Origin of the sequence: Arthrobacter caoxuetaonis, from assembly GCF_023921125.1 — a bacterium.
Taxonomy (GTDB): Bacteria; Actinomycetota; Actinomycetes; order Actinomycetales; family Micrococcaceae; genus Arthrobacter_B; species Arthrobacter_B caoxuetaonis.
Map to the genome: position 1 here is coordinate 3,026,778 of NZ_CP099466.1, position 113,370 is coordinate 3,140,147.

107 protein-coding genes, 2 tRNA genes, 1 pseudogene and 1 riboswitch (2 of these 111 running past the window's edge) are annotated in these 113,370 nt (G+C 65.5%); of the genes and pseudogenes, 45 read left to right on the plus strand and 65 right to left on the minus strand.

The genetic code is table 11. The features are described from left to right. The 5 genes from NF551_RS13990 to NF551_RS14010 form a co-directional block, all read left to right on the plus strand. Positions 1-815, plus strand: the 3' portion of a protein-coding gene (locus NF551_RS13990) for a metallophosphoesterase (RefSeq protein WP_423723832.1). The gene continues 142 nt to the left of window position 1, outside the view; 815 of the gene's 957 nt are visible here — the last part of the coding sequence; its start codon lies off the left edge, out of view; its stop codon occupies positions 813-815. A gap of 138 nt (positions 816-953) precedes the next feature. Continuing rightward, on the plus strand, positions 954-2,774 hold the full coding sequence (locus NF551_RS13995; protein ID WP_227894059.1) for an ABC transporter ATP-binding protein: 1,821 nt from the start codon (positions 954-956) through the stop codon (positions 2,772-2,774). A gap of 11 nt (positions 2,775-2,785) precedes the next feature. Beyond that, positions 2,786-4,627 (plus strand): ABC transporter ATP-binding protein, encoded by a 1,842-nt coding sequence (locus NF551_RS14000; RefSeq protein WP_227894567.1) that lies wholly within the window; start codon positions 2,786-2,788, stop codon positions 4,625-4,627. Positions 4,628-4,730: 103 nt separating this feature from the next. Next, positions 4,731-4,807 (plus strand) — tRNA-Pro (locus NF551_RS14005). Between the two features lie 147 nt (positions 4,808-4,954). Continuing rightward, the gene (locus NF551_RS14010; RefSeq protein ID WP_227894058.1) at positions 4,955-5,596 is read left to right on the plus strand and encodes a dihydrofolate reductase family protein; all 642 of its coding nucleotides are present in this window, start codon (positions 4,955-4,957) and stop codon (positions 5,594-5,596) included. 22 nt (positions 5,597-5,618) lie between these two features. On the opposite strand, the gene NF551_RS14015 is transcribed toward NF551_RS14010, so the two are convergent. Together NF551_RS14015 and purD are read right to left on the minus strand one after the other, a co-directional pair. Beyond that, positions 5,619-6,512 carry a phosphoribosylaminoimidazolesuccinocarboxamide synthase gene (locus NF551_RS14015; RefSeq protein WP_227894057.1) on the minus strand — a complete coding sequence of 298 codons (894 nt, stop codon included), beginning with the start codon at positions 6,510-6,512 and terminating at the stop codon, positions 5,619-5,621. After that, a complete protein-coding gene (purD, locus tag NF551_RS14020) occupies positions 6,509-7,819 on the minus strand; it encodes a phosphoribosylamine--glycine ligase (RefSeq protein WP_227894056.1) in 1,311 nt (436 codons plus the stop codon). The genes NF551_RS14015 and purD overlap by 4 nt, the downstream gene beginning before the upstream one ends. Positions 7,820-7,944: 125 nt before the next feature. Here purD and NF551_RS14025 point away from each other — a divergent pair, with 125 nt between their 5' ends. The 5 genes from NF551_RS14025 to purM are packed head-to-tail and all read left to right on the plus strand — an operon-like array spanning position 7,945 to position 12,395. After that, positions 7,945-8,949 (plus strand): asparaginase, encoded by a 1,005-nt coding sequence (locus NF551_RS14025; protein WP_227894055.1) that lies wholly within the window; start codon positions 7,945-7,947, stop codon positions 8,947-8,949. 2 nt (positions 8,950-8,951) lie between these two features. Beyond that, entirely contained in the window at positions 8,952-9,332 is a 381-nt protein-coding gene (locus NF551_RS14030) for a sterol carrier family protein (RefSeq protein ID WP_227894054.1), read from the plus strand. A gap of 25 nt (positions 9,333-9,357) precedes the next feature. Next, complete coding sequence (locus NF551_RS14035) at positions 9,358-9,678, plus strand: hypothetical protein (RefSeq protein WP_227894053.1); 321 nt, start codon at positions 9,358-9,360, stop codon at positions 9,676-9,678. 51 nt (positions 9,679-9,729) lie between these two features. Beyond that, positions 9,730-11,283: an amidophosphoribosyltransferase gene (purF, locus tag NF551_RS14040; protein ID WP_227894566.1), complete on the plus strand. Its 1,554-nt coding sequence runs from the start codon at positions 9,730-9,732 to the stop codon at positions 11,281-11,283. Continuing rightward, positions 11,280-12,395 carry a phosphoribosylformylglycinamidine cyclo-ligase gene (purM, locus tag NF551_RS14045; RefSeq protein ID WP_227894052.1) on the plus strand — a complete coding sequence of 372 codons (1,116 nt, stop codon included), beginning with the start codon at positions 11,280-11,282 and terminating at the stop codon, positions 12,393-12,395. The genes purF and purM overlap by 4 nt, the downstream gene beginning before the upstream one ends. Positions 12,396-12,616: 221 nt before the next feature. Here purM and NF551_RS14050 read toward each other — a convergent pair whose 3' ends face one another. Further along, entirely contained in the window at positions 12,617-12,850 is a 234-nt protein-coding gene (locus NF551_RS14050) for a DUF3073 domain-containing protein (RefSeq protein ID WP_227894051.1), read from the minus strand. A gap of 274 nt (positions 12,851-13,124) precedes the next feature. Here NF551_RS14050 and NF551_RS14055 point away from each other — a divergent pair, with 274 nt between their 5' ends. Further along, on the plus strand, positions 13,125-15,149 hold the full coding sequence (locus tag NF551_RS14055) for a septum formation family protein (protein WP_227894050.1): 2,025 nt from the start codon (positions 13,125-13,127) through the stop codon (positions 15,147-15,149). 100 nt (positions 15,150-15,249) lie between these two features. Here NF551_RS14055 and clpB read toward each other — a convergent pair whose 3' ends face one another. After that, positions 15,250-17,877, minus strand: coding sequence for an ATP-dependent chaperone ClpB (gene clpB / locus NF551_RS14060; RefSeq protein ID WP_227894049.1), 2,628 nt, complete (start codon positions 17,875-17,877; stop codon positions 15,250-15,252). Positions 17,878-18,023: 146 nt separating this feature from the next. Continuing rightward, positions 18,024-18,626: an SRPBCC domain-containing protein gene (locus NF551_RS14065; protein ID WP_227894048.1), complete on the minus strand. Its 603-nt coding sequence runs from the start codon at positions 18,624-18,626 to the stop codon at positions 18,024-18,026. Between the two features lie 480 nt (positions 18,627-19,106). Between NF551_RS14065 and NF551_RS14070 the strand changes: the two genes are divergently transcribed. Next, positions 19,107-21,026, plus strand: a complete 1,920-nt coding sequence (locus NF551_RS14070; protein ID WP_349293282.1) for a penicillin-binding transpeptidase domain-containing protein — start codon at positions 19,107-19,109, stop codon at positions 21,024-21,026. Positions 21,027-21,135: 109 nt separating this feature from the next. Further along, the gene (locus NF551_RS14075) at positions 21,136-22,836 is read left to right on the plus strand and encodes a penicillin-binding protein (RefSeq protein ID WP_227894046.1); all 1,701 of its coding nucleotides are present in this window, start codon (positions 21,136-21,138) and stop codon (positions 22,834-22,836) included. Between the two features lie 3 nt (positions 22,837-22,839). On the opposite strand, the gene NF551_RS14080 is transcribed toward NF551_RS14075, so the two are convergent. Next, positions 22,840-23,298: a YccF domain-containing protein gene (locus NF551_RS14080; RefSeq protein ID WP_227894045.1), complete on the minus strand. Its 459-nt coding sequence runs from the start codon at positions 23,296-23,298 to the stop codon at positions 22,840-22,842. A gap of 83 nt (positions 23,299-23,381) precedes the next feature. Between NF551_RS14080 and NF551_RS14085 the strand changes: the two genes are divergently transcribed. From NF551_RS14085 to NF551_RS14095, 3 genes are read left to right on the plus strand one after another with little or no spacing between them, the layout of a single operon-like run. Then, entirely contained in the window at positions 23,382-23,855 is a 474-nt protein-coding gene (locus NF551_RS14085) for a pyridoxamine 5'-phosphate oxidase family protein (RefSeq protein WP_227894044.1), read from the plus strand. 1 nt (position 23,856) lies between these two features. Further along, the gene (locus NF551_RS14090) at positions 23,857-24,426 is read left to right on the plus strand and encodes a HutD/Ves family protein (RefSeq protein WP_227894043.1); all 570 of its coding nucleotides are present in this window, start codon (positions 23,857-23,859) and stop codon (positions 24,424-24,426) included. Positions 24,427-24,485: 59 nt separating this feature from the next. Further along, entirely contained in the window at positions 24,486-24,707 is a 222-nt protein-coding gene (locus NF551_RS14095) for a helix-hairpin-helix domain-containing protein (protein WP_227894042.1), read from the plus strand. A gap of 55 nt (positions 24,708-24,762) precedes the next feature. Here the strand turns inward: NF551_RS14095 and NF551_RS14100 are convergent, their stop codons facing one another. Further along, entirely contained in the window at positions 24,763-26,364 is a 1,602-nt protein-coding gene (locus NF551_RS14100; protein ID WP_227894041.1) for a DEAD/DEAH box helicase, read from the minus strand. Between the two features lie 278 nt (positions 26,365-26,642). Here NF551_RS14100 and trmB point away from each other — a divergent pair, with 278 nt between their 5' ends. The 6 genes from trmB (at position 26,643) to NF551_RS14130 (ending at position 31,345) form a co-directional block, all read left to right on the plus strand. Beyond that, entirely contained in the window at positions 26,643-27,497 is an 855-nt protein-coding gene (trmB, locus tag NF551_RS14105; RefSeq protein ID WP_227894040.1) for a tRNA (guanosine(46)-N7)-methyltransferase TrmB, read from the plus strand. Positions 27,498-27,502: 5 nt separating this feature from the next. Continuing rightward, a complete protein-coding gene (locus tag NF551_RS14110) occupies positions 27,503-28,510 on the plus strand; it encodes an NYN domain-containing protein (protein ID WP_227894039.1) in 1,008 nt (335 codons plus the stop codon). A gap of 92 nt (positions 28,511-28,602) precedes the next feature. After that, a complete protein-coding gene (locus NF551_RS14115; protein WP_227894038.1) occupies positions 28,603-29,271 on the plus strand; it encodes a hypothetical protein in 669 nt (222 codons plus the stop codon). Then, entirely contained in the window at positions 29,264-29,560 is a 297-nt protein-coding gene (locus tag NF551_RS14120; RefSeq protein ID WP_227894037.1) for a transcriptional regulator, read from the plus strand. The genes NF551_RS14115 and NF551_RS14120 overlap by 8 nt, the downstream gene beginning before the upstream one ends. 37 nt (positions 29,561-29,597) lie before the next feature. Then, positions 29,598-30,527 (plus strand): ABC transporter ATP-binding protein, encoded by a 930-nt coding sequence (locus tag NF551_RS14125; RefSeq protein ID WP_227894036.1) that lies wholly within the window; start codon positions 29,598-29,600, stop codon positions 30,525-30,527. Further along, positions 30,524-31,345, plus strand: coding sequence for an ABC transporter permease (locus NF551_RS14130; RefSeq protein WP_227894035.1), 822 nt, complete (start codon positions 30,524-30,526; stop codon positions 31,343-31,345). Before NF551_RS14125 ends, NF551_RS14130 begins: the two co-directional genes overlap by 4 nt. A 155-nt stretch (positions 31,346-31,500) precedes the next feature. On the opposite strand, the pseudogene NF551_RS14135 reads toward NF551_RS14130, so the two are convergent. From NF551_RS14135 to dnaK, 4 genes and pseudogenes are all read right to left on the minus strand, one after another. Next, positions 31,501-31,878 (minus strand): annotated as a pseudogene (locus NF551_RS14135) (heat shock protein transcriptional repressor HspR); the annotation flags it as partial. 66 nt (positions 31,879-31,944) lie between these two features. Next, positions 31,945-32,940, minus strand: coding sequence for a DnaJ C-terminal domain-containing protein (locus NF551_RS14140; RefSeq protein WP_227894034.1), 996 nt, complete (start codon positions 32,938-32,940; stop codon positions 31,945-31,947). Positions 32,941-33,039: 99 nt separating this feature from the next. Next, on the minus strand, positions 33,040-33,660 hold the full coding sequence (locus NF551_RS14145) for a nucleotide exchange factor GrpE (protein ID WP_227894033.1): 621 nt from the start codon (positions 33,658-33,660) through the stop codon (positions 33,040-33,042). Positions 33,661-33,662: 2 nt separating this feature from the next. Beyond that, entirely contained in the window at positions 33,663-35,534 is a 1,872-nt protein-coding gene (dnaK, locus tag NF551_RS14150; protein WP_227894032.1) for a molecular chaperone DnaK, read from the minus strand. A 185-nt stretch (positions 35,535-35,719) separates the two neighbouring features. Here dnaK and NF551_RS14155 point away from each other — a divergent pair, with 185 nt between their 5' ends. Genes NF551_RS14155 through NF551_RS14165 form a run of 3 tightly spaced genes read left to right on the plus strand, consistent with a single transcriptional unit; the run spans position 35,720 to position 39,324 of the window. After that, positions 35,720-36,568 (plus strand): class I SAM-dependent methyltransferase, encoded by an 849-nt coding sequence (locus NF551_RS14155; protein WP_331460385.1) that lies wholly within the window; start codon positions 35,720-35,722, stop codon positions 36,566-36,568. A 24-nt stretch (positions 36,569-36,592) separates the two neighbouring features. Further along, positions 36,593-37,099, plus strand: a complete 507-nt coding sequence (locus tag NF551_RS14160) for a low molecular weight protein-tyrosine-phosphatase (protein WP_227894030.1) — start codon at positions 36,593-36,595, stop codon at positions 37,097-37,099. Next, a complete protein-coding gene (locus NF551_RS14165) occupies positions 37,099-39,324 on the plus strand; it encodes a chorismate-binding protein (protein WP_227894029.1) in 2,226 nt (741 codons plus the stop codon). The genes NF551_RS14160 and NF551_RS14165 overlap by 1 nt, the downstream gene beginning before the upstream one ends. Before the next feature lie 4 nt (positions 39,325-39,328). Here the strand turns inward: NF551_RS14165 and cls are convergent, their stop codons facing one another. Next, positions 39,329-40,795, minus strand: coding sequence for a cardiolipin synthase (gene cls / locus NF551_RS14170; protein ID WP_227894028.1), 1,467 nt, complete (start codon positions 40,793-40,795; stop codon positions 39,329-39,331). A gap of 88 nt (positions 40,796-40,883) precedes the next feature. On the opposite strand from cls, the gene NF551_RS14175 reads away from it, so the two are divergent. Beyond that, positions 40,884-41,759, plus strand: coding sequence for an aminodeoxychorismate lyase (locus tag NF551_RS14175; RefSeq protein ID WP_227894027.1), 876 nt, complete (start codon positions 40,884-40,886; stop codon positions 41,757-41,759). A 5-nt stretch (positions 41,760-41,764) separates the two neighbouring features. Here the strand turns inward: NF551_RS14175 and NF551_RS14180 are convergent, their stop codons facing one another. The 3 genes from NF551_RS14180 to NF551_RS14190 are packed head-to-tail and all read right to left on the minus strand — an operon-like array spanning position 41,765 to position 44,738. Next, entirely contained in the window at positions 41,765-42,580 is an 816-nt protein-coding gene (locus NF551_RS14180) for an energy-coupling factor transporter transmembrane component T family protein (RefSeq protein ID WP_227894026.1), read from the minus strand. Then, a complete protein-coding gene (locus NF551_RS14185; RefSeq protein WP_227894025.1) occupies positions 42,577-44,136 on the minus strand; it encodes an ABC transporter ATP-binding protein in 1,560 nt (519 codons plus the stop codon). Before NF551_RS14185 ends, NF551_RS14180 begins: the two co-directional genes overlap by 4 nt. Positions 44,137-44,138: 2 nt before the next feature. Then, on the minus strand, positions 44,139-44,738 hold the full coding sequence (locus tag NF551_RS14190) for an ECF transporter S component (RefSeq protein WP_227894024.1): 600 nt from the start codon (positions 44,736-44,738) through the stop codon (positions 44,139-44,141). Between the two features lie 57 nt (positions 44,739-44,795). Continuing rightward, positions 44,796-44,936: riboswitch (TPP riboswitch) on the minus strand. 93 nt (positions 44,937-45,029) lie between these two features. Between NF551_RS14190 and NF551_RS14195 the strand changes: the two genes are divergently transcribed. Continuing rightward, positions 45,030-45,293 (plus strand): DUF4235 domain-containing protein, encoded by a 264-nt coding sequence (locus NF551_RS14195; protein ID WP_227894023.1) that lies wholly within the window; start codon positions 45,030-45,032, stop codon positions 45,291-45,293. A gap of 90 nt (positions 45,294-45,383) precedes the next feature. On the opposite strand, the gene mnhG is transcribed toward NF551_RS14195, so the two are convergent. From mnhG to NF551_RS14225, 6 genes are read right to left on the minus strand one after another with little or no spacing between them, the layout of a single operon-like run. Beyond that, the gene (gene mnhG, locus NF551_RS19060; protein WP_423720942.1) at positions 45,384-45,917 is read right to left on the minus strand and encodes a monovalent cation/H(+) antiporter subunit G; all 534 of its coding nucleotides are present in this window, start codon (positions 45,915-45,917) and stop codon (positions 45,384-45,386) included. 2 nt (positions 45,918-45,919) lie between these two features. Beyond that, a complete protein-coding gene (locus NF551_RS14205) occupies positions 45,920-46,177 on the minus strand; it encodes an MrpF/PhaF family protein (protein ID WP_227894022.1) in 258 nt (85 codons plus the stop codon). Further along, the gene (locus tag NF551_RS14210) at positions 46,174-46,755 is read right to left on the minus strand and encodes a Na+/H+ antiporter subunit E (RefSeq protein WP_227894565.1); all 582 of its coding nucleotides are present in this window, start codon (positions 46,753-46,755) and stop codon (positions 46,174-46,176) included. The genes NF551_RS14205 and NF551_RS14210 overlap by 4 nt, the downstream gene beginning before the upstream one ends. A gap of 14 nt (positions 46,756-46,769) precedes the next feature. Next, positions 46,770-48,380: a Na+/H+ antiporter subunit D gene (locus tag NF551_RS14215; protein WP_227894021.1), complete on the minus strand. Its 1,611-nt coding sequence runs from the start codon at positions 48,378-48,380 to the stop codon at positions 46,770-46,772. After that, the gene (locus NF551_RS14220) at positions 48,377-48,865 is read right to left on the minus strand and encodes a Na(+)/H(+) antiporter subunit C (RefSeq protein ID WP_227894020.1); all 489 of its coding nucleotides are present in this window, start codon (positions 48,863-48,865) and stop codon (positions 48,377-48,379) included. The genes NF551_RS14215 and NF551_RS14220 overlap by 4 nt, the downstream gene beginning before the upstream one ends. Further along, positions 48,862-51,867, minus strand: a complete 3,006-nt coding sequence (locus NF551_RS14225) for a Na+/H+ antiporter subunit A (RefSeq protein ID WP_227894019.1) — start codon at positions 51,865-51,867, stop codon at positions 48,862-48,864. The genes NF551_RS14220 and NF551_RS14225 overlap by 4 nt, the downstream gene beginning before the upstream one ends. A 189-nt stretch (positions 51,868-52,056) precedes the next feature. Here NF551_RS14225 and NF551_RS14230 point away from each other — a divergent pair, with 189 nt between their 5' ends. After that, positions 52,057-53,424 (plus strand): MFS transporter, encoded by a 1,368-nt coding sequence (locus tag NF551_RS14230; protein WP_227894018.1) that lies wholly within the window; start codon positions 52,057-52,059, stop codon positions 53,422-53,424. A gap of 3 nt (positions 53,425-53,427) precedes the next feature. Here the strand turns inward: NF551_RS14230 and NF551_RS14235 are convergent, their stop codons facing one another. The 14 genes from NF551_RS14235 to NF551_RS14300 all read right to left on the minus strand — a co-directional run bounded on the left by NF551_RS14235 (position 53,428) and on the right by NF551_RS14300 (position 68,293). Further along, complete coding sequence (locus tag NF551_RS14235) at positions 53,428-53,817, minus strand: DUF1801 domain-containing protein (protein WP_227894017.1); 390 nt, start codon at positions 53,815-53,817, stop codon at positions 53,428-53,430. Between the two features lie 147 nt (positions 53,818-53,964). Further along, complete coding sequence (locus NF551_RS14240; RefSeq protein WP_227894016.1) at positions 53,965-54,735, minus strand: SDR family NAD(P)-dependent oxidoreductase; 771 nt, start codon at positions 54,733-54,735, stop codon at positions 53,965-53,967. Continuing rightward, positions 54,732-56,354 carry an FAD-dependent oxidoreductase gene (locus tag NF551_RS14245; RefSeq protein WP_227894015.1) on the minus strand — a complete coding sequence of 541 codons (1,623 nt, stop codon included), beginning with the start codon at positions 56,352-56,354 and terminating at the stop codon, positions 54,732-54,734. The genes NF551_RS14240 and NF551_RS14245 overlap by 4 nt, the downstream gene beginning before the upstream one ends. A 12-nt stretch (positions 56,355-56,366) precedes the next feature. Further along, complete coding sequence (locus NF551_RS14250; protein WP_227894014.1) at positions 56,367-57,452, minus strand: alcohol dehydrogenase catalytic domain-containing protein; 1,086 nt, start codon at positions 57,450-57,452, stop codon at positions 56,367-56,369. Positions 57,453-57,460: 8 nt separating this feature from the next. Continuing rightward, positions 57,461-57,769: a YciI family protein gene (locus tag NF551_RS14255; protein WP_227894013.1), complete on the minus strand. Its 309-nt coding sequence runs from the start codon at positions 57,767-57,769 to the stop codon at positions 57,461-57,463. Continuing rightward, on the minus strand, positions 57,766-59,556 hold the full coding sequence (locus NF551_RS14260; protein ID WP_227894012.1) for an FAD-dependent oxidoreductase: 1,791 nt from the start codon (positions 59,554-59,556) through the stop codon (positions 57,766-57,768). The genes NF551_RS14255 and NF551_RS14260 overlap by 4 nt, the downstream gene beginning before the upstream one ends. Further along, positions 59,540-60,463, minus strand: a complete 924-nt coding sequence (locus tag NF551_RS14265) for a sugar phosphate isomerase/epimerase family protein (protein ID WP_227894011.1) — start codon at positions 60,461-60,463, stop codon at positions 59,540-59,542. Before NF551_RS14265 ends, NF551_RS14260 begins: the two co-directional genes overlap by 17 nt. Then, complete coding sequence (locus NF551_RS14270; RefSeq protein ID WP_227894010.1) at positions 60,460-61,647, minus strand: Gfo/Idh/MocA family protein; 1,188 nt, start codon at positions 61,645-61,647, stop codon at positions 60,460-60,462. The genes NF551_RS14265 and NF551_RS14270 overlap by 4 nt, the downstream gene beginning before the upstream one ends. Positions 61,648-61,678: 31 nt before the next feature. Then, entirely contained in the window at positions 61,679-62,563 is an 885-nt protein-coding gene (locus NF551_RS14275; RefSeq protein ID WP_227894009.1) for a shikimate dehydrogenase, read from the minus strand. Continuing rightward, positions 62,560-63,906, minus strand: coding sequence for an MFS transporter (locus NF551_RS14280; RefSeq protein ID WP_227894008.1), 1,347 nt, complete (start codon positions 63,904-63,906; stop codon positions 62,560-62,562). Before NF551_RS14280 ends, NF551_RS14275 begins: the two co-directional genes overlap by 4 nt. Positions 63,907-64,003: 97 nt before the next feature. Continuing rightward, complete coding sequence (locus NF551_RS14285; RefSeq protein WP_227894007.1) at positions 64,004-64,906, minus strand: LysR family transcriptional regulator; 903 nt, start codon at positions 64,904-64,906, stop codon at positions 64,004-64,006. Positions 64,907-64,924: 18 nt separating this feature from the next. Continuing rightward, positions 64,925-66,691, minus strand: a complete 1,767-nt coding sequence (locus NF551_RS14290) for an FAD-dependent oxidoreductase (RefSeq protein WP_227894006.1) — start codon at positions 66,689-66,691, stop codon at positions 64,925-64,927. A 154-nt stretch (positions 66,692-66,845) separates the two neighbouring features. After that, the gene (gene dcd / locus NF551_RS14295; protein ID WP_227894005.1) at positions 66,846-67,421 is read right to left on the minus strand and encodes a dCTP deaminase; all 576 of its coding nucleotides are present in this window, start codon (positions 67,419-67,421) and stop codon (positions 66,846-66,848) included. A gap of 20 nt (positions 67,422-67,441) precedes the next feature. Then, positions 67,442-68,293 (minus strand): tryptophan 2,3-dioxygenase, encoded by an 852-nt coding sequence (locus tag NF551_RS14300; RefSeq protein ID WP_227894004.1) that lies wholly within the window; start codon positions 68,291-68,293, stop codon positions 67,442-67,444. Positions 68,294-68,392: 99 nt separating this feature from the next. Here NF551_RS14300 and NF551_RS14305 point away from each other — a divergent pair, with 99 nt between their 5' ends. The 10 genes from NF551_RS14305 to NF551_RS14350 all read left to right on the plus strand — a co-directional run bounded on the left by NF551_RS14305 (position 68,393) and on the right by NF551_RS14350 (position 76,812). Continuing rightward, complete coding sequence (locus tag NF551_RS14305) at positions 68,393-68,902, plus strand: SseB family protein (RefSeq protein ID WP_227894003.1); 510 nt, start codon at positions 68,393-68,395, stop codon at positions 68,900-68,902. 286 nt (positions 68,903-69,188) lie between these two features. Then, positions 69,189-70,169, plus strand: coding sequence for a M4 family metallopeptidase (locus tag NF551_RS14310; RefSeq protein WP_227894564.1), 981 nt, complete (start codon positions 69,189-69,191; stop codon positions 70,167-70,169). Then, positions 70,166-70,432, plus strand: a complete 267-nt coding sequence (locus NF551_RS14315; protein ID WP_227894002.1) for a protealysin inhibitor emfourin — start codon at positions 70,166-70,168, stop codon at positions 70,430-70,432. The genes NF551_RS14310 and NF551_RS14315 overlap by 4 nt, the downstream gene beginning before the upstream one ends. Before the next feature lie 125 nt (positions 70,433-70,557). Further along, positions 70,558-70,631 (plus strand) — tRNA-Gly (locus NF551_RS14320). A gap of 48 nt (positions 70,632-70,679) precedes the next feature. Next, on the plus strand, positions 70,680-71,099 hold the full coding sequence (panD, locus tag NF551_RS14325) for an aspartate 1-decarboxylase (RefSeq protein ID WP_227894001.1): 420 nt from the start codon (positions 70,680-70,682) through the stop codon (positions 71,097-71,099). A 220-nt stretch (positions 71,100-71,319) separates the two neighbouring features. Continuing rightward, positions 71,320-72,642 carry an extracellular solute-binding protein gene (locus NF551_RS14330; RefSeq protein WP_227894000.1) on the plus strand — a complete coding sequence of 441 codons (1,323 nt, stop codon included), beginning with the start codon at positions 71,320-71,322 and terminating at the stop codon, positions 72,640-72,642. Beyond that, positions 72,639-73,601, plus strand: coding sequence for a carbohydrate ABC transporter permease (locus tag NF551_RS14335; protein WP_227893999.1), 963 nt, complete (start codon positions 72,639-72,641; stop codon positions 73,599-73,601). Before NF551_RS14330 ends, NF551_RS14335 begins: the two co-directional genes overlap by 4 nt. Continuing rightward, complete coding sequence (locus tag NF551_RS14340; protein ID WP_227893998.1) at positions 73,602-74,444, plus strand: carbohydrate ABC transporter permease; 843 nt, start codon at positions 73,602-73,604, stop codon at positions 74,442-74,444. Positions 74,445-74,480: 36 nt separating this feature from the next. Then, positions 74,481-75,752 (plus strand): ABC transporter ATP-binding protein, encoded by a 1,272-nt coding sequence (locus tag NF551_RS14345; RefSeq protein WP_227894563.1) that lies wholly within the window; start codon positions 74,481-74,483, stop codon positions 75,750-75,752. 76 nt (positions 75,753-75,828) lie between these two features. Further along, positions 75,829-76,812 carry a nuclear transport factor 2 family protein gene (locus NF551_RS14350; protein ID WP_227893997.1) on the plus strand — a complete coding sequence of 328 codons (984 nt, stop codon included), beginning with the start codon at positions 75,829-75,831 and terminating at the stop codon, positions 76,810-76,812. A gap of 29 nt (positions 76,813-76,841) precedes the next feature. On the opposite strand, the gene NF551_RS14355 is transcribed toward NF551_RS14350, so the two are convergent. The 10 genes from NF551_RS14355 to NF551_RS14400 form a co-directional block, all read right to left on the minus strand. Then, positions 76,842-78,752 (minus strand): NHL domain-containing thioredoxin family protein, encoded by a 1,911-nt coding sequence (locus NF551_RS14355; RefSeq protein WP_227893996.1) that lies wholly within the window; start codon positions 78,750-78,752, stop codon positions 76,842-76,844. Beyond that, complete coding sequence (locus tag NF551_RS14360) at positions 78,753-80,876, minus strand: bifunctional copper resistance protein CopD/cytochrome c oxidase assembly protein (protein ID WP_423720930.1); 2,124 nt, start codon at positions 80,874-80,876, stop codon at positions 78,753-78,755. It lies immediately after the preceding gene. 144 nt (positions 80,877-81,020) lie between these two features. Then, the gene (locus NF551_RS14365) at positions 81,021-81,305 is read right to left on the minus strand and encodes an HU family DNA-binding protein (RefSeq protein WP_227893995.1); all 285 of its coding nucleotides are present in this window, start codon (positions 81,303-81,305) and stop codon (positions 81,021-81,023) included. A gap of 237 nt (positions 81,306-81,542) precedes the next feature. Further along, the gene (gene rpsN, locus NF551_RS14370; RefSeq protein ID WP_227893994.1) at positions 81,543-81,848 is read right to left on the minus strand and encodes a 30S ribosomal protein S14; all 306 of its coding nucleotides are present in this window, start codon (positions 81,846-81,848) and stop codon (positions 81,543-81,545) included. Positions 81,849-81,850: 2 nt separating this feature from the next. Next, positions 81,851-82,018 carry a 50S ribosomal protein L33 gene (gene rpmG / locus NF551_RS14375; protein WP_013602737.1) on the minus strand — a complete coding sequence of 56 codons (168 nt, stop codon included), beginning with the start codon at positions 82,016-82,018 and terminating at the stop codon, positions 81,851-81,853. After that, a complete protein-coding gene (gene rpmB, locus NF551_RS14380; protein ID WP_055239037.1) occupies positions 82,018-82,254 on the minus strand; it encodes a 50S ribosomal protein L28 in 237 nt (78 codons plus the stop codon). Before rpmB ends, rpmG begins: the two co-directional genes overlap by 1 nt. Positions 82,255-82,622: 368 nt before the next feature. Continuing rightward, complete coding sequence (locus NF551_RS14385; protein ID WP_227893993.1) at positions 82,623-83,765, minus strand: glucose-1-phosphate adenylyltransferase family protein; 1,143 nt, start codon at positions 83,763-83,765, stop codon at positions 82,623-82,625. Next, entirely contained in the window at positions 83,766-84,272 is a 507-nt protein-coding gene (locus NF551_RS14390; protein WP_227893992.1) for a MarR family winged helix-turn-helix transcriptional regulator, read from the minus strand. Then, positions 84,269-85,966, minus strand: coding sequence for an MFS transporter (locus NF551_RS14395; protein WP_227893991.1), 1,698 nt, complete (start codon positions 85,964-85,966; stop codon positions 84,269-84,271). The genes NF551_RS14390 and NF551_RS14395 overlap by 4 nt, the downstream gene beginning before the upstream one ends. Positions 85,967-86,199: 233 nt before the next feature. Further along, positions 86,200-86,973 (minus strand): SGNH/GDSL hydrolase family protein, encoded by a 774-nt coding sequence (locus NF551_RS14400; RefSeq protein ID WP_227893990.1) that lies wholly within the window; start codon positions 86,971-86,973, stop codon positions 86,200-86,202. Between the two features lie 100 nt (positions 86,974-87,073). Here NF551_RS14400 and NF551_RS14405 point away from each other — a divergent pair, with 100 nt between their 5' ends. After that, the gene (locus NF551_RS14405) at positions 87,074-88,060 is read left to right on the plus strand and encodes a diacylglycerol/lipid kinase family protein (RefSeq protein ID WP_227893989.1); all 987 of its coding nucleotides are present in this window, start codon (positions 87,074-87,076) and stop codon (positions 88,058-88,060) included. A 102-nt stretch (positions 88,061-88,162) separates the two neighbouring features. Here NF551_RS14405 and NF551_RS14410 read toward each other — a convergent pair whose 3' ends face one another. The 6 genes from NF551_RS14410 to NF551_RS14435 all read right to left on the minus strand — a co-directional run bounded on the left by NF551_RS14410 (position 88,163) and on the right by NF551_RS14435 (position 94,520). Then, positions 88,163-88,963 carry a M23 family metallopeptidase gene (locus NF551_RS14410; protein ID WP_227893988.1) on the minus strand — a complete coding sequence of 267 codons (801 nt, stop codon included), beginning with the start codon at positions 88,961-88,963 and terminating at the stop codon, positions 88,163-88,165. A 303-nt stretch (positions 88,964-89,266) separates the two neighbouring features. After that, on the minus strand, positions 89,267-90,346 hold the full coding sequence (locus NF551_RS14415; protein WP_423720925.1) for a siderophore-interacting protein: 1,080 nt from the start codon (positions 90,344-90,346) through the stop codon (positions 89,267-89,269). Then, positions 90,343-91,236 (minus strand): ABC transporter ATP-binding protein, encoded by an 894-nt coding sequence (locus NF551_RS14420; protein ID WP_227893987.1) that lies wholly within the window; start codon positions 91,234-91,236, stop codon positions 90,343-90,345. The genes NF551_RS14415 and NF551_RS14420 overlap by 4 nt, the downstream gene beginning before the upstream one ends. Positions 91,237-91,238: 2 nt before the next feature. Continuing rightward, positions 91,239-92,180 (minus strand): FecCD family ABC transporter permease, encoded by a 942-nt coding sequence (locus tag NF551_RS14425; RefSeq protein ID WP_227894560.1) that lies wholly within the window; start codon positions 92,178-92,180, stop codon positions 91,239-91,241. Between the two features lie 113 nt (positions 92,181-92,293). Beyond that, entirely contained in the window at positions 92,294-93,352 is a 1,059-nt protein-coding gene (locus tag NF551_RS14430; RefSeq protein ID WP_227893986.1) for a FecCD family ABC transporter permease, read from the minus strand. 112 nt (positions 93,353-93,464) lie between these two features. Continuing rightward, positions 93,465-94,520: a glutathione S-transferase family protein gene (locus NF551_RS14435; RefSeq protein WP_227893985.1), complete on the minus strand. Its 1,056-nt coding sequence runs from the start codon at positions 94,518-94,520 to the stop codon at positions 93,465-93,467. A gap of 134 nt (positions 94,521-94,654) precedes the next feature. On the opposite strand from NF551_RS14435, the gene NF551_RS14440 reads away from it, so the two are divergent. Beyond that, positions 94,655-95,692: an NAD-dependent epimerase/dehydratase family protein gene (locus NF551_RS14440; protein ID WP_227893984.1), complete on the plus strand. Its 1,038-nt coding sequence runs from the start codon at positions 94,655-94,657 to the stop codon at positions 95,690-95,692. A 47-nt stretch (positions 95,693-95,739) separates the two neighbouring features. On the opposite strand, the gene NF551_RS14445 is transcribed toward NF551_RS14440, so the two are convergent. From NF551_RS14445 to NF551_RS14480, 8 genes are all read right to left on the minus strand, one after another. Continuing rightward, entirely contained in the window at positions 95,740-96,810 is a 1,071-nt protein-coding gene (locus tag NF551_RS14445; RefSeq protein WP_227893983.1) for a YihY/virulence factor BrkB family protein, read from the minus strand. 76 nt (positions 96,811-96,886) lie between these two features. Beyond that, a complete protein-coding gene (locus tag NF551_RS14450) occupies positions 96,887-97,273 on the minus strand; it encodes a PRC-barrel domain-containing protein (protein WP_227893982.1) in 387 nt (128 codons plus the stop codon). A 32-nt stretch (positions 97,274-97,305) separates the two neighbouring features. Further along, entirely contained in the window at positions 97,306-98,556 is a 1,251-nt protein-coding gene (locus NF551_RS14455) for a mechanosensitive ion channel family protein (protein ID WP_341481681.1), read from the minus strand. Between the two features lie 77 nt (positions 98,557-98,633). Then, positions 98,634-99,680 (minus strand): iron-siderophore ABC transporter substrate-binding protein, encoded by a 1,047-nt coding sequence (locus NF551_RS14460; protein ID WP_227893981.1) that lies wholly within the window; start codon positions 99,678-99,680, stop codon positions 98,634-98,636. 137 nt (positions 99,681-99,817) lie between these two features. Continuing rightward, positions 99,818-101,053, minus strand: a complete 1,236-nt coding sequence (locus NF551_RS14465; protein ID WP_227893980.1) for an NAD(P)/FAD-dependent oxidoreductase — start codon at positions 101,051-101,053, stop codon at positions 99,818-99,820. Between the two features lie 2 nt (positions 101,054-101,055). Next, positions 101,056-101,400, minus strand: a complete 345-nt coding sequence (locus tag NF551_RS14470; RefSeq protein WP_227893979.1) for a bifunctional 3-phenylpropionate/cinnamic acid dioxygenase ferredoxin subunit — start codon at positions 101,398-101,400, stop codon at positions 101,056-101,058. 48 nt (positions 101,401-101,448) lie between these two features. Further along, on the minus strand, positions 101,449-101,898 hold the full coding sequence (locus NF551_RS14475) for a MarR family transcriptional regulator (protein WP_227893978.1): 450 nt from the start codon (positions 101,896-101,898) through the stop codon (positions 101,449-101,451). A gap of 101 nt (positions 101,899-101,999) precedes the next feature. Further along, complete coding sequence (locus NF551_RS14480; RefSeq protein WP_227893977.1) at positions 102,000-102,635, minus strand: TIGR03085 family metal-binding protein; 636 nt, start codon at positions 102,633-102,635, stop codon at positions 102,000-102,002. Positions 102,636-102,865: 230 nt separating this feature from the next. On the opposite strand from NF551_RS14480, the gene NF551_RS14485 reads away from it, so the two are divergent. Next, positions 102,866-104,845: an acyl-CoA dehydrogenase family protein gene (locus NF551_RS14485; RefSeq protein WP_227893976.1), complete on the plus strand. Its 1,980-nt coding sequence runs from the start codon at positions 102,866-102,868 to the stop codon at positions 104,843-104,845. 62 nt (positions 104,846-104,907) lie between these two features. On the opposite strand, the gene NF551_RS14490 is transcribed toward NF551_RS14485, so the two are convergent. Next, positions 104,908-105,603: an ArsR/SmtB family transcription factor gene (locus tag NF551_RS14490; protein ID WP_227893975.1), complete on the minus strand. Its 696-nt coding sequence runs from the start codon at positions 105,601-105,603 to the stop codon at positions 104,908-104,910. Positions 105,604-105,667: 64 nt separating this feature from the next. Here NF551_RS14490 and NF551_RS19065 point away from each other — a divergent pair, with 64 nt between their 5' ends. Beyond that, positions 105,668-106,126, plus strand: a complete 459-nt coding sequence (locus NF551_RS19065; RefSeq protein WP_227893974.1) for an OsmC family protein — start codon at positions 105,668-105,670, stop codon at positions 106,124-106,126. Then, positions 106,123-106,584, plus strand: a complete 462-nt coding sequence (locus tag NF551_RS14495; protein WP_227893973.1) for an ACT domain-containing protein — start codon at positions 106,123-106,125, stop codon at positions 106,582-106,584. The genes NF551_RS19065 and NF551_RS14495 overlap by 4 nt, the downstream gene beginning before the upstream one ends. 4 nt (positions 106,585-106,588) lie before the next feature. Here the strand turns inward: NF551_RS14495 and fmdA are convergent, their stop codons facing one another. Together fmdA and NF551_RS14505 are read right to left on the minus strand one after the other, a co-directional pair. Beyond that, positions 106,589-107,845 carry a formamidase gene (gene fmdA, locus NF551_RS14500; RefSeq protein WP_227893972.1) on the minus strand — a complete coding sequence of 419 codons (1,257 nt, stop codon included), beginning with the start codon at positions 107,843-107,845 and terminating at the stop codon, positions 106,589-106,591. Positions 107,846-107,909: 64 nt separating this feature from the next. Continuing rightward, on the minus strand, positions 107,910-108,197 hold the full coding sequence (locus NF551_RS14505) for an FmdB family zinc ribbon protein (protein ID WP_227893971.1): 288 nt from the start codon (positions 108,195-108,197) through the stop codon (positions 107,910-107,912). Positions 108,198-108,405: 208 nt separating this feature from the next. On the opposite strand from NF551_RS14505, the gene NF551_RS14510 reads away from it, so the two are divergent. Beyond that, a complete protein-coding gene (locus NF551_RS14510) occupies positions 108,406-109,200 on the plus strand; it encodes an SDR family oxidoreductase (protein ID WP_227893970.1) in 795 nt (264 codons plus the stop codon). 15 nt (positions 109,201-109,215) lie between these two features. On the opposite strand, the gene NF551_RS14515 is transcribed toward NF551_RS14510, so the two are convergent. The 3 genes from NF551_RS14515 to NF551_RS14520 all read right to left on the minus strand — a co-directional run bounded on the left by NF551_RS14515 (position 109,216) and on the right by NF551_RS14520 (position 111,916). After that, complete coding sequence (locus NF551_RS14515; protein WP_227893969.1) at positions 109,216-110,253, minus strand: NAD(P)-dependent alcohol dehydrogenase; 1,038 nt, start codon at positions 110,251-110,253, stop codon at positions 109,216-109,218. A 131-nt stretch (positions 110,254-110,384) separates the two neighbouring features. Next, the gene (locus NF551_RS19070) at positions 110,385-110,486 is read right to left on the minus strand and encodes an MFS transporter small subunit (protein WP_423720916.1); all 102 of its coding nucleotides are present in this window, start codon (positions 110,484-110,486) and stop codon (positions 110,385-110,387) included. Beyond that, positions 110,483-111,916: an OFA family MFS transporter gene (locus NF551_RS14520; protein WP_227893968.1), complete on the minus strand. Its 1,434-nt coding sequence runs from the start codon at positions 111,914-111,916 to the stop codon at positions 110,483-110,485. Before NF551_RS14520 ends, NF551_RS19070 begins: the two co-directional genes overlap by 4 nt. A gap of 373 nt (positions 111,917-112,289) precedes the next feature. Between NF551_RS14520 and NF551_RS14525 the strand changes: the two genes are divergently transcribed. Then, positions 112,290-113,370 carry the 5' portion of a hypothetical protein gene (locus tag NF551_RS14525; RefSeq protein WP_227893967.1) on the plus strand. It continues 518 nt past the right edge of the window, so the window shows 1,081 of its 1,599 coding nt (coding positions 1-1,081); its start codon is at positions 112,290-112,292; the stop codon falls past the right edge of the window.

Below are 113,370 nucleotides of genomic sequence, written 5' to 3' on the forward strand. Positions count from 1 at the left end.
CTGTGCTGCCTCCGGGCAGCCAGCCGATGCGTGTCCTGCATCTCTCCGACATCCACTACGTACCGGGGCAGGCGCGCAAGACCCGCTGGCTGCAGTCGCTGGCGGACCTTGAGCCGGACCTCGTGGTCAACACCGGGGACAACCTCAGTCATCTCGAAGCGGTCCCGCCGCTGCTGGAGGCGCTGAAACCGCTGCTGCGGTTCCCGGGTGTGTTTGTGCCGGGCTCGAATGACTACTACGCGCCGGTGCTGAAGAACCCGTTTACCTACTTCACGTCGCCGTCCAAGCTGCGGAAGAACCCGGCCAAGCTGCCGTTCGGAGAAATGTTCTCCGCGTTTGGCAACGCCGGCTGGGTGGGCCTGGCCAACCGGAACCAGTCCCTGGTCCTGAACGGCATGCGGCTGGACTTCTCCGGCGTCGATGATCCGCACCTGAAGAGGGACCGCTACGCGGGTTTCCCGGCCGGCAGTTCGACGTCGGACTCCGCCCGCCACCTGCGCATAGGCGTCGCCCACGCCCCGTACCAGCGGGTCCTGGACTACTTCACCGACGGCGGAGCGCAGCTCATCCTGGCCGGGCACACCCACGGCGGCCAGGTCTGCATTCCGGGCTACGGCGCATTGGTCAGCAACTGCGACCTGCCGACCTGGCGGGCCAAGGGGCTGACCGACTGGGAGCACCGCGGCCGCACGGTCCCGCTGAACGTCTCTGCCGGAATCGGCACGTCCCGGTTCGCCCCGGTGCGGTTCGCCTGCCGCCCGGAAGCAGTCCTGCTCACCCTCACCCCCGCCGAGAGGCCAGTTACGGCTCCTTAGAGCCTTGAAACCAGCCGTAACTGGCCTCTCGGCGGAAAGTAGCCGGCGCCGTCGTACCGAAGGGCTGCCGTGGCCTACGATTGAGCGGTATCCGGTCCGCTGCCCCGGCGCGGACCACTGCGAGCTCGAAGAGGATTAATGCCCCGGCAGACAACGTTGCTCCAATCGCTGGGCCGTCTGTACCCGCATGTCAGGCCAATCCTTCCGCGTTTGTTCCTGGGGTTCCTCTGCGCACTGGGCGCCAGCGTCGTCGCCCTGGCAATCCCGCAGGTGCTGCGGGTGCTGGTGAACTCCTACCTGGAACCCGGGGGCTCGGTGCCTGCCCTGTGGTGGGCAACGGGAATCGTGCTGCTGCTCGGGTCGCTTGAGGCTGTTTTCCTGGCCCTCCGCCGCCAGTTCGCGATCGCACCGTCAACGACTGTGGAGACCAGCCTTCGGACATCCTTCTACCGGCACCTGCAGGATCTCTCCATTGCCTTCCACGACCGCTGGGGCTCCGGCCAGCTGCTTTCGCGGGCCATGAGCGACCTGAACCTGATCCGCCGCTGGATGGCGTTCGGTGCCATGATGCTCATCGTCACGGCCCTGACCGTCGTCATCGGCGTCACCATCATGTTCTTCACCGCCTGGCAGCTGGCCATCGTGTTCCTGGCCGCGGCCGTTCCGATCATCATTTACGGCTTCCGCTTCCGCCGGTTCTACGGACGCGTCTCGCGGCAGAGCCAGGACCAGGCGGGAGACCTGGCCACCACCGTGGAAGAGTCAGTCCACGGCATCCGGGTGCTGAAAGCGTTCGGCCGCAGCTCCGAAGCGCTCGATGCCTTCGAGGAACAGGCCGAAGGGCTCCGCCAGACCGAGGTCTACAAGGCCAACTCCCTGGCCAAGTTCTCCCTGGTGGTGACGCTGCTTCCGGAGGCGGCGCTGGCCGTCTCCCTGGTGCTGGGGATCCTGCTGGTCGACGCCGGGCTGGTCAGCATCGGCGCCCTGGTCGCGTTCTTTGCCACTGCCGCCGTGATCGCCGGACCGGTGGAGTCCATGGGCCCGCTGCTCTCCATGACCCTGACCGCCAAAACAGCGATCGACCGGCACTTCGAGGTCATGGACGCCAAACGCACCATTACGGATCCTGAGCAGCCCTGCCGCCCGGCCGAAGTCCACGGGCAGCTTTCGTTCGATGACGTGCACTTCGCTTATCCGGATGCGTCCCCGGAGCGGCCGGATGTGCTCGACGGCGTCAGCCTGGACCTTCGCGCCGGTGAAACCATGGCTTTGGTCGGCATCACCGGCAGCGGAAAGTCCACCCTGCTGCAGCTGGTCCCGCGGCTCTACGACGTCACGGCGGGCAGCATCCGGATCGACGGCACCGATGTGCGGGATTACCGGCTGGAAGACCTCCGGTCCATCGTGGCCGTTGCCTTCGAGGACACCACGCTGTTCTCCAGCTCGGTGCGGGACAACGTGCTCCTGGGAGCGGATCCTGCCAGCGATGCCGAGGCGGACCTCCTGCTCCGCGAGGCACTGGAAGTGGCACAGGCCCAGTTCGTGTACTCGCTCCCCCAGGGTGCTGACACCCTGATCGGCGAGGAAGGACTGAGCCTTTCCGGCGGACAGCGCCAGCGCGTGGCACTGGCGCGGGCGATCGCTGCCCGGCCGGGCCTCCTGATCATGGATGACCCGCTCTCCGCTTTGGACGTCCGCACCGAAGAACTCGTCGAGCACCGCCTCCGTGAGGTCCTGGCCGACACCACGACCCTGGTGGTGGCGCACCGCCCGTCGACGGTCTCGCTGGCCGACCGCGTGGCGCTGATGGAAAACGGCCGCATCTCCGCTGTGGGCACCCACGCCGAGCTGCTGGCCGGCAACGAACATTACCGGCATGTCATCGCGAGCCTTCCTGCGGAACCGCAGGACCTGGACAGCCAACTGGAAACCGAAGACGAAGACGGGGTGGTCCTGTGAGCCGGTTCAGCATCCGCCGGGGCGCTGCCTCCGTTCCGGCTGAGAGCCGTGTTCCTTCCGGCACCGCCGGGGAGGACAACGTCAATCTTGACCGTTCCGAAAACCAGGCCGTCCGACGCCGTTCCCTGACACTGCTGGGGTCCCTGCTGAAGCCCAACCGGGGCCGGTTCATCCTCACTATCGCCCTGGTGGTCATCTCCCAGGCCGCCCGGGTAGCCGGCCCGGCGATTATTGCCTTCGGAATCGACCATGCCCTGCCGGCGCTGCAGGCGGGCAACTCCCTCCCGCTCCTGGCATCCGGCGGAACATACCTGCTCGCCGCAGTGCTGGCCGCCGCCCTGACTGCGGGTTATGTGCGCTCAACGGCTCAGCTGAGCCAGGCCATGCTGCTGGACCTGCGCCTGCGCGTTTTCCGGCACACCCAGCGCCTCAGCCTGGAATTCCACGAACGCTACACCTCCGGGCGGATCATTTCGCGCCAGACGTCCGATCTGGAGGCGCTGCGCGAACTGCTCGACTCGGGCATCAGCTCGCTCGCCTCCGGAGCCATGTACATGGTGTTCGTCGCGGTGAGTATCTTCGCCCTGGACTGGCGCACCGGCGTGCTGCTGTGTGTTGCCTTCGTGCCCATGTACCTGCTCACGCGCTGGTACCAGAAGCGTTCCCAGATCGCCTACCGCGCCTCCCGGGTCACGTCAGCCAGGCTCATCGTGCATTTCATCGAGACGATGACGGGCATCCGCGCCGTGAAGGCTTTCCGGCGGGAGAAGGTCAACGCGCAGAAGAACGACGAGCTGGCCGAGGATTACCGGAAGGCCACGCTGCGCTCGATCAACCTCAACGGGGTGTTCCAGCCGGGCCTGATGTTCATTGGGAACGCCACCGTGTCACTGGTGCTGCTGGTGGGCGGCTTCCGGGTGCTCGACGGCGGACTGGAGGTGGGCGCACTGCTGGCACTGCTGCTGTACGCCAAGCGCTTCTTCCAGCCCGTGGACCAGATGGCAATGTTCTACAACTCGTTCCAGTCCGCCTCGGCCGCGCTGGAGAAGGTCTCAGGACTGCTGGAGGAAGTTCCCACGGTGCGTCCGCCCACAAACCCGGTGGAACTCAAGGACGCGAAGGGAGACATCAGGTTCGACGGCGTGGAGTTCCGGTACGGTGACGGCCCGCTGATCCTGCCGCGGATGGACCTGCACATTCCCGCCGGACAGACGGTGGCCCTGGTCGGCCAGACCGGTGCCGGCAAATCGACCCTTGCCAAGCTGATAGCCCGCTTCTACGACCCGTCGTCCGGGACCGTGCTGCTCGACGGGGTGGATCTGCGGGACCTCACTCAGCGGGACCTGCGCCGCGCCGTCGTCATGGTGACGCAGGAAGCGTTCCTGTTCAGCGGCACGGTGGCTGAGAACATTGCCCTGGGCAAACCGGGCGCCTCGCAGCAGGACATCGAGGCCGCTGCCCGGGCCGTGGGGGCGCATGAGTTCATCGCATCCCTTCCGGAGGGGTACAACACAGACGTGAACAAGCGCGGCGGCCGGGTCTCGGCAGGCCAGCGGCAGCTGATCAGCTTCGCCCGCGCTTTCCTGGCCGATCCGGCGGTGCTCATCCTGGACGAAGCGACGTCCTCGCTGGACATTCCGAGCGAACGGCTGGTGCAGCAGGGCTTGAAGTCCCTGCTGGGCAACCGGACCGCGCTGATCATCGCGCACCGGCTCTCCACCGTCGAGATTGCTGACCGGGTGCTGGTGATGGACTCCGGGGAAGTCGTCGAAGACGGCACGCCTGCGGAGCTGACCAGCGGCACCGGGCGTTTCGCTGCGCTCAATGAGGCGTGGCAGGACTCCCTCGTCTGAGTCTTCGGCCCGGACCGACGCCAATTTCGCGCTCCCGGCCCCTGTCGAGTACACTTGTAAAGTTGCTTCGCCGGGAGGGAAACCTTCGGCCAGGCAGTGGTTACGGGGTGTGGCGCAGCTTGGTAGCGCGCGTCGTTCGGGACGACGAGGTCGCAGGTTCAAATCCTGTCACCCCGACCAAATCGAAGAAGGGTCCATCATTTTTGATGGGCCCTTTTTGCTGCCCTGCTGGGGCTCAGTCCCCATCGGGCTAACGGACCCTTTGACGGAGGAAACGCCGCGGGTAAGCTCGGGTTCACTTTCTGCCTAGCCGCCCAGGAGGTTCCAATGGCTGTTCGTGTTGACCTGAACATTTCCCTCGACGGATACGCCACCACTACGGACCAGACCCCCGAATATCCCTTCGGCCAGGACTGGGGGCGGCTGGTCGGCCCGTACGTGGCCACCCGGACCTTCCGGGAGCGCGTGCTGCACGAGACCGGCGGTGAAGGGACCACCGGCGTGGACGATAAGTACGCCGAGGCCTACTTTGACCGGATCGGTGCGGAAATCATGGGGGCCGGGATGTTCGGCCTGCACAACTTTCCCGACGATCCGGACTGGCAGGGCTGGTGGGGAGACGAGCCTCCGTTCCGGGTCCCGGTCTACGTCCTGACGCATACGCCGCGCCCACCGCTGGAAATGGCCAACGGGACCCGCTTCGAGTTCATCACCGCTTCCCCCGAGGAGGCTCTGGAAAAGGCACTGGACGTTGCCGGCGACAGGGACATTCGGGTGGGCGGGGGTCCCACGGTGGTCAGGTCGTTCCTGGAAGCGGGACTGGTCGATCAGCTGCACGTTGGCATCACCCCCATCCTGCTGGGCCGCGGCATCAACCTGTGGGAAGGCCTCCGCGGCCTGGAAGACGCCTACGACGTGATTGCGGAAACAGCGGAAAGCGGAGTCGTGCACCTGACCTTCCGGGGCTGAGCCCCCGGAAGGTCAGGACGGCTTAGGCGAACGCTTTTCCGGTCAGCCGCTCGTAGGCCTCCACGTAGCGGGCGCGGGTGCGCTCGATGACGTCGGCCGGCAGGGCGGGCGGAGGCATATCGGAGGCCTTGTCCCAGCCGGATTCGGCGGAGGTCAGCCAGTCCCGGACGTACTGCTTGTCGAAGGACGGCTGGGGCTTCCCCGGCTCGTAAAGGGATGCGTCCCAGAAGCGCGAGGAGTCCGGGGTCAGCACCTCATCGCCCAGTGTCACCAGTCCCGTGGACGGATCCAGGCCGAACTCAACCTTGGTGTCGGCCAGGATAATTCCGCGTTCCCGGGCAATGGCCTCTGCAGCTGTGTAGATCGACAGGGTCAGGTCCCGGATTGTCGCTGCGGTTTCCGCGCCAACAGCGGTGACGACGGCGTCGTAGTTAATGTTTTCGTCATGCTCGCCCACTTCGGCCTTTGCAGACGGCGTAAAGATCGCGGGCTCCAGCCGCGACCCGTCCACCAGGCCCTCCGGCAGCGGCACATCGCACACGGTCTGCGACTGGCGGTACTCAGCCAGGCCGGAACCGGTTAGGTAGCCGCGGGCAATGGCCTCAACCGGGTACATCGCCAGCTTCTTGCAGATCATCGCCCGGCCGGCTACCTCGGCCGGCACGCCTTCATCGGCGGAAATCACATGGTTGGGGATGTCGCCCAGCTGGTCGAACCACCACAGACTCAGCTGCGTCAGGATGCGCCCCTTGTCCGGAATCGTGCTGGCCAGGACATGGTCGTAGGCGCTGATCCGGTCGCTGGCTACCACCAGCACACGGTCTTCGGCGGCATCTGGGCCCGCGGGAACGTAGAGGTCGCGGACCTTGCCCGAATAGATGTGCTTCCAGCCCTGCAGCTGCGGAGCGGCGCTCACAGGAGGCCCTTTTCGTTGTCGACGCCGGCGCTTCCGGCAGGAACCACGATTTCGCTGCGGGAAGCCTTCAGCGCAATGTCAGTGCGGTGCTGCGAGCCTTCCAGGCCGATCTCGGCCACACCGGCGTAGGCGAGGTCGCGGGCCTGGGCCAGGTCCTCCCCCAGCGCGACGACGGCCAGGACGCGTCCGCCGGCGCTGACAATCTCGTTCGCCTCGAGCGACGTTCCGGCGTGCAGTACGTGGACGCCGTCGATCGCCTCCGCTTCAACCAGACCGAGGATCGGGTCGCCGGTGCGCGGGGCATCGGGATAGTTTTCCGAGGCGACGACGACGGCGACTGCCGTGCGGGGATCCCACTTCAGCTGTTCCATGGCGTCCAGTTCGCCCTTCGCCGCTGCCAGCAGCAGGCCGCCGAGCGGGGTCTTCAGCCGGGCCAGCACGGCCTGTGTTTCCGGATCGCCGAAGCGTGCGTTGAACTCGATGACCCGCATGCCGCGGGAGGTGAGCGCCAGTCCGCAGTACAGGACGCCGACAAAGGGCGTGCCCCGGGCTGCCATTTCGTCCACGGTGGGCTGGGCAACGCGGGCAATGACATCGTCCACGAGGTTGGCCGGGGCCCATTCCAGGGGAGAGTAGGCTCCCATGCCGCCGGTGTTGGGGCCTTCGTCGTTGTCGAAGATCCGCTTGAAGTCCTGGGCCGGCGCCAGCGGAACCACGTGCCGACCGTCGGAAAGGACAAAAAGGGAAACTTCCGGGCCGTCGAGATATTCCTCGATCACCACCGTGCCGCCGGCTTCGAAGCAGGCAGCGGCGTGGGCCAGGGCTTCGCCGCGGTCGGAGGTCACAACCACTCCCTTGCCCGCAGCCAGCCCGTCGTCCTTCACGACGTACGGAGCGCCGAAGGTGTCCAGGGCGTCGGCTGCTTCGTCGGCGTTCGCCGCGACGCGCGCCATCGCCGTGGGAACGTTCGCAGCCGCCATCACCTGCTTTGCGAAAGCTTTTGAGGCCTCCAGCTGTGCCGCCTCTTTGGAAGGACCAAACACGGGGATCCCTGCCTCACGCACCGCGTCCGAGACTCCCGCGGCAAGCGGCGCCTCAGGACCCACGACGACGAGGTCGGCTCCGAGCCGCACGGCCAGTTCCGTGACGGCTGCGGGGTCACTGGCGTTGAGGGAATGGACCGGAACGATCTGGGCGATTCCGGCGTTCCCGGGGGCCGCGTGGACCTCGGAAACATAGGGATCGGCCAGCAGGGAACGGACAATGGCATGTTCGCGGCCACCGGGGCCAACAACGAGAACCTTCACAAGACTTCAGCCTACTTGCCCGGGCGCGCGCCCTGAAAGCCGCTACGCGTGCATGACGGCATAAACCCGCCCGCCGCGGTTCCCGGCGTCCCCGCTGTATCAGGCAGTATCCGTAGACTGGCCTTATGCCTGCCACTTTCACTGCTGCCGACGCCGTTGAACTCGCTGTCCTGGAGCGCAACGGCTTCATCGAATCCCGTCATGCGGGGTCCGCCGTCGTCCTCTCCTCGGACGGATCCGTGGTGACTGCACTCGGCGATATCACCACCCCCGTGTTTCCACGCTCTTCGCTCAAGCCCTTCCAGGCCGTCGCTGCCATGCAGGCGGGTGTTCCGCTGCGCGGCGCGCAGGTGGCCCTCGCCGCTGCCAGCCACATAGGCGCGAAGGAACACACCGACGTCGTGCAAGGCATGCTCGAGGCAGCCGGGGTCACCGAGGACGATCTGCAGTGCCCCGCTGACTGGCCGCAGGACGAACAGGCCCGCATCGAACTGATCCGCTCCGGCAAGGGAAAACAGCGGATCTCGTTCAACTGTTCCGGCAAGCATGCAGCGTTCCTGTGGGCCTGCACTGAAAACGGCTGGGACACCTCCACCTACCTGGACCCGGCGCATCCGCTGCAGCAGGGCATTGCCCGGGTTATCGAAGACTTCTGTGAAGAGAAACCGGCCCACTGGGCGGTCGACGGCTGCGGCGCTCCGCTCGCGGCCCTCTCCCTGACCGGGCTCGCCCGCGGAATCGGCAAGCTCGCCAAGGCCCCCTCGGACAAGCACGGAGACGCGCGGGCGGCGACTGTTGCCACCGCCATGCTGGATTACCCGTGGGCCGTCCATGGCGTGGGCCGGGAGAACTCCGTCGTCATGGAGGACCTCGGAATCGTTGCGAAGTCCGGCGCTGAGGGAGTCCTCGTGCTGGGAACAGACACCGGTGTCTCGGTCGCGCTGAAAATGCTTGACGGCAACGGGCGTGCTGCCACCCTCGTGGGCCTGACCCTGCTCGCCGCCAGCGGTGCCATCGACCCGGAGGGTGTCTTCAAGGTGCTGGCCAAAGTCGTGCCTCCGGTACTCGGCGGCGGCGAGCCCGTAGGCAGCCTGCGCCTGGCCGCTCCCGTCACCGCGCTGCTGGACTAGTCATGGCGCGGCGCAGGATTTCATCTGCCGACGGCGGAGCTGCCCTTGCCGCTGCCGCGGCAGGCGCGGCGGACCGCCAGACGACGGCGGCTGCCGTACGGTATGCCCTCGAGGAACTGGCCGAGCGGGTACCGGGCAACAGCGTGGAGGTACGGGTACCTCCGTTTGGCGTCACCCAGTGCATTCCCGGCCCGCGGCATACCCGCGGAACCCCGCCCAACGTGGTGGAAACCGACGCTGCTACCTGGCTCGCACTGGTGACGGGCACGCTTTCCTGGGCAGACGCCGTCGCCGCGGGAAAAGTCTCGGCCTCCGGCCTGCGGGCAGACCTTGCGGACTGCCTCCCGCTGTTTCCGGGGATCCCCGGCGACGGGAACTCCTAACCTCTACTGCCGGTAGAATTCCCGTATGACTTCCGAGCAGCACAGCCCCGAGCGGCGCGAGATCACCATCCGGCGCGCTCCCCGTTTTGTCCCCTTCATGGCCCTGGGTGTGGTGGTGGCGTTCGTGGTTGCCCTGGTCATGGCCTACACCGGCCCGGAGAACCCGCAGTACACCCGTGAAGCCGTCCTGGGTTTCTTCACCGTGATGCTGGCGCTTCCCGGCGTCGCCCTGGGCTGCGTTGCCGCCCTCATCCTGGACCGGATCAGCGTGCGGCGTTCCGAGCACGCCATCGTTGAAGCCGCCGACGACGATCCCGGCAGCACGGGTCCGTCACCACTGGCGTAACGCACCGCCGCGGAGGCTGATGCGGACCCCGATCGTGAGAGAATGAGTCCCATGGCACGCGGTGACGGAAAGCTTTCCCACGATCTCATGCCCGGCGAGAAAGGACCGCAGGATGCCTGCGGGGTTTTCGGCGTCTGGGCCCCCGGCGAAGAGGTAGCGAAGCTTACCTATTACGGGCTGTACGCTCTGCAGCACCGGGGGCAGGAGTCCGCCGGTATCGCAACGAGCGACGGCAACCGGATTAGCGTCTACAAGGACATGGGACTGGTTTCCCAGGTCTTTGACGAGACCACGCTGAACACCCTGCTCGGGCACATCGCCATCGGCCACTGCCGCTACTCCACCACCGGTGCTTCCCATTGGGCGAACGCGCAGCCCACCCTGGGGGCCACCGCTGCCGGCACCGTGGCACTGGCCCACAACGGCAACCTGACCAACTCCGCAGAGCTGTACGAGATGATTCTTGAACGCCAGGGACGTCCCCGCTCCGGCGAGATCGCCCAGGGCAACACCTCGGATACCGCCCTGGTCACGGCGCTGCTGAACGGCACGGACGGCCGCAGCCTCGAAGAAACGGCACTGGAGCTGCTGCCCAAACTGCGCGGCGCCTTCTCCTTTGTGTTCATGGACGAAGGAACCCTGTACGCCGCCCGCGATACGTACGGAGTCCGTCCCCTGGTCCTCGGCCGGCTGAACCGGGGCTGGGTTGTGGCTTCCGAAGGTTCCGCACTGGCCACCGTCGGTGCAAGCTTCATCCGCGAGATCAAGCCCGGCGAGTTCATTGCCATCGATGAGAACGGCATCCGTTCCCAGATGTTCGGCGAGCCGACGCCGGCAGGCTGCGTCTTCGAATACGTCTACCTCGCCCGCCCGGACGCTTCCATCAACGGGCGTTCGGTCTACGAATCCCGGGTCGAGATGGGCCGCCAGCTGGCCCGTGAAAACTCTGTCGAAGCAGACATCGTGATTCCCGTTCCGGAATCCGGAACACCCGCTGCAGTTGGCTATGCCGAGCAGTCCGGCATCCCCTTTGCCCACGGCTTCGTCAAGAACTCCTACGTGGGACGCACCTTCATCCAGCCGAGCCAGACCCTGCGCCAGCTCGGCATCAAGCTGAAGCTGAACGCCTTGGAATCCGTGATCCGCGGCAAGCGTGTGGTCGTCGTCGACGATTCGATTGTGCGCGGCAACACCCAGCGCGCGATCGTGCGGATGCTGCGCGAAGTCGGCGCCAAGGAAGTCCACGTCAAGATTTCTTCCCCTCCGGTCCAGTGGCCCTGCTTTTACGGCATCGACTTTGCTTCGCGAGCCGAGCTGATTGCCAACGGCGCCAAGGTCGAAGAAATCTGCACCTCGATCGGTGCTGATTCCCTGGCGTACATTTCCGAAGACGGCATGATCGGTGCTACCCAGCAGCCGCGCGAGAAACTGTGCACGGCCTGTTTCACCGGCCAGTACCCGATTGAGCTGCCCTCCGCTGACCGGCTGGGCAAGAACCTGCTGGAACCGCCCTCCGATGCGGACGGCTCCAACGGCTGCGATCCGGGCCCGGACAGTGAATTCGAGACCCTCCTGACCCCCACAGACAAGAAAGAATCAGTATGAGCGCGAGCGAAAACTCCATCACCTATGCCTCCGCAGGTGTGGACGTCGAAGCCGGTGACAAGGCCGTCGAACTGATGAAGGCGGCCGTGAAGGCCACCCATAACGAGAGCGTTCTCGGCGGGGTGGGCGGATTCGCCGGTCTCTATGACGTTTCCCGGCTCCTCACGTACAAGAAGCCGCTGCTCGCCACCTCCACCGACGGCGTCGGCACCAAGGTCGCCATCGCCCAGGCCCTGGACATCCATCACACCATCGGCTTCGACCTGGTCGGCATGGTGGTCGACGACATCGTAGTTGTTGGCGCCGAGCCCCTGTTCATGACCGATTACATTGCCTGCGGCAAAGTATTCCCGGAGCGCATCGCGGACATCGTCCGGGGCATTGCGGCAGCGTGCGAAGTTGCCGGCACCGCACTGGTGGGCGGCGAAACGGCCGAACACCCGGGCCTGCTGGGCGTCGATGAGTACGACGTCGCCGGCGCCGCCACCGGCGTCGTCGAAGCTGCCGACCTTCTGGGCCCCGAACGCGTTCGCAGCGGTGACGTGGTGATTGGCATGGCGTCCTCCGGTATCCACTCCAACGGCTACTCCCTGGTGCGCCGCGTCATCAACCACGCCGGCTGGCAGCTCGAACGCCAGATCCCTGAACTGGGCCGCACCCTCGGCGAGGAACTGCTGGAACCGACCCGCGTCTACGCGGCGGATTGCCTGGACCTGGCCCGCTACGCGCCTGCCGGCGTGCACGGCTTCAGCCATGTGACCGGCGGCGGTCTGGCCGCAAACCTGGCACGCGTGCTCCCGAAGGGACTCGAAGCCACCGTGGACCGCTCCACCTGGGAACTTCCGCCGGTGTTCAAGCTGGTCAGCGAGCTGGGCAACGTGCCCCTTCCGGACTTGGAACGCACACTCAACCTCGGCGTAGGCATGGTGGCCATCGTTGACGCTGCCGGTGCCGATGCTGCGCTGGCGCGGCTGGCTGAGCGCGGCGTCCCTGCGTGGACCATGGGAACCGTGGGCGAGGGCGGAGAGCCCGAGTCCGGCAACCCGGACTACGTCCAGGGCGCCAAGGGTGTCGACGGCGGCGCTGTCCGTCTGGTCGGCAACTACGCCTAGACCCCACAGGGCTTCCACTTCCCCACTTTCATCGAGATTGCAGAAACTGCCCGTATCAGCTTTGATACGGGCAGTTTCTGCAACCTCGATGGGGAGCGCACATCGGGGCCGACCGGATGCCTGCGGAATTTCCGCCTTTAACGCCCTTCAGCGGATCCACCGTCTGGTGATCCGCTGAAGGAAAGCAATTGGGCTTGTCGAAAACGAGTGGTTCGCTGCACCTAGCCGATGCGGCGGGAGCCCTCGTCGTCGTCTTCCTCGCCAAATTGATCTGCGTACTTATCCTCGTACGCCGAGTAATCCGGCTCGGCCGGCTCCTCGGGATATCGACTCGATGGACGGCTCGTTGGGCCCGACAGCTCTCGCTGCAGGGCCGAGTAATCCGTGGCAGGAGTGAAGTACTTCATCTCGCGTGCCTGCTTGGTTGCTTTTGCCTTTTGACGGCCGCGCCCCATGGCGTGACCCCCTTTTTGCGTCGATCCGGAGGTGGTCGCTCGGGCAGGAGAGCGAGGCCCCGGAATATTCGGTCAATTTGTCGTAACTACAGGTTACATGTTTTCCCGCTGCTGCGTGCCCCGGAGGAGCCGCAGACACAATCAACTTCCAAGTTTAGTCCGCGCATCGCTTCGGCGTGTACTGCGCTGCCACCTGCAAATTCGCTAAAGTCAGGGAGGAGACGACGTTGCGGGACCACGGAGCGGCCATGAACAGGGAGGGCACACGTTCACCATGAGCGATCAGAAGAGGACGCCAAGGCCGGGCCCGGCCCTGCCTGGAAAGTCCCCGCGGCCATCGCCGAACAGCAGCGCGGGCCCCAAAGGTTCCGGCGCCAAGCCCCCTGCCGCCAAGGCAGCACCGTCCATCCGGAGCAATCCCGCTACAAGGAGCATTCCAGTTATCAAGCCGCAGCAGCCGGTCGCCAACGGGCGTCCCGCACAGAACGATTCCGCCGCGTCAGGCACCGCGGCCACACCCGGAAAAAACGGGAAGACCGGGAAACCAGGGAAGACAGGCAGGCGGATTCCCCGTTCCAAGCGGCCGGCATCGTCCAAGGGCGCGGTAGCCAAGGGACTGCTCGGTTCAAAGGGCGGGCCCAAGCGCCCCCTGCGCACGGGGCCCGGAGCCAAGGACGCCTCAGGGCCGGCGGATGAGCCAACCCAGCCAGGGAACAATCCGGCCTCCAGCGACGCCGGCACAGGCGGCGATGCAGCTGAGGCAGAAGCTGGCACCGGTCCGGCGCAGGTTCTTCCGGACCTCGTTTCCCACACGGATGCCCCTGCGTGGCTGTCTTCGAACGGGTCCCGCGATGACGAGCTGTGGACGGGCATGTTCGAGGCACAGGTTCAGGACGCAGCACCGGTTGAACCGCAGATCGTTCCGGCCGACGAAGTGCAGCTCAGCGAGCCGTCCCTCGAAACCCCCTCCATCAGCTCGGACGCCGCAGAAGCCGCGTCCCTCCTCGAGACCGCTGCCGAGGTCCGTGCCGTCACCGAGGAAGCGATCGAGGCCGGCAGGCATGCCGGCATCTCGGAGGCGCCGCCGGAGGGGACCGAGATCGCCGTTGACGCCGGCGAGGGAATCACGGAACTTGAAACCTCCGCTGAACCGCCGACGGAAAATGTCGACGACGAACCCGTCAACGGGGACCCGGCAGACGGGGCTCCCGGCTCTCCGGCAGACGACGCCGACGCAGATGGCGACGTCGCCGCGGACGAAACAGCGGCCGCGGACCAGACAGAAGCTCCTGAAGCCGAAGCGGACGAAGCCGGCCTTGAGGGCGACGTCGCCGCGGATGAAACAGAAGCCGCGGACGAAACAGCGGCCGCAGACCAGACACAGGCCTCCGAAGCTGCTGATGCCGAAGAAGACACGGAGACCGACGCATCAGAAGCTTCCGAAGAGGACGCGGAGACCGAGGCAGCCAGCACCGATGCCGCAGATGATGAGGCAGGCGGAGACGGGACGGGAAAAAGCGACTCCGGCGACAAAAAACCCGGCAAGGACTCCGACCCGGCGAAAGCAGCTAAGACAGCCGGGAGCAAGGAATCGGCAGCGGAGCCGGAAATCGCTGCTGCCACCGTTAGCGCCGGAGGATCCGACGTATCCGCCCCGGTCACCGATTCGTTCGCCTCACTGTCCCTGACGAAGAAGGTTCCGGCCGAGAACCCTGCGGATACGGGTATCACCCACACCGTCACCCCGTCCGGCTCCAGCGCGGTACCCGGCGACTCGCGCCGTGCCCGCCGCACGCGTGAAGCCGAAGAGGCAGCAGCCAAGAACTCCGGAGCCAGTAAAACGACCCGGACACTGGTGCTGATCGGCTCCATCCTGATCGTTGTCCTGCTGGGTATCTGGCTGGCAACCGTCGTTGCGGACGGCAACCGGGAAGCGGGAGTCCTGCAGGATTCGGTTAAGCCGTTGGATCTCGAGGCAGGTGCCTGCCTCCAGGACTTCCAAAGCGTGAACGCCGAGGTCACCGTGGTTACGTGCGACACTCCCCATAATGCGCAGCTGGTGGCCAGCCAGACCTACCCGGACTCTGACGCTTTCCCCGGCACGGACGCACTGGCCGCAAAGGCGGAAGAAGTGTGTTCTTCCGTGGTCTACACCGATGCCGCGTCGAAGTACACGGATCTTGAGCTTAACCGGGCCGTGCCCACCCAGGGCTCCTGGGACTCCGGGGACCGCCGGGTGGACTGCTTCGTTGTCGCACCGGGCGAGGAGCTGACGGACTCGCTGATCGTCCAGCCGTAGCCGGGTTCGGCGGACGACGCCGGATCCCCTGAAACTAAGCCAAAGGAGGGCCGCCCGTCGGGCGGCCCTCCTTTGTGGGATTGATGCGGGTGCGCCCTGGCTACGCCACGGGAGCCGCTGATTCGACGCTGAGCCCTTGGTTTCCGAACTCTTCCTCGCCGAGCCCTTCTGGGCGATCCACCAGAACCGTGTCTCCATCCGAGATGCGGCCTGCGAGGATGCCCTTGGCCAGCTTGTCCCCGATCTCGCGCTGGACCAGGCGCCGCAGTGGCCGGGCACCGTAGGCCGGGTCGTAGCCGGTCAGTGCCAGCCATTCGCGGGCAGCGTCCGTGACGTCCAGGGTCAGGCGGCGGTCCCGCAGCCGGGTTGCGAGGGCACGCACCTGGATGTCCACGATCTTGGACAGTTCTTCAAGGGTCAGCGGGTCGAAGAGGATGACGTCGTCAAGGCGGTTCAGGAACTCCGGCTTGAAGTTGGCGTTGACCATGGACATGACCGATTCCCGCTTCTGTTCCTCGTTCAGTCCCGGGTCCACCAGGAACTGCGAGCCGAGGTTGGAGGTCAGGATCAGGATGACATTCCGGAAGTCCACCGTCCTGCCCTGCCCGTCCGTCAGCCGGCCGTCGTCGAGCACCTGCAACAGGATGTCGAAGACATCCGGGTGCGCCTTCTCCACTTCATCGAGCAGGATCACGGAGTACGGGCGCCGCCGCACGGCTTCGGTGAGCTGTCCGCCTTCTTCATAGCCGACGTACCCGGGAGGGGCTCCGACCAGGCGCGACACCGTGTGCTTCTCCGCGTACTCGCTCATGTCCATGCGGACCATTGCGCGTTCGTCGTCGAAAATGAACTCTGCCAGCGCCTTGGCCAGTTCGGTCTTGCCGACGCCGGTTGGGCCCAGGAAGAGGAAGGATCCGGTGGGACGGTCGGGGTCGCTGACACCGGCGCGGGAACGGCGGACAGCATCTGCCACCGCTGAGACCGCACGGCTCTGGCCAATCAGGCGGGAACCAATGACAGACTCCATGTCGAGCAGTTTTTGCGACTCACCCTGCAGCATGCGTCCGGCCGGGATTCCGGTCCACGCCGAGACAACTTCGGCAATGTCGTCGGCGGTGACTTCTTCGGAAACCATCAGTTCCCGGGCACCCTCGCCGAACTGGTCCTCCTCGGCTGCCTGCGCCGCGTCCAGCTCCTTCTGCATGGCCGGGATCTCGCCGTAGAGGATCCTCGATGCCTCGGTGAGGTCGCCGTCGCGCTGGGCCTTTTCGGCCAGCGAGCGCAGTTCGTCGATCCGCGCCTTGATGTCGCCGACGCGGTTCAGTCCGGCCTTTTCGGCTTCCCAGCGGGCATTAAGCGCCGCCAGCTGCTCCTTCTTGTTCGCCATGTCTTCGCGGAGGACTTCGAGGCGTTCGAGCGAAGCCTCGTCGGTTTCTCCGGAGATGGCAAGCTCCTCCATCGTGAGCCGGTCGACGGCGCGGCGCAGCTCATCGATTTCCTCCGGGGCGGAGTCGATCTCCATGCGCAGCCGGGACGCGGCCTCGTCGACCAGGTCAATGGCCTTGTCGGGAAGCTGCCTGCCGGTGATGTACCGGTTGGAAAGGGTCGCGGCGGCAACCAGGGCGGAGTCCGCTATGGCAACCTTATGGTGCGCTTCGTAGCGCTCCTTGAGGCCGCGCAGGATGCCGATGGTGTCCGGAACGCTGGGTTCGCCCACAAAGACCTGCTGGAACCGGCGTTCCAGCGCCGCATCCTTCTCGATGTTTTCCCGGTACTCGTTGAGGGTGGTGGCGCCGATCAGCCGCAGCTCCCCGCGGGCGAGCATGGGCTTGAGCATATTGCCGGCGTCCATCGATCCTTCGGCAGCGCCGGCACCGACCACGGTGTGCAGCTCGTCAATGAAGGTGACCACCTGCCCCTCGGAGTTGGCAATCTCCTCGAGGACGGCTTTGAAACGTTCCTCGAACTCGCCGCGGTACTTGGCACCGGCCACCATGGAGCCCAGGTCCAGGGACAGCAGGGTCTTGCCGCTGAGGCTTTCCGGGACGTCACCGGCGACGATGCGCTGGGCGAGGCCTTCGACGACGGCGGTCTTGCCGACACCCGGTTCGCCGATGAGGACGGGGTTGTTCTTGGTGCGCCTGCTCAGCACCTGGATCACCCGCCGGATTTCGGAATCGCGTCCGATGACGGGGTCCAGTTTGCCGGACCGTGCCAAAGCTGTGAGGTCGGTGCTGAACTTCTCCAGCGCCTGGAGGGTGTTCTCCGGATCGGCTGTTGTCACTTTTCGGTCTCCTCGCACAGATGGAAGGGCGCTGACGAGCGCGTCATGGCCGGCATTGTTGTCCCGCAGGGCTTTACCCGCCGGGCCGTTGTCCACGGCCAGGGCCAGCAGCAGATGTTCGGTGGAAACGTAGGCGTCCCCCAGCTGGGCAGCCTCCTGCTGGGCGGTGTTGATGGCCTGCAGCAGGGGACGCGAGAACTGCGGCTGCTGAACCGAGGACCCGGAGCTTGAGGGCAGTTCGTGGATGGCGGTGCTGGCCGCCGCGCTGACCGCGTCAGGGTTCGCACCGGCTGCCTTAAGCAGGGCCACTGCTACGCCCTGGCGTTGGTCCATCAGGGCTTTCAGCAAATGTGCGGGTTCAATTTGCGGATTACCGGCAGTAGTGGCATTCATGGCCGCGGCCTGAAGTGCCTCTTGGCTTTTGTTCGTGAACTTGGTATCCACGGCGGGCTCCTTCTCGGGACTGGAGAAAACCATTCGAGCTCCCGGCGGAGGGCGTTCTATCCGCTGAACTCAACGAACTTGAGTCTAGTACACTCAACTTTGAAAGTAAAGTTATCCACAGCTAAGAACCGCGGTCTGACGTGGGATTATTCAGGCCCCGGGAGGGGTGCGTGCTCGCGCTCAAACTGCTCCCACGCACGCTCCCATTCAGCATTCCGGGCCTCGAAGAGCTCCCTTTCGGCCCCTTCGAGCGCACGCCAGTCGGGAGCCCACCGATGCGGCTCACGGCCTTCCAGATTGGCCGCCAGGTTATCGACGAAGAACTCCCATCCGGCCCCTGCCGCCCATTCACTGCCCTCCGGGTCTATCAGCGAAAAGCGTTTGCGCACTGAGGCATAACGCAGTTCCAGCCGCGTGGATCCGTCTTCATCGGAGAGGTGGATCTCCAGCTCTCCGGCCTTGCCGTGCGGCGGCATCCAGGACACCGTCAGCAGCCGCGGCGGATCGCACCGGAGAATGGTGCCCGATGCAATCCCGGGAACCTCGAACTCTCCGCCGCGCCGGAAGTCTCCATGCGGCTCTTCAAAGTAGGCGCCGAGCCGGGCAGGGTCGGAAATGGCGTTCCACACCTCGCCTATGGGCTGTGGAACGCTCCGTCCAATGACCACCATCTGCGCATGGCCCGCAGCGATCTGGCGAAGACCGAAAGTCCGCTCCGTTTCGGAGAGCAACGCTTCCAATTCGGACATTTACCCGCTCCTTCAGCTTGCCGTCGTTGGCAGTTCCACAGGCTCCGTCCGGATCGGTTCAGCGGTCCGGCCGGGGCGCCTGGCGGAACCGGTGCGTGTGAGGCCCGGCACAGCCCCACTCCCTTTGGAGGTTAGCAAAGAACGGCGTACTGGCACAGGGTTGGCCAGCAGGATTGCGGCTGGCCCGTACAGCGCCGACCCGGGCAGGAAACTGGGACCCAAATCCCATAAATCCGCGTCCCACAAGGTCCTTTGCGCCGAGCCGGGATGAACAAGACAGTTTTCATCGGTTCCGCCGTCGGCATCACCGCCATCACGCTATGGACCATGATCTCCGCCGAGAGCACACGACGACGCGATGCCGCCTTTGGATCCGCAGCTGCGGGTCAAGGGCGTCACGGACACGGCCGCTGCCCCCGGCAGCGGCCGTGTCCGGTTTTGCGCTTCTCCCGGTAGCCTGTCCGGATGGGGAAACACCGTTTGACTGCCGCCGTTCTGACCTTCTCGGTTCTGGGATTCTCGCTCACCGCGTGCTCCGGAGAGGACCGGCCGGCTCCCGAAGACGCGGCCGGAACCCTCGCTGAAGGACTCTCACAGCTCGATGTCTCCGGGAGCTCCTTCCTTGGGGCCACCCCCGATGAAGTGAACACCCAGCTGGCGGAATCGACCGCCGGACTTGCCCCGTTGACGCCGCAGGTCGCAGTCGGTTCGGTGGAGGAGACGGCCGAGGACGAGGCCATGGCCACCCTGAAATACGTGTGGGACGTCAACGCCTCGGAGACGGACTACAGCTATGACACAACGGTCGCCCTCCAGCGGAACGAGGAGGACGTCTGGGAGGTAAAGTTCACGCCCGCAGCCGTCCACCCCGATCTGGCGCCAGGTGACCGTCTGGTGCGCGAGGTGACCCCCGCCCCGCGGGCAGACATTATCGGATCGGGCGGGCAGGTCATCGTGACGGAGCGCCCCGTCTGGAGTGTCGGGATCGACAAGACCTGGGTCGGGGAAGAAGAACTCGCAGCCTCGGCCGCCCGCCTCGCGGAATTCCTGGAGCTGGACCCTGCTGCCTACACGGCGCAGGTAGAGGCCGCCGGAGCAGAAGCATTCGTGGAGGCCGTTACCCTGCGGCAGGATACTGTCAGCCCGCCGGAAGAGTTCAAGGCACAGGTCGCGGAGATTCCCGGCGCCGCGGCGATCGCCGGCACCCTGCCGCTGGCACCCACACGCACGTTCGCCCGCGCCCTGCTGGGTTCAGTGGGCCAAGCCACGGCAGAGCTGATTGACGCTTCCGACGGCGCCCTCAGCGCAGGTGATGTCACCGGATTGTCGGGGCTGCAGCAGCAGTACGACGAGCAGCTGCGCGGCACCGACGGCGTCGTCATCCGGACAGTGAACGCCGAAGATGTCCCCTCGGCGCCGCTGTTCCAGTCCGAGCGTGCCAGCGGCCAGCCGCTGCAGACGACGCTGGACGCGCGGATGCAGAACCTCGCCGAATCAGTCCTGGAAGACGAACCCTCCGCCTCCGCACTGGTGGCCATCCAGCCCTCCAGCGGGAACATCCTCGCTGTGGCCAACGGCCCGGGAAGTGAAGGAGCCCAGACCGCGCTGCTGGGACAGTACGCCCCCGGTTCCACGTTCAAGATGGCGACGTCGCTGGCCATGCTGCGCTCCGGCGCGGCGCCCGAGACAGCAGTCTCCTGCCCGGAAGAACTGAACGTGGACGGACGGCTCTTCAACAACGCGAGCACGTATCCTGCCCAGTTCCTCGGAGAGATTCCGCTGCGCCAGGCATTCGCCCAGTCCTGCAACACGGCCTTCCTCAACGCACGCGGAACGGTAGCCCAGCCGGACCTCGCCTCGGCTGCCCAGTCGCTGGGACTTGGAGTGACTGCCTCGATCGGCACGCCTGCCTACTTTGGTTCCGTCCCCGAGGCAGCGGAGGGAACCCTCCACGCCGCATCGATGATTGGGCAGGGTGAGGTCCTGGTCAGTCCGCTGGCCCTCGCGGTTGCCGGAGCGTCGGTTGCCAAGGGGGAACGTGTTTCTCCTGCCCTGGTCCAGCCCGCAAATGCGGCTTCCGGGTCCTCCGCTCCTGCATCCGGTTCCGCCGCCCCGGAAGCCGCTCCCCTGACCGCCGGGGAAGCAGAAACGCTCCGCTCCCTGATGCGTTCGGTGGTGACCGACGGCGGAGTGCAGCTGCTCCAGAGCGTTCCCGGAGAACCCGTCCTGGCGAAAACCGGCACCGCCGAGTTTGGCAGCGACACCCCGCCGCGCACCCACGCCTGGGTTGTGGCGATTCAGGGGGACCTCGCCGTCGCACTTTTCATTGAAGAGGGCGAACTCGGTTCCACCTCCGGCGGACCGGTGATGAAGGCGTTCCTGGACGGACTGGCCGGATAAACCCCGCGGTTCCCGGGCCGCTTCCCGCGCGGTAACGATTCCGGGCTCCGGCGGGGCAATTCGCATCCCCTCTGTCCAGATTCAGACCGGGCGCGGATAGCCTTTGCGGATGGGGAAACACCGGCTGCTTGCTTCATTGTTGTCCTTTTCGGTACTCGGCTGCTCCCTTGCGGCGTGTGCCTCCACCGAACGCCCCGCGCCCGAGGATTCCGCCGGCGTGCTTGCTGACGGGCTGTCCCGCCTGGACGTCTCGGGTGGCCTGTTCGCCAGTTCCACCGTTGACGCCGTGAACGGCATGCTGGCGCATCTGGTCTCGGGCATGGCCCCGCTCAAACCGACCGTCACCGTTGCAGGCGTCGAGGAGATCTCCGGCAACGAAGCGGAAGCCACGCTGGACTGGGTCTGGGACATCAACGCATCCGATACCGACTACAGCTACTCCACAAATGTCACCCTTCAGCTTGGTGCGCAGAATAAGTGGGAAACCCGCTTCCGTTCAACCACCGTCCACCCGGACCTGGAGCCCGGTGAACGACTGGTCCGGGAGACAACGACCGCCCCGCGGGCAGACATCCTCGGCGCACGTAATGCTGTGCTGGTGCGGGATACACCCGTCTGGCATGTCGGGATCGATAAATCCGTCCTGACCGAAAGGGAATACGGGACCTGGGCCGACTATCTTGCCCGTTACCTGGAGCTGGACCCTGGCGCCTACACCGCCGAGGTCCTGGCTGCGGGACGGCGGGACTTCGTGGAGGCCGCCACGCTGCGCAAGGACCGCGTCGCAGCCACGTTCGAAGCGGACATTGCCACCATTCCAGGTGCTGCCACCCATTCGGGACGCCAGTCGCTTGCCTCCTACCCGTCGTTTGCCCAACCGCTGCTCGGCACCGTCGGCACCGCACCGGAGGAGCTGATAGCTGCAACCAACGGAGAACTCGCTCCGGGTGACGAGGCCGGGCTCAGCGGCCTGCAGCAGGAATACGATGCCCAGCTGCGCGGAGCCGCCGCCGTGAAGGTGAGGATCGCCAACGCCGATCAGAAGCTTTCGGAACCCCTCTTCGAATTGCCGGCTGAACCTGGGGCGCCATTGCAGACCACTCTGGATCCCGGCCTTCAGTCCCTGGCGGAATCCGCGCTTGACGGCGAATCCTCGGCTGCTGCCCTCGTTGCCGTGCGGCCCTCCACCGGCGGCATCCTTGCTGCCGCCAACGGGCCCGGGAGCAAAGGCGCACAAACCGCACTCCTTGGCGAATATCCTCCGGGTTCCATGTTCGAGCTCGTCACGGGTCTGGCCGAGCAGCGTGGCGGCGACGATTCGCCGGACAGCGTGGCCGCCGCCGCGCGTGCCCTCGGCATCGGAACCGAATGGCGGTTGGGAACCGCCGCCGCGGCGGGATCCGTACCGCAGACGGGTGCCCAAGCCGAGCAGGCTGCCGTCCTGGCCGGGCAGGGCGGCGTGAGGCTCTCACCCCTGGCCGTCGCCGTCGCGGGCGCCTCCATGGCCAGGGGAGAACGCGTCACACCCCTGCTGATTACGCCTGGCCCGGAACCCGGGGAGAGCCCGGAGACTGAATCCGTTACAGGCGGCGAAGCTGCGAAGCTCCGCCGCGCACTGCTTACACCCGGAGGCGGCGCCCAGATGATGGCAGGGACAGCTGCTTCGGAGTCTGGGAAAGCAAGCCATTCCTGGGCCCTCGCGGTGGACGACGACCTCGCCGTTGCAGTGTTTATCGACAACGGCGCTGCGGACCCGGACTCGGCAGCGAGCCTGCTGCTTGAGATCTTCCTTGCCGCGGTGGCCGGCTAGCCCTTAACGGCCGAAGGGAGCTGGCCCGGGGCCTCCCGGATAGGCAGCGTACGGCGTCCGGGAGTTGTACGGCACCAGTCCGGGGCCGGAGGTGGGAACAATCCGCTTGCCGAGGGGAACCAGCGAAATAGGGATCATCTTGAGGTTCGCAATGCCCAGCGGAATGCCGATGATGCTCACGAACATCGGAATTGCGGTCAGGACATGCCCGATGGCAATCCAGATACCCGCGAAAACCAGCCAAATGACGTTTCCGAGGGTGGCCAGCACCCCGGTTCCCCGCCCGCTGTCGATCACGGTACGTCCGAAAGGCCAGAGTGCATAGGAAGCGATGCGGAAGGACGCGATCCCGAACGGGATGGTCACAATCAGCAGGCAGCAGATGATGCCGGCGGCCACATAGCCAAGGGCCAGCCAGATGCCGCCGAACAGGAGCCAGATGACGTTCAGGATTGCCTTCATGACCCTATTGTTCTCCAGATGTCCCGCTGAGTCACGACCGGGCCTCTTTCCCGGGCCGCCGCGGGTATGCCTAGACTGGGGGCATGCCGCGAACCAACGATGATGCCACGGTCCCTGTCGAACTCGGAGCCAGCGAATGCTGGGACTACATCCGCCAGTCCTCCGTGGGACGCCTCGCTGTGATCTCCGGCGGACGTCCCGAAATCTTCCCCATCAACTTCGCCGTGGACCACGGTTCGGTCGTCTTCCGCACCGCTGAAGGCACCAAGCTCTCCGCGGCCCTGGACGACTCCCCCGTTGCCTTCGAGATCGACGGCTACGACGACCGTCTGAGTTTCGCCTGGAGCGTGGTGCTGAAGGGAACCGCATCGCGGCTCGAATCCATCGAGGACGTCCTGGACTCGGCTGAGCTGGAGCTTTTCCCCTGGCAGGAGGGCGAGAAGAACCATTTCATCCGCATCGAGCCGGAAGAGATTTCCGGCCGCCGCTTCCTGATCAATAACGCCGCACGCCGCCACGTCCTCGCGGCCCGCCGCCGCCAGGCGTTCACGGAATAGCATGCCCGCTCCAGTACTGAGTTTCGCCGCTCTTCCGTCCCGGTCCTGGGGCAGCAATTCCGGCCGCGCCAAGGACCTGGCCACCGGACCGGCCGGCCCCTCAGGCTCCCCCGGCTGGCGCCTGTCCGCCGCAACCATCGAGAAGTCCGGCCCGTTCACGTCCTTCGAGGGCACGGACCGGATCACCGTCCCGGTGGAAGGCGAACTGCTGCTCCTCGACGTGGACGGCACCGAGCACGCCATGGAAAGGCTGCGCCCGCTGCGCTACCCCGGCGACGTACCGGTTCAGGCGTCCCTGCCCACCGGTGAGGTGACGGTACTGAACACGTTCGTGGACCGGAACAGCTACGGAGCCGCCGTCATGGTGGTGGAACTGTCCAAGAAGAATCCGCCGTCCCTCGGCCCGGACCAGTTTCTGGTGCTGCTCCAGGGGTCTGCCAAGGCCGTGCTCGACGGCGGAAGCCGCACCGAAGAGCTCGATTTGCTGGACACCGTTGCCGGCGGCGCCGACCAGCCCCAGGTGCTTGGCCGCGGATTTGCCGCCGTCGTCAGCTTTTACCCGCTGGACTAAGCCGGAATCAGACGCCCAAAGGGGCTGCGCCGGGGTACGGACGTGTCTAGCATCAAGGCATGAGCACATCACCGACCTCATCGACATCACCGACGTCATTGAACGAGCTGCCCCGGATCGGGGCGCCGGCGTCCCGGGGGCTTGGCGCCGCGGGTTTCACCACGCTTCGCCAGCTTGCCGGCGTGCCGCGGCAGGACCTCGCCCAGCTGCACGGTGTGGGGCCAAAGGCCCTGGACATCATTGAAGCGGCCCTAAGTGAACACGGCCTGAGCCTCAAATAACTGCAAAAGGCCCTGCACCCGAAAACGGGTGCAGGGCCTTTGTTATGCGCTGTGGCTAGCGGCCGCGGCGTTCGTTCGACGCCGGTGCGGTTGCGCGGCGGGGACCGGCGGCACGGGCCGGACGGCCTGCGCCTGCCGGAGCTGCCGAACGGGTGCCGGCTGAGCGGTGGGTGCCCGCTGCGGCGACGTCGCCGGCACGCTGGCCGGTGGCGGGGCGGCGGTTGCGGCCCTGAGTGGTGGCTGCGGCGGCCGAGCCGCGGCGGCCTTCAGGGCTGCGCTGGGCGCGGGGAGCCTCGGAGGAGGCAGTGCGCTCGGCAGAGACGCGTCCGCGTCCGCCTGCACCGCCGCGTCCGCCGGCACGGGTACCGGTACCGGTACCGGTGCGGGCTGCGCGCTTGCGCTGGGCGTTGGCTCCGGTGGAGCGTCCTGCACCCTGCTGCGGGGACTTCGCTGCCAGCTGGGCTGCACGGACGTGCGGCTCGATGACGGCGGCGCGTTCGCCGATCAGCTTCGCGATCGACGGGGAATTGTGGGAGACCTTCTCGATCGAGACGTCGACGCCGGCAGCCTTCATCAGCTTGGACACCTCGCCCTTCTGCTCGGGAAGGGTCACGGTGACGACGGTGCCGTCGGAACCGGCACGGGCAGTACGGCCCGAGCGGTGCAGGTAGGCCTTGTGCTCCGTGGGCGGATCGATGTGGACGACCAGCTCGACGTCGTTCACGTGGACGCCGCGGGCGGCCACGTCGGTGGCGACCAGCACGCGGACGTCGCCGGAGGCGAACTCGGCCAGGTTGCGGTCACGGGCGTTCTGCGAGAGGTTGCCGTGCAGGTCAACGGTGGGGATTCCGCTGTCCGTGAGGAACTTGGCCATCTTGCGGGCATGGTGCTTGGTGCGCATGAACATGATGCGGCGGCCATGGCCGGAGGCCAGTTCCTTGACCAGAAGCTTCTTGGCGGTCTGGTCCTGGACCAGCAGCACGTGGTGCTCCATGGTGCTGACTGCAGCCTGCGGCTCGTCCACGGAGTGGGTCAGCGGGTTGGAGAGGTAGCGGCGGACCAGCTTGTCCACTCCGTTGTCCAGCGTGGCGGAGAAGAGCATGCGCTGGCCCTTTTCCGGGGTGCGGTCCAGCAGGCGCTGGACGACCGGAAGGAACCCGAGGTCGGCCATGTGGTCAGCCTCGTCCAGCACGGTGATTTCCACCGCGTCCAGGCTGATGACCTTCTGCTTCATCAGGTCCTCGAGCCGGCCGGGGCAGGCAATAACAATGTCGACGCCGGCGCCCAGTGCCTTTTCCTGGCGCTGCTGGGACACGCCGCCGTAGATGACGGTGGTGTTCAGGCCCAGCTCGGCGGCGAGGGGCTCGATGACGTTGTTGATCTGGGTCGCAAGTTCACGCGTCGGCGCCAGGACCAGGCCCAGGGGGCGGTTCGGGCGGCGGCGGTAGGCAGCCTCGGCCTCGGCCAGGCGGGTTACCAGCGGGAGCGAGAACGCAAGGGTCTTGCCGGAACCGGTCCGGCCGCGGCCCAGGACATCCCGGCCCTTGAGGGTATCGGGAAGGGTTTCCACCTGGATGGGGAACGGCTCTGCGATTCCCTGGGCGGAGAGGATGGAAACAAGTGCCTTGGGTACGCCAAGTGCAGCAAAAGTGGTCATGAAAAGACGGCAACTTTCGGTAAGTGGCCCCCTAAGCCGTGTGGCGCAGAGGGTTCGCCGAAGAAAAGTCAGACAGTGTCCACCGCCTCGGCCAACGGATTCAGCCGGCGGGACAAAAGAAAGCGTTCATCGACGCAGGTTGCGCTGCTTACACACGCGGCTTTTAGGCGCGGCAGTCGCAACAACTTGCCCCAGTTTACCGGATGAACGCCAGTAACCTAATCGGCGGCCCTCGGGCGGCACGGCCGCATCCCTGCACCCGGTTAGCATTAACGGTGATGACTACTGAACCAGCCCTTCCCGTTTCCGACGACGCCGACGGCGCGGAAGGCCCGGAAACACAGCATTTCCGTGCGCCGGTGTCCTTCGTCCGCCGGGGTTCCCGGCTTCAGGGACGGCGCCAGCAGGCCTGGGACGAACTCTCCGACGTCTTCGTGATCGATGTCCCCCGTGTCTCTTCCGACACCTCCGTGGATCCGGAGTATGTGTTCGACGCCGAAGCCGCCTTTGGCCGCAAGGCGCCCCTCGTCGTCGAGATTGGTTCCGGCCTGGGCGAAGCCATTACCCACGCCGCGGAGCAGAACCCGGAGAAGAACTATCTGGCGGTGGAGGTCTATCTACCCGGCCTCGCGCAGACACTGCAGCGCATCGGGCAGAAGAACCTGACCAACGTCCGGGTTGTCCAGGCGAATGCCCCCGAGGTCCTCTCCACCATGCTGCCGGCCGGCTCGGTCGATGAACTCTGGGTGTTCTTCCCTGACCCCTGGCACAAGACCCGCCACCACAAGCGCCGGATGGTGAAGGATTCCTTCGCTGAGCTGGCGGCCCGGGCTCTGGTCCCGGGCGGCCTGTGGCGCCTGGCCACGGACTGGTCCGACTACGCCGTACAGATGCGCGACGTCCTGGATGCCTCCCCGTGCTTCGAAAACCTGCATCCCGGTGAACGCGGCGGGCCGGACGGCCCGCTGACCCAGGTTCACGCCCAGGGCCTGGAAGGCAAGGAGGCCTCCGACGACGTCGACACCCGCGGCGGCTGGGCCCCGAGGTTCGAGGGCCGTACCCTGACCAGCTTCGAGAACAAGGCCCACCAGGCCAACCGCCTCATCTTCGACCTGACCTACCGCAAGGCCTGATTCCCATGACTGAACCAAACGACGCACGTGTTGGCCTCTACATCGATTTCGACAACATTGTCATCTCCCGTTATCAGCAGCTGCACGGCCGGAACGCCTTCCAGCGCGACGGCATCCGCGACTTCGACCGGTCAAGCCGGGACGCGGACCCGGAGATCAGCGCCAAGCTCACAGCTGCGACTGTCGACTTCAACGCCATCATCGACTTCGCCGCTTCCTTTGGCACCCTGGTAGTCAACCGCGCCTATGCGGACTGGTCCGTTCCGGTCAACGCCAGCTACCAGCGCCAGCTGATGTCCCGGGCCGTGGACCTCACCCAGCTGTTCACCACCACCACGCGGGGAACCAAGAACGGTGCGGATATCCGGCTGGCGGTCGACGTCGTCGAAGACCTGTTCCGCCTCCCTGACCTCACCCACGTCATTATTGTCGCCGGGGATTCGGATTACATTGCGTTGGCGCAGAAGTCCAAGCGCCTGGGCCGTTTCGTGGTGGGCATCGGTGTTGCCGGCTCCACCAGCACGTCCCTCGCAGCGGCGTGCGACGAGTTCGAGGACTACGATTCATTGCCCGGCATCGACCGGACGGCCGCCGCTGCGGCGGCGGCGGAGCGGCCAGCCCCGGACCGGAAATCACCGGCACCGGCGCAGGCTCCCCTCGAGTCCTCGGACAAGCCCCGCAAGCTCACCACGATCCCCATGTTCTCCCACACCGAAGACATGCAGTTCGAGGAAGCCGACCCGGCCGAGGATATTGATCCGCAGATCCTGGCCACGGAACTGCTGGTGCGCGCCCTGCAGATCAGCCATGCGAAGGGCGACGCCGACGAATGGCTGAACACGGGAACGATCAAGAACCAGATGCGCCGAATGGACCCTTCCTTCAATGAGAAGCCGCTGGGTTTCCGGTCCTTCACCGACTTCCTTTCCTCGCACGCTGATCTTGCCGAACTCCGGGAAGACGGTTCGCAGCGCCTGATCCGCCTCCGCCCGGAGAGCGCCGCCGACCACTGATTCGGCGGCGCGGCGCCCCGCCTCGGGCTCGTCCGAAAAAAGACTTGCCCAAACCCTTCCCACAAAGCAGTTTGTGATGCAAACTACTTTCTATGAATCCACTTCCTGGGAACACCTCATCCACACAGGCGGAGAAGCCGCTGGATCTGCAGGCGGCGCTGGCCGCAGTGCAGGACGCCGAACAGTCCGCCCGCCGAAACCTCGCCGGAAACACCGCTCTGGTCTACCTTCTGTGGGGGCTCACCTGGACGATTGGCTATGGTTCGCTTTGGGGCACCCAGCAGGGGTGGCTGCCCTGGGAACCGACCTCCGCGCTGACCGTCCTGGCCGTTGCCCTTGCTGCGGCCACCGTGACCACCGTTGTCATCTTCACCCGCAGCAGCCGGGGCATCCGGGGACAATCCGCCTTCCAGGGACGGATGTACGGAGCAGCCTGGGCCCTGGGGTTCACTGTCGTGGGTGCCCTCAGCGCCCTAATCGGCAGGGCCGTTGATGACTTCTGGCTCCGTGGACTGCTGATCAACTCGATCGCTGTCCTGGTTGTGGGGCTTTTGTACATCGCCGGCGGTGCTGCCTTCAATGACCGCGCACAGTCCTACCTGGGGATCTGGCTCCTTGTTGTGACCACGGCCGCACTGATCTCCGGGCCGGAGTATTTCCTGGCGGTCTTCCTTTTCCTGGGCGCCACCGGGATGCTGGCCGGCGCCGTCGTCGAGCATCTGCGCACCCGCCGGCGCCGGAGCGGACCGTCCCATGCCTGAACTGGACCCCGTCATCCACGCCGAATCCCGGCTGCGCGCCATGACGATGCTCAACGAAGTCGGAGAGAACAACCAGATTGCCTTCACCAAGCTGCAGAAGATGCTGGACATGACGGCAGGTAACCTCTCCACCCACCTGCGAAAGCTCGAAACCGCCGGCTATGCGGAGGTCACCAAGACCATCGAGGGCCGCACTCCCGCTACGTACGTCGGCATCACTCCCGAGGGCCGGGCTGCCTACGCGCGTTACCGCAAGAACCTGAACGACCTGCTCTCCGGGCTCTCCTAGCCAAGCCCAACCGGTCCCGTCCTGAGGAGACACTCCAATGACCGTTCTTCCCACAGGTGCACGAAACGTCCTGGCCGGCGCCTACGGGGTCAGCAAGAGCTACGGCTCAACGACCGCGTTGGACGGCGTCGACTTTTCCGTCACGGCCGGCGAGACGGTTGGCCTGCTGGGGCCCAACGGTGCCGGCAAATCAACGCTGCTGAACCTGCTCAGCGGCCTGCGGCAACCCGATTCCGGCCGGGTGGAACTCTTCGGCCAGGATCCCCGGAACCCGCCGGCACGCCAGGGCCTGGGCACAACACCCCAGGCCACCTCAGTGCCCGCAACGCTGCGGGTGCGTGAAACGGTGGATTTCGTCGGCTCGCACTACGCCGATCCGGTGCCTACCGCGGAACTGCTGGAGGGATTCGGACTGGGCGCCGTCGCCGGCAAGCAGTGCGGCGGGCTTTCCGGCGGCCAGCAGCGCCGCCTCCTGGTGGCACTGGCCCTGGTGGGCCGCCCGCGCCTCGTGATCCTCGATGAACCCACCACCGGACTGGATGTCGAGGCACGGGAGAATCTGTGGGAACGGCTGGCGGATTACCGGGCCGGCGGCGGAACGCTGCTGATCACCAGCCATTACCTCGACGAGATCCAGACACTGGCAAGCCGTGTGGTGGTCATCAACGACGGCTCCGTGGTGGCCGACGGCGATGTGGACGCCATCCGCAGCCGGGTCAGCGTCAGCCGCGTCTCGTTCCATACTTCCCTGCCGTCGTCGTACTTCGTTTCCCAGCCACACACGGTGTCGGCGAGCCTGTCAGCATCAGGGGCCACCACGGTACTGACGAACGACGCCGATGACACGGTCCGCAGGCTGGTGCAGGACAACGTGGATTTCCGTGGGCTTGAGGTCCACGCCGCAAGCCTGGAAGAGGCCTTTATTTCGCTGACCCATTCCACCGCCGAACGGAAGGCAAGCCGATGACCGGCACCCAGGCGGTTCGCCCGCCCACCATCCCACCAGCCAACAAACCGCTGTTCGAGCTGGTCCGCATCCACACCAGGGCCCAGGTGCTTGAACAGCTGCGCATCCCGGTAGCCGTTCTGTCCTCCACGGTCTTTCCCACTCTGGCCCTGGTGTTCTTCGTGCTGCCGCAGACCGCGGTGACGTCCAATCCGCAGGCCTCGCTCATGGCGATCGCCCAGCTGGCAGTCTTCGGGGTGATGAGCGCGTTCCTGTTCAACTACGGGATAGGTGTGGCCGAAGAACGGGCCAATCCATGGAGCAGCTACGTCCGGACGCTGCCCGTCGGCGCATTTCCTGCCACCGTGGCACGGGCAGTCACTGCCATGATGTTCGCGTTCTTCGCGCTGATCCCGGTGCTGGCAGTCGGTGCCACCACCACGGCCGGACTGCAGCTTTACACAGACGGAACCCTGTCCTGGTGGCGCATTCCGGCGTCGGTGCTGGTGTGGCTGCTGTGCGGGCTGCCGTTCCTCTTCCTTGGATTGCTGGTTGGCTACCTGTGCACGTCCAAAGTGGCCATCGCGGTGACGCAGGTGGTCTTCTTTCCGCTGGCCTTCGCAGGCGGCATGATGCTTCCGCCGGAGATCTTCTCCCCCGGCCTGAACACCTTCTCGCAGTTCCTGCCGTCCCGGGCCGCGCGGGACATTTCCGTCTCGGCGCTGTCCGGAGAAGCCCTGCCCGCAACCTCGGTCATCTGCTTCCTTGCCTGGACCGTGCTGCTGTGCGCCGGCGCGGTGTGGGCAAACCGCAGGGACCAGGGACGGCGTTTCCGCTAGCCCTGGCTGGAGTGGAAGAAGTCGCTGCGGTCGGCGGTGTAGCCCAGTTCGGTTTCCACGGCGTGGGCCTTGCCTGCCGGGAGTGCCATCACCCGCCGGCTGCGCGCCACCAGCGCCGCGAGTCCGAGCTGTTTGCCGGCCGGCTTGGCTGCCGGCGGCCGCTGCCCGCGGCTGAGCGTTACGACGTCCCCCGCCAAACCGGCAGCGAAGATCCGGCCCATGTCGCTGCTGCGCTGCTGGATCTGGTCAAGCTCGGCGGAGAGCTGGTCCACCCGTTCCCGCAGCCCTGAGACCTGCTGCTGCAGGTGCATGATGCGTTTGATGCCTTCGAGGGAAACACCCTCCTGCGAAAGCCGCTGGACCTCACGGAGCATCTCGATGTCCCGCTGGGAGTAGCGGCGGGACCGGCCCGGGGCCCTGCTGGGACTCACAATCCCCAGCCGGTCATACTGGCGCAGCGTTTGCGGATGCATGTCCGCCAGCTCAGCGGCAACAGAGATCACGAAGATGGGTGCGTTGACGTCGATGCCCATTGCCCTCTCCTTCTCTGCCTGGTTGTTGTCATAGTAGCCGTCCCGCCGTTTGGGCAGCCGCTGCCCCTAGAGGCGTGCCTTCGCGGCGAGCCCGGCCCTCGGGTCTTCACCCTTTGTCGCTTCGGCGAAAGCCTCGACCGCAGCCTTGGCGTCCTTGTTCAGATGCGACGGAACGGCGACGTCGACTGTCACCAGCAGGTCGCCGTCGCCCTTGGACGTGTGGACGCCGCGGCCCTTGACCCGGAGGGTCCGCCCGGAGGGGGTTCCTGCCGGGACCTTCAGCTTGACCTTGTCCGCGGTGAGGGTCGGGACCTCGATCGTGGCGCCCAGGGCAGCTTCGGGGAAGGAAACCGGCACATGGATGCGGATGTTGTTGCCGTCCCGCACAAAGAAATCGTGCGGCGTGACATGCACGGTGACCATCAGGTCCCCGTTGCCCGCTGCGCCGGGCTGGCCCTTGCCGCGCACCCGGATCCGCTGGCCGTCCTTGACTCCGGCGGGAACCCGGACCTCCACGACTTCCCCGCTGGGTTCACGGAGGCCGATGACCGTTCCATTGATGGATCCGGCAAAGGAAATAGTGGTGCTGGCGGTCCGGTCGGCGCCCTTCTGGGGCGGAGCCGAGCCAAACCCGCCTCCCCCGCCGAAGCCGCCGCCGCCAAACAGGTCGGCAAACTCGGGAGGAATGTTGCTGCCGGTGCTGTACGTATTGCGCGTGCGGCTGCGCCCGGCAGACTGCCCGAACAGTCCGCCAAAAATGTCTTCGAATCCGGCACCGGCTCCGCCTGCGGGGCCCGCGCCGCCGCCTGCCGAGAACCTGGCGCCGCTGCCCATGGCGCGGATGGCGTCATACTGCTGCCGTTCTTCGGCATCGGACAGGACGGAATAAGCCTCGGAAACGTCCTTGAACATCTTCTCCGCCGCCGGATCATTCTGGTTCTGGTCCGGGTGGTACTTTCTGGCCAGCTTCCGGTACGACTTCTTGATGTCGGCGTCGGAAGCGTCCTTGGGAACACCCAGAATCTTGTAGAAATCCTTGTCGACCCAATCCTGACTAGCCAATTGGTGTCCCCTTCTATGTGTGGTGCCTGTGGTGCGCTGGAAACCGGATATCCACCGGAGATGCCCGGGACCGCCAAACGGCGGTCCCGGGCATACGGACTACTGCTCCGGTACGGAGACGATGACCTGTGCTGCGCGCAGCACGCGGTCGTTCGACTTGTAGCCGGTCCGCAGGATCTGCGTCACCGTGTCGAGCTGCACGTCCGCGCTCTGCTGCTGGATCAGCGCCTCGTGGATGTTCGGATCGAACTCCACTCCGGTTTCATCGATCCGGCCCAGGCCGTAACCCTTGAGCGTGTTTTCCAGCTTGACGGCGATGGACGCGAACGGACCTTCGGCGAGGTCCCCGTGCTGGCGGGCCGCATCGATGTCATCCAGGACCGGCAGGATGGAATTGAGCATTCCGATCACAGCCATTTCCCGGGCAACATCACGGTCCCGCTCCACACGCCTGCGGTAGTTCACGTACTCCGCCTGAAGGCGGAGCAGGTCGTTGCGCAGTTCCGCGGCTTCGGGAGATCCGGCGTCAGCAGGTGCCTCGGCTCCGGCGCTGTTCAGGATTTCCTCTGCCTGGGACAGTGCATCGCCCTGGGCGTTGCTTCCCTCCGCAGCCGGCCCGGCGCCGGCCTCGGAGGAAGAAGCCTGCTGCGACTGCGGTTCCTGGTTCTCCTCCGGCTCGCCGCCGGGGGTCTGGTTTCCGTTGTCGTTGTCAGCAGCCATGATTACTTCTTTTCTTCGTCATCAACGACTTCGGCATCCACGATGTCCTCATCGTTGGAGTCCGAGCCGGTACCTTCACCCGCGGCGGACCCGCCGGCAGCACCGGAGTCGCCGGCAGCCTGTGCCTGCGAGTAGATGGCTTCGCCGAGCTTGGTCTGGGAAGCCTGCAGCTTCTCAAACGCGCTCTTCACCTCGTCGTCGTTGTCGGTGCCTTCCAGCGCCTTCTTCAACGCGTCGACGTCGCCCTTGACCTCGGACTTGACGTCCTCGGGCAGCTTGTCGTCGTTGTCAGTGAGGAGCTTCTCCACGGAGTAGGCCAGCTGCTCGGCGGAGTTGCGGACGTCGGCTGCCTCGCGGCGCTTCTTGTCTTCCGCAGCGTGCTCTTCAGCTTCCCGGACCATGCGGTCGATGTCTTCCTTGGAGAGGGAGGAACCGCCGGTGATGGTCATGGACTGCTCGGCGCCCGTGCCCTTGTCCTTTGCGGAGACATGCACGATGCCGTTGGCATCGATGTCGAAGGTGACCTCGACCTGCGGCACGCCGCGCGGAGCCGGCGCAATGCCGGTCAGCTCGAAGGTGCCCAGCGGCTTGTTGTCCCGGGTGAACTCACGCTCGCCCTGGAAGACCTGGATCGCCACGGACGGCTGGTTGTCATCAGCAGTCGTGAAGGTTTCGCTGCGCTTGGTCGGGATAGCCGTGTTGCGCTCGATCAGCTTGGTCATCACGCCGCCCTTGGTCTCAATGCCGAGGGAAAGCGGGGTGACGTCGATCAGCAGCACGTCCTTGCGCTCGCCCTTCAGCACACCGGCCTGCAGTGCGGCGCCGACAGCAACAACCTCATCCGGGTTGACGCCCTTGTTCGGCTCCTGGCCGCCGGCCAGTTCCTTGACCAGCTCAGAGACGGCAGGCATGCGGGTGGAGCCGCCGACGAGGATGATGTGGTCGATGTCCGAGACCTTGATGCCTGCCTCGGAGATGACGTCGTGGAACGGCTTCTTGGTCCGGTCCAGCAGGTCCTTGGTGAGGTCCTGGAACTTGGCCCGGGAGAGGTGCTCGTCCAGGTGGACGGGACCTTCGGGGGTGACCGAGAGGTACTGCAGGGAGATGTTTGTGGAGGTAGCCGAGGACAGTTCCTTCTTGGCCTGCTCCGCGGCTTCCTTCAGGCGCTGCAGGGCAATCTTGTCCTTGGACAGGTCTGCACCCTTGGCCTTGGCCTGGGCCAGCAGGTAGTCAACGATCCGCTGATCCCAGTCGTCGCCGCCGAGGCGGTTGTCACCGGCGGTGGCACGGACCTGGATGGTGGAGAAGTCGTCTTCGTCCTTGCCGACTTCGAGCAGGGAGACGTCGAACGTGCCGCCGCCGAGGTCGAAGACCAGGATGAGTTCATCTTCCTTGCCCTTGTCCAGGCCGTAGGCCAGTGCGGCTGCGGTCGGCTCGTTCACGATGCGCAGGACGTTCAGGCCGGCAATTTCACCGGCTTCCTTCGTGGCCTGGCGCTCGGCGTCATTGAAGTACGCAGGGACGGTCACGACGGCGTCGGTGACCTTTTCACCCAGGTACGACTCGGCGTCGGCCTTCAGCTTCTGCAGGATACGGGCAGAGATTTCCTGGGCGGTGTACTTCTTGCCGTCGATGTCGACGCTCCAGTCGGTGCCCATGTGGCGCTTGACGGAGGAAATGGTGCGGTCAATGTTGTTGACGGCCTGGCGCTTGGCGATCTCGCCGACCAGGACCTCACCGGACTTGGCGAAAGCAACAACCGACGGGGTGGTGCGGCCACCCTCGGCGTTGGCGATAACGGTGGGCTCACCGCCTTCGAGGACGGAGACGACGGAGTTCGTGGTTCCGAGGTCGATACCTACTGCACGTGACATATTTGCTTCCTCTTTCCTTGGAAATCGATGGCCCGCTGCCTGCGTAAGAACCGGCAGTTGCCACCCCTCGCGCCGCAGCGCATATTGAGCCTTCTGCACTCAACTTTACCGCGGCGTGTGTTTTTGTCAACAAACTTGAGTCGCCTCGACTCAAGTTCGTGCCCATTCCCGCAGTATGACACCGCGTGACCGAAGGCAGGACACGCACCGCCCGCGCGGCGTATCGTCCTGCTATGCCCCAGGACACTTACTCCCACGGCCATCACCGCAGCGTCGTCAACGCACACGCCACGCGCACCGCAGAAGACTCGGCGGCGTATCTCCTCCCGCATCTGTCAGCAGGGATGCGGATGCTCGACGTCGGCTGCGGCCCGGGGAGCATCACCGTGGACCTCGCCGCACTGGTGGCACCCGGACAGATCACCGGCCTGGACCGGTCCGAAGAGGTCCTGGCACAGGCACGGCAGCTCGCGGCCGAACGCGGGGCGGACAACACCGAGTTCACCCCGGGAAATGTCTACGACCTTGAATTCGCTGACGACACCTTCGACGTCGTGCACGCGCACCAGGTGCTGCAGCATCTAACCGACCCGGTGGCGGCGCTGCATGAAATGCGCCGGGTCACGCGCCCCGGGGGCATCGTTGCAGTGCGCGACGCCGACTACCGGGCCATGAGCTGGTTCCCGCTGGTCCCTGAACTGGACGAATGGATGGAAACCTACCAGCGCATTGCCCGCGGCAACCGGGCAGAGCCCGACGCAGGCCGGCGGCTCGTGAGCTGGGCCTTGGAAGCGGGGTTCACCGAGGTGGAAGCGTCGTCGTCGAACTGGCTGTACGCCACCGAGGAACGGCGCCGCTGGCACGCGGGCGCCTGGTCCCAGCGGGTCCTGCATTCAGCTTTCGCCGACCAGGCCCTGGACCTTGGGCTGTCACGGGAAGACCTGCAGCGGATCGCTGACGGGTGGCTGCGCTGGGGGGAGGCGCAGGACGGCTGGTTCCTGATGCCCAGCGGGGAGCTGCTGGCCCGGGCCTGAGCACTCCGTCGGTACGCTTAAGCGATGTACCGCATCATTACGGTCTGCACCGGCAACATCTGCCGCTCCCCCATGGCCCAGTTCTGCCTCACCCGCGCGGTCCGCGACGCCGGACTTGAAGAGGGCGTGGCCGTAGATTCGGCCGGCGTCACCGGGTGGGAGGCCGGGCACCCCATGGACCCCCGCGCTGCGGCCGAACTGCAGAAGAACGGCTTCGGCGAACCTGCCCTGGACAGCTTCCGGGCGAGGGCCTTTGAACCCGAGTGGTACCGGGACCGCAACCTCATCCTCGCCCTGGACTATGGCCACTTCACCCATCTGGAGGCCGGGGCACCTGCCCGGGAGCGCGGCAAAATCCGGATGCTGCGCAGTTTCGATCCTGCAGCCGCCGGCCTGCCGCCCCAACAGCAGGGCATCGAGGATCCCTGGTACGGCGATATGTCCGACTTTGACTCCTCCTACGCGCTGATTATGGCCGCCGTTCCCGGCGTCGTGGAATTCGTTCGCAGCGCGCTGGCGGACGGTCCCTGATGCCTCCAGCGTCCGCGCGCCCGCTGCTGATCGGCATCGACGGATTCTCCGGCGCGGGCAAAACCAGCCTGGCACTGGAACTGGCCGCGCAGCTGCGCGCCCACCGCAGTGTTGCCCTGTTCCATTTGGAGGATGTCTATCCCGGATGGGATGGGCTTGCCGCGGGCATGGACTACTACCGCGGCACCGTCCTGGAGCCGCTGGCCGCAGGAGAGGAAGCGCACTGGCAGGCCTGGGACTGGCAGGCAGGACGCTACGGACCCCGGCGCACCACGGTGCCGGCAGAGATCGTGATCTTCGAGGGGGTCGGCGCCGCCCACCGCGCCGCGCGGCAGCTGCTGGACGCGGTGGTGTGGGTCGACGCTCCCGAAGCCGAACGAAGGGAACGGGCCCTGGCCCGCGACGGCGACACCTACGCTCCGCACTGGAACCGCTGGGCTGCCCAGGAAGCCAGGTGGGCGGCTGCCGATCCGGCCCAGGCCGGCGCCGACCTTCAGGTGGCGACCGGGGATTCCACCGGGCGCGCTCCCCTGCACGCCTATGTGCTGCGAGCCCTGGGCTCCCTGCCGCTGCCCGCACCTGGACTTGGCCTGCCGCAGTCCGCGCTGCAGGTGGACGCTGAAATCCTGGACGCTGATCCAGACCCGCTGCAGCTCTACTCGGAGCTCTTTGACTCCTCCGGGAACGCTGTCTGGCTCGACAGTTCAGACGCCGGAACCGCGGGCGCGGGCGGCAGCCCCGCGGAACGCAGCCGCTTCAGCATCATGGCCGACGACGGCGGCCTCCTGGGACGCTATGCCGAGCATGCGGCCGGTACCACGAGGGTCAGCCACGGCCCGGTGCAGGTTGCCGTACGGGAGCCGTTCTTCCGGTGGCTGCACAGTGAGTGGGGAACCGCTTCGGTACCGCAGGAACTGGACTGCCCGTTCGCGCTGGGCTGGGTGGGGTGCCTCGGGTACGGACTCAAGCGGGAAACCGGGGGCGCCGATGTCCCTTTCGATGTCCCTTTCGACGGCCCCGACGCTGCCCTGGTCTTTGCCGGCCGCGCCGTGGTCCTGGACCACGTACTCAAACGTGTCTTCCTGCTCACCCTGAAGGATCCGTGGTTTGACGGACAGGCGGGCAGCGCAGCCCCTTCCAGCAGTGCAGCCCCTTCCAGCAGCGCAGCCCTTTCCAGCAGCGCGGTCGATTCCAGCAGCGCAGCCCGCTCCGGCGAAGCCTGGCTGGAATCGGCCCGGCGTGCGGTGGCCGCGTCCTCTGTCCGGGCTGCGGCATCCGCTGTGGCCGGGGCACCCGCTGTGGCCGGGGCACCCGGCGGCCCGGCTTCCCCGCAGGGCTGGCGTCCGGCCGGCAGCGGGCCGGCCTTCTCGTTCCGCGACAGCCGGGCGGATTACCAGGCCAAGGTACGTCTGGCCCAGGAACACATCGCGGAGGGGAACACCTACGAAGCGTGCCTCACCACGCAGCTGCGGGCAGAGCTTCCGGAAGAGCTGGAGCCGCAGGAACTCCTGGACCTGTACGCGGCGCTGCGGCGGCGGAGTCCGGCACCGTTCGCGTCCTTCCTCCGGCTGGGGAATCTTGTCTTGGCCGGTACGTCTCCCGAACGGTTCCTGCGCATCAGCGCAGCGGGGAACCTGCGCGCCGAGCCAATCAAGGGCACCCGGCCCCGCGGCGGGACACCCGCCGCCGACGCCGAGCTGCGCCAGGACCTGCTGCGGAGCGACAAGGACCGCGCGGAAAACATCATGATCGTGGACCTCATGCGCAATGACCTCTCCCGGCTGGCAGAACCGGGGTCGGTGACAGTCCCGCGGCTGTGCGTGGTGGAAAGCTACGCCACCGTCCACCAGCTGGTCAGCACCATCGACGCCCGGCTGGCGTCCGGAGCGAGCCGGGCCGAAGCCATTGCCGCGGCTTTCCCGGCCGGCTCCATGACCGGCGCTCCCAAATCCAGCACCATGACCATCCTGGACCGGCTCGAAGGAGCAGCGCGCGGGATGTATTCGGGCGCCGCCGGCTATTTCTCTCTGACGGGCGCGGCTGACCTCTCCGTCGTAATCCGGACACTGGTCCTTTCCCCCAAACCCGGCGGCGTTACGGTGCTTAGCCTCGGCGTCGGCGGGGCCGTCACTTCCGGTTCCGATCCGGAGGCAGAGTGGCAGGAAGTACGCACCAAGGCACGCGGCGTGCTGGGCAGCCTCGGCTCCGCAGTCCCGGAGGACTAGCGCGTTACTGCAGCGTCGCCGTCAGCCTGGCCACGTTGTCGACGTAGCGCTGCCAGACCGGACGGTTCTTCCACTCCTCAAGGATCAGTTCCTTGGACAGGGACCGGTACGTGTCTTCGATCCTCCGCATCTTTTCCACGATGTCCCCGCCAAACATCATCATGGAAACTTCCAGGTTCAGCGAGAAGGAGCGCATGTCCATGTTGGAGGACCCCAGGACCGCGACGTCGCTGTCCACGGTGAAGTGCTTGGCGTGCAGGACCAGCGGAGCAGGGTACTGCCAGATCCGGATACCGGCTTCCAGCAGTCCTTCGTAGTAGGAGCGCTGGGCATGGTCCACCAGGAACTGGTCGCCGCGCTCGGAGACGAACAGCTCCACCTGGACACCGCGCTGCGCCGCCGTCGTAATGGCATAGAGAAGGGAATCATCCGGCACGAAGTACGGGCTGGTAATCGAGATCCGCTCCGACGCCGAATACAGCAGCGACGTGAAAAGGCGGAGGTTGTTCTCCGTGGTGAATCCGGGTCCGGACGGGACCACCTGGCAGGTGATGTCGCCGGGCTTTGAGGTCCACTCGTACAGGCTCAGTTCCTGTTCGAGGTTCTCATCCGTTTCCATGTTCCAGTCAGTGGCAAACACAACGTTGATTTCATCCACCACCGGGCCTTCGAGCCGACTCATGAGTTCCACCCATTTGCGCCCGATCCTGTGGTTTCCCGGCTTGCGGTAGCCCGGCTCCACCAGGTTCTGCGAGCCGGTGAAGCCGATCACGCCGTCCACCACCAGGATCTTGCGGTGGTTGCGGAGGTCAGGGCGCCGCCAATGGCCGCGCAGCGGCTGGATGGGCAGCATTCGGCGCCACCGGATCTGGCTGTCTTCGAGCTCTTTGAGCAGCTTGCGGTAACCCTTCACCCGCAGCGTTCCAATATGGTCGAACAACAGGCGGACTTTGACCCCGCGCGCGGCTGCGTCCTTGAGCGCGGCGAAGAACTCGTGGGTAACGGCGTCGTAGCTCATGATGTAGAACTCGACGTGGACGTAGCGGGAGGCACCCCGGACCGCCTCGGTCATTTGGCGGATCGACTCTTCATAGTCGCGCTGGAGTTCCACGTTGTTGCCGTCCAGGCTGGGGAACGATCCCAGCCTGCGGTTGAGTTCGACGGCGGAGAGCACCCACTCCGGCCCGGAATAGGAGCTGGTCTCCGCGTTGAGTTCGCCGGTGTTCTCACGCACCGCCTTGCTGATTTCCGTCTGCCGCTGCACCCGCTGCTCGGAGAGCCTGTGGTTGCCGAAGAGGGAGAACAGGATGATGCCTGGCACCGGGAGGAAGAAGATGCAGAGCAGCCAGGCCATGGCCGTCGTGGGCCTCCGGTTGCCCGGAACAACGCCGAGCGCAACAATCCGGATGCCGAAGTCCAGCAAGGTGAGCGCAGTGGCCAGCCAGGCTGGAGCACTAACTGTCCACCACACGTTGTCTTCCCTCCAGCCAACCCGAATGTCTTCAGCCTAGTCGGAAGGGTGCCGTGGAACGTGTTCCCGCGCGCACTAGGCTTGGCACATGACTGTTTTGGTGTTCCTGGACCCTGCGTTCCCCTCCGGCCGTGTTGCCGATGCTTCCGTTCCCCAGCTCCTGGCAACCGATCTCGGGGCGACCCGCGGAGACGGCGTCTTCGAGTCGATGCTGGCGGTGGACGGCAAGCCGCGGAAAGTGTCCATGCACCTGGACCGGATGGCCGCCTCTGCTGCGGCACTGGAACTGGCGTTCCCCGCCCCGGGGCAGTGGGAACCCGCAATCTCCACGGCCCTTGCCGAGTTCGGCCGAGTTCACGGGGAACCGCAGGCCGTGGTGAAGCTGATCCTGACCCGCGGCCCCGAAGGCGCGGACCAGCCAACCGCCTGGGTCCAGGCCTCCCCCGTCCCTGCCTCCGCCGCCCGGCAGCGGGAAGCCGGGCTCGACGTGCTCCTGCTGGACCGCGGCTATGACAGCACTGTTGCCGAGCACGCACCGTGGCTGCTGCTGGGTTCCAAGACGCTGTCCTATGCCGTCAACATGGCCGCCATCCGCTACGCCCGCGAACACGGTGCCGATGATGTGATCTTCACGTCCTCGGACGGAAAAGTCCTCGAAGGTCCCACCTCCACAGTTGTCCTGGCCACGGTCCAGAACGGCACGAAGACGCTGCTGACGCCGGAGCTGGAGAGCGGGATCCTGCCCGGCACCACGCAGGGCGCCCTCTTTCAAGCGGCTGAAAACGCCGGCTGGCAGCTGGGCTACGGTCCGCTGGAGCCCACGCACCTCCACCAGGCCGACGGCGTGTGGCTGGTCTCCAGCATCCGCCTCCTGGCGCCGGTGAAATCAATCAACGCCGAACCCATCGCGGTCAGCCCCGCGCTCACAGCCGAACTCGCTGCCCTGGTTGAAACCGTTCTTTAGCCGTCCTAGCTGAGGATGAAGTTGAACGTCCCGGCTCCCGCCGCGGCGGCCACGGCCGCTGCTGCGAGTCCGACGCCGTAGGCCAGCACCCAGGCATCGATGCGGCTGAATGTGGACGTCCGTGCCCAGGTCCGTGTTCCGCTGCCGAACCCGCGGGCTTCCATCGCCACGGCCAAGCGGGTTGCCCGGCGGATGGCCTGGACCAGCAGCGCCAGGCCCTGGCCCAGGAAGTTCCGGAACCGTCCCAGCGGGGAGCTGGCGGCGTCGGCTCCCCTGGCGTGCCTGGCCAGTCCCAGCGTGCGCCATTCCTGGACGAGCAGGCCCACCAGCCGCATCGCGGCCAGCGCACCCAGGACGAACCGGGACGGCAGGCGCAGCCGCTGGGCCAGCGCATCAGCCAGGTCCGTCGGATCGGTAGAGACCAGCAGGAAGATACCGGGCAGGGCGATGGCCAGTCCACGCAGGCCGATGGCGATTCCGGCTGTCACCGAGTCTGTTGTGAAAAGCAGCGGGCCGGCGTCGAGCAGTACCTCACCGGTCTTCTCCGCGAGCAGCGCCGTCCCCCATGCGCCGATGGCGGCAGCGATCAGCAGCGGCCAAATCCGCTTCACCAGGGTCCAGGGGCTAATCCGCAGCAGCGGCAACAGGGCCAGTTCTCCTGCGAGGACCACAGTGGCGCTGACCCAGTCCACGGTCAGCAGTACCGCAGCCGTCACGGCAACCGCGGCGCCCAGCGTCGAGAGCGGATTCGCTGCCGCCAGCCGTGAGGCGCGTCCGCCCGGACGTGCCTGCTCGTGGGGGCGCAGCACCGTGGCGCTCATGCGGCTTCTCCCCCGGTGCCGCGGCCGGTGCCGCTGCCGGTTTCACTGCCGGACCGGAGCCCTTCAGGCGGCGGAACTTCGCTCACCCGGCCATTTGCCACCTGCAGGAGCGCCCCGCCCAGCGCGGCAGTGAACTCGGCGTCGTGGGTCACCGAAACCACAGTGCATCCGCTCTCGTCCCGCTGCTCAGCGAGCATCGTGACGAGTTCCCGCCAGGTGTTGGCGTCCTGTCCGAAGGTGGGTTCGTCCAGGATCAGGATGTCCGGAGCCGTCGCCAGCATGGTCGCAACGGACAACCGCCGTTTCTCGCCGCCCGAGAGCGTGAACGGATTGACGGTAAGAAGCCTGTGCAGTCCCAGCCGTTCGGCAAGGCGGTCTGCCCGCCGGAGCCCTTCGGCCTCGGAGAGCCCGGCCCGGCGGGGACCGAACGCCAGTTCGTCCCGCACGGAGCCGGTAAGGAACTGGTGTTCCGGTTCCTGGAACACGGTGCCGATCCGGGTCACCAGCTGCGCAGACTTCCAGCTGGAAGGGATAGACCCTGCTTCTCGCGCCAGGGCAGGGGACGCCGCCAGCTCCCCGCCGCGGGGACGGAGCAGCCCGCCCAGTGTGAGTGCCAAGGTGGATTTTCCGGCACCGTTCGGTCCCGTGATGCCCAGGGCGGTTCCGGCCCTGAGCGTTACGTCCACGCCTGAAAGCACGGCCGGTCCCTTGGGCTGGCGGGCAACGTCCAGTCCCCGGGCCGTGAGCAGTTCCGCTGCCCCGGGGTTCCGCGGCGGGGGCGGCGGGAAGGCAGGAGCCGCGCCGGGAAGCCACACCCCGGCAGCTGCCAGCCGCGAGCGGGTTTCCGCCCCGGTGAGTACCGCGGCAGGCGGTCCATCGGCCAGCAGTCCGCCGCCGGCGTCGAGCACAATCACCCGGTCCACCACATCCGCCCAGGCCGCGACCCGGTGCTCCACCACGATCAGTGTGGCACCGGTCCGGTCCAGGACGCGGGCGACGGCGTCCCGGATTTCCAGCACGCCGTCAGGGTCCAGGTTTGCGGTGGGCTCATCGAGAAGCAGCAGGCCCGGCTGCATGGCAAGGATCGAGGCCAGGGCCAGGCGCTGCTTTTGTCCGCCGGAAAGCGCTGCCGTCGAATGGTCCAGCGGAACGTTGAGGCCGACGTCGTCGAGCGCGGAGTGGACGCGTTCCCAGATCTCGTTGCGCGCAACGCCGAGGTTCTCCGCCCCGAAGGCCACTTCATCCCCCACGCGGGAAAGCACAATCTGCGCGTCCGGGTCCTGCAGCAGCAACCCGGCACGGCCGCGTGCGGCCTGCGGATGGACACCGTCGAGCGTCAGTGTTCCTGTCTCGGTACCCCCGGTGTCCTCGCCCAGGACACCGGCCAGGGCGTGGAGCAGCGTTGATTTGCCCGCGCCGGAAGCACCGAGCAGCAGGACCCGCTCACCGGGCTGGATCTGGAAGTCCGCGCCGGCGACTGCGGGCGACCTGCGCCCGGCATGACGCCAGCCCCATTGTGCCGCTGTTACCGCGGCTGGAGCCGTTCTGGAAACCATCGCTAGGCGTCCGCGGTGCGGCCGGCAGCGAAGGCGGAAAGCGCCCCGGTGCGTGCCAGCGACCGAACCGCAAGCCAGGACAGGAGTCCGGCCAGGACCAGTCCGGAGACTGCCGCGAAGAGCACGTACAGCGCCTGCCACTGGAAAGCCCATTCGGGTTTGTACAGGATGGATTCGCTGACGCCCAGGAAAACCCCGGAGACGAGGCCCGCCAGAAGGGCGACGGGAAGGTTGAACTTCTTGTACATAAAGAGCAGGAAGACCAGCTCGGCGCCCAGTCCCTGGATCGCGCCGGAGAGCAGCACGGAGAGGCCAAACTGGGTTCCCAGGACGCCGGACACGGCTGAGGCCAGGACCTCGCAGTACAGGGCAGCTCCGGGCTTGCGGATAATCAGCGCGCCCAGGACGCCGGCAATCAGCCAGCCGCCGGTGTAGAGTCCGCCAATCGGGGGGAAGGCCAGGACAATGGCTTCAACGCCGCCGTAGGCCAGCGACCAGGCCCAGAAGACGACGCCGACGGCGACGGCGACAACCGACGCGACAACGATGTCCACCACGCGCCAGGACCAGCGGCTGCGGGTGGGTGGAAGTGTGTGCTGCATGGAAGGTTCCTCCTGTTTTCAGGAGGGGAGGGAAAGCCGCCGCAGCTGCGGCGGCGCACCCCTGAGATCTCGACTCCCTTCGCCGGTACTAACCGGAGCAGGTTCGAGGGTCTGCGGCTTGATCCGCACTCTCAGCGCCCGGATTCCGCTTTCCGGTTTCCCGGATCCGCGGAAAGCTGCGCTCCCCTGTCGTATGTATGCGTGGTCCACTGTACACGGTGGCCGTCCGCGTTTTGGGGTAGCGGCAGGTAGCGTAGGACCAACACCAACGCACAACGCCAAGGAGTACTCATGAACATGATCCTGAAACTGCTGGGAACCGGCGCCAGCATCGGCGCCGGCCTGGCCTCGGCAAAACTCCTGGACTTCGTCTGGACCAAGGCCACAGGCAATGAACCCCCCAAGGACAAGGACGGCGCACTGGACGCCAGCCTGCGCTCGGCCGTCATCTTTGCCCTGGTCTCCGGGGCCGTCAGCCAGGTCATCCGCGTCCTGACCAACCGCGGCACGCAGCGGGCTATCGCCCGGTACCAGCGCACGCCCGAGGTCGTCTAACCCGTTTCCGCCTCACCGAGATGACAGAAACTGCCCGTATGAGCGCTCATACGGGCAGTTTCTGTCATCTCGGGGACGTACTTCCCCGCGTCAGCCCTCGCGGCTTCGCCCGGGCGGTGTCGGTTTCTCAGCCTCTGAACGTGCCCGGGCCAATTCTTCGTCGTTGAGGTCCCCGGTGTAGTAGCTTCCGTCGCTTTCGCGCTCCGGTGCGCCGCCGGTTGTCGGGTCATCATCACCTGAGTTATCGACAGGCTCATTCGCGGCCTCGAACATCAGCTGCTGGGCGCGCTCGACGACGTCGTCCAGCTCATCAATGGTGAGCAGCTCGGGACGAAGATGCTTGGTTCGGTAGCCGGCACGGCCCACCATGTGGGCGGAGACCGGCGCAGTGAGCAGCATAAAGATCCAGCACAGGGCCAGCACCGGCAGCAGTGCCCAGCTGCGGAACTCCACAGCCATGGCCAGCAGGAAGAGCAGCAGGCCGAGCACCTGAGGCTTGGTCGCGGCGTGCATCCGGCTCATCAGGTCGGGGAAGCGGGTGAGGCCGATCGCCGCCGCGAAGGACATGGTGGCGCCGCCCAGCAGCAGGGCTCCAACGATGACGTCAATCACGGTTTCACTCATGGCTACCTCCGGTCCGTTACGAAGCGGGCCACCGTCACGGAGCCGATGAAGCCGATCAGCGAAATCGCTATCAGCAGGGCGAGGTAATCAAGGTTCCGGTTCACGACCATGTCCACTATGAGGGCGCCGCCTACGATGGCCAGCAGTACGTCGGCGGCGAGGACGCGGTCAAGGATTGAAGGGCCGCGGACAATCCGGAAGATGGCACCGGCGGCGGAGAGGGCCAGCATAATCGACACGATAGTGATGACGGCAGTCATCGGCTGACCTCCCCTTCGCGCAGTTCCTTGAGGTCTTTCTGTTCGGCCCGGACCAGGGCCAGGTCTTCCCGTGTGCCCATCATGCGGATCAGCCACGATTCAGTGGCACGCACGTCGTCACGGACCTTTTCCGCTGCTGCCTGGCTGTTCACGCCCAGGCAGTGGAGGTAGAGCGTGGACGTGGACCGGTCCACTTCCACCACCAGCGAGCCGGGGATCAGGGAAAGCGCATGGCCGGTGGCCGTGACCAGAAGGTCCGAGTGGCTGCGCAGCTTCACGGCGACCACGGCGTTCTTGATCCGCGGTCCGTGGACAGCGGCCAGCCAGAGCACATGGAAGCTCGCGATCACCAGCTTGTAGAGGAACCGGATCCCGAAGCCCGCGGCATACAGGACGTTGAACCGTCCTGACAGGTCCACCGGGGGCAGGTAGAAGATGTTGGTGACAACAAACGCGATGATGGCGCCGAACACCAGGTTGCCCAGGCTGAAGTCCTGCCAGAGTGCGCCCCAGAGCAGCACCAGCCAGATGATCAGCGGCAGTTCCTTCAGCAGGGGTATCCGCGGGTGGTTGCGCATGCGTGCTTTTTGAGTCACGGTGCGCTCCCTTCACCAAGAACGGCTTCGATGTACGGTGTGCGGTCCAGCAGGTCCTGGGCTGCCCGGTCGCTAAGCGAGAAGAGCGGGCCGGCAAGGATGGTCAGGGATACGCCCAGGGCTACCAGTCCCACCGTGGGGTAGACCATGGACTTCGGCAGGAGGTTCACGGTGGAGCGGCCGCCGAAGCGTCCGCTGCTGTGCCCGCTCACGTTGCCGGAGTCGCGGACGGTGCTGCCGTCGGTCGTGGTGGCCAGCAGGATCGGATCAGGGTGGACTGCGTCCTCCGGGGTTCGCCAGAACGCACGGTTCCAGACCCGGGCCATGACCAGCAGGGTCAGCAGCGAGGTGAGGACGGAGGCGGCAACCAGCACGTAGGCCAGCGGCGTGCCCAGTTCCACGCCTGCCTGCATCAGGCCGAGCTTGCCCAGGAAGCCGGAGAACGGCGGGATGCCGGCCAGGTTGATCGCCGGGATGAAGTACAGGACTGCCAGCAGCGGTGAAAGCCGGGCGAGCCCGCCCAGACGGTCCATGTTGGCGGTTCCGCCGCGCCGCTCGATCAGGCCGGTCACCAGGAACAGGCTGGTCTGGACGGTGATGTGGTGGACCACGTAGAACACGGCTGCGCCGATACCCACAATCGAGGCAACCGCGAGGCCGAACACCATGTAGCCGATGTGGCTGACCAGCGTGAAGGAGAGCATACGTTTGATGTCGGTCTGCGCCAAGGCACCCAGGATGCCCACCAGCATGGTCAGGCCCGCCACCACCATCAGCAGCGTGTTGATCCGGTCCCCGGGGAACAGCAGCGTCTCGGTGCGGACCATGGCGTACACACCCACCTTGGTGAGCAGGCCGGCGAACACCGCAGTGACCGGCGCAGGTGCGGTGGGATAGGAGTCAGGCAGCCAGAAGGAAAGGGGGAAGACTGCGGCCTTGATGCCGAAGGCGACCAGCAGCATCAGGTGCAGCATCAGCTGTGTTCCCGGGTCCAGCTCGCCCAGCTTGATGGCCAGGTCCGCCATGTTCACCGTGCCGGTCGCGGCGTAGATCATGCCGATTGCGGTGAGGAACAGGACGGAGGAAATAACGCTGACGACGACGTAGGTCACGCCCGCGCGGATTCGCGGCGTAGTGCCGCCCAGGGTCATCAGCACGTAGCTGGCCGTCAGCAGGATTTCGAAGCCGACGTACAGGTTGAAGAGATCACCGGCCAGGAAGGCGTTCGAAACACCTGCCACCAGGATCAGGTAGGTCGGATGGAAGATGGAAATCGGTCCGTCTTCATCACCGTCGGTCATGCCCTGGCCGGCGGCATAGATCAGCACCGCGAGGCTGATGGCAGTGGAAACCACGAGCATCAGGGCGGAGAACTGGTCCACCACCATGGTGATGCCGAACGGCGGCAGCCACCCGCCCAGGTTCACGGCCTGCGCCCCGGTCTCCCAGACCGCGGCGAGCAGGAAGCACTCCAGGACCAGCGTCAGGGTCAGCACCGTAACGCTCACGATGCGCTGGGAGCGCTGGTGCCGGATCAGGACGAAGGCCAGCGCCGCGCCAAGGAACGGCAGGACGACGGCGAGCGGGGCAAAACTGGAAGCGTTCATCGTTTTGCCTCTCCTGTGGATCCGGTGCCCTGTCCGCGCTGCGAACCGGGTGCTTCTTCGGCCTCGTCAGCCGGCGTGAACTCGGTCGTGTCCTCGGGGACATCGGCGTCGTCTTCCGCGTCGTAGCTGCTCTGGCTGGCCACGCGGCGGTCTTCTATGTCGTCCTGGACCTCATCCTGGCGCCCCAGCACCCAGGAGCGGTAAATGATGCCGAGCATGAAGGCCGTTACGGAGAAGGAAATGACGATCGAGGTGAGGATGAAGGCCTGCGGCAACGGGTCGTTGTAGTCCTCCGGCGGAATCTCGGCGCTGAACAGCGGCGCCAGTCCCTGGAAGCCTCCGGTGGCCAGCAGCAGGATGTTGGTCGCGTTGGTCATCATGGCCAGCCCCAGCACCACCCGGGTGAGGCTGCGTTCCATGACCAGATAGATACCTGCCGCATAGAGGGCGCCCATGATGAGCAGCAGCGTGATGTTGACGCTCATCGGGACACTCCTTCCGGTTCCAGGATTTCGGGTTCGGGTTCCACCAGGTCATCGTCGCCGTCATCGGAACCGCCTTCGGAGCGTTCGTCGATTTCCGAACCGAGGCTGCGCAGGACGTCAAGCACCAGGCCAACCACCACCAGGTACACGCCGATGTCGAAGATGGTTGAGGTGACGAACTTGATGTCGCCGAAGATCGGCCAGGTGAACTCAATGATGGCGCTCTGCAGGACCTGGCCGCCGAAGAACAGCGGGGCTGCTGCGGAGAGTGCCGCCAGCCCCAATCCGCCGCCAAGCAGCATGCCTGCGCTGACGGGGGTGGCTTCGGCCAGTTCGAAGCGGCCGCCGGCAAGGTATCGGATGGTCAGCGCCAGGCCTGCCATCAGGCCGCCGGCAAAACCGCCGCCCGGTGAGTTGTGGCCTGCGATGAGCAGGTAGATGGAGAAGATAATCACCGAGTGGAACAACAGCCGGGTGACGACTTCAAAGATGATGGAACGGCGCTCGGGAGCCAGCGTGCGGCCGGCCACCAGCCACGCTTCGCGGGCCACGGAGGAGAACTTCCGGGCCAGGGCCAGGGTGGCAGCTTCCCGCTCGGAAGAGGCAAAGTGTTCACGCCCGCGGTCCACGGAACCGGTGGCTACCTCGTCGGCACGGCGGCGCTTGTCGCCGCGGCCGCGGACGAAGATCAGGGAGGCAACGCCGGTGGCGGCCATGGCCAGGACGGAGATTTCGCCGAAGGTATCCCAGGCGCGGATGTCCACCAGCGTCACGTTGACGATGTTCAGGCCGCCGCCGCCCTTGTAGGCGAGTTCGGGATAGGACAGGGAGATGGGTTCGGCCACCCGGGATGCCATCGCCGTCATGGCGAAGACCACCATGGCAGCGCCGAAGGCGATGCCCAGTCCGGCCCGCAGCAGGCGCTGGCCGGTGGGTTCGCGCTTCCAGAGCCGGGCCGGCAGGGAGCGCAGCGCCAGCACAAAGGCCACCAGCACGATGGTCTCCACCAGCATCTGGGTCAGGGCGAGGTCCGGCGCACCCTGCAGCGCAAAGAGCAGGGCAATGCCGTAGCCGCTGACGCTGACCATCAGCACGGCCAGGAAGCGCTTGTTGGCGCGGGCTGCACCGACGGCGCCGATCACCACGGCTGCACCGATCACGGCCTGCAGCGGGGAATCGAACCAATGGAAGTGTTCCGGAATCGGCGCGTTCCGGAGGAGGACGGCGCACAGCGGCGTCACAATCGCCATGCTCAGGATGACAAAGAGGTAGAAGGTCAGTGAACCGCGCTGCGTGCGTCCGGTGACCCAGACCGCGACGTCGTCCAGGATGCCGATCAGGCCGCGGTAGGACCGCTCGGCGTCGAGCGGGCTGGCCATGCGGGCCTGGAGTTTCTCCACCCGGGTGCGCTGGAAGAACAGCAGGGTTCCGGCCGCGATCGTCAGCGCCGTCAGGCCCAGCGCAAGGGTAAAGCCGTGCCAGAGCGCCAGGTGCGTGGCTTCGCCTTCCAGCGGGTACAGGTCCGCGTACGGGGTGATGATCGTGTCCAGCGGCTTCGGCCACAGGCCAAAGAAGACGGTGGCGGCGGCAAGGATGGCGGGCGGGGCGAGGAACGGCCACGGAATCGCTTTGAACGCCGTCGGCTTGCAGGATTCCTTGGACGCGAAGCCGCCACAGACGAACCGGCAGCTGTACGCGAAGGTCAGGATGGCGCCGGCCACGACGCCAATCAGCAGCACGATCGCCGTGGGCGTGCCCTGCTTTTCGGCAAAGTGGACGTAGGTCTCGTAGACCGATTCCTTCGCCACGAATCCGAGCAGCGGCGGCAGGCCGGCCATGGAGGCAGCGCCGATCGCGGCGACAACGGCCAGCAGCGGGGCTGAGCGTCCGACGCCGGACAGCTTGCGGATGTCGCGGGTGCCTGCCTGGTGGTCGATGATCCCCACGACCAGGAACAACGTGGCCTTGAAGAAGCCATGTGCCACCAGCAGGCCCAGGCCCGCCAGCGCCGCTTCCCGGTTGCCCAGTCCCACCACAAGGGTCAGGAAACCGAGCTGGCTGACAGTTCCGTAGGCCAGCATGAGCTTGAGGTCGTGCTGCCGCAGCGCACGCCAGCCGCCCAGGAGCAGGGTCGCCAGGCCAAGGATGGAGACGACGGCAGACCAGTACATGGTGTCCGAGAACCCCGGAGCCAGGCGTGCCACCAGGTAGATGCCGGCCTTCACCATGGCCGCGGCGTGCAGGTACGCGCTGACCGGGGTCGGGGCAGCCATGGCGGCCGGAAGCCAGAAATGGAAGGGGAACAGGGCCGACTTGGAAACTGCGCCAAGGAGCAGCAGGACCACAGCGATGTCGACAATCACGCCGCTCGCAGCCAGCTGCGGTGCCTGCGCCATGATCTCGGAGATCCGGTAAGTGCCGGCAGCCGAGCCGAGCATGATCATGCCCACGAGCATGGCCAGCCCGCCGAACGTCGTAACAATCAGTGCCTGCAGGGCTGCACGGCGGGCCGAGAGGCGGTGCGCCGCATAGCCGATCAGCAGGTAGGAGAGGATGGTGGTCAGTTCCCAGAAGATGAACAGCAGGATCAGGTCATCAGCTGTGACCAGGCCGAACATGGCCGCGGCGAAGGCCAGCAGCTGGGCGCCGAAGCTGCCCATCTTCGGATCTTCGGGACGGAAGTACCGGGCGCAGTAGAACAGCACCAGCGAACCGACGCCCAGGATAAGGATGGAGAGGACGGCTGAGAGCGCGTCCATGCGGAAAGCCAGCTCCACCCGGAGATCGGGAATCCAGGGGATGATGACCGACGGCGGCGCGTTGGGAGCGCCGGAAGCGAGGGTCTGGTCCGCCCCGGTATAGCGGGTGAACGTTGCCATCAGCCACAGGAACGCCACTGCGGGAACTGCGGCCAGGATGTAAAAGGCGGACCTGCCGAACCACCGGAAGAATAACGGCGCCACCAATGCCACCGTAAACAAGACGGTGAGCACAAGTAGCACGTAGATCTCCCGGGTTCTCTTGGGGTTTGCAGGTCAGAACACAGCTTTAGTTATCAACGTTGCGGGCGAAGGGTCCTGTTTATTCTACCCATGGCATACGCCCTCAGCCCATTCGGGGGTGTGTCATGGTTACGCCTTTCGACCGCGTCTGTCCGTCTCACACCGCCTGGGCGGGCTAGCATCTGGACCATGGCATCAACGACCGTACACACCACACCGGGGCATCCCGGTCCCCCTGCCCGCCTTCGACGGCGGGAGGTTTGGGCCTGGGCCTCATGGGACTGGGGATCGGCAGCCTTCAACGCCGTGATGACGACCTTCGTCTTTACCGTGTACCTGACGTCGGCCCCGTTCGGCGGCAAAGACCACGCATCGGCAGTCCTGGGCACAGGCCTTGCCGTCGCGGGCATCGTGGTGGCCGTCCTTGCTCCGGTGACCGGGCAGCGCTCCGACGCCGGCGGACGGCGGAAGCTGTGGCTGGGACTCAACACCCTTGCTGTGTGTGTGGCAACAGGACTGTGCTTCTTCGTCTACCCGAGTGAAAACTTCCTGCTCGTTGGCGTGGCCCTCATCGCCCTGGCCAACGTCTTCTTCGAATTCGCGAACGTGAACTACTTCGCCATGCTCAAGCAGGTGTCCACACCGGCCACGATTGGCAAGGTCAGCGGCTTCGGATGGGCCATGGGGTACGTAGGCGGCATCGCCGCGCTGGCCCTGGTCCTGGTCGGCTTCATCAATCCGGACATCGGATGGTTTGGCGTCACGTCCGAGAACGGCCAGAACGTCCGGGCCGTCGCCGTGTTCTCGGCTGTGTGGTTCCTGCTGTTCTCCCTGCCGATCTTCTTCACCGTGCCGGAGGTGCCCCGCACCAAGGCCGCCAAGATTGGGTTCATCGCGTCCTACGGACTGCTCTTCCGCCGGATCAAGGCCATCTACAAGACCAGCCCCCACACGATTTTCTTCCTCCTAGCCTCGGCCGTTTTCCGTGACGGGCTGGCAGCGGTATTCACCTTCGGCGGCGTCATCGCGTCCGGAACGTTCGGCTGGGAACTGCCCCAGGTCATCATGTTCGCCATCTTCGGCAACATCGTGGCCGCGGCCGGTTCCTTTGCGGGCGGTTTCCTGGATGACCGCATTGGTCCCAAACCGGTGATCGTCGGTTCCCTGACCGGCCTCCTGCTGGCCGGATCCGCCATCGCCGTGCTGGGCCCGGACGATGTCAGCATGTTCGGACTCGACTGGACCGGCGACACCACGTTCTGGATCTTCGGACTGGCCCTGTGCCTGTTCGTTGGCCCGGCGCAGTCGGCGTCCCGGGCGTTCCTGGCACGGCTGGCCCCCGACGGCGAGGAGGGCGAACTCTTTGGCCTCTACGCCACCACGGGCAGGGCAGTGAGCTTCCTGGCGCCCTCGCTCTTTGCGCTGTTCATCACCATCTTCGGGGCGCAGCGGTACGGCATCATCGGAATCCTGCTGGTCCTGCTGCTGGGCCTGCTGGCACTGCTGCCGGTCCGCGCCCCGGGCCGCACGCCGAAAGCGGTGGTTCCGGAGGTCTAAGTCCTATTCCAGCTGCGAAACCCACTGCCTGACGACGTCGGTGAAGTCCTCCAGTCCCGCGTCCGCCGCAGCGCGGCTGGGGAAGGTAATGACTCCGCGGTTCCGTCCGGCCCAGCGGAGCACCTTCCGCGGATCGGCCACGGTGATCTCGCGGTGCTCAGGCTTGGGTTTGGCTCCCGTGTGCAAAACGACCTGCACGGCCTGGGGCCGATTGAGGTTGAACGTGGCGAAGTCGTCGCGCAGGAAGAAGTTCGGCGAATGCCATTTGACGTTTTCCCGGATCCGCGGGTCCACGGACAGGATAGCTTCGCGCAGCTTCTGGACCGACGAGCGCATCGGGTGGTTCAGGGAAGCCAGATAGTCCGTCAGTGCGGATGGTTCGGCGGGTTCCATGCGCCCAATCTGGCACCGTGCAGGGCAGGTGTCCACAGTAGGAGCGGCCAGGGACGGTGCAGGCCGTCAGATGCTGGTGCGGTGGAAGTTCAGGTGGCTGCGCGACGCCGTCGGGCCCGCTGGCCCTGGCCCCGTCAGAGTTATTCGTCAGGCAGTGTTTCGGCCTCCGCTGAGGTCCAGTGTCTGCCCGGTCATGTAGCTGCATTCGGGAGAGAGCAGCCAGGCTGCCAAGGCCGCGAATTCCGCCGGGTACCCCACCCTGCGCATTGGCACCCTGTCGAGCAGCGCCGCATTGCGTTCGGGGCTCAGGTCCTTTAGCAGCGGCGTCGCGAACATCGAGGGCGCAACACAGTTGATGGAGATGCCTGCGGAGGCGGTTTCCTTGGCCGCCGACTTGGCCAGGGCGATCAGGCCCGCTTTGGAGACGGAATAGGCCGACATGTTCTCGTTTCCTTCCCTCCCTGCGATCGAGGCCAGCATGGCGATCCGGCCGTATCCGGCGGCGTGCATGTGAGGGATCACCGCCTGCAGCCCGTAAAAGCAGCCCGTCAGGTTGATCTCCAGTGTGCGGTTCCATCCCTCGAGAGGCACGTCCTTCACCGGCACTTCCGGGCCCTGGACTCCGTGGCAGAAAAGGGCGCCGTCCAGCCGGCCGAACCGGTTCTTGGCGTGCCGGACCACCCGCTCCCACTGGTCCGGGTCCGTGACATCCAGCCCGAGGAACTCTCCAGTGTCAGGCGGACCCCCGGCCGGTGCGGTGACATCCGTGGCCACGACGCACGCTCCCTCGGCACGCAGCCTGGCGGCCGCCTCTGATCCCAGCCCTCCCCCGGCACCGGTCACCAGGACAACCCTGCCGGCGAAGCGGCCAGGCCATATCTGCAGCTGGCCCGGCGGGGCCACCTGTTCCGGAATCATGCTGTGTCTCCGCAGAGGTGGCGGGCTGCGGCATAGGCGCGGGTAACGGCAGATCCCAGCGTCGCCCCGCCGCCCGGGTAATGGTTGCGGAAAATCCCGGCTGCTGCATTGCCCGCCGCGTACAGGCCGGTGATGGGACCGCCGTCCCAACCCAGAACCTGTCCCTGCTGATTCACAGCCAGCCCGCCGGAGGTTCCCAGCATCCCTGCGTGCACGGGGACTGCATAGAACGGCGGCCTGTCCAGGGGGGAAAGGCAGGGGTTGGGCAGGTTCGATTGGTCACCCAGGTGCCGGTCCTGTTCGCTTGCCCCGCGGCCGTACAGGGTATCGGTGCCCTTCCGGGCATCACTGTTGAAGAACAGCACCGTTTCCGCCAGCCCGGCGGCATCGATTCCTGTCTTTTCCGCCAGCTCCTGCAGGCTGGACGACTCGTTCATCCAGTCCTGCGCCACACCCGGCACAGAACCTGCCACCGGGTACTTCGCGTGGAAATCCGCGTCGAAGACGAGCCACGCCGGATTGTTCTGCTGGCGCGTGCTCTCCGGATCGGTATTGGCGAAGACGCGCGCGGCGTCGTGGTAGTTCAGCGCTTCGTTGACGAAGCGCCGGCCGGCGGCATTGACGGTGATGGAGCCCGGCAGCGTCATTTCCACGTTCGCCATCCGCCCCGTGGGCCGGCCGTCGTACCGCGCGCCCGGCGGAGTTATCACCGGGACTCCCCACATCGCCGTCATATCCCGGACGGCGGCACCGGCAGCGAGTGCCAGTTCCAGTCCGTCGCCCTCATTTGAAGGGGCACCGATCGGCGTGACCGGCAATGGAAGGAAAGCTGCGCGCATGTCCGCGTTGAACTCGAACCCGCCGGAGGCCACGACGACGGCACCGGCCCGGATTGTCTCCGCCCGGCCGGCAATCTCCACGTTCCATCCGCTGCCGGAACGGGACAGGCCCGTCACCGGCGCCTGGACCGCAAGGCGCACTCCCAGATCAATCGCGGTGGCGGCCAGGGACCCTGCCAGGGCCCCGCCCATGGTGCGGATGCCTTCATCGGCACGGCTGCGCAGCAGCTGCGGGTCCGGTGCCCGGCCGTTGAGGTTGTCCCGCTCAATCATGGTGAGCAGCGGAAAGTAAGTTGACGGCCGCAGCATCGCTGCAAGTCCCGGGTGGTCTTCGTCGGAGAACGGCAGGTTATCCAGGCTGCGGCCTCCGGCTGCGGCGCCGTCCCATTCCAGGTGGTAGTCCGGGCGGGCCAGCGGAGCCAGACGCACACGGGTGTGGCGGTCCAGGAACCCAATGACGTCCGCTGCGGTCTCAACGAACCACTCAATGTCTTCCGCCGGCATGGCGTGGCCGGCCGCTGCCCGCAGATAACTGATGCCCGCCGCCCGGGAATCCTCGAATCCTGCGCTCATTGATAAATGGTTGTTGGGCGCCCAGATGACGCCGCCGCCTGCAGAAGTAGTCCCGCCCAGCAGGGCTGCCTTCTCCAGCACCAGCACGGAGGCACCGCCGTGGGCAGCCCGGACAGCGGAGGTAAGGCCCGCGGCACCGGAACCCATCACCACCACGTCGTAGGAGGTTGCCAGGCCGGCTGCGTTCGCGGTGACAGGAGCTTCCATACGTCCCATAAGTCAGTTCACCGTCCGTGAGCCGGCGTGTACACCGGGCTGGGACGCGGGCTCACGGACGGGCATGCTGATGACGATCTTTCCTGCACCCTGGGCCGGATCAAGCATGGTTTCGAAGGCTTCCTGGATTGCGGCCAGTTCGAAGGTATGGGTGATCAGCTTTTCGGCCAGGTCCTGATGCCGGTTGAGGGCAGCCAGGGCCGCGGGGATGAGGTTGACGCTGTTCCTGCTGCCGAGGATGTCCAGTTCCTTGAACGGGACCGTCCGCATGGACAGTGCCGCAGTTGCAGTGGAGATGCCCACCTGGACAATGCGCGCCGTAGGTGCTGCAAGGGAAAGCGCGTTCTCGAACGACGCCGGCGCACCGGTTGCTTCGATGAGCAGGGTGGGGCCGGACATCCGGCACCAGGATTCGAGCTCCTTGCGCTGAGCGGCATCCGGAAAGGGGCCGGAGCCAGCCAGCAGCGTGCCCACTGCTCCGAATTCCCGGGACATTTCGAGCTTGGACGGAACAAGGTCAGAAGTGAAAACGTTGACGCCCAGCTCGGTCAGGAAGAGCGTCGTCAGCAGCCCGATTGGCCCGCAGCCGAATACCAGGGCCGTCTCCCCTGCCTCTGGCCTGCCGCGGTTCACAGCCTGCATGGCAATGGATCCCGGCTCGCCCAGCACCGCCAGCCGCAGCGGCATGCCCTCAGGAACGGGGTGAAGCTTCGATACTGGAACGCTGATGACCTCAGCCAGGGCGCCGTCTTCGTAGCAGCCCAGGCAGGAGATGGATTCGCAGACGTTCGGGCGCCCGCCGAGGCACGGCCCGCACGTGCCGCAGTACACCATGGGGCTGACCGCTACCGCGTTCCCCACCTCCAGCCCCGGGCCGGCCGCCTGGTCAATGGCTTCGATCCGCCCGGTGAACTCGTGTCCCTGGACCAGAGGCAGTTCCGTCGGATAGTCGTCGTCCCAGATGTGCAGGTCGGTCCCGCACAGGGCCACCTGGTGTACCCGGACCAGGGCGTGCCCCGGCATAAGCGCCGGTGGGTCCTCGTCCCGCAGCTCGATCGTCCGCCGGCTGACAGTATGGGCTCGCAGCATGCCCGGCCCTATCCCTGGGCGCCCGCCGGGACCTGAAGCTTGTCCCTACCGAAAAAGATGTTCCACTGGCTGATCGTGCGCTCCGTAATCAGTCCGGCCTGGGCAAACGGGTCGCCGTCCATTACCGCAGCTGCCTCAGCCTCGTCGGGCGCCTGGATCACCAGGAGGGCACCGGTGCCTGCATCCAGCGGTCCGCTGACCAGCAGCCTGTCCGAGTCGAACAGTGCCTGCAGGAACTCGACATGGTTCGGACGAACGGCGTCACGCTGAACCGCGGATTCGACTGAGTAGGTGTAGGTGACGGCATATGTGTTCATGGCTGGAACTCCTGGGAATCTGTTGATGGTGTGCTGGCACTGGCCGGGACGGGGGTCCCGTCGTCTTCGTAAACTGTGGCCCCGGCAAGGTCGCGTCCCGCGACGTAGCCGAAGGTGAGGGCGGGGCCGAGGTTGATGCCGCCGGCGGGATAGTGCCCGCCCATCACGCTGGCCTGGTCGTTGCCCGCTGCGTAGAGGCCCTTGATGGGTGTACCGGCTTCGGTAAGCACTCGGGCGGAAGTGTCCACGGCCAGGCCGGCGAAGGTACCGAAACTGCCCGGCACCACCCTTACTGCGTAGAAGGGGCCCCGCTCCAAGGGTGCGAGCGTGGGGTTTGGGCGGGTTTTCGGATCTCCCCCGGAACGGTTGAACGGAGTTTCACCGCGTCCGAACTCAGGATCGACGCCGCGGCGGGCGTTTTTGTTGAACTCCGCCACAGTCTTGGCCAGGGCATCAGGGTCAATGCCGCATTTAGCCGCCAGCTCCTGGAGCGTCCTGCCCCGGACGAGGTAACCGCTGCGCAGGTAAGGGAACAACGGCACGGGCAGCGGCTTGGCCATGCCAAGCGGGTATCGGCGCACGAAGCGTGAATCGGCTATCTGCCAGGACTGGACGGTTTCGCCCTCATCGGCCGCCTTGATCATCGCGTCGACGTAGTCCCAGTAACCGTTCGCCTCATTGACGAACCGCTTCCCAGAAGCCAGCACCCCAATGCTGCCGGGTTTGGCACGGTCCATGATGTGCGGGAACACACCCTGCTTGCCGTTGGGATATTTGACCAGGGAGACCGGGCACCAGGCCGCCGGTGAAGCGACCTGGGTTATGAACCGTGCACCGGCATCCAGCGCCAGGTCAAGGCCCGAGCCGTCTGCCTCCGGGGGTGCCAGCGTCCAATGTTCAACCCCGGTAGGGGTTTTGGGGAAGAGCTTGGCGCGGTACGCGGTGTTGCTGGCAAACCCTCCTGTCGCAAGGACGACACCCCGGCGGGCAGTGATCGTGTAGCTGCCGTCCGGGCCGCCTACCCGGAGGCCGGTAACCCCGCCGGCGCTGTCCGTCAGCAGTTTTTCCGCGGTCGTGGCGACGCGGATGTCCACCCCAAGGTCGTCCGCGGATTTGAGGAGCCGGGCGGTCAGCGCCGTACCGTTGACCAGCTGCATGTTCCTGCGGTGCAGGGCGAGGCCCGCCAGGTGGGCCGTCACCCGCTTTGCCGCATGGAGCAGGCCGGCGGGGTTGCCGCGGGACGCCGAGAGAAACCTGGTCAGGTCCGGACCGGCCATGATCCCCATACCCAGGAAGCTGGTCGCGTAAAGCTGGTGCCGCATCCTGGCGCGCAGCTCAGGCTTCACGTTCCGGGCGTTGAAGGGTGCCGGAGCGACGGAGCGGTGTCCGGTGCCCGCTCCCGGCACCGATCCGTAAATGTCATTGATCCGGGTGCCCGGCGTGAACTGGAGCGAGGTGCGGTTATGGAAAAAGCCCACCATGTGCGGCGCCGCCTCCAGAAACGCGTCGATCCGCTCGGCGTCGTAGTCCTTTCCCAGGACGTTGCGCAGGTAGGTGCGGAATTCTTCGCGGTCCTCCTGGACGCCGTCGGCCTTCGCCAAAGGGTTGCCCGGGGCCCATGCCCAGCCGCCGGAATGGGAGGTGGCGCCCCCGATGACCTCTGCCCGCTCCACCACCACCACCTTCAGTCCGTGGTAGGCGCTGGTGACTGCGGCGGACATTCCGCCTGCGCCGGACCCGACGACGACGACGTCTGCTTCGGTGTCCCTGCTAACTGTGGTGCTCATCTGTTATTCCGTTCGTTCCGTGGGTGTGCAGTTCCGGGTGTTCGGAGCACCCGGACAAGGGTGGCGGCTCAGGGAAGGCCCGGGCGGATGCCCTCAGTCGCCCGGCGGAGGCGATCACCGAGTCAGCCGCCTGCTTCAGACGGTTCGCCCAGGCCTGTTCACCGAGGCGGGCGAGAGCTGAATCGGAAGGGGTTTCCACACTCACCGGGGTCCCTTCGGGCAGCGCGGCGATCATTTCCGCGAGCCGGAATCCGCCTTCTCCGGGTACCTGGCGCTCGGACCGGGATTCGAGCACGAGGCCGTCCCGGTCGGCCGGGGCGTCCACCGGACCGTCGCACAGCTGCAGCAGCGGGACCAGCCCGCCATACGTTTGGAGTTCCGCGTCTGTGGTGCCCACCCTGCTGAGGTGCAGTGTGTCGGCCACGATCCTGCAGCCGGAGTCCCGTGCCAGTTCCGCGGCCAGCGGGAGTGAATTCACTGATTGATAGGAGATAACTTCCAGGGTGGGAACGATGCCGAAGTCAGCGCCGTCGTTCACCATCTGCGCGAGGATCCCGGCCAGCTGCCCGTGATCCGTGAGCGACGCGGCCACCGTGAGGGTGGCAGCTCGCAGCGCCTTCCCCGCTTCCATCATCTGGAGCCAGGCGGACCGCTGGTCACTCCCGTCGAGCAGCAGGAACTCAATGTCCCGGATGCCCACCCCCGTCTCCTCGACGGCGAGCATTGTTTCACGGAACATCGGCGACCCCGGGGCAAGGTCGTACGCCCGCTCCGCGGCCGTCACCTGTCGCACCCGGGCGCCGACGAAGTCGAAACCAGCGGCAGCTGCGATCCGTACCAGCCGCGGAGGTTCGGTACGGAGCAGGGACAGCTGGGCAAGACCAATCTTCGGTGTGTGGGTTGTCATTTGTTCGCTCGAATCTCAGGTCGGACTTCTGCGGGCGGAGATGGCTCGTTAGTCTCGGCGGCCGTGCCGGAACGTGCCGGAGGAACCGCCACCCCGGCGGGGAACGGCGCAAACCGGACCGGCTGCCCGGTGCGGGCGGACTCGTAGACCGCCAGCAGGATGCGGAGGGCATTCGTACCATCCCGGCCAGTAACAGCAGGGATGCCCCCGCCCCTCACTGCGTCCACGAAGTCCTCGATCTGTGCCCGGTGATGCGGGATCAGCGCTTCGTTGATGGCCGCCAGGTCCACGTTGGCCCCCGCGGTGATGCGGGCAGGCGCTTCAGCCGCGGATGCCCCGTCTGCGGCGATGGTGAGGCGCCCGTCCGTGCCTTCAGGGAATTCGCTGAGTTCAGCCGTCGCCCCGGTCGAACCCGTGATACGGATTTGCACCCCGAGCGACGGGCTGGCGGCGGTGGAAGCGTTCAGCGTGGCCAGCGCTCCGCTGGTGAACTTCAGGACAGCGCTTGCTGAGTCCTCGACCTCGATATAGTCCCCGTGCTTGAAGGTGTTGACCGCTCCGTAGACTTCCGCCACCTCCCCCAGATACCACTGCAGCAGGTCGATGTAGTGGATCGCCTGCGTCATCAGCACACCGCCGCCGTCGTTCGCCCAGGTTCCGCGCCACGCGTCTGCGCGGTAATACTCAGGGTCCCTCTGCAGGAGTACCGAAACCTGGCCCATCACCGGCCGGCCCAGGGTGCCGTCATCGATGGCTGCCCGGAGAGCGGCCGCTGCCGGCCAGAACCGACGCTGGAAAAGCACGCCCAGTGCAACGCCGTGGTTCTCGCAGGCCTCAACCATGTTCCGGGCAGCGGTGAGGTCCACCGAGATTGGCTTCTCGCACAGCACGTGCACGCCGGCTGCCGCAGCCTGCAGGACAACTGCTTCATGCGTCGGATGCGGAGTGCAGACCGAAATGATGTCCAGTCCGAGGTCCAGGAGTGCCGCTGCCGAGTCCACCGCGTGGGGTATCTGCCAGGTTGCCGCGGTCTGCCGTACACGGGCGGTGTCGACGTCGCAGACCCCCACAACCTCCGTTCCCTCAATTGCGGCGTAGGCCTCGATGTGGTTGCGGCTGATGTTGCCGCAGCCCACGATTCCGACGCGCAGGCGGGGTGCTTGTGTACGTGCCGTGTCAGTCATCGTCCTCTTTCGGGGGGGGTGGGGCGGGTAGTTACCGCACGGCAGGTGCAAGGAGCCGGGCGAGGTGTGAACGCATCCTTGTCCTCACCGGCTCAATGCCCGTGAGGAGTGCGAAGGTGTCTGCTGCCTGTTCTACGAGCATGGTCGTGCCGTCGACCACAGGGCAGCCCAGCTGTGATGCTTCAGCCAACAGCGCTGTCCTCACCGGACGGTAGACGACGTCCGCCACCCAGTGACCGGGCCTGAGCCACGCTGTGTCAAAGGGCGTACCGGGAATGTGCTCCATCCCGATCGGCGTAGCGTTGACCACCCCGTCGGCAGTGCTGACCCACTCGTGGGCCAGTTCTTCGCCGCCGGCTTGGATGCTGGTACCGCTCCGTGCCGGGTAAGCCAGCTGCAGCGCTGCCTTCAGCTGTTCCCGCCGTTCCGGAACCGGATCAATGATCCTCAGATTCTGCACGCCAAAATCCAGCAGCGCAGCTGCAACAGCAGACCCTGCGCCCCCGGCGCCAAAGAGGGCTGCGGTTTGGTGCCGGGTGCCGGCGGGGAGCACGCGGCGGAGCCCGGCGAGGAAGCCGCTGCGGTCTGTGTTGTAACCGGTCAGCCCGGCCTCCGACACCACGATCGTATTTACGGCGCCGAGGACGGCGGCGTCAGGAGCAATTGAATCCAGGCAGGGCAGGATGGCCTGCTTGTGGGGATAGGTGACGTTGAAACCCGTAAACCCTTCGTGCAGTGCTTCCTTCAGCACCTCCGCCAGATCCACTGCGGCAATGCCGGAGAGGTCAAGGCGCTCATAGCTGTAACCGGACAAGCCCAGTGCCCTGGCTTCTTCCTCATGGATCAGCGGGGAGAGAGACGTTGCCAAGCCGTTGCCAATTAGCCCAATCCGCAGCGGGCCGCTGCCAGTGCTCACTGCTGCTTTATCGCTTCGCGCTCGGCCCGTGTCAGCCCCAGCTGGGCAGTGGGGATCCGGTAGGTTTCCGGACCCGTGGCAAAAGCAACCGCAGCGATCACCGTGAATCCGAAGCACATAAGCGCCACGGGCATCCAGTTGGTGAGGTCACCGGCTGTCATGAGGGTGCCGATCGCCGGGGTGAAACCTGAAACCAGCAGCCCGAGCATAAGGCCGATCGCCATGCCGGAGTAACGCACCTTTGCGGGGAACTGTTCCGGGAAGGAGGCCATGTACGAACCGTTTGGCGCGGCATACAGGCCACCCATGAGGATGATTGAGGAGATAAATATCAGAGTGACGTTGCCGGTGCTGATGGCGTTGAAGAACGCGAACATCATGGCGCCTGCGCCCAGGGCGCCGCCGATAAACACCGGTTTGCGGCCGATCTTATCCGCCAACAATCCGTACAGCGGCTGTGTCAGGACGGCGGAGAAATTCGCAACTGCAATAACCGTGAGCATGGTGGTGCGTTCAATGCCGTTGTGCTCCACTGCGTAGGCCAGCGCGAAGACGTTGACGATGGTGTTGATCATGGCAAATGTCGATGAGAACATCACACGGATCACAGCGGCCCAGTGGTATTTGAAGAGCTCCACCAGCGGAACCTTGGCCACCTGGTTGGACTCTTTGGTTTCCTCGAAGACCTCCGGCTCTTCCAAATGGCGCCGGATCCAGAAGGCCACCCCTGTCAGGAAAATGCTGATCCAGAACGGGATCCGCCACCCCCAGGTCAGCAGCTGCTCATCCGGCAGTGAAGCTACGGGAATGAATACCAGGGTGGCCAGCACAATGCCGAACATGATGCCGCTCATGGTGAAGCTGGCGAAGAAGGAACGGCGGTGGTCGGGCGCGTGCTCCATGGACAGGGACGCGGCACCCGGCGATTCCCCGCCGGCGGACAGGCCCTGCAGCAGCCTCAGGACCACGAGTGCCAGCGGCGCCAGCAACCCTGCCTGGTCATAGGTGGGCAGGCAGCCGATCAGGAACGTCGAGATTCCCATCAGCAGAAGGCAGGCCATCAGAGTGGAACGGCGGCCAAATTTATCCCCGAGGTGTCCCCAGATGACGGCACCCAGGGGCCGTGCCACGTACGCGACGCCCAGCGTGGAGATGGAAAGCAGTACGGAGTTCCCCTCCGATGAAAAGAACACGTGGGAGAAGACAAGTGCGGCTGCTGAACCATAGATGAAGAAGTCGTAGTACTCGAGTGTGCTCCCCAGGAAACCTGAGAGCGCGGCACGTCGGGCCTGCGGCGTAGCTTTCCCGGCAACTACCGGAGCGGTGGAAGAAGTGGCAGTCATGATGATCCTTTCTCCCCCGACGGAGGAACATCATCCAGTGTGATCCACCACACTTATTATGTCTACGACCTAATTACACATAGACTATGTAGTCTTTTTACATGATTGGAGAGGCGGTCGGCAGCACTGTTTCGCTGAGCTCCAGGACAGCATCACGCGCCTTGGAACCCGGGCGGATCGACCAGGCAAGCCCGTGGTTCATGTACTGGGGTTTGCCCGCCAAAGGAACGTAGACGGCACCCGGCGGCAGCATGGAGGCTACCCCCTCCGTTAGCACCGCAACGCCGATCCCGGCTGCCACGAGCATCATGACCATGTACGGATCCGTGATGGCCTGCGCCGCCTTGGGATAAAAGCCCGCCTCTGAACAGGCGCGCATGGTGCCCTCATACAGGACCGATCCAGCACTGCGGGGAGGGAGGATAAAGGATTCGTCAGCGAGCGCCGCCAGGTCAACGGCTTCCATTCCGGCCAGCCGATGCCCCTCAGGCAGAATCACTCCGAACGGTTCCTGCGCCAGCAGGCGGGCGTTGATGCGGGAGGAATCCACCGGCAGCCCAACGAAGGCGAGGTCCAGTGAGCCTGATTCCAGCTGCTGGACCGCATCCTGGGTCATCACCCGGCCTACGAGCGTCAATGCAATTTCCGGATAGGCCTGCTGTACCGCGCGCGCCAGCGGCGGCAATGAGAAATGGTTCAGGACCCCGGTAAATCCCAGGGTGAGGTTTCCGTAAACCTCACCCTGTGGCAGCTTGACGGCCTTGGCAGCGACGTCCAGCTGCGCCAGCACCTCACGGGCGTAGGGCAGCAGGGCATGGCCCGGCGCGGTTAATTCCACCGAGCGGGTGCTGCGGTGGAACAGCTCAACACCCAGCGAACGTTCGAGCTTGCGTATGGTCTGGCTCAGCGGAGACTGCGCCATGCGCAGCCGGACCGCTGCATTGCCGAAGTGGAGCTCCTCTGCAACAGCTACGAATGCTTCCAGCCAACGGATTTCCACGAATACTCAAACCTAACGCTAAACGGTCCCGGATTCCTTCACCCTACCCAGTGACCCTGCCCCAGCGGCCGCGTGGCGGGCAGCTGCCCATCCGAACGTCAGCGCAGAACCAACCTGCACGCCGGCACCGGGGTACTCCGAACCCATCACCGAGGCAGCATCATTACCGACGGCATAGAGACCGGCCACCGGGTTTCCCTGTGAATCAAGGGCCTGCCCGTTGCCGTCCGTCAGGATCCCGTAGGCAGTGGCGAGGGGCGTCGGCACTACTGCCATGGCATAGAACGGAGGCTTTTCGACGGGACCGATGTTCGGGTTGGGTCCGTGCTCAGGGTCCCCTGCCGCCCTGCCAAAAGCCAGTTCGCCCTTATGGAATTCTTCATCCACGCCGGTGGCTGCGAAGCCGTTGTACCGCTTGACGGTCGCTTCAAGGCCCGCCGGGTCGACGCCGATCCGTCCGGCGAGGCCGGCAAGGGTGTCCGCTTCATACAAGTACCCGTCCTTCACATACCTCTTCAGCGCGGCCCGGGGCAGGTGGGGCATCGTAATCATGCCCAGTCCGTACTTGCCGAGGGTCCGTGAGTCCACCACCAGCCACGCGGGAATGGCGTTGCTTCCAGGAGACGCAAACATCGCCCGCACGAAGCGGTGATAGGAGCAGGACTCGTCAGTGAACCGCCCGCCGTCGGCTCCCACAGCAATCACGCCCGGCCTGGCACGGTCCCAGATATGCGGGAAGACCACCCTGGATCCGTCGGCGCGGCGGCCGATCGAACTGGGGAACCACAATGCATTTTCCCCGTTGTCACGGCCAAGTGCGGCCCCTGCGGCCTCGGCAAGGGCAAGGGTGTCTCCGGTGGCTCCTTCCCCGGCCCGCGAGTACTGCGGGGTTGGTTCAGGCATCAGCTCAGCACGCATCCGTGTGCTGTGGGCAAAACCGCCGCCCGCAAGCACGACCCCGCGCCGTGCCCGGATCCGAAGGCGCCTGCCTTCGTGCGTTACAAGAGCACCTGCGGCGCGGTTGTCCTGAACGATCAGCTCGCCGGTGTGCGCACCAAACCGGAATTCAACCCCGCGCCGGCGTGATTCATAAAACAGCCTGGCCACCAGACCGTTGCCCATCACCAGCCGGGTGCCCCGGGGACGCGTGACGCGGTCCCGTGCCCACCCGGCACCAAGCCTGGCTGCAAGGGCGACTGCTTTGGCCCGCTCTGCCAGCGAACCGTTAAAGAGCTTGAGCAGGGCGGCAACCTCTGCACGCCGGAGCATGAGGGTTCCGCCCATCAGCGCGAACTCCGGCACCGGCGGACGGACGCGGCGAAAATCAGACTTATCCAGCAGCCGGCCGTCGAAAGGATCGGGCTCCAGCGCACGGCCGGTAGCACCCGCCTCGGGCAGCTCGGAGTGGTAGTCCACTACCGCGGGAGAATGCCGGAAGGTCACTCCCAGCTGCTGAAACTCTTCCAGCATCCGGGGCGCCGCCTCCAAATAGGTCAGCCAGCCGTCGCGGGGAGCCTTGTCTCCGACGACGGCGTCCAGATAGCGCACAGCACGCTCCTGGTCATCAAGGATTCCCATCTGCTGCTGGAACCGGTTGTTCGGCACCCAGCAGGTCCCGGCGGAGTAAGCGGTGGTGCCGCCCAGGTACTCGGTTTTTTCAAGGACCAGAACCGATGCGCCCTCGGCTGCTGCAGTCAGCGCCGCGGACAAACCGCCCGCCCCGGACCCCAAGACCAGGAGGTCGACTTCCTGGTCCCAATGTTCTGCTGAGGTGGACGGTTCCATGGTTCTCCTTCGAGCACGCCGCAGCGTGCGTCGCCTGCGCTCTGTTGTCCCAGTATGAGCGCGAAACCATGTAGCGTCCATGACTAATTAGGTCATGGATTATGTGAAGTTCGAAAATAATCCGGAACGGGCGGAGTTCCGGCGTACCTGCCTGCTAGATGCTGGTGCGGTGGAAGTTCAGGTGGCTGCGTGACGCCGTCGGGCCCCGCTGGCCCTGATAGCGGTTGCCGTAGGCGCCGGTTCCGTAGGCATACTCGGCGGGCGATGTGAGCTTGAAGAAGCAGAGCTGGCCGATCTTCGACCCGGGCCAGAGCTTGATCGGCAGGGTAGCCATGTTCGAGAGTTCGAGGGTCACGTGGCCGGAAAAGCCCGGGTCGATGAAGCCGGCCGTGGAGTGTGTCAGCAGCCCGAGCCGCCCCAGGGAGGACTTGCCCTCCAGCCGTGCCGCGACGTCGTCGGGCAGTGTGACGGACTCGTACGTGGATCCCAGCACAAACTCACCCGGGTGCAGGATGAACGGCTCGTCCGGAGCCACTTCCACCAGGCGGGTCAGGTCCGGCTGGTCCAGGGACGGATCAATGTGCGCGTACTTGTGGTTGTCGAACAGCCGGAAGTACCGGTCAATCCGGACATCCACACTGGAAGGCTGGACCATTGCGGGGTCGTAGGGGTCCAGGACGATCCGCTCGTCAGCAATTTCGGCTCGAATGTCACGGTCAGATATCAGCACCTTCTAAAAATAGCGCATCGTCAGCGCTGTCCAATTTCGGTCCGCACTGCGTAAAGCTCAGGGAAAAACGTGAGGTCCAGTGCACGTTTCAGGAACCCCGCCCCCGAGGAACCGCCGGTCCCGCGTTTCATTCCGATGGTGCGCTGCACGGTGAGCAGGTGCCGGAAGCGCCAGAGCTGGAAATTGTCTTCCAGGTCAACGAGTTCCTCACATGCCTCGTAGATGTCCCAGTTCTCGGCGGGATTCTCGTAGACGTGCCGGAAGACCTGCATCAGGGATTCGTCAAAGACATGCGCCTGGGTGACGTCCCGCTCGAGCAGGTCCGGTGCGAGCGTGTAACCCATCCGGTGAAGGGCGCGGATGAACTCGTCGTAGATGCTGGTCTGCCCGAGCAGCTCCTCCAGCAGCGCCTGTGCCTGCGGATCCGCCGCAAAGACCTCGATCATGCCGGCGTTCTTGTTGCCCAGCAGGAACTCCACGGCGCGGTACTGATAGGACTGGAAACCGGAGGACGCGCCGAGATCCCCGCGGAACTCCGCGTATTCCGACGGCGTCAGGGTGGCCAGGACCGACCACTGTTCGGTCAGCGAGCGCTGGATGTGCTTGATCCGCGCAATGCCCTTCATGGCTGTACGCAGGTCGTCAGCCATCAGCCGTGCCCGGACGGCCCGCAGTTCGTGCAGCACCAGTTTCAGCCACAGCTCCGAGGTCTGGTGCTGGATGATGAAGAGCATTTCGTCGTGGTGCTCCGGCTTGCTGACCGGATGCTGGGCCGCGAGCAGGTCCTCAAGTCCCAGATAGGATCCGTAGCTCATCTTCTGGCTGAAGTCCCGCTCGATTTCGGGTTCCAGGTCGCGGGTGTTCTTGTCCATGACTTCACGGTAGCTTCAGGCTCCCGGGATCTGCTTCTGCGCCACGGCAGGGCTGTGGAAGACTGGCCGTTTATGCAACCAACCCTCCAAGGAGGCCCCATGGATCACGAAGCCGATAACGAATCCACCGAATCCAACGACGCCGCGAGCAGCACGCCGGATGCCGGCAGTTCCGGAGCGGCAGGCACCCTGGAGCCCTCCACCGGCCTGGAACAGGCTATCCGGGAAGGCCAGGAGGGAAAGATCAGCAACCAGGACGTTATTACGGCGATCTGGAACTCTGACCTTTTGAGCGTCGGACGCCTGACGGTCGAAGACGACCCCGCCAGCTTCCAGGCACTGGTCCTCCAGTCCCCCGAAGGAGCTGCACCGGTGGCCGCCACGTTTACGGACGCGCAGCGCATCCCGCAGCGCATCCGGGACACCGCCCCCATCATGGTCAAGGCCTCCGGGGAAGCAACCCTCCGCAGCATCGCCCCGGGGTACGGGCTTGCCATCAACCCGGGCAACTCGCTGGGACTGGAACTCGGGCCCGAAGGCGTAGAGGCCGTCGTGGCGGCCTTCGGCGGCCAGGCACGTCCCCAAAGCGGGGAAACCGCAGCGGAATAGCGCACCAAACCGGCAAAACCGCAGATTTCCGGTGCTTTTTGTTTCCTTATGGACAAGCGTCAGCGGTTTTGCCGGTACTGCCTTGCAGTGTCGGTAGCGGGGTCTAGTCTGGGGAAACTCACTACAGATGGAGGGCTGTAAGGTGACCCGCACAGTAGATCCACTCAGAGATTCCGCCAAGCATGTCTACCGGCATGTCCACCGCCATGTTCATGAAGGTCCCGCTGGACACTGCTCCATAGTGCCGCCCTACCTGCTTTCGCGCATTGCGGAGCGGCCGGACCGCATGGCTGGGGCCGCCGTGGCCGCACGCCGGACCCTGCTTGAATTTGATGCAGTCGCTGAAGCCGGCCAGCTGGGCCGCTCCGCCCCCGCACCCGGTTCAGGTACCGCACTCACGCCCAAGCTGCGCCGGACGGTCTTCGACGCCCAGCAGCGCCAGGACCTTCCCGGGGTCCCGGTCCGGGCGGAGGGCGCTCCGCCCACATCAGACCCGGCGGCCGACGAAGCCTACGACGGGCTGGGAGCTACCTACGCACTCTTCAGCGATGTGTACGGCCGTTCCTCGCTTGACGGCGCCGGGCAGCCGCTGCAGGCCACCGTGCATTATGGGATCGACTACGACAACGCTTTCTGGAACGGTGCGCAGATTGTCCTTGGCGACGGCGACGGAGAGGTCTTCGAACGGTTCAGCAAATCCCTGACGGTCATCGGCCACGAACTGGCCCACGGGATCATCCAGTACACGGCTAAGCTCATTTACCAGGGACAGGCCGGAGCTTTGAACGAATCGGTCTCGGACGTTTTTGGTGCCTTGACGGAGCAGTATTTCCTGCGCCAGACGGCGTCCGGGGCGTCCTGGATCATCGGTGAGGGGCTGTTCACTCCCGAGGTCAACGGACGCGGCCTGCGTTCCATGTCGGAGCCGGGATCCGCCTACGACGACGACGTGCTCGGCAAGGACCCGCAGCCCGCCGACATGACGGGATACGTGGAGACCACGTCCGACAACGGCGGCGTGCACCTGAATTCTGGCATCCCGAACCGGGCGTTCTATCTCACGGCAGCCGGGCTCGGCGGTTACGCCTGGGAACGGGCAGGCCAGATCTGGTACGACACGATTACCGAGCCGAATTTTCCGGCCGACTGCACCTTCAGTCTCTTTGCCGCAGCCACCATCACCGCCGCGGAAAAGCGTTACGGAGCCGGAACCGAAGAAAGTTCTGCTGTGCAGGCAGCATGGCGAGAGGTTAATGTCATGGTATGAGACTGGTTGTGGTGCGTACGGGCGGGCTTGCTGGCATGCGGCGTACCTGGAGCAGTGAGGTGAGTTCCGAGGAAGCCGAGGAACGCTGGCTTCCCCTGCTGCAGGACCCGCCCGAATCCCGCGAGGACGGCAATGACCGGTTCACGTACGAAATCAGTGTCGGCAAGCAGGCCGTCACCATCCCGGAACAGTCCCTTCAGGGGAGCTGGCGGGAACTGGTCGACCGCGCCCGTGAGGGATCCCGCCAGACGCGCCGGGCCTAGGCCCCGACCCGCTGGATTTCTACCGCCGCCGTGTTACTGCCGGCGCCGTCGGCGTGAACGCCATTTGCGCCCATGATGCAAATGGCATGTAAAGTAGTTTCCTGTGCCGGTGCTCCACCGGCCATGCGGGCGTAGCTCAATGGTAGAGCGCTAGCTTCCCAAGCTCGATACGCGGGTTCGATTCCCGTCGCCCGCTCCAATGCAACCGCCTTCCGGCCTGTGACCGGGGCGTACACTTGGACACGCTATGAACCGGAAAATGTTTAAGTCCAAGATCCACCGTGCCACCGTTACCCATTCGAATCTCCATTACGTCGGCTCCGTCACCGTGGACCTGGACCTTCTGGAAGCCGCTGACATTCTTCCCGGCGAACTCGTCTCAATCGTCGATGTGAACAACGGTTCCCGGCTGGAGACCTACACCATCGCCGGCGAACGCGGTTCCGGTGTCATCGGAATCAACGGCGCCGCAGCCCACCTGGTCGACGTCGGCGATCTGGTCATCCTCATTACCTATGCCGATATGACCACAGAGGAAGCGCTTTCCTACACCCCCGCCGTCGTTCACGTTGACGAAGCGAACCGCATCCTCAAGCTCGGCACTGATCCGGCAGAGGCAGTGACCGCCGGAACCGCACGGCCCCCGCTGTCCGTTCCCGCACTCTAAGGCCCCTCCCGCCGCCCTCCCGACCGGGATTTCCCGACTCTCCCCACCTCGAAAAAACAAGGCCGTCTTCCGCCGCCACTAGTCGTTCTGCCTGTTTCCCTGCCCAACTGTGGCGCAATACGCGCCAAGGGCTTAGGGTCGATCGAAAGGTTGCTGAGCTTTCAGCCTTTCGCGGAAAATCACTCTGTCCGTGCCTACGACGAGGTGGAGGCATACACCAATGCCAAGAGACGCAAGACTTCCCGGCAGGGCCCGCAGGAAGAAGTTCGCAGCAGCGGCGTTCGCCCTCGCCGTCGGTGCCACTCTGCTGGCAGGCTGCAGTTCGGATTCCGGTTCTACGCCGACCCTGACGTGGTACATCAACCCGGACGACGGCGGGCAGGCCGAAATCGCCAAGCGCTGCTCGGACGCTTCGGACGGGGCGTACACCATCGAGACTTCGCTGCTTCCCACCGACGCGGCATCCCAGCGGGAACAGCTTGCCCGGCGCCTCGCCGCCGGCGACACCAGCATGGACATCATGAGCCTGGACCCGCCGAACGTTCCGGAGTATGCCGAACCGGGCTATTTGGCTCCCATCCCCGACGATGTCCGCGAACGCACCACGGCAAACGTCGTGGAGGGCGCCCTCGCCGGAGCCACCTGGAAGGACGAGGTAGTAGCGGTCCCGTTCTGGGCCAACACGCAGATTCTTTGGTACCGCAAGTCAGTGGCCGAGGCAGCCGGTCTGGACATGACCCAGCCCGTCACCTGGGACCAGCTGATCGAAGCGGTTGCCAGCCAGGATAAGTACCTCAGCGTTCAGGGTGCCCGGGCCGAGTCCATGACCGTGTGGGTGAACGCACTGATCGAATCAGCCGGTGGACAGATTGTGGAGAACCCTGACGCCCCGGCCGACGAGATCAAGCTAAGCCTCGATTCCGAGGCCGGAAAGCAGGCGGCGGAGATCGTCTCCACCATCGGCAAGGAAGGGCTCGGCGGGCCCGGCCTTCCAACCCAGACCGAGAACTTCTCGATGATCCAGTTCCAAGGCGACAAGGGTGCCTTTATGGTCAACTATCCCTTCGTCTGGCGCGCCACCAACGCCGCCGTCGAGGAAGGCACCCTCCCTGCTTCCCTGATCGATGACATTGGCTGGACGCTGTATCCGCAGGTGAACGCAGGTGAAAACACTGCTCCCCCGCTGGGCGGCATCGACCTGGGAGTGGGTTCCAAGAGCAAGCACCCGGACCTGGCGTTCGACGCGATCGAGTGCATCGTCAGCCCGGAGAACCAGGCCTACTACTTCGCCACGAACGGCAACCCGCCGTCCAACCCGGACGCTTACAACGCTCCCGAAGTCATTGACGCCTTCCCGATGGCTGGGACCATCCGTGAGTCGCTGGAGCTCTCCAAGCCCCGTCCGCAGACTCCGTACTACAACGAAATCTCCACCGGCATCCAGCAGACCTGGACTCCGCCGCAGGACGTCAATCCGGACACCACGCCGGAAACCAGCCAGCAGTTCATTCTTGAGGTCCTGAAGGGAGAGAGGCTGCTATGAGTACGTCTGTCGAGACACGTGCCTCCGCTGGCGGCAGTCCCAAGCCGCGAAAAGCACGGCTCAGCGACCGCGCCAGGGCCGAACGCAGGCTGGGCTTCTGGCTTGCGGGCCCAGCGTTCATCATCATGCTGGCTGTCACAGCGTACCCAATCCTGCTGGCCCTCTGGGATTCGTTGTTCAAGTACCGGCTCACCGCGCCGGATGACCGGGAGTTTGTCTTCCTCAGCAACTACGTCACTATCCTGACCGACGAAGTCTTCTGGAGGGACCTGGGCGTAACTCTCCTCATTACCGTTGTCACGGTCGTCATCGAGCTGGTTCTCGGTTTCGCCCTCGCCATGGTTATGAACAGCGCCTTGAAAGCGGTCCGGGGCTGGCTCCGGACCGCAATCCTGGTTCCCTACGGCATCATTACCGTGGTTTCCGCTTTCGCCTGGTTCTACGCTTTCGATATCAACTCCGGCTACGTGAACCACTGGTTCGACTGGGTACCGGGGATTAGCGCCGACCTGAACTGGTTTGCCGATTTCGGCACCGCCATCACGGTGATCATGGCTTCCGAAATCTGGAAGACGACGCCGTTCATCTCGCTGCTGCTGCTGGCCGGCCTGGCACAGGTTCCCGGTGAGCTGACCGAGGCAGCCGAAGTCGACGGCGCCACCTGGTGGCAGCGGTTCAGCAGGGTGATCGTGCCAAACATGAAGGCGGCCATCATGGTGGCAGTCCTTTTCCGTGCACTGGATGCGTTCCGCATCTTCGACAATGTCTACATCATGACCAGAGGCGCCTACGGCACGGAGACCTTGTCGCTGCTCGCGTACCGGACCTCCATCACCCGGCTGGAGATCGGTATGGGCTCAGCCGTTTCCGTACTGCTCTTCCTCTGCGTGATCCTTATATGTTTCGTAGCAATAAAACTCTTCAAGGTGGACCTGACCGGCGCACGAGGGGGCAATTAAATGAAGTCGTCACCGATCCGCAGGCGCGTCACATGGACCATCATTTCCATTGTCGTGATCATTTACGCGTTGTTTCCGGTCGCCTCAATTTTCGCGACGTCGTTCAAGCTTCCCAGTGACCTGACCTCGGGGTCCTTCCTCCCCACCAACTGGTCCACGGTGAATTACGAACAGATCCTGGTCGGGGACGCCCAGGAACTCTTCCTCTCCGCCCTCCGCAACTCGATCGGCATCTCGCTGATCGCCACCTTGATCGCCGTGGTGCTCGCCACCCTCTGCGCCTACGCAATCGCCCGGCTGGATTTCCCCGGCAAACGGCTGGTGCTGACAACTGCCCTGGGTGTTTCCATCTTCCCGGTGATCTCGATCGTGACCCCGTTGTTCAACCTGTGGCGCAACATCGGCCTGTACGACACCTGGCCGGGGCTCATCATCCCGTACCTCTCACTGACCCTGCCGATTTCGATTTGGACGCTGGCGGCGTTCTTCCGGCAGATCCCGTGGGAGCTGGAGCAGGCAGCACAGGTGGACGGAGCCACCACCTGGCAGGCGTTCCGCAAGGCAATCGTTCCGCTTGCAGCCCCCGGCGTCTTCACGACGGCGATCATTGCCTTCTTCATCGCGTGGAACGACTTCGTCTATGGCATTTCCCTGACCTCGACCTCAGCTGCCCGCCCCGTGCCGGCAGCCCTGGCCTTCTTTACCGGAGCATCCCAGTTCGAAGCGCCGACTGGAGCAATTTCCGCAGCCGCGATCATTGTGACCATCCCGGTCGTTGTACTTGTACTGCTGTTCCAGCGACAGATCGTTTCCGGACTAACCCAGGGCGCCGTCAAGGGCTAGCCCCAGACGCACGGTACTAGAAAAGGAGCCATGAGCATGGCATCGATTACGCTCAAGAACCTCGTCAAGAAGTACGGCGACGGTTTCCCAGCCGTCAATGACATCAGCCTGGATATCGCGGACGGGGAGTTCATCATTCTCGTTGGTCCGTCCGGCTGCGGAAAGTCGACGCTGCTGCGGATGATTGTGGGGCTGGAAGACATTACCTCCGGCGACCTGCTGATCAACGGAGAGCGCGTCAACGACAAGGCACCCAGGGACCGGAACCTGGCCATGGTGTTCCAGAACTATGCCCTGTATCCGCACCTCACGGTCTTTGAGAATATCGCCTTCCCGCTCCGTCTGAACAAGGGCAAGTACAGCGATGAGCAGGTCAAGAAGCTGGTGAACGATGCAGCCGCCACGCTGGAGCTGACCGAACACCTCGACCGCAAGCCTGCGAACCTCTCCGGCGGCCAGCGGCAGCGTGTGGCCATGGGACGTGCGATTGTCCGCCAGGCCGACGCTTTCCTGTTCGATGAGCCGCTCTCCAACCTGGACGCCAAGCTCCGCGGACAAATGCGTTCCGAGATTTCCCAGATGCAGCGCAGGCTGGGCGTCACCAGTGTCTACGTCACACACGACCAGACGGAAGCCATGACACTCGGAGACAGGGTCGCCGTCTTGAAGAAGGGCATCCTTCAGCAGGTCGCCTCCCCGCGGGAACTTTACGAGCAGCCGGTTAACCTGTTTGTCGCAGGCTTCATCGGATCGCCTTCGATGAACTTCCTCCCGGCGACCTTCAAGGACGGCAACATCCTCGAAACTGCAGTCGGCGATATCCGCATCCCCGAAGACAAGGCGGCCAAGGCCGCAGGCAAAAAGGTCGTCCTGGTGGGGATCCGGCCTGAGTTCTTCGAAGACGCCTCCCTGGTCGAAGAACACAAGAAAGCTCACGGCTCCACGTTCACGGCACCCATCACGCACACCGAGTGGCTGGGCAACGAGCAATACGGCTACATCCACTTCGACCCCACCCCGGAGGTCCGTGAGCTGCTGGACAACCTGGCCAGGGACATGGACGCCGACGAGCTGCGGCCGCAGGTCGTTGTCACCCTCGATGCGGCCAGCCGGGTGCGTGGCGGACGGGACGCTGAACTGTGGCTGGATACCCGGCGAATCCACCTCTTCGACCCCGAGTCCGGCGAGAACCTCACCCGCGATCCGGAAGCGGGCGCGGAATTGACTGAAGAGGCCAACGAGCGGCGTGCCGAGGAGATTGCCATGGCTCACGACCATCAGGAGGCCGCCGCAACCACGTCTGAGTAGCAGGATGGGTGCCCCGGAGGAACACGGGCGCACCCGCCGGATCGGCGTGCACGCCTACTGCGGGTAACGTAAGAGCGTGCAGGGAACATCACCGGTAATCAAAGCCGTCGCCACATGGCTGACGGCTCTCATGCTCACTATCGCGGCCGCCGTCGTCGTTATTTGGCTTGTCAACGCCAAGGTTTACGGCCCGGGCAAGCAGGTGGAGGACTACCTGCAGGCCCTGCAGGACGGCGATGGAGCCCGCGCGCTGGGCCTGCTGAACGCCGAAGTCCCTGAGGCGAATGCCGCGCTGCTGGATGGAGAGGCCCTGCGTGCTTCAACGGACGGGCTCGAAGTGCTGGAGATCACCGAGGCCGGCACAACGGTGGACGACCGCACGAACGTCGAGGTCACGTACCGCCTGGATGGCATCGAAGAGCGGTCGACCTTTGAACTGGAGAAGACCGGCAGCCGGTGGATGTTCTTCGACCAGTGGAGTTTCCGCCCCGACTCGCTGCCCAGCGTCAGGATTACGGCGGCCAACCAGAATGAGGCAGTCCTCAACGGCACACCCGTCGTGCTGCCGGAGGGCACCAACACCTTCGCTGCCTTCTACCCGTCGCGCGTTGCCGCCTCGTTTAGCAGCGGCTACTTCGAGGCTCCTGAGCAGAGCGGCGTCCTGACCACTGCATCTGGGGCACTGGACCTGACGCTCCAGAGCCAGGCCACCCCCGAACTGGTCGACGCCGTCGACGCTCGGGTACGCGAGTTCCTGGACAACTGCGCCGGCGAGCAAAACCGGCTGGCGCCTCCGGGATGTCCCTTCTACCACCTCACCGACAACCGGGTGGAGCCGCCTATCACGTGGGAAATCGTAGAGTACCCCACAGTGGAGATCTCGCCCGCGGAGGGTCACTGGGGCCTGGCACCCCTGAATGGGATTGCCCGCGTCACGGCAACCCAGACCGATCTTTTCTCCGGTGCCCAAAGTCCCCTGGTGGAGGACAAGGAGTTCTCCTTCGGAGCCCGGCTGTCCGTCACGGACGGCGGGATCAGCCTCACCGCCGTGATCGAATAGCTCCGCCGGCTCCTAGTCCAGGCCGGCTGCTAGTCCAGGCCGCGCAGGTCCAGCGTTAGTTCCGTTTCGCCGCCGGGCTGCAGAACGACGGGGATTCCCCAGTCCTGCTGGTACAGGTGGCAGGCAGCGTGGTCAGGGATCTCTCCCCCGGGTTCGCCGTCGCACGCCGCGGCACGGGCGGTAATGTGCAGGACGCCTTCGGGAACAGTGTCCGAGAGCACCAGCTCACGGACCAGCCCGACGGCGGTCCCGCCTCCGGAAACCAGGAGCTCCTCCGGAGAGGAAGAGATCTTCAGCTGCGTGGGGTCTCCCCAGCGGTCGTCGAGCTTCTGCCCCTTCGGAGCAGAGAATCGGATGGTGAGCCCCAGCGGCCCGGCAGCGATGGCTGTCTTGGGCCGCTGTGTCTGGCGGGCGCCTTCATCCACGGACTGCGCTTCCTTGGGGATGGGCAGGCGGATGAGCTGGTGCTGGTTAGCCTCTACAACGATCAGGAGCGGCTCGCCGGCGGTTGAGTCGATAAGGACCCCGGAAGGTTCCGCCAGGCCGCGTGCGAGCGTCGAGACGGCTTGTGCAGCCGGGTCGTAGCGCCGCACTGCTCCGTTGTAGGTGTCGGCGATGGCTATGGAACCGTCCGGAAGGACTGCCACGCCCAAGGGGTGCTGCAGCCTCGCTTCGGCGGCAGCACCGTCGCGGTAGCCGAAATCGAACAGTCCCGCACCGACGGCGGTTTCCACCGTGACAACCGGCTTGTCCCCGGAAACGTCGAAGGCCAGCTTCCGCAGGGCGGAGGTCTCGGAGTCTGCCACCCAGATGTTTCCATCCGCATCCTGCGCCAACCCCGAAGACTGAGCGAACCAGGCTGCGTCTGCGGCGCCGTCGAGCAGGCCTTCCAGCCCGGTTCCAGCGAGGATGGAGAGCGCGCCAGTCGCGGGGTCGAAGGCGAAGATCTGGTGTGTGCCGGCCATCGCAACGACAGCCTGGCCCAACACGGTGGACCACAAAACGTCCCACGGCGAGGACAGGGAGGTGCCCAGCGGATCGGTACCGAGATCCGTGGAAACGGGTGCGGACTGGTTCTCGGCATCGAGCAGGCGCTGCACGCCGTTGCCGGCCAGGGTCGTGACGGCGCCGGTGGCGAGGTTGACGCCGCGCAGCCGGTGGTTGACGGTGTCCGCCACGATGACGTCGTACTCCAGGGTCTCAGCGACCGCTGCCGGAAGTACGGCCAGGCCCTGCGGTTCGTTGAAGCGTGCGGTCCCGGCGTCACCGTCGCGCCAGCCCTTGGTGCCGTCACCGATCACGCGGCGGACGGTGGCGAGGTCGGCTTCAAGTTCGACGAGCCGGTGATGCCCGGTGTCCGCCACCAGGAACGTACCCTCGGGCAGGGCAACTGCCTTGCCCGGGAAACGCAGGTCTCCCGACGTCGCCTCCGCGGGCACGTACGGTCCGTCGCCACGGTGCAGCGTGCCCTTCTCCTCATGCTCGGCCACCAGTTCGGCGACAAGCGACTCAAGGCCGGCAGCATGGCCCTCCCCGGACAGGTGCGCGACGATGTAGCCCTCAGGGTCGATGACGACCAGCGTCGGCCAGGCACGCGCTGTGTAGGCCTGCCAGGTCTCCAGCTCCGGGTCATCCAGCACCGGGTGGTGGATCTCGTAGCGTTCGACGGCGGCGGCCAGCGCCACCGGATCAGCTTCGTGCTCGAACTTGGGCGAGTGCACCCCGACCGTCACGAGGACGTCGGAGTACTTGGCTTCAAGCGGGCGGAGCTCGTCCAGGACATGCAGGCAGTTGATGCAGCAGAAGGTCCAGAAATCCAGCAGGACAATCTTTCCCCGGAGATCTTCGAGACCCAGCCGCCTGCCACCCGTGTTCAACCAGTTGCGGCCCACAAGCTCGGAGGCCCGGACGCGGTATCCGGCGCGCACCGTTTCAGTCATCTAACGTTCTCCTTGGTCTGACTTTGCATCGCGTTCGGCCAGCTGGGCGAACATATTGTTGTAAGCCGTAAGTTCAGCATCATTATTCCGCTCGGCCGCACGGTCTTTGCGTTTTGTTTCACGTGCATCCGTGCGTGACCACTGCAGGGCCACGCCAATGGCCACCAGGACGGTGGGAATTTCGCCGATGCCCCACATGATGGATCCGCCCAGCTGCTGGTCCTGAAGCGCGCTGAGGCCCCACTCCCGGCCCATGTTCCCGAAGTAGGAAGCCTGGATCAGGGAGGTCTGCCCCATCACCGCGACGCCAAAGAAAGCATGGAACGCCATGGTGGCCAGCAGGATGACCAGCCGCAGCGGGTAGGGCGCCCGGGTGGGCAGCGGATCGATGCCGATCATGGTCAGGATAAAGATGTAGCCGGTGAGCAGGAAGTGCAGCACCATCAGTTCGTGGCCCACATGCTCGCGGAGGGCAAAACCGAACAGGTCGGAGTAGTAGAAGATCACGATCGAACCGGCGAAGTTCACCGCCGCAAAGATTGGGTTGGTGATGACCTTCGAATAGCGCGAGTGCACGCCGATCAGGATCCATTCGCGCAGGCCCCGGCTCCCGTCCCCGCGCGGGGTGAGTGCCTTGAGCGCCAGCGTCAGAGGCGCACCGAGCACCAGGAAGAGCGGCACCACCATGGTCAGTGCCATGTGTCCGAGCATGTGGGTGGAGAACAGCACCATGCCGTAGACGGCCGGCGCCCCGGAGGTCACGTAGGTCAGGGCGATCAGGCCCACAAACCAGGACAGTGTCCGGACAACCGGCCATTTGTCGCCGCGCCGCCGGAGCTTGCGCAGCCCCAGGATGTAGGCGGCACCGATGGTCACCACGATGGCAACCCACAGCCAGTCGAAGCGCCATTCCGTGAGGTAGCGCTCGGGGGTCAGCTCCGGAGGAAGGTCGTAGCCGGTGATGATCCGGGCGGGAGAGGCATTTGGCGGCAGCTCTTCGGGCCGCGGCGGAGCAGTACGGGCCAAGGCTGCGGCCACGCCGGAAATTGCTGCCATGATGAGCAGCTCCACCCCGATGAACTGCCAAAGGACCCGCTTGGCTCCCAGGGGTCCCGCTGAGGCGGCAGCGCCCTTGCTGCGGGGCTCGGAGAGCCGGGGAATGAGCCACCGGCGGTGCAGGACTCCGAAGATGCCCAGCACCAGCGTGGCAGCGACCTTGAAGAGGACCAGCGCGCCCCAGCGGGAGTTCAGCTGGTCCAGCGACGTGATCCGCAGCGAAGCATTAACGATGCCGGACGCCGCCACGAGCACGAACCCGAAGCCGGCAAGAGCGGAGAACCGCCTCAGCACCGTTTCGGTGATGTCGCCCAGGTTCTTGGAGATCACGGCCAGGACGATGATGCCGCCGATCCAGAGACACACGCCGAGCAGGTGGAGTCCGATGGAGTTCACGGCCGCACTGTGGTCATCGCCGCCGGCGGCGTGGCCGACCAGTGCCATGGGCAGCAGCCCGCCGACGGCCAGCGCCGTCGTCAGCGCCAGCCCGGTCAGGGAGCGCACTCCGAACGTCAGCGTGGTGACGACTGCGGCAATAATGCTGACCGCCAGCCAAGCCCGGCCGGTGGAGAAGTCAGTGAGGAAGGATGCGAGCCCTTCCGTATAGGAAGGTGCGGGGCTGAGCGGCAGCCCGGAGACATCAGAGTAGGTGAACAGCATCACCGCGATGGCGGCCAGGGTCCACACTGCCGCTGCGACGGACGCGAGGGACAGCGCCTGGGTGAAGGCAGGATGTTCCGGGCGTGTCTCCCGCTCCCCTTTGCCGCGCCGTGCGCCGGTGTGTTTGGGCAGGATAAAGACTGCGAACACGAGGGACCCGATGACGGCAGCCACCGCCCCGTTTTGAACGGCCTTGGCGATCGGAAGACCCCAGCGGGTCAGCGCACCGGGATCGGAGAGCTGTGAGGCTGCGGCTGCACCGGTGAAAAGCAGGGCGACGCCGAGCGCCAGGATCATGACACCGATGCCGGCAGCTACCCAACCGCTGCGGACCGGGCTTCCCGTTCCGTCCGCGGCACCGGAGGAGCGGTCCGGCAGGGTGTTCTGGGTCTTGGCAGAGTTTGGCACGCTACCTATTCTCTACCCGCCGCAAATAATGGGCCAACTCCCGCTCCACCCCGGTGCATCCCGGACATCCCGGAATGCGTCCCGGCGCAGACAAACGGAGGGCCGGTGCCAATGGCGCCGGCCCTCCGCTGAAATGCGAAAGTACTACTTCTTGGCGACAGCAGCCTTCAGCTTCGAGCCAGCCGTCAGCTTGACGCTGTGGCCGGCCGGGATCTGGAGGGTTTCGCCGGTCTGCGGGTTGCGGCCCTGGCGAGCGGCGCGGTCGGTGCGCTCAACAGCGAGCCAGCCCGGGATGGTGATCTTCTCGCCGTTGGCAACGGAAGTGGCGAAGATGTCGAAGACAGCATCGAGCACGCCGTTGACGGCGGTCTGGCTGTTGCCGGACTTCTCTGCGACAGCGGCAACAAGTTCACTGCGGTTCATAGCCAATTTATGTCCTCCTGGACTCAGGTGTTTAGCGCGAGCGGTTCACGGATGCGAAACCGCCTCTGTTCGAAAACTTACCAGCTACGACACCCATCGCAGGGAGAAAACCGCGGGTTTTCGGGCTTTTTTCGGGATTTTTCGGCCAGAAGGGCAACTTTGGGCGGCTCACTTGGCCCGACAAACGCAAAAAGGGCGGCAACCGGGAAGGTTGCCGCCCTTTTCAGGCGTGGAAAGCAGTGCTTACCAGCTGGACTTCTTGATGCCGGGCAGTTCGCCGGCGTGAGCCATATTGCGGAAACGCACGCGGGAGATACCGAACTTCTGGAGGGTACCCCGGGGGCGGCCGTCGATCTGGTCGCGGTTGCGCAGGCGGACCGGGGAAGCGTTGCGGGGCAGCTTCTGCAGGCCGAGGCGTGCAGCTTCCCGTGCTTCGTCGGTCGCGTTGGGATCGACCAGGGTCTTCTTCAGTTCGAGGCGCTTGGCAGCGTAGCGCTCAACAACAACCTTGCGCTGCTCGTTGCGGGCAATCTTGGACTTCTTTGCCATTCTTAGCGCTCCTCACGGAATTCGACGTGCTGGCGGATCTTCGGGTCGTACTTCTTCAGGACCATGCGGTCCGGGTCGTTACGACGGTTCTTGCGGGTCACGTAGGTGTACCCGGTGCCGGCGGTCGACTTGAGCTTGATGATCGGACGAACGTCCTTATCCTTAGCCACTAGAGCTTCACACCCTTCGCGAGGAGTTCGGTGACGACTGCGTCAATGCCGCGGACGTCGATCGTCTTGATGCCGCGGGCCGAAACCTGCAGCGTCACGTTACGGCGCAGGGACGGAACCCAGTAGCGCTTCTTCTGAATATTCGGGTCGAACCGGCGCTTGTTGCGACGGTGCGAGTGCGAAATGCTGTGACCAAAGCCGGGAACAGCTCCGGTTACCTGGCAGTAAGCTGCCATGATCTCTCCTCCAGTTGTAGTAAATATGACGGTCCTCAGAAAACAAGCACCAGGCGATGCCGCCATGGCACCTGCAATAAAGAGCGTCCCGCCACCAGTTTTGACACCGTTATTACTGCGACTTTCCGGAGGTTGACCTGGCGGGGTGAGATCCAGCCGAAGTGCCTCGCCGCGGGGAAGACGGTGAAGTTCGGGCAGCCATAGCAGTAATCCGCTGTGACAGCCTTCAATTCTAGGTTTATACGGGCGGCCACGCAAATGCCCTGGTCCGTACCCTTGCGGGGCCAAACCAGATCATGGGCGCGGCTTAACGCCTTCCTATCCTAGACGTTTCGCGCCCCTGATCCAAACCGGGGCAGGGACCATTCTCAGTCCGAGGGCTTCTCCAGCGCACCTGCCGAAGTGACGACGGCAATCCCCGTCTCCGGGTCCTCTTCCGCGCCGTCCAAATTGGTGGCGCCACCAATGACGGCCCCCGAATCCACGACCATGTTTCGCAGCCGGGCACCGCTGCTGACGTGCACGCCGTCGAGCAGGACACACCCGTGCACCTCGGCACCGGCCTCAATCCGGCAGTCGGGCCCGACGACGGACCGGGACACAGTGCCTTCCACCCGTGAGCCGGGGGCCAGGAGGCTGGTCTCCACGCTGGCAGCGGCTCCGACGAAGGCAGGAAGCCGGCGGGGAGTCGCGGTGAGGATCGGCCACGCCGGATCGTCGAAGACCATGCCGTGCCCGTCCAGCAGGTCCATGTGGGCCTGGTGGTAGCTTTGCGGCGTTCCCATGTCCCGCCAGTACCCGGGCAGCCGGTGCTCCACGACCTTTTGTGTTTCCACGAGGTACGGAAGCAGCTGGTCTCCGTAGTCCTCCAGGTGCCCGTCCCGTTCGACCAGCTCATCCAGGCTGCGCAGCAGCACTTCGGCGTCGTAGAGGAAGATCTCCGCCGCGATCAGATCGCTCTTGGGATTCTCCGGCTTGTACTGGAACCCGGTGACCACACCGCCGCTGGTTTCCACCACACCGTGCTCAGTGGGATCATGGCGGATCTGGTGTGTCACCACTGTCAGGGCCGCATCCGCTTCGGTGTGGGTTGCCACGACGTCCCGGTAGTCCAGCCGGTAGAGATGGTCGGCGCTCAGCACCAGGACCAGGTCCGGGTTGTACTCGCGGATGTAGTCCGCCTGGCGGTAGAGGGCATCGGCATTGCCCTCCGCGAAGCCTTCACCCTCCGATCCCTGGTACGGAGGCAGCACCCGCATCCCGCCGTTGGTCCTGTCCAGGTCCCACGGCCTGCCGCTGACCAGATGGTCATTCAGCGACTTGGGTTCGTACTGTTCCACGATCCAGACATCGGGAAACCCGGAATTGTGCAGGTTGGAGAGCGGGATGTCGATTAGCCGGTAGGATCCGCCGACCGGCATGGCGGGCTTGGCGCGGGTCTCAGTGAGGCTGCCGAGCCGGCCGCCGGAACCTCCGGCAAGGATGATGGTCAGTATCCGGGGCTGGCGCATTCAGGCTCCTTCGGTCGGGGCGCCCGGACGAGCCGCGGCGGGGTCGAGCAGGGTCAGGATTTTGTTGCCGACCCGGGCGAGGTCGGCCACGTCTTGATCGTCCAGGACATCGAACACAGCCTTCCGGACGGATTCCACATGCCCGGGCGCCAGGTCCACGAGGGCGGCCATGCCTTCGTCGGTGATCGCCGCCGTCGTGACCCGTGCGTCCGTGGTTGACGGGGACCGGCGCATCCAGCCCCGCTGTTCCAGTTTCTTCACCACATGCGAGAGCCTTGAGAGCGAGGCATTCGAATAGGCTGCCAGTTCGCTCATGGCCAGCTGCCGGTCCGGAGACTCCGAGGTCATGGCGAGCACGTGGTAGTCGAACAGGGTGATCCGCGCCCGGCGGAACAGGTCCGCGTCAAGGGTCCCCGGCAGCCGGGTGGCGACGGCGTAAAGCGCCAGCCATGCCTGCCGCTCTTCGGGAGTGAGCCAGCGGACGGAATCAGACTGCGGTTCGGTCATGGGCGCAATTCTCTCACGATGCTTGAGCCTTCAAGCCGGTCCCCCGGGGACAGTTGCGGTTCGTCTCGGCGGAAACGAACCTCAGCTGTCCCCTCGGCGGCTGGGGACAGGGTCAGCGCACCGGTTCCCGGATCGCCCGCCGGGTCCGGAGCCTGGTCGAACGGGAGGGCGTCCAGATCGAGCAGCGGATTCTCGTCCTGGGTCTCCACGAGTTCCCGGGCTTCCGCTTCCGTGGCGACGCTCGGCATGGAGCCCGGCATGGGCCGGTTCGCCGATTCCTTCATGATGCCGACGGCGACCGCTCCGATGGCCGACGTGGCCATCAGGTAGTACGCGGGCATCATGTCGTCGCCGCTGATTTCGATCAGGCCCTGCATGATCAGGGGTGCCGTGCCGCCGAAGATCGCCACGGCGAAGTTGTACGCGATACCCATCGCTCCATAGCGGCTGGCGGTGGGGAACAGGGCCGGAAGCGACGACGCCAGGTTAGCCACGTAGAACGTGACCGGGACAGCCAGCAGCGCCAGGCCAAGCAGGGTCGTCCAAATGGGTCCCTGGTCGATCAGCAGGAACGACGGGATGGCAAAGACAATGGTTGTTCCCGCTCCCATCCACAACACAGGACGGCGTCCGATCCGGTCCGAGAGACGTCCGGTCAGCGGAATGCACAGGGCCATGGCGACCAGCACGGGGATAGTCAGGAGGGTTCCGTGCACCGGGTCGTATCCCTTGGAATCCGTCAGGTACGACGGCATGTAGGAGGTCAGCGCGTAGCCGACGGTGTTGGCTGCGGCCACCAGGACCATGGCCAGCACGATAGGCCGCCAGTAGGCGCGGAAGATCCCGAAGGTGCCCAGTGCGGCGGCGTCCTTGTCCGCCGCTTTCCCGGCGGCGGAAGCAGCCTGCTCCTCTTGGGCATCGAGGGTGGCCTGGAACGCCGGCGATTCTTCAATCTTGAGACGGAAGTAAATGGCGATGGCCCCCAGCGGACCAGCAATGAGGAACGGGATGCGCCAGCCCCATTCGAGCATCGTTTCTTCGCTCAGGGTCAGCTGCAGCGTGGAAACGGTCAGGGCGCCCAGCGCGAATCCCATATAGCTACCCAGGTCCAGGATGCTGGCGAGGAACCCGCGCCGCTTATCCGGCGCGTACTCCGAGACGAATGTGGTGGCGCCGGCATACTCGCCGCCGGTGCTGAAGCCCTGCAGCAGCTTCATGACCACCAGCAGCACGGGTGCGGCCATGCCGATCTGCGCGTAACCGGGCAGCAGGCCGATGGCAAAGGTTGAGGCGGCCATCAGGATCAGCGTTGCGGCGAGGGTCTTTTGGCGGCCCACACGGTCACCGATGCGGCCGAAGATCACACCGCCCAGTGGGCGGGCGAGGAACGTGGCAGCGAAGACGCCAAGGCTGAACAGCAGCTGCGACGCCGGGTCCGCGTCAGAAAGGAAGACGGCTCCCATGGTGACGGCCAGGTAGCCGTAAACACCAATATCGAACCATTCCATGGTGTTTCCGACTACGGTTCCGCCGACGGCCTTTTTCATCATTGAATGGTCGACGACGTTTACGTCTTCAACTTTCAGGCGGCGCTTCGTCAGTGGTTTACGCCTCGGCTTGCCGTGCATCGACGGCGTTCCAGGCGCTGCCGTACCGGGCGGTGCAGCGCTGTGATCAGGTGCTTCTTGCGGCATTTGGGCCTTCTTCTCTAGAGGTCATCTGCTGTGGGCAATTGCATCCGATGCCGGGACTGGGCCCCGGCAGACCAACAAGTCTAGAAAAGAAGGACTGAAACTCCGAATCATAAGGGAGCTTATGGGGGGAATTGGGAAATGCGGAGCCCGCCCTTTCCCTGCAAATCCAGGGAAAGGTACTTTAGTGTGAAACCGGTCACATGTCCGGTCCGGGTGCCGCCGCTCCCCGCGGTTTAGGTCTCTGGAGTGATCTGCACCGGTGCGGGATACCTGGCGCTGAGGTTGTCCCCGGATGACACGCCCCGGAGCCTGCGTCCCACCCACGGACCGAGGTATTCCCGTGCCCAGCGGGCGTCATGCTTCAGCCGCTGGATCCGGTCACGTGCAGGAAGGGTATCCAGCTCCGGCACGTCCAGTCCGTCGCTGGCCCGGAGGACCTCAAGGACTTTCTTCGCCGTGAGGATGTGCCCTGCCGGAGACATGTGGAGGCGGTCCACATCCCAGTACCTTTCGTCCTGCAGCACCTTCATGCGCCAGTAGTCCACCAGGATTGCCCCGTGGGCGTCCGCTGCCTCACGCACCAGTTCGTTGTACAGGGCCGTCCGCCCCCTGGTCCGGCCGAAGATCGGAGACTGGCCGGAATCGAAGCCGGTGAAGACGAGCACGGCGGCGCCTCCGGAACGAAGACGTCCTATGGCGCTGTCATATGCCTGGACGATCGCGTCGATGTCGACCTTGGGCCGAAGGATGTCGTTGCCGCCCGCATAGATGCTCACCAAGGACGGTTCCAGCGCCAGGGCCGGTTCGATCTGCTCATCGATGACCTGCCGCAGCTTTTTTCCGCGGATAGCCAGGTTGGCATAGCTCCAGCCCGGATCCGCAAGCGTCAGCTGTTCAGCCACACGGTCCGCCCACCCCCGGACCCCGTTGGGCCGGGAGGGATCCCAGTCACCCACGCCTTCGGTAAAGGAATCGCCAAGTGCCACATATAGCCCGTTGTTAGTCACCAGCCCAGCCTACAAGCCGCTGTGCCCCGGGTTTTCGCCCGGGATGCCGCATCGCAGTTTAGACTCGGAGCCGGAACACTCCCGTCAATCGAAGGGCATCATGTCCAGCCACCCCGAGGCAGAAACGGCCCAGGCCCCATCAGCCGTTCTGCGCCGCGCCGCCGTCGTCATCAATCCCACGAAGAAGACCGAGGTGGATATCCGCACCCTGGTGGAGCAAACCTGCCGTGATGAAGGCTGGGCGGAGCCGCTGTGGCTGGAGACCGAGGAAGACGACCCCGGGCACGGCATGGCCCGCCAGGCAATGGCGGAGGGGGCCGACGTCGTCATCGCCGCCGGAGGCGACGGTACCGTGCGCTGCGTGGCAGCCGAACTTGCCGGCACCGACACTCCCCTGGGCCTGCTTCCGATGGGCACCGGCAACCTGCTGGCACGCAACCTGGACGTCCCGGTCGATGATCCGGCCGGCGCCATCCGGACCGCGCTGACCGGAACCGAACGCCGGATCGACGTCGTCCACGTCAACGTTGACAAAGCCGTGGACAGCGACATCTTCCTGGTCATGGCCGGGCTGGGTTATGACGCCGTGATGATGGGAGACACCAACACCGCGTTGAAGGACCGCGTGGGATGGCTCGCCTACGTGGACGCGGGGATCCGCAACCTTCCGGGCAAGCCGGTGAAGACAATGATCTCCATTGACGGCGGCAAGCCTTTTGCCCGCCGGCTCCGCAGCATCATGGGCGGCAACTGCGGCAAGATCATGGGCGGCCTGGAGGTTTTTCCCGGGGCACGGATTGACGACGGGCTGCTCGACATCATGACCATGGCACCCAAGGGCAGCCTCGGCTGGCTCTCCGTGGTTGCCGGACTCCTGCGCCGCGGAAAGGGGCGTGGAACAGCAGTCGAATACTTCCAGTGCAAGAGCGCCGAGATCTGGGCCGATGTTCCGCAGGACTTCGAGATGGACGGCGACCATCTGGGCAACGCGACCCATCTGGCGCTGCGCGTCGACCCGCGGGCACTGCGCATCCGCATGCCCTATGGCAAGAAGGACCCGGCTATCCTGACGAACCCCACGCCGTAACGGCTCGTCCCGTCCTCGGCTGGAAAGAGAGCACGGGAAAGAAAAGGAGCGCGGAGTTTCCCGAACTCCGCGCTCTTATCGCTCGTGCCGCAGCTCCCGGTGTCAGAGCCAGGCCATGGGATCCACGAACTCGCCGTGGATCATCACCTCGAAATGCAGGTGCGGACCGGTCGAGTTCCCGGTGCTTCCGATGCCGCCGATCACCTGCGCTTCATCCACCCACTGCCCGGGCTCCACCCAGATGTCGTTGAGGTGGTTGTAGGTCGTCTGGACGCCGTCTCCGTGGTCCACGACAATCCGCAGTCCACCGCCGCCGGTGGTGTGCCACCCGGCTTCCGTAACCGTGCCTCCGCGGGCAGATTTCACGGGGGTTCCGGTGACGCCGCTGAAGTCCGTACCGGTATGCCATTCCTGGCCGTAGCCGGTCATGGGATTGATCCTCCAGCCGAAGGGCGAGGTAACGATCAGCTCATCCACGGGAACGGGCTGCTTTTGGGGAGCCTCGCCTTCCACGGGTGCCGTCGAGCCGACCCCTTCGCCCTGTTCTCCGTTACCCCCGCCCTCGCCGGAGGACGGTTCCTCGGCCGGGACGGTGCTCACCAGCTGGCGCTCCACTGCCCCTTCCGGCGCAGTGACGACGGCTGCCTCCGCCACTCCGAAAACCATGCCGCTGAGCAGCAGGGAAGCGCCCGCGCCCAGGGCGGCCGTCTTTTGGGTCGGGGAGTCAATGTTGTTGGCTTTTACCCGCAATTCCTCCGCCCGCCGCACAACGTCAGCCCAAAGGCTGTCCCAGACAGGGCGGACGTGCTTCCCCTTTGCCCGGGAATGGGCCACGGCGTCTTCAAGTCTCCGGCGGACAGAGTCAGCGAGGTTCCGAACGGTCTCGTTGACGTGCAAAGTCATTCAGTTCTCCACTGTGAATAGGCAACAGTTCTGTCGGTGCTTTGCTGCTGGAGAAGGGTGCGTCTATTGCGCTGCATACGAGTGACTTCATCCAGTTTAAGCGGCAGGCTATTGACAGTGGGGGTTTAGTGTGAAACTCAACAGAGGCAGGTGTTCCGGCTTACGTCCGGGATGCGGCGACACGGGCCACAAGGGCACCGGCCGCTATGGCCGGGCCACAACGGCACACTCCCCAACGGCACAGTCTCCAACGGCACACGCCAGCAGAGACCGTCTGGTTTTGACCTGTTCCGGTCGTTCAGGTCAGGACAGCTCGGCGCGGCCCTGCCTCCAATAACCCATGAACGCCACCTGCTTGCGGTCGATTCCGGCGTCCTTGACCAGATAGCGCCGCAGGCCGCGGACAACCGCTGCTTCTCCGGCGATCCAGGCGTAGAACGGCAGGGCACCGGCAGGCGTATTGGGGCTCGGCGAATTCTCGAGTACCTCAGGTGTCAGCCGTGCAGGCGTCTCCCACAGGATGGCCGAATCGATGTCCACGTCCTCAGGTTCGAGTCCGCGGCCCGGGACCGCAGACGCCTGCGGGGCGCCGTCCGTTCCGCCCACACTCAGGTACCCGGGGACGGCAACGGCTTCCCTCACGGCTGTGTCGAGGAGCTCACCGTGCGGCCTGGTGCCGCGCGGGAGCCAGCTGACCTGGACCTTCGATGCGGTCCGGAGCGGCTGGATATCCGCGCCGTCCGGAACCTCGAGCAGCGCGTGGCCGGTGATGTCCTCAGGGAGATTTTCCAGGATCGAGGCAATGGCCGGCACAGCTGTCTCATCACCGGCCAGCAGCACGTGCTGGGCCAGTCCGGGCCGCCATTCGATCCCGCCGTAGGACTCAGCCGTGATGCAGTGCACGGCATGGGGGCCGATAACCGTCACACGGTCACCCGGCTTCGCGGCTGCCGCCCAGGAGGACGCCGGCCCTCCCACACCCGCTTCGTCGAAATGCAGGACGAAGTCGACGTCGATCTGGGGGTCGGCTGCAGCGCACCGCGAGGCGCGGACCGTGTACGTCCGCATCGAGCCGCGCCGGCGGGGGTCCATGGCGAGCCAGCGCTGGTACCAGCCGGCGTCGTCGCAGCCGAATTCGGGCAGGTCCTGCCGTGTCCCGTCCTCCGCCAGCGGAGGAATGACGACTTTGATCCGCAGATCGTCGGCCGGTCCCTGCACGCCAAATTCCCGAAGGCATTCCCCGCCAAAGGTGATGCGCTGGAAGTTGGCGCTGATCCGCTGGACGGCACGGACCTCGACGTCGAAGGCCATGACCGCTGCATTCGCACCCTGGCGGCGGGGACGGACAGCGGTGCTGCCGTGGCTGGGACGGGTAACGCTCATGAAGCTGCCTCCAGGGGATTGCGGGTTGCCGGGCGTAAATCGTGCGGATTGGGCAGGTAACCGGCAGCCGGTGCCTTCGGAGCCGGTTCGCGGTACCGAAGGGAGTGGTGCCTGCCGACAGGGACCACCATGGGCGTGCCGGACACCGGGTCGGGAATGACCGAGGCTTCCAGCCCGAAAACGTTTCTAACCAGGTCGGCAGTGACGATGTCGGCCGGGTTGCCCTGGGCCGCGATCGTTCCATCCTTCATGGCGATGAGATGGTCTGCGTAGCGGGCGGCCAGGTTGAGGTCGTGCAGCACGATCACCACGGTGGTGCCGGCCCGCCTGTTCAAGTCCGTCACGACGTCCAGGACTTCGATTTGGTGCGTGACGTCAAGGAATGTTGTCGGCTCGTCAAGCAGGAGGATGTCCGTCTGCTGGGCCAGCGCCATGGCAATCCAGACCCGCTGGCGCTGCCCGCCCGACAATTCGTCCACGTTCCGGCCCGCCAGCCCGAGCGTTCCGGTGGCTTCGAGCGCTGCCGCAACGGCGTCGTCGTCTTCCTTGCTCCACTGCCGGAACCATCCCTGGTGCGGATAGCGGCCGCGGCCGACGAGGTCCGTAACCGTGATGCCCTCCGGGGCGTTGGGGGTCTGCGGCAGCAGGCCCACGGTGCGGGCAACTTCCTTGGTGGGAATCGTGCCGATATCGCGGCCGTTGAGGTGGACGACGCCGGAGGCGGGCTTGAGCAGGCGCGCCAGGCCGCGCAGCAGCGTCGACTTGCCGCAGGCATTGGCACCGACGATCACCGTGATCTGACCGGGCGGCAGTTCGACGGTCAGTCCGTCGACCACCAGCCGGTCCCCATAGGAGAGCACCAGGTCCAGTGCTCCCAGCTTGTTCTGCATTTTTAGCCTCCTCGGCCAACACGGTTGGAGCTGACCAGCAGCCACAGCAGGAAGGGTGCGCCCAGCGCACCGGTGATCACGCCCACGGGGAGGACGGTCCCCGGGATGAGGTTGTGGCCCGCGAAGTCTGCGGCCAGGAGGATCACGGCTCCGGTCAGCCCGGCCGCTGCCAGCGAAGCCCGGCCGCCGATGAGCCGGCGGGAGATCGGTCCGGCCAGGAACGCCACGAAGGCCACCGGGCCAGCTGCCGCGGTGGCTGCGGCGGCAAGGGCAACACCGGTGAAGAGCAGTCCGGCGCGGGTGCGTTCCACGGGCAGACCGAGTCCGGCGGCAAAGTCGTCGCCGAGTTCCAGGACCCGCAGGCGCCTGCCGAGCAGGGCAGCAGCCGGCAGCAGCACCACAAGGGCAAGCGCAACGATGCCGGCGCGTTCCCATGTAGCGGAGTTCAGCGAACCGGTCAGCCAGACCAGCGACTCAGCTGCGGTGCGTACATCGGTGCGGGTCAGCAGGAAGTTCACAACAGCTTGGAGCACAGCCGCGAACCCGATGCCGATCAGGACCAGCCGGGCCCCGGATGCGCCTCCGCTCCGGGTCAGAAGGTGAAGGGCCAGCGCAATGGCGGCGGCACCCAGCAGGGCGGCCAGCGAGACCGCTCCCCCGGTGGCGCCGAACGCCACCATGGCCGTCACCGCCGCGGCGGAGGCGCCGTAGCTGATGCCGATGATGTCCGGGCTGGCCAGCGGATTGCGCAGCATGGTCTGGAACAGGTGCCCCGAGACGCCGAATGCGGCGCCGATCAGGACGGCAGTCACGGCGCGCGGCAGCTTGCTTTCCAGCACGATGAAGGAAGATCCGGGAATCCTCTCACCGCCCAGGATCCGCAGGAAGTCCGGGATGGTGACGGTGTAGCTGCCCAGCAGGACGCTGACGAAGAACAGCACCACGACGGCGCCGGCGAGGGCGGCGAGGACGGTGTTGCGGCGGCGTCCCGTGTGCCGGCGGGTGCGGCGGACCAGGTCGGCCCCTTCGCGGCGCTCCTCGGCGAGGACTGCGGGGTTCACAGTTCCGCCAGCTTCCGCCGCCGGATGATGGCAATGAAGACGGGGGCCCCGATGACCGCGGTCATGATGCCGACCGGGATTTCACCGGGAGGCAGGACCAGGCGGCCAACGACGTCGGAAACCAGCAGCAGCACCGGTGCCAGCACAGCCGAGAGTACGAGGATCCACCGGTAGTCGGGACCAACCAGGCCGCGGACCAGGTGCGGGATGACCAGGCCAAGGAAGGCAATGGGCCCTGCAGCGGCCGTCGCCGCGCCGCAGAGCAGGACCACGCCGACGGCCATGATGCCGCGTGAGGCATTGACTCGCTGCCCCAGGCCGCGTGCTACGTCGTCACCCAGGCTCAGTCCGTTGAGCGCCCGTCCGGACGCCAGCAGGATCACGGCACCGGCGGCAAGGAAGGGAGCCAGCGGAACGAGCACGTCCCAGCCGCGGCCGGAAACCGTGCCGACCTGCCAGAAGCGGAAGGTATCCAGGGTCTGCCGGCTGGTCACGAGGATCGCGGAGAGCAAACTGGTGAGTCCGGCGGTCAGGGCTGCACCCGCCAGCGCCAGTTTCACCGGGGTGGCACCTTCCCTGCCCAGTGCGGCGACGGAGTACACCACCAGGGCTGCCAGTGCCGTGCCGGCCAGCGCGAACCAGACATACCCGGTAAAAGAGGTGACGCCAAAAACGTAGATCGCGGTAACGACGGCGAAGGCAGCCCCTGCGTTCAGGCCCATGATGCCGGGGTCTGCCAGTGGATTGCGGGTCATCCCCTGCAGTGCGGTGCCCGCGAGCCCCAGCGCAGCGCCGACGAGCAGCGCCATGACGGTGCGCGGGAGCCGGCTCAGCACCACGGCGTGGTCTCCGTTCGCTGCGTCCGGGCTGGTCAGCGCGTGCCAGACGGTGTCCAGGGACAGCGGCCGGGCGCCCAGGGCTACGGAGGCGAAGCACGCCAGGACCAGGACGAAGACACCGGCTGCAAGGAGTGCTGCGGGGCTGACCCGCCTGCTGTTTCGTGCCGGGGGCGCAGGATCGCTGACGGAGGTGCGGTTGACTGCCGTTGAGGTCACGGCGGCACCTCCTGGGGCGTGTGGAATCGGGGCTAAAGTAAGGCTAGCCTACGGTGGGACACATTAAGAAACACTTGTATGCCGTATTAGCCCCGAAGACCTTCCGCTTTGCCTACGCGGCCCCGTGGCCCGGGGTGACTTCCTCACCGGGACGAACCGGCCCCGGGGCGGTGCCGTTCCCGAAAGGACGGCCGCCGAGCTCCTCGCGGCCGTGCGGCGTCAGCCAGACGGAGTTATCCGGTCCCGCCGGAACGATCTTCGTCGGATTGATGTCCTCATGCACGATGTAGTAGTGCTGCTTGATCTGCACGAAGTCCACGGTGTCGCCGAAGCCGGGCGTCTGGAACAGGTCCCTGGCATACCCCCACAGGGCGGGCATCTCGGTGAGCTTGTTCCGGTTGCACTTGAAGTGTCCGTGGTAGACGGCATCGAAGCGGACCAGCGTGGTGAACAGCCGGACATCGGCTTCGGTAATGGTGTCCCCCACCAGGTAGCGCTGCTTGGACAGGCGCTCTTCCAGCCAGTCCATGGCAGTCCACAGCCGCTCGTAGGCGGCGTCGTACGCTTCCTGCGAGCCGGCGAAACCGCAGCGGTAGACGCCGTTGTTCACCTCGGTGAAGACCCGCTTGTTGGTTTCGCGCATCTCCTCAAGGTGCTCGGCCGGCCACAGGTCCGGGGCGCCGTCACGGTGGAACTCGGTCCACTCGCTGCTGAAGTCCTCGGTGATCTGCGGGAAGTTGTTGGTGACGACGGCGCCGGTCGGGATATCAACGATGGCCGGAACGGTGATGCCCCGTGAGTAGCCGGGAGTCCGGCGGAAGAAGGCTTCCTGCAGCCGCTCGATGCCGAGCACCGGGTCCTTGCCGTCCGGATCCAGGTCGAAAGTCCAGCTGCGCGAATCGTGGGTGGGGCCGGGCGTGCCCAGGGAGATGGCGTCTTCGAGGCCGAGGAGACGCCGCACAATGATGGTGCGGTTCGCCCAGGGGCAGGCGCGGGCCGCGATCAGCCGGTAGCGTCCAGTTTCGACAGGGTACCCGTCACGGCCGTCGCGGGTAATGCGCGTTTCGATGTAGTTGGTGTCCCGGGTGTACTCCTGGCCGCCGGACACGTAGGAGCCCTTGGTGCTGTAGTCAGCGCCGGTTTCAGCCTTCTGGGTTACATCCGCCATGATCGTTCCGTCCTCAAGCCGCTTGGTCTTCCTTCCACCCTAGCGCCCCTGCCCGCGGCCGCTGCTTCGGCGGTAGAGTCGTGGACCAGACCCAAAACAGCCCGCTGAGCTTGTGGAAGAAGGGAACTGTCCCGATGCGCGTAGCCGTCCTCGGAGCAACCGGAAATGTAGGCACCGCCGTCCTGCGCCGCCTGCAGGCCGCCCGGACGGAGCGGGGTGACGGATTGGAGATCGTCGGCGTCGCGCGCCGTACTCCGCTGCAGGCAACCGGTCCATACGAAGGCGTCGAGTGGCACAGCATCGATGTCGCTTCCAAAACCGGACGCGATGAACTGGCTGAGGCCCTGGCCGGCGTCGATTCGGTGGTTCATCTTGTCTGGGCCATCCAGCCCAACCGTGACGAAGCCGAACTGCACCGGATCAACGTCCGGGGCACGGAGAACATGCTCTCCGCCGTTGCGGAGGCGGGCGTGCACCAGGTGGTCTGCGCCTCCTCCGTCGGAGCCTACTCTCCCGCCCCGAAGGACAGGCTCACCGATGAGAGCTGGCCTGCGCGCGGCATTGCCACCTCGCATTACAGCCGGCACAAGGGCGAGCAGGAGGAGCTGCTCGACGAATTTGAGCGGCAGTACCCGGAGATCCGCGTTGCCCGGCTGCGCCCGGGCCTGATCTTCCAGTCTGACGCCGGCAGCGAGATTGGCCGCTACTTCCTGGGCCCGCTGATTCCGCGGTCCATCCTCAACAAGCTGAGCCTGCCGCTGATCCCGCTTCCGGAAGAGTTCTCCTTCCAGATAGTCCACGCCGACGACATTGCCGATGCGTACTGGCGCGTCATCGACCAGCGGGCTGAAGGTGCCTTCAACATTGCAGCGGATCCGGTCATCACCCCCGAACTCCTCGCGGGCATGCTCGGGGCGCGGCGGATCATCAATGTCCCGGTTCGCTTGATCCGGGCCCTGGTGGGAATCACCTGGGCAGCCGGGCTGCAGGCCACGGATCCGGGCTGGATCGACATGGCAGCGGGCGCCCCGCTGATGGATACCAGCCGGGCACGGAATCTCCTTGGCTGGGAGCCCAAGCGGTCTTCGCTGCGGGCCTTTCAGGATGTCCTGGACGGACTCAGTGAGCAGGCCGGTGTTCCGGCCTCACCGCTGCTGGGCCCCGGGAGGTAGCAGCGGCCCCTTCCGTCCTTCTCCGGCGGTCAGGACGGGAGGCGGCACTACAGCTCGTCGTCGAAATCCTTGCCTGCATGCTGCTGGCGAAGCTCGCGTCCCTGGTCGACGTCCTTCTGTTCCTGCTCGGCACGCTTGTCGATCTGGCGTGTGTCCCGCGGCGGCAGCTGGATGGAGTGCTCCGCCTGGATGCCTGCCTGGAGCTCCCGGCCGCGTTCCACCTCGGCGTCGAACTCCGCGCCGAACAGCAACGAAATGTTGGCGAGCCAGATCCACAGCAGAAGCACGATCACGCCGCCGATCGCTCCGTAGGTTGCGTTGTAGCTGCCGAAGTTTCCTACGTAGAACGCGAAGCCCAGCGTGGAAATAGCCAGGACGACCAGGGCCAGGAAGCCGCCCATGCTCATCCAGCGGAACTTGGGCTGCTTCACGTTAGGGGTGGCGTAGTACAGAAGTGCGATGAGCACGACCGCGAAGATGACCATCACCGGCCATTTGGCGATGTTCCAGACGAGCACGGCTTCGCTGCCCATTCCGATGAAGTTGCCGATCGTCTCCGCTACCGGACCGCTCACCACCAGCATGATCAGCAGGCTGGCCGCCAGGAGGATCATGATCAGGGTTACGAGCAGCTGCAGCGGGCGCAGCTTCCAGATCGGGCGCCCCTCTTCGACCTCGTAGATCCGGTTCATGGACCGGCCGAAAGCACCAACGTAACCGGACGCGGACCACAGGGCGCCGGCAATGCCGGCGAAGAGCGCCAGGCCCGCACCCCGGGAAGAAGTCAGCTGCTCGATCGGGCCCTTCAGCACGTCCACGGCTTCCTCCGGGGCGAAACCGCCCAGGTACTCCAGCATCGCGTCGGTGGTGGACTCTGCCTGGCCCACCAGCCCGAGGATCGAGACCATGGCCAGCAGCCCCGGGAAAAGGGACAGGACCGTGTAATAGGTCAGCGCTGCAGCCAGGTCGGTGCACTGGTCCTTGGAGAACTCGCGCACGGTCTTGCGGAAGATGAACTTCCAGCTGGGCTTGGTGACCTCGGTCGGATTGTCCGGCTTGGACGCCGTACTCAGTGATCCGCCATCCTGGCGGTCCGCGTCGTTGTCCTGCTGAGCCATTGGCCCTCCTGGCTGGTCGAATCCCGGATGTCCATCGTATTGCTAAGCAGACTTACGTCCAACCCGGCCCGCCGGGTCACCAGGACTTGTAATAGTCCTCCAGCTGCGCTTCTTCTTCCGGTGTCAGCGCGCCGCCGTGGTCCATGTCGGGGGAATCCTCGATGGCCTTGCGGGAGTAGTTCACGTACAGATCGTCATCATCCCGCCGCGAGCCGGTGAGCGGCACGAAGTACTGCCGGCCCTCAAACAACCCCAGCGCCACCGTGATCCAGGCCGGCTGGCCCGTGGCGCGGTCCAGGTGGACGTTGCCCACCAGGCCCAGCCGCTCGCCGTCCTTCGCCCAAACGTTCGAGCCCTGCAATTCGTGGATCACGTACTGGTCGGCCATGGTCTTGGTTCCTTCCATCGTGGTGCGTGGCTTCTGCTCGTCCGGCGCCTTGGCGGGCGGCGGAGTGGATATCATTCCAGCCCGAGTGCCCCCCGGCTTGTCAACACCTAGCGTTCCACCCGCTCGTCGCGGTCCTCCCACGCCTCCTGCCCGGGGCCGGCAAAACTGCGGTTCCGTTCCACGGCGTCGATACTGCCAGTGAACAGCTGCGATGTGCTGGTATCTTCCGGGGCTCCGCTGCGGCGCCGCCGCTGGTGTCCGGAAAACTCCCGCACGCCGCCCTCCAGCGCCTCGAAGCGCTGGCGCGGAAGGGCGGCCGGATGGTTCTGCTGCAGGAAGGAAACCATTGATTCCCGCACCAGGCAGCGCAGGTCGAACAGCGTTCCGCTGTCCGGCGCGGAAACCAGGATGCGGACCCGGACCAGTCCCTTGATGGCGTCGGTGATCTGCAGCACCCCGGTCCGTCCGTCCCACAGGTCCGTCCCGGCCAGGACACGCTTGAGTTCGGAGCGGAGTTCTCCGATTGGCGCATCCCAGTCCAGGTCGAGTTCCACGGTGCCCAGGATCGCCGACTGCGTGCGCGTCCAGTTTTCGAACGGGGTCGACGTGAAGTAGGTCGAGGGCAGGATGAGCCGGCGGTCATCCCAGATATGCACCACGACGTAGGTCATGGTGATTTCTTCGATGGTCCCCCACTGACCTTCCACGACCACCACGTCATCCACCCGGATAGCGTCGGTGAAGGCAAGCTGCAGGCCTGCGAAGACGTTGCCGAGGGTGCTCTGCACTGCAAGGCCGGCAACGATTGAGAGGAGACCGGCGGAGGCCAGCAGGCCGGCACCGAGCGCGCGGACTTCCTCGATGGTGAGCAGGACGCACGCGACGGCAACTGTGATGACCAGCGCGACGGCGACGCGGCGGCCCAGGATCACCTGGGTCTTCAGGCGGCGCAGGCGGCGGTTGTCCTTGGTGTCGGTGTCGTACTTGGTCAGGATGATCGCCTCGACGATCAGCAGGGTGACGACGGCGAGCCACGCCAGGGCAGCGATCAGCCCGATCACCAGCACGTAATCCACCGTCATGTACCAGGACTCTGCCCGTGCGGTGGCGCCGAGGGCGATCCGGGTACCGATCAGCGCCAGGACCAAACGCAGCGGGTTCCGCCCGAGGGCAGTCACATCCCGGATATGGGGGACTTTGCGGAACAGCCGCGTTGCAGAGCCGCGGACAATCCGGGCCGCGATCAGCGCGGCGGCCACTGCCATGACGACGGCGATCAGCGGGCGAATCGGTTCAAGGGCGTCGAAGAATTCCTGCATGGAGCCGATCATGGCAAACCTGCCCGGGGTCCTGTCCAATTCTGTGATCTGGGTCCTTTAACGCCGAAGTGCCCCTCCGGTGCGGCGTGGAGGGGCACTTTGAAACGCGCAGCGGCCTACTTGACCTGTGCTGCAGCCTCCCCGAGCAGGGGAACGAAGTTATCCAGGGCGTAGGGGATGCTCAGCACGTTGGCTGCCGAGATGGACAGCGTCAGCGTGTTGTCAGAATCAGCGACAAGCCCTCCGTTTTTGAGCGCAGGAATCTGGCTCAAAAGCGGATCGGCGGTGATGGCTTCCTTGGCGGCGTCATCGGCAACCCAGCTCACGAAGAGGTCCGCCTCCAGCTCATTGGCGCGCTCCGGCGACCAGGTCAGGTAGAAGGCGTCCTCGGGGGCGTTTTCATCCACGATCGGCGCCTGAACCATGCCCAGCTCCTTCAGGAACTTGGGCCGGTTATCACCCGAGGTGTAGATGGAAATCTGGTCGGCACCGGCGGTCGTGTCCAAGTTGCCGTAAATGAAGCTGGTCCCGGCGAGATCGGGGTACTCGGCGGCCTTGTCGGCAATCGCCTTTTCGGTATCTTCCACCAGCTGGGCTGCTTCGTCGCTCTTGCCGAGCGCTTTCCCGATCATCGCTGCCGAATCCTGCCAGGACGTGTAGTACGGCGTCTCGGGGTAGGCGACGACGGGCGCAATCGCAGTGAGCTTCTCGTACTCTTCTTCGGTGATGCCTGAGTACGCGGCCAGGATCACGTCCGGAGTGGTGGCAGCGATCTCGTCGAAGTTGATGCCGTCCGTCTCGGAGTACTGGACGGGTGCGTCGTCAGAGCCAATGGGAGCACCGAGCTCCTCGAGCGCGTCGTCGATCCACGGCGTCGTGCCGTTTTCATTCCCGCCCCACTCGTACAGCGGCATGCCAACGGGCACGACGCCGAGTGCCAGGGCCGTGTCCGTGTTCACCCAGGAAACGGTTGCCACGCGCTCCGGAGCGGATTCGATGGTCGTTTCACCGAAAGCGTGCTCGATGGTGACCGGGAACTGGTCACTGGAGCCGGCGGTGCTTTCGGTGCCCGTATCCGACGTGGAACCGGTGGAGCAGGCAGACAGGGACAGCACGGCGACGGCGGCGACGGCCGCAAGGCTGCGCATGCGGGACAGGGCCATTTGGGCTCCTTGATGTTGCAGTATTGGACGGGAAGTGCCGGACTTTTCCCGGCAAGGAAAGGCTAACCTACGGGCGCCCTAAATACGCAACGCAGATGTGCCCTAATCCACGTATGACGTCTGCCATGGCGTGCTGGTCAGCGGCGGGACCGGGCCAGGCGTCGCAGGTCGGTGGCCGGGTCGGCGAGTTCGAGCGGATCGACGGGTGCGCCAAGCGCAATCAGGCGACGCGCGGCGCGAAGCTCCTGGCCGGCGTCGATCCCTGCAGCGCCTGCCAGTGCGCCGGCCGGTGAGATCTGGAAGACAACGTATCCCGGGCCGGGGATTCCGCGGCGCACGGTTGTGCCTTTCCCGTTCAGGCTGCCCACGGCTTCAGCGTGCACACCATAGCGGTCGGTCCAGAACCACGGCACGGCATCAGCTTCCGGCTCCTGCCCCAGGATGCCTGCGGCGGCAGCCTGGCCCGAACGGACGGCCGCATCCCAGTGCTCATTCCTGCGTTCCGGCATTCCGGCAGTCGTCCGGCGGACAGCGTCCCCGGCGGCGAAAACGCGCGGATGGCTGGTGCGGCCGCGGGCGTCGACGAGCACGCCGCCGTCTACCCGGATCCCGGCGGCCTCGGCGAGCGCAGTATCGGGTTCCATGCCGACGGCGGCAAGGACAGCGTCGGCCACTGTCAGCGACCCGTCATCCATGAGCACGGCCAGGCCCTCATCCTCTTCCATGACGTCCACAGGGAGTCCGGTGCGCGTTTCGACCCCGGCGGCGGCATGCATTCCATGCAGGTGCGCAGCCAGTTCAGGGCCGAATGCCGGCACCAGCGGGACGGGCACCGGATCGATCAGCACGACGGCGGACCCCAGGGACACGGCGGTGGAGGCCACTTCCGCGCCGATCAGTCCCGCGCCGATGACGGCCAGCCGTTTGCCGGGGCCGAGCGTGGCCCGGAGCGCATCGGCGTCGTCCCGGTTACGCAGCGTATGGACCAGCGAGGCGCCGGGGAAAAGCGGCTTGCGCGCGGTGCCTCCGGTGGCGAGCAGCAGGGCGTCGGCGTGCAGCAGGGCGCCTCCGTCCAAAGTGACGGTGCCGCTGTCCGGGGCGATCCGTTCCGCCGTGCCTGCAGTGATGCGCACGGAGTTCTCCTGGAACCAGTCCGGGCCGGCGAGGGCAAGGGCACCGCGGTCCAGGGTGCCGGCAAGGTACGCCTTGCTGAGCGGGGGCCTGTCGTAGGCCTCCCCCGATGGATCGATGAGGTCAATCGTCCCGTCAAAGCCCCGGCGGCGCAGTTCCGCGGCAGCGCTGAACCCAGCAGGACCGGCGCCGATAATCAGCACGGACCGGGCGGCACCGGAACCAGAAGTGAAGTCCTCCACCGCTAGGAACCGGCGGGAGCGTCGCCCGGGTGCAGGATGACGTCCCCATCAACGACTTCCACCCGGTGCGCCACCGCGTTCACGGTGGCCGGAAGGCACAGCGCCTGCCCCGTCTTGAGGCAGAAGCGGGCCGAATGCACCGGGCATTCCACCTCGCCGTCTTCAATCCAGCCTTCGGACAGCGAAGCCTCTTCATGGGTGCAGGTGTCATTCAGGGCGTAGAAGTTGCCGTCGTCGCTGTGGAAGACGGCGATGTCGTCCGCCGTCCCCGCAACACGTGCGTCGACGGTAACTGCCTCGCCTTCACCGATTTCGTCTGCTGCCGCTACCCGGATGCCTTCACTCATGGATTCAACGTTACCGCGCAGCCGTGCACCTGCCGGCCGGCGGATTTCCTAGGAGGCTCCGGCCGTCCCGGCGATGCCGTACTGGCGGTTGCTCTCGAGTTCGGTGATCAGCGTGATCAGCTCCTTCCGCAGGGCTGGACGGAGCTCGGCGGTGAGGCTTTGGCCCTCCAGCTTGATCGCGTTATCCAGGGCCACGCGGCCATGCTCAGAGATCTCCACAGCCCGGCGGGGAGCATCTCCGGCCCCTTCGCCAAGTTCCTTCACGAGCCCTTGTTCGCGCATGCTCACGAGCGTCGTCCCCAGTGTCTGCGCCGTAACACGCAATCTTCGGGCCAGTTCCGCCCGCCGCATCGGCCCCGCGTCGCGCAGGACTTTCAACGCGGTGACGCGTTCCTGGGTCAGGCCCATGGCGCGCAGGCTGTTATCCATTTCGCGGCGCAGCATCCTCGCCGCTGTGGACAGCAAGCGGATGGCTTCCCAATTCCCTTCGTTCTGCATTTCTCTGGTCCCCCTGAGATAGCTTTACTTTGGCGTCCGAATCCTCAGTATACTTACAATCCAAACCGCCACCCGGGGGAAGGTGTCAACCCTGGGGCCTCTTAGGGGCTGGTGAAGCGTGCAAATGCCCGCTGTGCCTCGAAATCTCCAGCGATATCCACCCGGGCGTTTTTCCTGCGTCCCAGAGTGTGGAGGACCAGTTCAACGATCGCGCCGGAAACCGTCACGTACTTCTCTCCTCCGCGGACCCGTGTCTGTTCCCCGGTTGGCAGTTCCAGGACGACGCCGACGGGGCTGCGCAGATAAAGGAGCTTGGCCATCACGGGAAGCCGGCGCCGCAGCTCGGCTTCCTCTCCGCGCGGCAGTTCACGGGGCGGAACGTCCCCGCCGCCGCGGCGGATGTCTTCGTGGTGCACCACGTATTCGATGAGGTTGGCTGCATCCCCGCCCCAGCCCACCGGCGACCAGGCCGCCGGTCCGGCCGCGAAGCGGTCAACCAGTGCACGGTACCCGGCGTCGGTGCGTGCTTCTTCGACCAGGACCCCCAGTGCCTTCTCCCGGCCCGGAGGATCGCGCCGGAGGATATCCCCGACGAGCTTCCAGGGTTCCTGGTCCCGCAGGACCAGGTGGGCCAGCAGCCGCGAGACGTTCCATCCCCCGCACAGGGTGGGCGCGTCCCGGTCGGTGCCGTGAAGCGTCTGCACGAGTGCCTGCCGTTCGGTCTCCATCCAAGCCATGCCGGGTACCCTACCCGTTTCGGCGGCTGCGTCCACCCGCAGCTGAGTCTGAACTGCGTTCCGCTGCGCTGCGTTCCGCCGACGGCCCCGCTCCGGCGCCGGAAAGGTGTTTCATCCCGGCATACTCCGGTTCTTCGGCTTTCCCCTTTACCGGCCAGTAGGAACGCGTAGCATGGTCGGCACAGCCAGCCGAGGCTGCAGGGGGAGCGGCCCTGACCTAGGGGAAACACATGAGTTCAACGAACTTGCAGGATGCCCAAAATACCGGAGAAGACGATTCAGTCCGCAGGCTGCGTGAACGCAGCGTGAGTGAAAAGGACGCGCGCGACGTCGCCGAAGCGTCCCGAATTACCGATGAGGCCCGGCCCAGTTTCGCCAAGGGAATCTACATGGGCGACTTCGACCTCTCCCTGATCCGCCCGCATCCGCCCCTCCCTCCCGCCGAGGTGGAGCGGGCTGAAAAGTTCCTGCAGGACCTGACCGCCTACTGCACCACCATGGACGGCCAGCTCATTGAACAAACCGGCGTCATTCCGGATGACTACCTCGCGGGACTCGCCGAGCTGGGCGTCTTCGGGATCAAGATCCCGCAAAAGTACGGCGGGCTGGGCCTTTCACTGCTGCACTACGGGCGCGCCCTGATGATCCTGGGCAGCGTCCATCCCAGTCTCGGCGCTCTCGTTTCTGCGGATCTGTCCATCGGTGTTCCGGAACCGGTGAAGGTTTTCGGCACTGAGGAACAGCGCCGGGAGTACCTGCCGCGCTGCGCCGCCGGCGCCATCACCGCCTTCCTGCTCACTGAGCCCGACGTCGGTTCGGACCCGGCGAGGATGCGCACCACGGCGGTGCCCTCGGAAGACGGCAGCGAATATGTGCTGGACGGTGTGAAGCTCTGGACCACCAACGGCGTGATCGCTGAACTGGTGGTAGTCATGGCGGCAGTCCCGCCGCACGACGGCCAGAAGGGCGGCATCAGCGCCTTCATCGTGGAGATGGATGCTCCGGGAATCACCGTGGAGAACCGGAACAACTTCATGGGCCTGCGCGGCATTGAAAACGGTGTCACCCGGCTGCGCGGCGTGCGCGTCCCGGCCGCGAACCGGGTGGGCAGGGAAGGCCAGGGACTGAAGATCGCCCTGACGACGCTGAACACCGGGCGGCTTTCCATCCCGGCCATGTGTACGGCAGGAGCCAAATGGTCACTGAAGATCGCCCGCGGCTGGTCCGGCGCCCGCGAACAGTGGGGCCGGCCCATTGGCAGGCACGAGGCCGTGGGCAAGAAACTGGCCTTCATCGCCGCCACCACGTTCGCCCTGGAGGCGGTGTTCGAGCTCTCGGCGGAAATGGCCGACGCCGGAACCAAGGACATCCGCATCGAAGCAGCGCTGGCGAAGCTGTGGGCCAGCGAAATGGCCTACAACATTGCCGATGAGCTGGTCCAGGTCCGCGGCGGACGCGGGTTCGAGACAGCGGCCTCCCTAGCGGCCCGCGGCGAACGTGCCGTAGCGGCCGAGCAGCAGCTGCGCGACCAGCGCATCAACCGCGTCTTCGAAGGTTCCACGGAGATCATGCACCTGCTGATTGCCCGGGAAGCAGTGGATGCCCATCTGAAAGCCGCCGGCGACCTGGCCGTCGCGGACGCATCCCTGACCAGCAAGGTGAAGGCAGGTGCCAAAGCCAGCGGCTTCTATGGCAAGTGGCTGCCCACCCTGGCCGTCGGCCACGGCAACGTGCCGACGTCGTACGCCGACTTCGGCCCGTTGGCCAAGCATCTGCGCTTCGCCGAGCGCGCCTCCCGGAGGCTCGCCCGCTCCACCTTCTACGGCATGGCACGGTGGCAGGCCGGGCTGGAACACCACCAGGCGTTCCTCGGACGGATCGTGGACATCGGTGCGGAACTGTTCGCCATGTCCGCGTCCTGCATGAAGGCCGAGACCATCCGGCAGAATGATCCGGCTGAAGGCGCCTCAGCCTACGAGCTGGCAGACACCTTCTGCGCCCAGTCCCGGGTGCGGGTGGACGCCCTGTTCACCGAACTCTGGAACAACTCGGATCCGGAGGACCACCGGCTGTCCAAGAAGGTCCTCGACGGGAACTACACGTGGCTGGAAGAAGGCGTGCTGGACCAATCCGAGGGCACCGGCCCCTGGATCTCGACCACGGCCACGGACGGCACTCCGAAGGAGAACCTGCACCGAAACTACCGGTAGCCTCCTGCGGTCCTCCCCTGCCCCGAATCGCCGGGTCCGGGGAGGACGGCGCAGTGCAATTCTCAGACCTGACCGCCCTGCAGGTCTACACCCCAGTGGAGTTTGAACGCCGCTGCACCGTGAGGGGTAATCGTGAGGCCCCGGCTCCTGGCGGCGGGCCTGACCCACTCCTGGGTGAGGGCGTGGCCGGCCAGCAGCGCACCCAGGCGCCCGGCAACGTGGGGGCGTCTTTCCGTCCAGTCGGGACAGGAACGGCACAGCGGACGCCTGCTCGGCTGGTCGCTGAGCAGCACGATTCCCAAGGAAGCCAGCCCATCCATGCCGGTTTCCGTAACCCAGAGGCTTCCCTCCTCAGCGGACAACCAGAGCATTGCCGTCATCGAGTCAGTGAGGGCGACTCCCAGGCGCCCGGCGAGGTGGTCATAGCAGAGGCGGGCCTGGGCGAGCCGACGCGCATCAGTGCTCTGCCGGTAGGAGACAACGGGTGTCTCGGCGCATAAAGTGCCCAGATGCTCCAAGGCCTGGGCAACTGCAGGGTCCTTCACCCGGTAGAACCGCTGGCGGCCCCTCGAAGTGGCAGAGACCAATCCTGCGTCGACCAGTATTCTGAGATGCTCGCTGGCGGTTGAGGGGCTGACGCGGGCGGCCGCAGCAAGCTCAGAGGCAGGACGACTGCTCCCGTCCATCAGCAGATTCAGCATCGTTGACCGCGCCGCCGCGGAAAGCGCGTGTCCCAGCGCCGTGAAATCCCTGCCCACGGCATCACTGTACGTCCGGCATTCTTCGGCGTATACCGAACAGTTGCGGCAGTACGGTCCATCCATGACACAGCACACATACAGTGCCCACATTGCATGGAACGGAACGACAGCCGGAGGCTATCGTTCCTACTCCCGAGACCACTCGGCCGCTGCTCCGCCTGCTGCACAGGAACTTCGCCTCAGCGCCGACCCTGTTTTCCGGGGAGATCAGGAATTGCTCAATCCTGAACAGCTTCTGACCGCAGCAGCGAGTTCCTGTCTGCTTCTGTCCTTCCTGGCGCTGGCCAGTCGGACCGGGCTCGATATCCGCTCCTACGAGGACAGGGCGGCTTCCGTCCTGGACACCGGCACCGAACCAGTTCGGATGACGGAAGTTGTCCTGAGCCCTACCATCCGGGTCCCGGCAGGAACGGACCACAAGAGTGTGCGGACCGCCCTCGAACAGGCACACCGCGGGTGCTACATCGGGAACACCCTAAATTGCCGGGTTCGGTTGCAGCCCACGGTGGCCGAAGCATGAATAGCCCGCGGGACATCGGTCTCACCCTGCCGAACCGACCGGGAGCACTGGGAGAGTTCGGCGAGGTGCTCGGCCGCGCTGGAGTGAGCCTTGAGGGCGGCGGTGTGTTCACCCACCATGGGTCTGGCGTCGCCCATTTCCTGGTCAATGATGCGGCTACGGCCCAGGCAGCACTGGAATCCGCCGGGATGGGGCCGGTGACCGTCAGCCCCGTCGTTACGGTGAAGCTGGATCAGGGCACGCCCGGACAGCTTGGAGCACTGGCCAAACAGCTCGGAGACTGCGGGGTCAACATTCTGGTCCAATACAGTGACCATGCAAACAGGCTCGTCCTTGTGCCGGAACCTGGCCACTACGGCACCGCATGCCGGCTTGCCCAGGAATGGACGGCAGAAAGGGCCCAGGCACCAGGCTGCCTGCCCCGGACGGGCTCCGGGGCAGGCAGTTCGTCGGGTTGACTGCTCAGCGGTTCGAGGCGTGCGGTGCTCCGATGCCGGGATCAATCTGGAACGGCCCGGAGGCCGACGGGCGCACATCGAAGTCAAAGATCGACGTCGGGATGTACACCGTGGAACATGAGTTCGGGATGTCCACGACGCCGGAGAGCCGGCCCTCGATCGGTGCGGCTCCGAGCAGCAGGTACGCCTGCTCCGGGCTGTAGCCGAACTTGGTCAGGTAGTCGATCGCATGCAGGCAGGCCCGCTGGTAGGACAGGTGCGAATCGAGGTACCGCTGCTCGCCGTCGAGCGTCACCGAGGTGCCGGAAAACGCTATCCACTCGCTGAAGTGCGGGTCCACGTTGCCCGGCATGAAGATCGCATTCTCGTGGACGCCGTACGTGTCCATCCCGCCCTTGATGATGTCCACGCGCAGGTCGATGAACCCGCCCATCTCGATGGCACCGCAGAAGGTGATCTCGCCGTCGCCCTGGGAGAAGTGCAGGTCCCCCACGGACAGGTTGGCGCCGTCCACGAAGACCGGATAAAAGATCCGGGATCCCTTGGAGAGGTTCTTGATGTCCTGGTTGCCGCCGTTCTCCCGCGGAGGTGCGGTGCGCGCAGCTTCGCCGCCCACCCGGGCCCAGTCATCCCGTGGCACACCGCCCAGTACGGCATGTTCAGCTTCAGGCGGCAGCGCGAGCGGCGGGACCCGCTGGGGATCGGTGGCGATCAGGTCTCCCTCGCGCTTGTTCCACTTCGCGAGCAGGGCGGCCGACGGCGCGGTGCCCATCAGGCCCGGGTGGATCAGGCCGGTAAAGGAGACGCCGGGAACGTGGCGGGAGGTTGCGGTCTGGCCGTTGAAGTCCCAGATCGCCTTGTAGGCGTCCGGGAACTGATCGGTGAGGAACCCGCCGCCGTTCTCTTTTGCGAAGATCCCGGTGTAGCCCCAGCCCTGCCCTGCCAGCGGACCGGAGTCCTCCTGCGGAATCGGCCCGACATCCAGGATGTCCACCACCAGCAGGTCTCCCGGCTTGGCACCTTCCACACCGAAGGGTCCGCTGAGTTTGTGTACGGTAAGCAGCGGTGCGTTCAGGATGTCCTCAGCAGAATCGTCGTTGACGATCGCGCCATCGAACCATTCCCGGCAGTCAACGCGGAAGGACTCTCCGGGCTTTACCACCGCCACCGGCGGGATTTCCGGGTGCCACCGGTTATGGCCCGGTTTTTCCTGGTCCTCGAACTTTTTCGAAGAATCCAGCGGGAAGACGACTTTCGGCATAATTTCTCCTTCGAGGGGATACTGCGTCCTTAGTCAGACATATGGAGCCGAACAGGTCCGGGAGCTAGTCAGGCCTGGGGAGCTTTTGGTGCAGCGGATTGGAGGTTGTCCCGCTGCTTCGGCGGGGCCATGCCCCGGGCGAAGTCACCACTGCTGGTTCAGCGGCAGTGCGTGCGGTGCCTTCGATCAGCTTGTAGGCACTCGACGAGGCCCTGGAAAGGTACGGTGCGGTGATGAGCCGCTTCGACGCCCCGCCGCAGTCCGGGCAGGGGACTTCATCGCGAACCTGCTGCATGGGTGAGTGGAGCTCGAAATCGCTGCAGTGGGAACAGCGGTAGGCGTAGAGCGGCATGGTGGGCCTCCCCTGGCTGGGTCCAGTGGCGCCATCGCCGCTGAGGTTGTGCTCGACCCTAATGACACGCTGTCTTGGGCGTCAATGGAACGTGGGTGCTTTGACCCGTCCGGATCCGGTGCTTCCGGCCACCGTATGCCTTGACACGCCAGCGGGCCCTGGACCAGACTCACCCCAGCCAGACGGCTGCCAGTTGGGAGGGACCTTCGTGAACAGCTCCGCCGGACATAAGTCCGGCCGCCTCCGCCGGCTGGAAGGCCGCACCGCCGTCGTAACCGGAGCAAGCCGCGGTATTGGCCTTGCCATTGCCCGGCGCTTCGTGGACGAAGGTGCCCGCGTGCTCCTGACCGCCCGCGAGGAGCCTCCCCTCCTGGACGCGGCTGCGGGTTTCCCGGAGGGGACGGTCCTGACTGCCGCGGGGAACTCAGCAGATCCGATCCATCAGCGCGAGGTCCTCGACCTGGTGGCCCGGGAGTTCGGCCGGCTGGATGTCCTCGTGAACAATGCGGGCACTAATCCGGTCTACGGTCCGCTGCTGGACCTGGACCTGGATGCGGCGCGGAAGATCATGGAAGTGAATGTCCTGGCTGCCCTGGGCTGGGTGCAGGCGGCCTGCCGGCATCCCCGGGCCGGTTTCCTGGACGGAGGCGGGTCGGTGATCAATATGTCCTCCGTGAGCGCCCAAACACCGGCCAAGGGCATCGCCTGGTACGGGATCAGCAAGGCCGCGCTGGAGCAGCTCACCCGTTCCCTCGCCGTCGAACTCGCACCGGCGGTGCGCGTGAACGCGCTGGCACCCGCCGTCGTCAGGACCCGCTTCTCCCGGGCCCTTTATGAGGGCCGAGAGGAGAAGGTTGCCCGGTCCTATCCCCTGGGCCGGCTGGGCAGCCCGGAAGATGTCGCGGCCGGAGCAGCCTTCCTCGCGTCCGACGACGCCGCCTGGGTCACCGGGCAGATCCTTACGCTCGACGGTGGGCTCCTGGTCGCCGGCGGCTCGGCCTGAGCCTGCCGGCGATGCCTACGGAACTACAACCGCTCGGCCCACAAGCTGGTTGCTCTTCAGCTTCTCGTAGGCCGCCGGAGCATCCTCGAGGGAGAAGACTTCGGTGTGCACGTTGAGGCCTTCATCGCGGGCCAGGTCCAGCACTTCGAACAGCTCAGTCCGCGAGCCCCAGTAGGGAGCACGGATGGAGGTCTCCCACGAGGCTGTCGCGGTGAGGCCCACCTTCAGCGTGCCGGAGCCGACTCCCACCAGTACCTGGTCACCCTGCGACCGGACCATCGCCTGGCCCATGTCCAGCGTTGCCTGGTTCGTCACGAAGTCGAAGACGGCGTCCACCCCCAGCCCCCGGGTGAGGTCCTTGATGATGTCCACCGTCCCGTGTTCGGACGGGAAGGCGTACTGGGCGCCCACAGAGGTCGCCAGGTCCAGCTTCGCCGGGTCGATGTCCAGGGCGACGACGGTCGCCGCGGTGAGCGAGCGGAGGATCTGGATCGCCACGTGCCCCAGGCCGCCCACTCCGATGACGACTGCGGTGGAACCCGAGGGCAGCTTTTCCAGGGATCCCTTGATCGCGTGGTAGGGAGTCAGGCCTGCGTCCGTCAGGGAGACGTTCTGAACCGGGTCCAGGTCGCCGAGCGGAACCAGGTGCCGGGCGCTGTCCACAATGATGTACTCGGCCATGGCTCCGGGGGCACCGAGCCCGGGAGGGGCAATGCCGTATTTGGCTGCATTCCGGCAGTAGTTTTCCCGGCCCGAGGAGCATTCGTAGCAGAGACCGCAGCCCCAGGGCCCGTAGATGGCCATCGACTGTCCTTCTTCGATGTGCTTCACACCCTCGCCGATCATGTCCACCGTTCCGGCGCCTTCATGGCCCAGCGTCAGGGGCAGCCCGTAGATGTACTGGTCCTCAGGCAGGGACATGATGTATTCGTCCGAATGACACACCCCGGCCGCGGTCACCTTCAAGCGGATCTGCCCGGGTCCGGGCTCCGGAGTGTCGATCTCCACGATTTCCGGGGCGGAGCCGATGCTGCGGTACTGAAGAGCCTTCATGGCGTACTCCTATCTCCGCGCAGGCAGACCCCGCCCGCACGGGTGAATGGATTTGCCCTTCAAGCGTTGCACCGATCCCCGGATTACACAGCCCGCGGCGCCTGCTGGAGCGCCGCGGGCTGTGCATTCCTTCAGCCGAAGAGTGCTGCGGCCTTGGTAAGCGTCTGGAAAACACCGTAGGCCAGCGGGATGCCTACCAGCAGCCAGCTGATGGTCAGTTGAACCTTGCTCATCGGTTTCCTTCCTGTGGGGCAGCCTCGGGCTGCTGCTCGTCTGCGGGCGCATCCGATTCTGCGGCCCGTGCCTTGCCCGTGGACTCGTGGTATTTGTCGGCCACTGGTTTGACCAGCAGGTTGGCGATGAAGCCGATGATGAGCAATCCCACCATGGTTAGCAGTGCAGGCTGATAGGCCTCGGCTGTCAGTTCACCTGGTGTTCCCTGCGCATCGAGGAATGAATTCACGATCAGCGGTCCGGCTATTCCGGCCGCGGACCACGCGGTAAGGAGCCGGCCGTGGATGGCCCCCACCTGGAACGTCCCGAAAAGGTCCCGCAGGTAGGCCGGAACGGTAGCGAATCCTCCTCCGTAGAAGGAGAGGATCACGAAGGCCAGCAGCACGTACAGGATGGTGGACGTGGATCCGAAGAGCGCCAGCAGCACGTAGCAGACAGCGCCCACCCCGAGGTAGACCATGTAGATCCGTTTGCGGCCGATGACGTCGGAGGTGGAGGACCACACGAACCGGCCGCCCATGTTGCCGATGGAGAGCAGTCCAACGAAGCCGCCGGCCACCGCAGCGGTGACCAGGGAGGCGCCGTCGGGCTGGCGGAAGAAATCCTGGATCATCGGCGCCGCTTGTTCCAGAATGCCGATGCCCGCCGTGACATTGCAGAACAGCACGATCCAGACCAGCCAGAACTGCTTCGTCTTGATGGCGTTCGACGCCGACACGTTGGCCGTGGTGACCAGCGGCTTCTTTGCCACTGTGGCCGGGTCGAAACCCTTCGGCTTCCAGTCGTCCGCGGGGACCCTGATCGTCCATGCCCCGTAGAGCATATAGATCAGGTAGACAACGCCGAGCGTGAGGAAAAGCTTGCCGACGGCGTCGCCGCTGGCCACCCATCCGGGGGATCCGGAGTCCGGATCGTAGAAGGCCAGCAGAGCCGATGAGACGGGGCTGGCGATCAGCGCACCGCCGCCGAAGCCCATGATTGCCATGCCTGTGGCGAGGCCCGGCCGGTCAGGAAACCACTTGATCAGTGTGGAGACCGGCGAGATATAACCGATGCCCAGCCCGATGCCGCCGAGGAATCCGTAGCCCACGTAGACGAGCCAGAGCTGCTGGGTGAAGATACCCAGTGCCCCGACCATAAAGCCGCCGGACCAGAAGACTGCCGAGACGAACATGGCTTTGCGGGGACCGTTCCGGTCGACCCAGGTACCCATGATGGCTGCCGAGAGGCCCAGCATCACGATTGCGACGGAGAAGATCACGCCGATCTGCGTGAGGCTGGCATCGAAGTACTCCACCAATGCGGTCTTGTACACGCTGGTGGCGTAAGCCTGGCCGATGCAGAGATGAACGGCCAGCGCTGCCGGAGGGATCAACCATCGGTTGAACCCCGGCGGGGCGATGATGCGGTCACGGTCCAGCCAGCTCATATTGCACTCCCAGTTTCACCCAGCACGTCAATTGGCTGGCCGGTGCCGCCAGGGCGGCACCGGCCTGTGCGCCCCAGCATGGTGCATTCCGTTCCGCCGGAGTATCCGACACGCCGCCTGACGTCAGATCACACTCGTGCGGGAACTGCAACCTACCGGCCGGTAACTATTTTTCCGAAACCCTTGCGTTGTTACCGAAGAGTAAGTTAGATGTAACCGACATCACATTCCTACCCGTCGGTAACCCCTGCAGAAGACACCACATGACGCAGGACAGACCCGGACGGCGCACCAAGAAGGCGGGGGCCAGCACGGCACTGCCCGCAGTCCGAGCGGTCTCAAGACCGACGTTGAACCAGAAAAGGGATATTCAATGACGAGTTCCACGTCCGGCCGGTCCACTAACCGGCCGCACACCATTCTGACCGGCCTCTTGGCCCTGTTCCTGGTCTTGTTGCTGACCTTCTTTGTGCTCTTTACGAACCAGGTCTCCAACGGTGCTGCCCAGCTGTCCGAAGGAGCGGAGCGCGCCTCTGCCGGTGCCGGCGACCTGAAGGACGGCGCTGCTGCTGCGAAGGAGGGTGCCGACAAAGTTGCTGCCGGCAGCGCGAAGCTTGACGACGGCGCTGACACCCTGGCCAAGGGCATCGGCACCGCCAAGACCGGCGCCACGTCACTGAACGAGGGCGCGGCCACCCTGAACGACGGCGCCGCTGCCGCTTCTGAGGGTGCCAACAAGCTCGCCACCGGTGCTACGAATGCCTACACCGGTGCTTCCACCCTGGCCAATGGTGCTTACGCTGCTTCGGAGGGAGCGAACAAGCTCGCTACGGGTGCAACGACCGCCCGTGAAGGCTCCGAGCAGCTGGCTGCAGGAGCAAGCGAGCTGCACACGAAGATGGAACCGCTGGTCGGCGGGTCAAAGGAGCTGGCCGCCGGCGCTGATGCTGCAGTTGAAGGAATCGGGCAGCTGACCCCGGGCTCTCAGGAGCTCAGCAAGGGCGTCAGCGATGTCTACGCAGCGATCAATCTGCTGCCGGATCCGAAGGACGGCCTTACGGCTTACACGAAGATCTCTGCGGACCTCACGCCGTACTCCCGTTCTGGAAACTCAGCAGGCGCTGCCGAGCTTCGGCAAGCTGCATTGGACCTCAAGCCGTTGGAAGGCACATTTATTCCGCCCGGAAAGTTGGACAAGCTAGTAGATGCTGCAGACAAGCTCGAAGGCCTGGAACGTCTTGTCGCAGGCATCGACATCGGCCTCAAGGGCGATCCTCGACTGCCGAAACACGAGACCAAGTTCGGAACTGTCGTTCACCAGGGAGGTTTGGTTTACGGTGCTGATGCAGTATCCGGCGGCCTCGGCGAGCTGAACACCAAGGCCCCCGCCCTGGCGGCCGGTGCACACACAGCAGTCGCCGGCGTTGAACAGCTCTACGCCGGAGCCGGTCAGG

Bases quoted from the DNA above. Each gene is read 5' to 3' on its own strand.
- NF551_RS14345 (WP_227894563.1), top strand. From the start codon at position 74,481: ATGGCATCGATTACGCTCAAGAACCTCGTCAAGAAGTACGGCGACGGT.
- NF551_RS14250 (WP_227894014.1), bottom strand. From the start codon at position 57,452: ATGCTGCGAGCCCATACTGTCAGCCGGCGGACGATCGAGCTGCGGGAC.
- NF551_RS14065 (WP_227894048.1), bottom strand. From the start codon at position 18,626: ATGTCCGAATTGGAAGCGTTGCTCTCCGAAACGGAGCGGACTTTCGGT.
- NF551_RS14145 (WP_227894033.1), bottom strand. From the start codon at position 33,660: ATGGCTGCTGACAACGACAACGGAAACCAGACCCCCGGCGGCGAGCCG.
- NF551_RS14305 (WP_227894003.1), top strand. From the start codon at position 68,393: ATGGATCACGAAGCCGATAACGAATCCACCGAATCCAACGACGCCGCG.
- NF551_RS14505 (WP_227893971.1), bottom strand. From the start codon at position 108,197: ATGCCGCTCTACGCCTACCGCTGTTCCCACTGCAGCGATTTCGAGCTC.
- NF551_RS14125 (WP_227894036.1), top strand. From the start codon at position 29,598: ATGACCGTTCTTCCCACAGGTGCACGAAACGTCCTGGCCGGCGCCTAC.
- NF551_RS14460 (WP_227893981.1), bottom strand. From the start codon at position 99,680: ATGGCCCTGTCCCGCATGCGCAGCCTTGCGGCCGTCGCCGCCGTCGCC.
- NF551_RS14480 (WP_227893977.1), bottom strand. From the start codon at position 102,635: ATGGCTTGGATGGAGACCGAACGGCAGGCACTCGTGCAGACGCTTCAC.
- NF551_RS14280 (WP_227894008.1), bottom strand. From the start codon at position 63,906: ATGACTGCCACTTCTTCCACCGCTCCGGTAGTTGCCGGGAAAGCTACG.
- NF551_RS14340 (WP_227893998.1), top strand. From the start codon at position 73,602: ATGAAGTCGTCACCGATCCGCAGGCGCGTCACATGGACCATCATTTCC.
- NF551_RS14050 (WP_227894051.1), bottom strand. From the start codon at position 12,850: ATGGGGCGCGGCCGTCAAAAGGCAAAAGCAACCAAGCAGGCACGCGAG.
- NF551_RS14205 (WP_227894022.1), bottom strand. From the start codon at position 46,177: ATGACTGCCGTCATCACTATCGTGTCGATTATGCTGGCCCTCTCCGCC.
- NF551_RS14175 (WP_227894027.1), top strand. From the start codon at position 40,884: ATGACTGTTTTGGTGTTCCTGGACCCTGCGTTCCCCTCCGGCCGTGTT.
- NF551_RS19065 (WP_227893974.1), top strand. From the start codon at position 105,668: ATGACACAGCACACATACAGTGCCCACATTGCATGGAACGGAACGACA.
- NF551_RS14520 (WP_227893968.1), bottom strand. From the start codon at position 111,916: ATGAGCTGGCTGGACCGTGACCGCATCATCGCCCCGCCGGGGTTCAAC.
- NF551_RS14115 (WP_227894038.1), top strand. From the start codon at position 28,603: ATGAATCCACTTCCTGGGAACACCTCATCCACACAGGCGGAGAAGCCG.
- NF551_RS14090 (WP_227894043.1), top strand. From the start codon at position 23,857: ATGCCCGCTCCAGTACTGAGTTTCGCCGCTCTTCCGTCCCGGTCCTGG.
- NF551_RS14030 (WP_227894054.1), top strand. From the start codon at position 8,952: ATGGCGCGGCGCAGGATTTCATCTGCCGACGGCGGAGCTGCCCTTGCC.
- NF551_RS14435 (WP_227893985.1), bottom strand. From the start codon at position 94,520: ATGGCGGATGTAACCCAGAAGGCTGAAACCGGCGCTGACTACAGCACC.
- NF551_RS14470 (WP_227893979.1), bottom strand. From the start codon at position 101,400: ATGAGTGAAGGCATCCGGGTAGCGGCAGCAGACGAAATCGGTGAAGGC.
- NF551_RS14190 (WP_227894024.1), bottom strand. From the start codon at position 44,738: ATGCAGCACACACTTCCACCCACCCGCAGCCGCTGGTCCTGGCGCGTG.
- NF551_RS14010 (WP_227894058.1), top strand. From the start codon at position 4,955: ATGGCTGTTCGTGTTGACCTGAACATTTCCCTCGACGGATACGCCACC.
- NF551_RS14410 (WP_227893988.1), bottom strand. From the start codon at position 88,963: ATGACTTTGCACGTCAACGAGACCGTTCGGAACCTCGCTGACTCTGTC.
- NF551_RS14025 (WP_227894055.1), top strand. From the start codon at position 7,945: ATGCCTGCCACTTTCACTGCTGCCGACGCCGTTGAACTCGCTGTCCTG.
- purF (WP_227894566.1), top strand. From the start codon at position 9,730: ATGGCACGCGGTGACGGAAAGCTTTCCCACGATCTCATGCCCGGCGAG.
- NF551_RS14390 (WP_227893992.1), bottom strand. From the start codon at position 84,272: ATGACCGAACCGCAGTCTGATTCCGTCCGCTGGCTCACTCCCGAAGAG.
- NF551_RS14110 (WP_227894039.1), top strand. From the start codon at position 27,503: ATGACTGAACCAAACGACGCACGTGTTGGCCTCTACATCGATTTCGAC.
- NF551_RS14420 (WP_227893987.1), bottom strand. From the start codon at position 91,236: ATGCAGAACAAGCTGGGAGCACTGGACCTGGTGCTCTCCTATGGGGAC.
- NF551_RS14260 (WP_227894012.1), bottom strand. From the start codon at position 59,556: ATGAGCACCACAGTTAGCAGGGACACCGAAGCAGACGTCGTCGTCGTC.
- NF551_RS14515 (WP_227893969.1), bottom strand. From the start codon at position 110,253: ATGAAGGCTCTTCAGTACCGCAGCATCGGCTCCGCCCCGGAAATCGTG.
- NF551_RS14475 (WP_227893978.1), bottom strand. From the start codon at position 101,898: ATGCAGAACGAAGGGAATTGGGAAGCCATCCGCTTGCTGTCCACAGCG.
- purM (WP_227894052.1), top strand. From the start codon at position 11,280: ATGAGCGCGAGCGAAAACTCCATCACCTATGCCTCCGCAGGTGTGGAC.
- NF551_RS14180 (WP_227894026.1), bottom strand. From the start codon at position 42,580: ATGAGCGCCACGGTGCTGCGCCCCCACGAGCAGGCACGTCCGGGCGGA.
- fmdA (WP_227893972.1), bottom strand. From the start codon at position 107,845: ATGCCGAAAGTCGTCTTCCCGCTGGATTCTTCGAAAAAGTTCGAGGAC.
- NF551_RS14085 (WP_227894044.1), top strand. From the start codon at position 23,382: ATGCCGCGAACCAACGATGATGCCACGGTCCCTGTCGAACTCGGAGCC.
- NF551_RS14215 (WP_227894021.1), bottom strand. From the start codon at position 48,380: ATGAACGCTTCCAGTTTTGCCCCGCTCGCCGTCGTCCTGCCGTTCCTT.
- NF551_RS14385 (WP_227893993.1), bottom strand. From the start codon at position 83,765: ATGCGCCAGCCCCGGATACTGACCATCATCCTTGCCGGAGGTTCCGGC.
- NF551_RS14210 (WP_227894565.1), bottom strand. From the start codon at position 46,755: ATGCGCAACCACCCGCGGATACCCCTGCTGAAGGAACTGCCGCTGATC.
- NF551_RS14450 (WP_227893982.1), bottom strand. From the start codon at position 97,273: ATGATATCCACTCCGCCGCCCGCCAAGGCGCCGGACGAGCAGAAGCCA.
- NF551_RS14035 (WP_227894053.1), top strand. From the start codon at position 9,358: ATGACTTCCGAGCAGCACAGCCCCGAGCGGCGCGAGATCACCATCCGG.
- NF551_RS14395 (WP_227893991.1), bottom strand. From the start codon at position 85,966: ATGCCGCAAGAAGCACCTGATCACAGCGCTGCACCGCCCGGTACGGCA.
- NF551_RS14440 (WP_227893984.1), top strand. From the start codon at position 94,655: ATGCGCGTAGCCGTCCTCGGAGCAACCGGAAATGTAGGCACCGCCGTC.
- NF551_RS14195 (WP_227894023.1), top strand. From the start codon at position 45,030: ATGAACATGATCCTGAAACTGCTGGGAACCGGCGCCAGCATCGGCGCC.
- NF551_RS14315 (WP_227894002.1), top strand. From the start codon at position 70,166: ATGAGACTGGTTGTGGTGCGTACGGGCGGGCTTGCTGGCATGCGGCGT.
- NF551_RS14255 (WP_227894013.1), bottom strand. From the start codon at position 57,769: ATGAACACATATGCCGTCACCTACACCTACTCAGTCGAATCCGCGGTT.
- NF551_RS13995 (WP_227894059.1), top strand. From the start codon at position 954: ATGCCCCGGCAGACAACGTTGCTCCAATCGCTGGGCCGTCTGTACCCG.
- NF551_RS19070 (WP_423720916.1), bottom strand. From the start codon at position 110,486: ATGAGCAAGGTTCAACTGACCATCAGCTGGCTGCTGGTAGGCATCCCG.
- NF551_RS14095 (WP_227894042.1), top strand. From the start codon at position 24,486: ATGAGCACATCACCGACCTCATCGACATCACCGACGTCATTGAACGAG.
- NF551_RS14445 (WP_227893983.1), bottom strand. From the start codon at position 96,810: ATGGCTCAGCAGGACAACGACGCGGACCGCCAGGATGGCGGATCACTG.
- NF551_RS14120 (WP_227894037.1), top strand. From the start codon at position 29,264: ATGCCTGAACTGGACCCCGTCATCCACGCCGAATCCCGGCTGCGCGCC.
- NF551_RS14290 (WP_227894006.1), bottom strand. From the start codon at position 66,691: ATGGAACCGTCCACCTCAGCAGAACATTGGGACCAGGAAGTCGACCTC.
- NF551_RS14130 (WP_227894035.1), top strand. From the start codon at position 30,524: ATGACCGGCACCCAGGCGGTTCGCCCGCCCACCATCCCACCAGCCAAC.
- NF551_RS14485 (WP_227893976.1), top strand. From the start codon at position 102,866: ATGAGTTCAACGAACTTGCAGGATGCCCAAAATACCGGAGAAGACGAT.
- NF551_RS14330 (WP_227894000.1), top strand. From the start codon at position 71,320: ATGCCAAGAGACGCAAGACTTCCCGGCAGGGCCCGCAGGAAGAAGTTC.
- NF551_RS14405 (WP_227893989.1), top strand. From the start codon at position 87,074: ATGTCCAGCCACCCCGAGGCAGAAACGGCCCAGGCCCCATCAGCCGTT.
- NF551_RS14160 (WP_227894030.1), top strand. From the start codon at position 36,593: ATGTACCGCATCATTACGGTCTGCACCGGCAACATCTGCCGCTCCCCC.
- NF551_RS14270 (WP_227894010.1), bottom strand. From the start codon at position 61,647: ATGACTGACACGGCACGTACACAAGCACCCCGCCTGCGCGTCGGAATC.
- NF551_RS14235 (WP_227894017.1), bottom strand. From the start codon at position 53,817: ATGGAACCCGCCGAACCATCCGCACTGACGGACTATCTGGCTTCCCTG.
- NF551_RS14355 (WP_227893996.1), bottom strand. From the start codon at position 78,752: ATGACTGAAACGGTGCGCGCCGGATACCGCGTCCGGGCCTCCGAGCTT.
- NF551_RS14310 (WP_227894564.1), top strand. From the start codon at position 69,189: ATGGCTGGGGCCGCCGTGGCCGCACGCCGGACCCTGCTTGAATTTGAT.
- NF551_RS14495 (WP_227893973.1), top strand. From the start codon at position 106,123: ATGAATAGCCCGCGGGACATCGGTCTCACCCTGCCGAACCGACCGGGA.
- NF551_RS14165 (WP_227894029.1), top strand. From the start codon at position 37,099: ATGCCTCCAGCGTCCGCGCGCCCGCTGCTGATCGGCATCGACGGATTC.
- dnaK (WP_227894032.1), bottom strand. From the start codon at position 35,534: ATGTCACGTGCAGTAGGTATCGACCTCGGAACCACGAACTCCGTCGTC.
- NF551_RS14245 (WP_227894015.1), bottom strand. From the start codon at position 56,354: ATGGAAGCTCCTGTCACCGCGAACGCAGCCGGCCTGGCAACCTCCTAC.
- NF551_RS14220 (WP_227894020.1), bottom strand. From the start codon at position 48,865: ATGAGCGTCAACATCACGCTGCTGCTCATCATGGGCGCCCTCTATGCG.
- NF551_RS14230 (WP_227894018.1), top strand. From the start codon at position 52,057: ATGGCATCAACGACCGTACACACCACACCGGGGCATCCCGGTCCCCCT.
- NF551_RS14240 (WP_227894016.1), bottom strand. From the start codon at position 54,735: ATGATTCCGGAACAGGTGGCCCCGCCGGGCCAGCTGCAGATATGGCCT.
- NF551_RS14100 (WP_227894041.1), bottom strand. From the start codon at position 26,364: ATGACCACTTTTGCTGCACTTGGCGTACCCAAGGCACTTGTTTCCATC.
- NF551_RS14300 (WP_227894004.1), bottom strand. From the start codon at position 68,293: ATGGACAAGAACACCCGCGACCTGGAACCCGAAATCGAGCGGGACTTC.
- NF551_RS14185 (WP_227894025.1), bottom strand. From the start codon at position 44,136: ATGGTTTCCAGAACGGCTCCAGCCGCGGTAACAGCGGCACAATGGGGC.
- NF551_RS14335 (WP_227893999.1), top strand. From the start codon at position 72,639: ATGAGTACGTCTGTCGAGACACGTGCCTCCGCTGGCGGCAGTCCCAAG.
- trmB (WP_227894040.1), top strand. From the start codon at position 26,643: ATGACTACTGAACCAGCCCTTCCCGTTTCCGACGACGCCGACGGCGCG.
- NF551_RS14075 (WP_227894046.1), top strand. From the start codon at position 21,136: ATGGGGAAACACCGGCTGCTTGCTTCATTGTTGTCCTTTTCGGTACTC.
- NF551_RS14055 (WP_227894050.1), top strand. From the start codon at position 13,125: ATGAGCGATCAGAAGAGGACGCCAAGGCCGGGCCCGGCCCTGCCTGGA.
- NF551_RS14415 (WP_423720925.1), bottom strand. From the start codon at position 90,346: ATGAGCGTTACCCGTCCCAGCCACGGCAGCACCGCTGTCCGTCCCCGC.
- rpmB (WP_055239037.1), bottom strand. From the start codon at position 82,254: ATGGCAGCTTACTGCCAGGTAACCGGAGCTGTTCCCGGCTTTGGTCAC.
- mnhG (WP_423720942.1), bottom strand. From the start codon at position 45,917: ATGAGTGAAACCGTGATTGACGTCATCGTTGGAGCCCTGCTGCTGGGC.
- rpsN (WP_227893994.1), bottom strand. From the start codon at position 81,848: ATGGCAAAGAAGTCCAAGATTGCCCGCAACGAGCAGCGCAAGGTTGTT.
- NF551_RS14080 (WP_227894045.1), bottom strand. From the start codon at position 23,298: ATGAAGGCAATCCTGAACGTCATCTGGCTCCTGTTCGGCGGCATCTGG.
- NF551_RS14265 (WP_227894011.1), bottom strand. From the start codon at position 60,463: ATGACAACCCACACACCGAAGATTGGTCTTGCCCAGCTGTCCCTGCTC.
- panD (WP_227894001.1), top strand. From the start codon at position 70,680: ATGAACCGGAAAATGTTTAAGTCCAAGATCCACCGTGCCACCGTTACC.